Below are 113,059 nucleotides of genomic sequence, written 5' to 3' on the forward strand. Positions count from 1 at the left end.
CAGCCATCCGGCGCGGCGGTGAAAAACCCCTCCACCCGGCTACGAAAATGCTCTGGCGTGAACAGCGGCCCCAGCATGTCAAAACTATAGGCCATGTGCAGGCGGCCATTGCTGGTATATTCCTCCATGATCTTCAGCGAGCGGCGCGGCCCGTCGCCCACCTCGCCCACCATGCTGCGCGCCTCGTATTCATCCAGCAGCGCGCGCAACCGGGCCAGAAAGGCAAGATTCTCGGGCCGGGATTTGGAAAACTCGTGGTCTTGCATGTCATAGGGGTTCACCGCAGGCGTATTATCGGCGCGCGGCTCCGGCCCATTGTTGCGCAGCTTCTGGTCGTGGAAATAGTAGTTCACGGTATCCAGCCGGAACCCGTCGACCCCGCGCTCCAGCCAGAAGCGCAGCACAGACAGAACCCAATCCTGAACCTCCGGGTTGTGAAAGTTGAAATCGGGCTGCGACGGCAGGAAGTTGTGCAGGTAATATTGCCGCCGCCGCGTATCCCACTCCCAGGCACTGCCGCCGAACACCGACACCCAGTTGTTGGGCGGGCTGCCATCCGGCTGCGCATCGGCCCAGACATACCAGTCGGCCTTGTCATTGCTGCGGTCGCGGCGACTTTGCGCGAAATAGGGGTGCTGGTCGCTGGAATGGCTGATCACCTGATCAATGACCACCTTCAGCCCCAGATCATGCGCCTGCGCCACCAGCGTATCAAAATCCGCAAGCGTGCCGAACAGCGGATCAATGTCGCAGTAATCCGAAACGTCATAACCCATATCGGCCATCGGGCTTTTGAACACGGGCGACAGCCAGACCGCATCGACACCAAGCGACGCGATATGGCCAAGCCGCTGCGTGATGCCCTTCAGATCGCCAATGCCGTCACCATCACTGTCCTGAAACGACCTTGGATATACCTGATAGACCACCGCACCGCGCCACCACTCTGTCATGTCTGCCCCCGAAGCCCATCGTGACTGTTTCCGCTAACCTTAGGGACGGCACGGGCCGGTGCAAGCGTTTTTGAAACCGCTTTGGACGCGGATTTGGCGGCCATGCAGGCCACGCATCACATTCCGTCATTGTACGGATCACAAGATTTGGATTGACCGCACCGCGCCGCCACCGCAACCTCCGCGCCTGATCCCGGAGCGCATATCATGACCAAAGCCCCCCTTTTTACCTCGGTCCTGATTGCAGGCTGTGTGATCCTTCTGCTGAACTTCGCGCTGCGCGCCAGTTTCGGCATGTTCCAGATCCCGATCGCCACCGAGTTCAACTGGCCGCGTGCCGAATTTTCGCTGGCCATCGCCATTCAGAACCTCGCCTGGGGCATCGGGCAGCCGATCTTTGGCGCGCTGGCCGAACGCTTTGGCGACCGCAAGGCGGTCATCCTCGGGGCCTTCACCTATGCGCTGGGTCTGGTGCTGTCGAGTTCCGCCGTCACCCCGTTGCAGATGCAGCTTTATGAGGTGCTTGTCGGCTTTGGCATCGCGGGCACCGGCTTTGGCGTGATCCTGGCTGTTGTCGGTCGCGCCGCCTCGCCGGAAAACCGCTCCATCGCCCTGGGCATCGCCACCGCCGCAGGCTCTGCCGGTCAGGTGGTCGGCGCGCCGCTGGCCGAGTTTCTGCTGCAATCCTATCCGTGGCAGACCGTCTTCCTGATCTTTGCCGCGATCATCCTGACCACGCTGCTTTCCCTGCCCTTCATGCGCTCGCCACAGATGGCCACCCGGACTGAGCTGGAAGAAAGCCTGGGCGCCGTGCTGAAACGGGCCTTCACCGACCCGTCCTATATCATGATTTTCCTCGGGTTTTTCTCCTGCGGTTATCAGCTTGCCTTCATCACCGCGCATTTTCCCGCCTTCGTGACCGAAATGTGCGGCCCGATTGATCCCAATGGCCCCCTGGCCGCCATGGGCATTTCCTCCACCTCGGCACTGGGGGCGGTGGCCATCGCGGTGATCGGGCTGGCCAATATCGTCGGCACCATCACGGCGGGCATGCTGGGCAAGAAATACACCAAGAAATACCTGCTGGCAGGGATCTATACCGCCCGCACCATTGTCGCAGCGCTGTTCATCCTGCTGCCGATGACCCCGACCACGGTTCTGCTGTTCTCGCTGGCCATGGGGTCGCTGTGGCTGGCCACCGTACCGCTGACCTCCGGGCTGGTCGCGCATATCTACGGGCTGCGTTATATGGGCACGCTCTATGGCTTCGTGTTTCTCAGCCACCAGATCGGCGGCTTTCTGGGCGTCTGGCTCGGCGGCAAGATGTATGATCTGACGGGCGATTACACGCTGGTCTGGTGGATCGGTGTCGGCGTCGGGGCGTTTTCGGCCATCGTGCATCTGCCGATCCGCGAACGCCAAGCCATCGCCCAACCCGCCTGATGCGCGCCGGAATTGCCTGCCTCGTCGCCGCCTATGTGCTGAGCCAGTTCTACCGCGCCTTCCTCGCGGTGCTGGCCCCGGTGCTGAAAACCGAACTGGGCGCCACCGCAGAAGATCTCGCCAGCGCCTCGGGCCTGTGGTTCCTGACCTTTGCCGCGATGCAACTGCCGGTCGGCTGGGCGCTCGATCACATCGGCCCCCGCCGCACCACCATCGCCTTGCTGGCCTTCGGCGGCGGCGGCGGTGCGCTGGTCTTCGGCATGGCCACCACCCCCATGGCGATCAAACTCGCCATGGCACTGATCGGCATCGGCTGCGCGCCGGTGCTGATGGCGAGCTATTATATTTTCGCCCGGCAATTCCCGCCCGCCGTCTTTGCCACCCTCGCCAGCGCGATGATCGGCTTCGGCAGTCTTGGCAATATCGCGGGCAGCCTGCCGCTGGCTTGGGCGGTGCAGGCCTTTGGCTGGCGCGAAACCATGCTCGGCCTTGCCGTCACCACCTTGCTGGTGGCCGCCCTGCTGGGTCTGCTGCTGCGTGACCCCGACCGGGTCGAGGGCGGCAGCAAAGGCTCGGTTCTGGATCTGCTGAAAATGCCCGCGCTCTGGCCGATCCTGATCATGATGTCGGTCTGTTACCTGCCCGCCGGGGCCCTGCGCGGGCTGTGGGTCGGCCCCTATTACGCCGATGTCTTCGGCGCCGATACGGCGGCGGTGGGCTGGGCAACGCTGGTGATGGGTCTGGCAATGGTGCTGGGCAATTTCGCCTATGGCCCGCTGGACCGGCTGTTCAGAACCCGCAAATGGGTGATTTTCGGCGGCAATCTGGCCTGCGCCGCCGCCCTGCTGGCGCTCTGGGCCCACCCCGAGGCCGGCGGTGGCACCACCCTCGCCCTGATTGCGGCCGTGGGCCTGTTCGGCTCCAGCTTTGCCATTGTCATTGCCCATGGCCGCGCCTTCTTTCCACCGCATCTGATGGGGCGCGGCGTCACGCTGCTCAATCTTTTCGGCATCGGCACGGTCGGCGCGGCGCAGATCCTCACCGGTCGCGTCCATGCCGCGATCCCGCCCACCCCGCCCTCCGCCCCCTATGCCGCGCTGTTCCTGCTGTTCGGTCTGGTCCTGCTGGCAGGCTGCCTGATCTATCTGATCAGCCAAGACCGCACGGATTGACCGCGCAGAGGCACCTTTCCCTTTCATCTTGGCTCAAATATCCTCGCCGAAGGCTTCCGCACTCATCGCCAGGCGCATCGCATGATCCTGTTCCCTGCTGAATACAGCGCCCGCAAAGAGGCGGTTTTCGCGGCCTTGGCCGCCATTGACGGATCTGCACGCCGCCTGCCGATGATCCCGCTCAGCCTGCGCGACCATGCCGAAACACCGGCGCGGGTGGCCGAGGCGCTGCATCGCGCCAAACGCCAACCGAAGAACGCCCTGCTCCGCTGGCTCAAGCGGCAGCTGATCCGCGGGCAATACAATTGGGCGCGCCGTTATTTCACCCGCCACCCCGATCACATCGCGCTGGCCTGGAACGGCCTGACCGGATCGCGCATGGCCTTCATGCTCGCGGCCAAGGATGCGGGCGCGCCCACGCTTTATGCCGAGCTTGCCCCGCTGCCGGGGCGCATCACGCTCGATCCGGCCGGGGTGAATGCCGAAGGATCGGTGCCGCAGGATCCGGCCTTTTTCCGTGACTGGGCCCGAACCCACGGAACACAAGGCTGGCGGGACATCGGCGCGGGGCTGACCGCCCGCGCCTCGCGCCGCGCCGATGTCGGGCAAAGCGATGCGCCGCTGCCCGACACGCCCTTCCTGTTCTGCCCGCTACAAGTGCCCGATGACAGTCAGGTAACGCTGTTTGCGGGCTGGTGCGGCGGCATGTCGGGCTTTCTGGCCGCACTGGCTCAGGCGGCGCAGCGCCTGCCCGAGGGCTGGCATCTGCGGCTCAAGGAACATCCCTCGGCCAAGACCCCGCTGACCCCGCTGCTGGCACCGCTGATGGCCTCGGGCCGCGTCGTGCTCGACAATGCCAGTGACAGCTTTGCCCAGATCGCAGCCTCGCGCGGGGTCGTCACGCTCAATTCCTCGATGGGGTTGCAGGCGTTTTTCCATGACAGGCCGGTGATCACGCTGGGCCGCGCCTTCTTTGCCTTGCCCGGTCTGGTTCAGGTGGCAGACAGCCAGACCGCGCTGGACAGCCTGTTCGCCGATCCCGCAGGGCTGCACTATGACGAACCGCTGCGCGCCGCCTTCCTGACCTGGCTTGACCGGGTCTATTACCCGCGTTTCAGCCATGCCGCAGGCCAGCCCGCAGCCTTCGACCGTGACGCATTCGCCGCAAAGCTGGATCAAGCGCGCACCATAGCCCGGCTGCGCGCAGAAACCCTTCCCCCCCGCCCCCCTTTGCGGTAAGGGGCAGCGTCACTTTTGACACTTAGGAGGGTCCCCGATGGGCTACAAAGTCGTCGTCGTTGGTGCCACGGGCAACGTGGGCCGCGAAATGCTGAACATCCTCGCCGAGCGCGAGTTTCCGGTGGATGAGATCACTGCGCTCGCATCGCGCAATTCTCTGGGCACTGAAGTCAGCTTCGGGGACAAGACTCTCAAGACCAAAGACCTTGCCGATTTCGATTTCACCGGCTGGGACATCGCCTTTTTCGCCGTTGGCTCCGAAGCGACCAAGACCTATGCGCCCAAGGCCGCAAGCCAGGGCTGCGTGGTGATCGACAATTCGTCGCTCTACCGCTACGACCCTGATGTGCCGCTGGTCGTGCCCGAAGTGAACGCGGCGGCGGTCGATGGCTACAAAAAGAAGATGATCATCGCCAACCCCAACTGCTCCACCGCGCAGATGGTTGTGGCGCTGAAGCCGCTGCATGACCGCGCGCGCATCAAGCGGGTGGTCGTGGCCACCTATCAATCGGTGTCCGGCACCGGCAAGGAAGCGATTGACGAGCTGTGGAACCAGACCAAGGGCATGTACGTCCCCGGTCAGGAAGTGGCCCCGAAGGTCTATCCGAAGCAGATCGCCTTCAACGTGATCCCGCATATCGACGTGTTCCTGGACGATGGCTCGACCAAGGAAGAATGGAAGATGGTCGCTGAGACGAAAAAGATCCTCGACAAGAACATCAAGTTGACCGCGACCTGCGTGCGCGTGCCGGTGTTCGTCGGCCATTCCGAAGCGATCAATATCGAGTTTGAAGAGCCGCTGGACTGGCAAGAGGCGCAGGACATCCTGCGCGAAGCGCCGGGCATCCTCGTGGTCGACAAACGCGAGGCCGGTGGCTACATCACCCCGGTCGAATGTGTGGGCGAATATGCCACCTATATCAGCCGGATCCGGCAAGACAGCACCGTGGAAAACGGCATCTCGCTGTGGTGCGTGTCGGACAACCTGCGCAAGGGCGCGGCGCTGAACGCGGTGCAGATCGCCGAAGTTCTGGGCAACCGCTGCCTGAAAAAAGGCTGACGCCCCGCCATCTGACAGCAAAAAGCCCCGCTTTGCGGGGCTTTTTTTCATGGGCGGTTCAAAACCCCAGCTGCACCGCGATGGAGAGGCCCGGTACCCGCAACTCCGCGTCGGAAATCCACAAATCGCCACTGTCCAGCGCCAGCAGGCAGACTCGCCCGCCTTGCGGGGCCGCCACCTTGCCCTGCCGCAACACCTGCACCTGCGGCGCAGGCAGACCGCGCGCCACCATCACGTTGAAATCCATCGACGGCGCGCTCACCCGCTCGGCCCGGATCGGCACATCCCCCGGAAACGCCACCGGCAGCAGCGGATCACAGCGCAGAAGCAGCCCATCGCCGTGCAGATCAAAGCCCGGCCCGTCGATCACCGTCAGCACCCGTTCGATCCCCGGAAAGATCGAAAACGCGCCCGGTTCCACCACCGCCGCCATGGAGAGGCGCAGCCGCATCCCCTCGGGTCCGTCCTCGCGCAGCATTTCAACCGTCTGCCCCTTGCCATTGGCCCAAGGCATCACCCGATAATCGGCCCGTGTCAGATGGATCATTCCGCCGCCCCAATCATTTGCGCCGTTTCGGGCGCGAGTTCCTCGAAATCAAAATTATCCAGACGCCGCGCCCGCTTGCCAGCCTTTTCGGACGAAATCTTGATCTCTTCGATATCCTTGGCCGCCTGCCCGAAGTGCCGGTCCAGATTGCCCACCCGATCGCCCAGACGCTGCACATCCTTGTAAAGCTCGGCCAGTTCCCTGCGGATGGCCCCAGCCTGCTCGCGCATCCGCGCATCTTTCAGCACCGCCCGCATGGTGTTCAGCGTGGCCATGCAGGTGGTGGGCGAGACGATCCAGACCCGCGCGGTAAAGCCATCGCGGATCAGTTCGGGGAAATTGGCGTGTAACTCGGCATAGACGGCTTCCGACGGCAGGAACATCAGTGCCCCATCCGCCGTTTCGCCCTCCAGAATGTATTTCTCTGAAATCGCCTTGATATGCGCCCGAACCGAGGTGCGCAGCAGCCGGGCCGCTGCCTCCATCTCGGCCGGGGTCTGCGCCCGGCGCAGCGCCTCATAGGCCTCCAGCGGGAATTTGCTGTCGATCACGATGGGCCCGGGCGGATTGGGCAGATGGATCAGGCAATCGGCGCGCTTGCCGTTGGAAAGCGTGGCCTGCATCGTATAGGCATCTGCGGGCAGTGCCTTCAGCACGATGTCGTGCAGCTGAATTTCGCCAAAGGCGCCACGCGTCTGTTTGTTCGACAGAATATCCTGCAAGGACAAGACGTTGCCCGACAGTTTCTCGATATTGGCCTGCGCCTTGTCGATGGTTTCCAGCCGCTGATGCAGATCGCCAAGACTGCGCGCCGTGCGCACCGAATTGCCTTGCAGGCTTTCGCCCATCTGGCGCTGCACCTCGGCCAGACGCTGTTCCATCACCTGCAACATCGCGGTCTGGCTGACCGCCTGCGCCTCGGACACATGATGCAGGCCGCCGGCCAGCCGCTCTTGCCCGTCAGACAGCGATTGCACCCGCTGGCCCAGCCAGCCCATTTCGCGCAACAGCGGTTCGGTCGATTGCGCCGACCGGCCTGCCGCGCGCAATACCAGCAGCAGCAGGCCCAGCACTGCCAGCACCACCCCGGCAACGATCAGCACCAGCGGATCATTCCACGCAACCACCATATTCCCGATCCTGATCATCTGCGCCCGAACAGCCGTTCAATATCGGCCAGTTGAAGTTCCACATAGGTCGGGCGGCCATGGTTGCACTGGCCCGACAACGGCGTCGCCTCCATCTCGCGCAGTAGAGCGTTCATCTCTTCGGCGCGCATCTGGCGGCCCGAGCGGACCGAGCCATGGCAGGCCATCCGGCTCAGCACCGCGTCGATCCGGCCTTTCAGCCGGTCCGATGTGCCCAGATTGGCCAGATCATCCACGATGTCGCGGATCAGCGCCGCTGCATCCACCCGGCCCAGAATCGCCGGGGTTTCACGCACGGCCACCGCGCCGCCGCCAAAGGCCTCGACCACCAGACCCAGCGCCGCCAGATCCTCGGCCACGTCCAGCAGCCGGGCCGCATCGGCCACCGACAGTTCGACAATCTCGGGGATCAGCAGCGCCTGTGCGGCAATGCCGCTGTCCGCCGCCTGCGCCTTCAGCCGTTCATAGACCAGCCGCTCATGCGCGGCGTGCTGGTCGACGATCACCATGCCCCGCGCCGTCTGCGCGATGATGTAGTTTTCATGCAACTGCGCCCGTGCCGCCCCCAGGGGCCGCGCAGTCAGATCCGGCTCGGCCGGGGCCACCGCCGCCACCCGCGCCGAGGGCGCTTCGGCAAAGCCGAAATCCTGCGGGGCCTGCGCCACATAGGCGCGGGTCAGGCTGGTCTGGCTTGGCCGGTCCATCTGATAGATGCGCGAGGCGGGTGCTGCGGGTTCAGGCTGAAACGCCGCCAGCGTTTCAGCGGCCACCGTGCTGGAGGCGCGGTGCCCTGCCCCCGCCAGTGCCTGCCGCAGGCCCGACACGATCAGGCTGCGCGCCGTGCCCGGTTCACGGAACCGCACCTCAGATTTTGCCGGATGCACGTTCACATCCACCCGCTCGGGGTCGCAAACAAGGTTCAGCACCGCCGCCGGATGCCGGTCCCGGCTCAGCACATCCATATAGGCGGCGCGCAACGCCCCGAACAACATCTTGTCCAACACCGGGCGGCCATTCACGAACAGGAACTGCGCCACCGAGGATCCGCGCGAATAGGTCGGCAAGGCGGCATAACCGACCAGCGCCAGCCCCTCGCGCTCCAGATCAATGCGCAGCGCATTTTCCGCGAAATCCGCCCCGATCACGCGGGCCAGCCGCCCATGCAGCGCATCGAAGAAATCGCCGTTTTCCGGGTCAGCCCGGAACACAACGCGCCCCTCACCGCCGCCCGACACATCGCGCAGGGTAAAGCCGACATGCGGCTCCGCCATGGCCAGCCGTTTGACCACATCGGAAATCGCGCCCATCTCGGCCCGGTCCGAGCGCATGAATTTCAGCCGCGCGGGCGTCGCGTAGAACAGATCGCGCAGTTCGACCACGGTGCCGCGCGTCAGCGCCGCAGGCCGCACCGCACCCATGCGCCCGCCCTCTACCGCAAGGCTGACGCCCTCATGCCCTTCGGCGCGCGAGGTCAGGCTGAGCCGACCGACCGCGCCCAAAGACGGCAGCGCCTCGCCACGAAAGCCGAAGCTGCGGATGTTCAGCAGGTCTGACCCGTCGATCTTGGAAGTGGCGTGGCGGCTGAGCGCAAGCGGCAGATCCTCTGCCGTCATGCCGCAGCCATCATCGGTGACACGGATCAGCGTCTTGCCACCATCGGCATAGTCCACCGTGATCCGCCGCGCGCCCGCGTCCAGCGCGTTTTCCACCAATTCCTTCACGGCAGAGGCCGGACGTTCCACAACCTCACCCGCCGCGATGCGGTTGATCGCGGCCTCGTCCAATTGTCGGATCACCGGACGCGCGCCGTCGGGCCGCGTTATCTTGGGGGTATCAAGCATCATGCCCCCACAGCTAGCATGGGGGCACAGATTCGGCCACAGGCTTAGGGGCCGGTCACCACACCATCCGGCTGCCCCACCACCACGATGCGCAGGCCGTCCGGGCGCACCAGACGCTTCGCCACGCGGGCCACATCCGCCAGCGTCACCGCCTCGATCCGGGCGTTGCGTGTGGCCGGATAGTCGGTGCCAAGGCCCTGCATCTGCATCCCCACAAGGATATTGGCAATCGTGCCATTGCCATCAAACCGCAGCGGATAGGCGCCGGTCAGATAGGTCTTGGCGGCAGCGAGTTCATCGGCGGTGATGCCCTCAGCGGCTTTTGCCCATTCCGCGCGCAGAATCGTGATCGCCTCGGCGGCGGTGCGGTTGTCGGTGGCAAACTGGCCCATCATCAGATCGGCCTGATCGTAATCGGCCAGATAGGTGCCAACCCCATAGGTCAGGCCACGCTTTTCGCGCAGCTCGGTCATCAGGCGCGATGAAAACCGGCCGCCGCCCAGCACTTCGTTCAGGATGAAGGCCGCGAAATAGTCGGGGTCATCGCGGGGGATCCCCTCATGCCCGAACATCAGCACCGCTTGCGGGGTCGGAAAGTCCTGCACCGTCACGCCGCCGCTCAGCGCCACGGGTGCGGGGCCCGGCAAAGGGGCGCCCGTGGCGGGCAGCCCGCCCAGCAGATGATCCAGCAGCGCGCCCAGCTCCTCTGCAGTGATATCGCCCACCGCCGAGACATAGATGCGGTCGCGGGCCAGCGTGCCCTGATGTGCGGCCAGAATGTCATCTCGGGTCAGCGCCGTGACCGAATCGACCGTGCCATCCCCTGACGACCCGTAGGGGTGATCGCCAAAGGCCAGCCGCGCGAAAGCATCGCCCGCAATCGTGCCTGGATCCTTCAGATTGGCCCGGATGTTGGACAGAACCTGCCCGCGCACCCGCTCCACCGCGTCGGCGTCAAAGCGCGGATGCGTCAGCGCAAGCCGCAGCAGTTCCGCTGCCTTCGCCCGGTTTTCGGTCAACATCCGCGCCGACACCGAAATGGCATCGGTCGAGGCGCTGAACTTGAACTCCGCCGCCAGCGCATCGCGGCTTTCGGCGAATTTCTGCGCCGACATTTCTGCCGCGCCCTCTTCGATCAGCGCCGTCATCAGATTGACCGCGCCGCGCTTGCCCGGCGCATCGGTGGCCGTGCCGCCCTGAAAGCGGATCTCCAGCGCGGTAAAGGGGATGCCGTGTTCCTCGACCAGCCAGGCCTTGATGCCCCCCGGCGAGGTCACCTCCTGAATGGCGATTTCGGCCCGGAGCGGCAGGGCGATCAGCGCGAACAGCGCGAACAGACGCCAGATCATTGGGTTTCCTCCGTCAGCAGCCAGCCGGTCACGGCGCGGCGGCGGTCCAGCACCTTGCGCGCGGCCTCCATCACCGCATCCGGCGTCACCTGTTGCAGCGCATCCGGCCAGGACTGCACATCCTGAACGGTCAGGCCGGTGGTCAGCGCCTCGCCATACATCCGCGCCAGCCCGTCCACATCATCCTTGGCATAGACCTGCGCCGCGCGCAGTTGCGTCTTGATCCGGTCAAACGCCGCCGGTTCGGGGCCGGTGGTCAGAAAATCGGCCAGAACCTTGTCCAATGCGGCCTCGGCCTCTTCCGGGCTCACCCCCGGCAGCGGCGACAGGCCCAGCCCGAAGGTGCCACTGTCCAGCCCACCGCCATCATAATAGGCATAGGAATAGACGGCTTTCGGATCGTTGAATTGCAGCGCCTTGGCCAGCAGGCTGGTGGTGCTTGATCCGCCCAGCAATTCCGCCAGAACCGTCAGCGCCGCCGCTTCGCCCTGATCGCCGCTGCGACGGGCGGGCGCAAGATAGCTGCGCTGCATGAACGGCTCCGACACCCGCGCATCTGCCATGGTCAAACGACGCTCGGCCAACTGCGGCGGCTCCATCGGGCGCTTGCGGGGAGGCAGGTCGGCAGTGGGCGTGATCGGACCATAATGGGTCTGCGCCATCTCGCGCACCTTGGCCGGATCCACATCGCCCGCCACGATCAGCACGGCATTGTTGGGCGCATAGAAGGTTTTGTAGAAAGCTTCGGCCTCGGCCCGGCCCAGACCCTCGATCTCGTGCCGCCAGCCGATGATCGGGATGCCGTAGGGGTGATTGAGGTATTGCGCCGCGCGGGCCTGTTCGGAAAACAGCGCGCCGGGATCACTGTCGACCCGCTGATTGCGCTCTTCCAGAATCACGCCGCGTTCGGTCGCCACGACATCATCGGTCAGTTGGAGGTCGCGCATCCGCTCGGCCTCAAGCCCCATCATCAGATCGAGCCGGTCTGCCGCAACACGCTGAAAATAGGCGGTGTAATCCCAACTGGTAAAGGCGTTGTCATTGCCGCCCTGCGCCTCGACCGTGTCGGAAAACTCGCCCGCCGCCAGATCGTCGGTGGCCTTGAACATCAGATGTTCAAAGAAATGCGCGATGCCGGAATGGCCTGCGGGTTCATCGGCTGCGCCCACGCGATACCAGATCATCTGCACGGCCACAGGGGCGCGGTGATCCTCGATCACCACCACCTGCAAACCATTGTCCAGCGTGAAATCCGTCACAGTTTCGGCCAGCGCCCCGCCTGCCCCGCATACGGCCCAGACCAGACTACCCCACAAGAATTTACGCATCACCGCCTCCACCCGTGTCGCCCCATAGCTACGCGGTGGGGCGGCAGGGTCAAGCGGCGCTGACGGAGTGTTTACTCACTCGCCCGACGCACGCGGCGGGGCAGATGGGGTGGCCACGCCCAGCCTGCGCCAGCGTGCCAGCTCGGCATGCTGATCCAGCGACATCGGTGCATAGGCGCGGAAATAGACGTTCACGTTGAACACCCGTTCCAGCAAACGCCCGTCATTCTTGCGCCGGTATTCCAGATCTTCGGCCGCCAATTGGCCGCGGATCCCCGAGGCCACGCCCATCCGCGTTGCCTGTGCGACCAGCGCCGCATCATTGCTGCCCGCCCCCGGACGCCCGCCCAAGGCGACGATGGCGTCGGCCTCTGGCGTGGGGTCGGTGCGGTTGACACCGCCGGGCGTGGGCACAGGAAGCTGGGCCAGCGTTTCGGGCATTTCCAGCGGCTTGGGCGGCAGGATGGCAAATTCATCCGGGCCGTTGCCGGTGGATTGCAGGTTCATCAGCTCTGGCGCGGCATCGCTGCCACAGCCCGCCAGCGTCAGAGCAAGCGCTGTGGCTCCTGCCAGAATGGCCCCCCGTGCTGCCTGCATCGTCTACTCCCGAAACTGCGTCCCATTGTCTTTAGCGCAAAGGCGCGGGCGCGTCACGGGGTCTTTCGGCGCTTGGTGGTTGCCGGCTTGTCGGTGCCGGTAAACAGCACAAGCCCCGCTGCCCCCGCGAAAATCGCAATATCCGCCACGTTGAACGCATAGGGGTTTTCAAAGCCGCAGCAGGACATGTTCAGAAAATCCGCGACGGCCCCATAGGCCACGCGGTCCACCACATTGCCCAGCGCCCCGCCGATCAGCACGCCCGCCGAAGCCCGGGCCCAGGGGCCGTGCTTTGACCGCGCGGTCCAGCGCCAGACCCAGGCCACGATCACCAGCGACAGGGCGATCAGCACCCAGCGCATGACCCCTGCGCTGCTGGCAAACAGCCCGAAATTCACACCCTGGTTCCACGCCATGCGGAAATTGAGCAAGGGCGGGATCACGTCGATCTCGCCCCGCTCGCGCAAGTTCAGCCCGAAAACCACAGCAAGTTTCGTGGCCTGATCGACCACGAAAATCACCAGCGCAATCAGTGCGACCCGTTTCATCATCAGTGCCGGAAATGCCGCTGGCCGGTGAACACCATCGCCAGCCCCGCCGCATCCGCCGCCGCGATCACCTCGTCATCGCGCATGGAGCCGCCGGGCTGAATGATCGCGGTCGCCCCCGCCTCTGCCGCCGTGATCAGACCATCCGCAAAGGGGAAGAACGCATCGGATGCCACGACCGAGCCTTGGGTCAGCGGCCCCGGAAGGCCCATCGCCTCGGCCATGTCCTGCGCCTTGCGGGCAGCGATTCGCGTGCTGTCGACGCGGCTCATCTGGCCCGCGCCCACGCCGACGGTGGCCCCGTCCTTCACATAGATGATCGCGTTGGACTTGACGTGTTTCGCCACGGTCCAGGCAAACAGCAGATCACGCAATTCGGCCTCGGTCGGGGCGCGTTTGGTCACGACCTTCAGGTCGGACAGCGCCACATGGCCATTGTCGCGGTCCTGCACCAGAAAGCCGCCCGCAACCTGCCGCCAGGCAAGGCCCTTGGCTTTCGGATCGGGCAGGCGGTCGGTGGTCAGCAGGCGCAGGTTCTTCTTGGCCGCAAACACCGCGCGCGCGGCCTGATCGGCGCCGGGAGCAATCACGACTTCGGTGAAGATTTCCACGATCTTTTCGGCGGTCGGCCCGTCCAGCGGCTGATTGAGCGCGATGATCCCGCCAAAGGCCGAGGTGCGGTCGCAGTCAAAGGCGCGGGCATAGGCTTCGGCCAGCGTTGCGCCTTGCGCCACGCCACAGGGATTGGCGTGTTTGATGATGGCGCAGGCCGGGCCTTGCGCCGGATCGAATTCGGCCACCAGCTCGAACGCCGCGTCGGTATCGTTGATATTGTTGTAGGACAGCTCTTTGCCCTGCCATTGCCGCGCCGTGGCCACACCAGGGCGCAGCGTGCCATCGGTATAGAAGGCAGCCTTCTGATGCGGGTTTTCGCCATAGCGCAGGGTCTGGGCCAGCGTGCCCGCAAAGGCGCGGCGGCGCGGGGCCTCATCCTTGATCGCGCCCGCCATCCAGGCGGAAACAGCGGCGTCATAGGCCGCCGTGCGCGAATAGGCGGTCAGCGCTAGCTTCTGCCGGAACCCGTAAGAGGTGGCCCCGCCATGCGCCTTCATCTCGGCCAGCAGCGCGTCGTAATCCTGCGGATCGGTGACGACATTCACAAACTTGTGGTTCTTCGATGCGGCGCGGATCATCGCCGGGCCGCCGATGTCGATATTCTCGATGCAATCGGCATAGGAGGCGCCGCGCGCCACGGTCTGTTCAAACGGGTAGAGGTTGACCACCAGCAGATCAATCGGCTCGATCCCATGCGCGGCCATGGCGACCAGATGTTCATCATCGTCGCGCAGCGCCAGCAGACCGCCGTGCACCATCGGATGCAGGGTTTTCACCCGGCCATCCATCATCTCGGGGAAGCCCGTCACCTCAGCCACATCGCGCACCTTCAGCCCGGCGGTGCGCAGTGTCTGCGCGGTGCCGCCGGTAGAGATCAGCTCCACCCCCATCGCGGCCAGCGCACGGGCCAGATCCAACAGGCCTGTCTTGTCGGAAACCGACAACAACGCCCGCCCGATATGGACAAGGTTCACAGAGGCAGCGGGGTTGTGCATGGGCTTTCCCTCCAGATCACGGGCGGGATGTGGGATCATCCCTGTCAAGGTCGCGGATGGCGAGCGGAGTATCCTGTGCTTTTGCCAAGGTCCAGCCGATCCGGGCCTGAAAATCCTGTAAAACAGCGGTCAGCATGATCTGTTTTGCCGCACGCGGCATCAATCGGCCTTTCTCAAGGTAAACCGATGGCTCCAGCGACAGTTTCGCCAGCCCGTCATGGCGCAGAACCCAGATCTCACCCGAGCGCAGCGCCATCGAAACCGCCGCACCGCCCATGTCGATTTCGGCATCCACGTCGGGATGCAGATGAAAGCGCAGGGCAAAGCGAATCCCCTCGCCCGCGCGTTTCAGCACCGAGGAGAGGCGGGCCTTGTCCTCGGCGGTTTCCGCCGCCAGCAGGTCAAGCCCGGCCAGATGCCGGCCATCGGTGCTGAGCGTGAGATCGCGGAAATGCACCAGCCCATGCGTGGAACGCCAGCCCGCATGCCCGGCCAGCAGGTGCTGGCCTTCGGCGGCGGCGCCTTGCCGCATCATCACCACCCGCGCCCGATCCTCCAGCACCTCGCGCCCGTCATGGGCAAAGCGCGACGAGGAAAACCCCTCGATCGCCAGGGTGGAATGGCTTTGCGTGGCGCGGCTGGCGCGGTGCCAATCGGCCCCGAACGGCGCGCCGGTGCCGCAGCTGACAATCAGCGGCCTGCGCCCCGAAGTCAGCTCGAACGCCAGTGTCGCCGCATGGGCCGAGGCCCCGGCCCGCCCCGCCGGGGGATCGGCGGCATCCACGATCACTGTGCTGCGACCGCCTGCAAGGCGCGCAAACCCCATCGACAGGCCCGGATGCGGCAGCGGTTTGACCCCGGCGCTGGCCAGAGCATGATCCAGCCGCCCTTCCAGCCCACGCCCGCCACCATGAAACCGTGCGAGGCCCCCATCCGCATGGCGCAGCGCGCGCAGCGTCGGTGCAATCCGCTCGATCGCCGCCAGATGCGCCGCAGGTACGATGCGCCCGGCATCGGTCAGCGCCTGCGCGGCCCAGGTCAGCAGGGTGAAAACTTCCAGCAATTCTTCGGGATTGCGCGTCGGGATACCGCCTTCGGCATCCACCTCGCGTTCACATTCCCGCGCCAGCGCCGCCGCCGCCGGATCCACATGGCCCTCCATGCCGATCAGGGCGAGCCCGGCATAGATCAGCCCGGTCAGCGCCTCGAACCGGGGCAGCCCCGGCGAGGCCGCCTGCCAGCGCGCCGCCAGAAACACCGTCTGATGCGACAGCGCGTGATAATAGGCCAGCGCCCGCGCCCGATCCTGCCCGCCCAGCAGCAGAATGGCGTGGTTGATCCAGCGGATCAGCCGTCGCCCGGTCAGATCCGGCGACCAGCCCGGCCCCTGCCCGCGGCCATAGCGCGCAATCCAGCCAAAGGTCCAATCCTGCGCCCGTTTCCTGGCCCCCGGATCGCCCACTGCCGCCAGATCATCCAGCCAGCCATAGCCCTGCAACTCCGCCTCGAACGCCGGGCTTGGTTTTGCAATGTCCCAGATGTCCAGCCCCGGCGCTTCGACGAGATGCCCGGCGAACAGGAAATTCCCGGCGACAAGCTGTTTGCCACGCGCATAGAGCCCGATGGTGCGTGGCTCCGGCTGCGAGACGAAGCCCGCCGCAGGCTCGGCCCGCGCAGCACGCCGGGCCGCAAGGCGGTTCATCGCCTGCACCCAAGCCTCCGCCCACCATGCGCTCCGAGCGACGCCCGTCATGCCCTACTCACCTGTTCTGATACCGCCTGTCGCCCAATGCCGGGTCTTGGCCGCACCATAGCCGCCATGTGCCGCGCTGTCACCGCAAAAGCCCGCGAGGGGGCTGGACCTTGCCTGCCGGTGCCGCCAAACTCAGCACAACAGGAGCTGCCAATGACCCTTTCGCTGATCTTTGACCTTGATGGCACGCTGATCGACAGCCTGCCCGACATTCACGCGGCTATGAACCGTGTGCTGGTGGCGCGGGGTTCGGCCCCGCTCAGCCGGGCGCAGGTGCAGGGGTTTGTCGGCAAGGGTGCCCCCAACCTTGTCGCGCGCTGCGTCGAGGCCGGGGGGGATGCGCCGGATGGCCCGGTCTATGCCGAGGTTCTGGCCGCGTTTCTGCGGGAATATGAAGATGCGACCGGCCTGACCACGCTCTATCCCGGCGTCGTTGCGGCGCTGGAGGCCCTGTCGCGCGCCGGATATGCGCTGGGTCTTTGCACCAACAAGCCGCTGGCCCCGACCATGGCCATCCTGCGCCATCTGGATCTGGCACGATTCTTCCCGGTGGTGATCGGCGGCGACAGCCTGCCGCAAAAGAAACCCGATCCCGCGCCGCTGTTCGAAACCCAGCGCCGCATGGGCCGCGCCGACATGATCTTCATCGGCGACAGCGAGGTGGATGCGGCCACGGCGCAGGCGGCGGGTGTGCCGTTCCTGCTTTACACCGAAGGGTATCGCAAAGGTCCGGTCGACACGCTGCCGCACAGCGCCAGCTTTGCCGATTTCAAGGATCTGCCGGGCCTGATTGCGCAGATCACCGCGCCAGCCGCACCATGAAAAACCCGTCCATGCCGCCGCGCCCGGCCCAATAGTCGGGGCGAAGGCGCAGGGCACCGGCCTCGGTCAGCCATGCCGGATCCATGCCGGGCACCGCCGCAGGCTCGACCCGCAGGCCAGGATGACGAGCCAAGGCGGCGGCCAGTTGCGCCTCGCCCTCGTCGGGCAGCAGCGAACAGGTGCAATAGACCAGCCGCCCGCCGGGTTTCAGCCAGCCCAAGGCGCGATCCAGCAGCGCCGCCTGCAAGGGCACCAGCTCCGCCAGTTCCGAGCCATCCTTGATGAAGGGCAGATCGGGGTGGCGGCGGATCGTGCCGGTGGCGGAACAGGGCGCATCCAGCAGAATCGCATCAAACTGCCGCTCTGGCTGCCAGGTCAGCGCATCGGCCACCACGACCTGCGCCGAAAGTCCCGTGCGGGCCAGGTTTTCACGCAGACGGCCCAGCCGCGCCTCGCTGATGTCCAGCGCCGTCACCTCGGCCCCGGCAGCGGCGAGTTGCAGCGTCTTGCCACCGGGGGCCGCGCAGAGATCCACCACCGCCTCGCCCGGCTGGGGTGCGAGCAATGGCACCGCAAGCGCTGCCGCCGCATCCTGCACCCACCACGCCCCTTCGGCGTAACCGGGCAGGGCCGACAGCTGCCCCGCCGAGGCCAGCCGCAGGCTGCCGGTCGGCAGGGGTTCGCCTGCCAGATCGCCCTGCCAGCCGGGTTTCACGCTCAGATCCACCGGCGGCACCTGCGCCTGAACCGCCTCCATCGCGGTCACGGCCTCGCGCCCCCAGGCATCGACCAGCGGTTTGCGCAGCCAATAGGGCAGGCGCTGCGGCGGCAGTTTGGCAAAAGGGGCCTCCAGTGCCGCAACCTTGCGCAGCACCGCATTGACCAAGCCCGAGAAGGCCCCGGCATGGCGGTCATTGCGCACCAGCGTCACCGCTTCGTTCACCACACCATGCGCCGCTTCGCCCTGTACCAGCTCGACCACCGCCAGCCGCAGCACATTGACCACCAGCAGCGGCGGGGTCTTGCGCAGGAAGGGTTTCAGCACCCGGTCGGCCTGTTCGACATGGCGCAGCACCAGCGCGGCAAGCCGTTGCGCCCGGGCGCGATCTGCGGGCGACAGGGCCGCCAGCGGGGCATCCACCTGCCCCAGCAAAGCCCCTTCGCCCAGCACCTCATTCAGCAGATGAACTGCCGCCGCCCGCGCCGTTTTCGCCATGATCCGCCCAAACCTTGTTGCCTTGCCCCCGCGCCGTATATCATGGCCAAGGCCCAAGCAAGGAATCCGCAGATGAGCGATACGTCCCACCCCGATCTTCCCGCCGCCGCCCTGCGCGCGCTGGCCGAAGCTGAAGAGCGCCGCCGCGCCGCCGAGGCACAGCCCCTGCCGACCGAACTCGGCGGTCGCAAGGGGCCGGAGCCCGTGCGTTATGGCGATTGGGAAAAGAAGGGTCTGGCGATCGATTTCTGATCGCGGCTCAGCGCAGCCGGAACTCTGCCGAATCGCCTGCCCCCTGATCGACGGTAAAGCGCATCTCGTTGCCGCGCGCCTCGACCAGCTGGCAGTTGTAGGGGATGGGCTTGCCGCTCCAATCCATCTCGCGGCAGAAATACCCGTCCTGCCAGCGCCAGGTGCCGGTGATGCCCCAACCCAGCGCAGAGCCTTCGATCCGGCCATCGGGCAGCACTTTCAGCCCGATTTTGAACAGGCCAAGACGCAATTCCCGGCCTTCCAGCAGCCGCAGGAACTCCGCCTTGTCGCGCACCGGCTGAAACTCGTCTGCCAATGCGGGAAAGGCGAAGGCCGAAACCATACAGACAACACTCCAGCGAACCATGGCAACCCCTCCTGTATCCTTGCAACCATACGCAGCAAGGCCAGAAACGGTTCACATCCGGCAGAGGCCCATCGGTTCACGAAAAAGCGATCAGAGGCCCAGAACATGCATCATGTCATAGGCGCCCGGCCCCTTGTCCTGCCCCCAGAGTGCGGCCCGCAGCGCGCCCCGCGCGAAAATACTGCGATCCGTCGCCACATGGCGCAGAATGATCCGCTCGCCCTCGCCCGCGAACAGCACATCATGTTCCCCCACGATGTCGCCGCCACGAATCGCGGAAAACCCGATGTCGCCCCGCGTCCGCGCGCCGGTGATACCGTCGCGGCCCGCATCGCGCACGGCGTCCAGATCAACGCCACGCCCTTCAGCAGCGGCCTGCCCCAGCATCAGCGCGGTGCCCGAGGGCGCATCGACCTTGCGGTTGTGATGGGCCTCGATCACCTCGATGTCCCAATCGGCATCCAGAGCCTGCGCCACCTTTTTCGTCAATGTCACCAGAAGGTTGACGCCAAGGCTCATATTGCCCGCCCGCACGATCACCGCATGACGCGCTGCGGCGTTGATCTTGGCCAGATGCTCCGGCTCCAGCCCGGTGGTGCCGATCACATGCACCGCCCGCGCCTGTGCGGCCAACGCTGCAAAGGCCACCGTCGCGGCGGGCGTGGTGAAATCAATCACCGCCTGCGCCTTGGCAAAGGCCTCCAGCGGGTCATCGGTCACCACGACGCCCAGCGCCGCACCGCCCATGGCCTCGCCCACGTCGCGGCCCACCCAGGGGTTGCCGCTGCGCTCCACACAGCCGACCAGCCGCGCCTTGTCCGAGGCCAGCACGGTGCGGATCAGCATTTGCCCCATCCGCCCCGATGCGCCCGTGATCACGATCCCCGGCATGTCGCCCATGGCCCTGTCTCCTCTGGTTTTCCTGCCCATACCGCGCCCGGACGCGCCGGAAAAGCCCGCCGTTGCAGGCGCGCGCCAAAAGCCCTACATGAAGCGCATGTCGAAAAACCGTTCCTCCTCGGGCGAAGGCCCCTCTCAGCGCCAGTTGCGCGTCGGCGAATTGATCCGCCGCACGCTGTCTGATGTGCTGTCGCGCGGCGAGATCCATGACCCGGATCTGAACCGCATGTCGATCACCGTGGGCGAAGTGCGCCTGACCCCCGACCTGCGGGTGGCCACGGCCTATGTGATGCCGCTGATGGGCACTGTTACGGTGGAAGAGGCGATTACCGCCCTTGCCCGCAACAAATACGATCTGCGGATCCGCGTGAGCCGCGAACTCACCCTGAAATATGCCCCCGATCTGCGTTTCCGTGCCGATGACACCTTTGACCGGCTGGATGAAACGCGACGGCTGTTTTCGGACGAAACCGTGCAGCGCGACATCGCCGCAAAGCCGGAAGCCGATGACGGGGACAATGCGTAAGCTTTTGCTGGCATTGGCCTTTCTGGCCACACCTGCGGTTGCGGCCCCGTGCCAGGAAACCCGGTTTGACGGCGCGCGCTTCACGCTGTGCGAGGTGCCGTTCGGCGCGGATCTGCGGCTGTTCCACAGCGATGCCGCAGGCACGCTTTATGGCGGCTTTGGCAGCATCAACGCGGCCCTCGCCTCCGAAGGCAAGGCGCTTGGCTTTGCGATGAATGCAGGCATGTATCATCCGGGGCGCGAGCCGGTGGGCCTGTTCGTCGAAAACGGGGAGGAGCGGACCCCGATCGTCACCGCCGGGTCGCAGGACAATTTCGGGATGCGGCCCAATGGCGTGTTCTGCATTTCCGACAGCGGCTTTTCGGTGATCGAATCACGGGCCTTTGCCGCGAATCCCCCCGCCTGCCGCTTTGCCACCCAATCGGGGCCGATGCTGGTGATCGACGGTGCCCTGCATCCGCGTTTCATCCCCGGCAGCGACAGCACCTATATCCGCAATGGCGTGGGCGTTTCGGCCGATGGTCAGCGCGCTGTTTTCGTGATCTCGGAAAACCGGGTGAATTTCGATCAGTTCGGGCGGCTGTTCCGCGATGCGCTGAAGCTGCCCAATGCGCTGTATTTCGATGGCAAGATCTCGCGCCTTTATGCGCCCGCGCTGAACCGCGATGATCTTGGCTTTCCGATGGGGCCGATTGTCGGGCTGGTTGTCGCCAAACCCTGAGAGCTGCGCATCTTGACGCGCCAAGGCCCGCCCGATAGCTGGCGGGCTTCGGATTGAGGAGGCGGGCATGGCACGCAAGAAAAAAGGCCGGGTCGTCTCGGGCTGGGTTGTGATCGACAAACCGGCGGGCATCACCTCCACCTCTGTGGTGAACAAGGTGAAATGGGCGTTTGATGCGCAAAAGGCGGGCCATGCCGGCACGCTCGATCCGGCGGCGACGGGGGTTCTGGCCGTAGCCTTGGGCGAAGCGACCAAGACCGTGCCCTATATCACCGATGCGTTGAAATGTTACCGCTTCATGGTGCGGCTGGGGCAATCCACCACCACCGACGATGCGGAAGGCAGCGTGATCGCGCAATCCGATCTGCGCCCCAACGATGCACAGATCGAGGCGGCATTGGTCGCGTTCCGCGGTGACATCCAGCAAGTCCCGCCGCAGTTTTCCGCCGTCAAGGTCGAGGGCGAGCGCGCCTATGATCTGGCGCGCGAAGGCGAACAGATGGATCTTGCCGCGCGCCCGCTCTGGGTGGACAGCCTTGTGTTGATCGCGCGGCCCGATGCCGATCACGTGGAGCTGGAAATGGTCTGCGGCAAGGGCGGTTATGTGCGCGCCATCGCCCGCGATCTGGGCGAGGCGCTCGGCTGCCATGGCCATGTGCAATGGCTGCGGCGCACCTGGTCCGGCCCGTTTGATGCCGATCAGGGCCTGAGCCTTGAGACCCTGGATGCCGGGGCCAAGACCGACGCGCTGGACGCGCATCTGTTGCCGTTGGAACTGGGTCTGGCCGATCTGCCGGAACTGCCCGCCACGCCCGAAGGGGCGGCGCGGCTGAAGAACGGCAATCCGGGCATGGTGATCGCCTCCAGCGCCGGATATGGCGATGAAGCCTGGGCCAGCTATCGGGGCCGCGCCATCGCGGTGGGCGTCTATAAATCCGGCGAATTGCACCCCTCGCGCGTGTTCAACCGCGATTGAGACCTGCGGGGCGGCCGCCTCAGGCCGCCGCTGCCGGGGTCAACACGATGTCGGACAGGTTCAGCCCTGCCCCGCCCGCCACCACGGCCAGCGGCAGGCCGTCCAGATAGACCTCCACATCCTCGCTGCCCTCGGGCGTTTGCAGTGACAGCACCGGATCGGGATGCGTGGCCGGATCATACAGGATTTCGATCCGGTCCTGACTGCTGTCAAAATCCATGATGCGGGCGCTGTCGCCCTCGGCCAGCCAATCGCCCAGGGTGAATGTGTCGGCGCCCTGATTGCCGCTGGCATAATCTCCCGCGCCGATCACCAGATGATCGTCGCCCGTACCGCCATTGAGGAAATCGACCGAGGTATCGCTTTGGCCAGCCTCATGCCCGATCAGCGTATCCGCGCCAAAATCACCGTCGAGCGTATCGCTGCCCGCGCCGCCCGACAACACATCGTCGCCGTAACCGCCCTGCAACCAGTCATCGCCCCGGTCGTCTGACAGGCTGTCATTGCCACTGCCGCCCAGCATGCTGTCAGCCCCGCTACCCCCGGTCAGCGTATCGGCCCCGAAATGCCCGGCGAGCAGGTCATTGCCTGCGCCGCCCTCCATCACATCGGCCCCCGCTTCGCCCTGCATCACATCATCCCCGGCGCGCCCCAGCAGGGAATCCGCACCCGCCCCGCCATAAAGATGATCCTGCCCGCGCCCGCCATCCAGCGTATCGGCCCCGCCGCGCGACACAAGCTGATCGTCGCCGCCGCGACCATGCAGACTGTCTGCGCCACCCCCGCCGGTCAGTTTGTCATTGCCTTTCGTGCCGGTGATCTCGTGCTGTGCGGCGGCGTCACGGGCAGCCTCCGTGCGGGCAACCTCATCGGGGCCTGCATCATCGGCATCTGCGGCGGCATGGTCCAGAAGGTCGCCTTCGGGCCTTTCTTCGTCGTCCTCTTCTTCGGGCGGGCGGTCGTCATTGTCCGCCGACTCCGGGCTTTTGGCCATCAAGCTATCCAGCATCAGGCCGGCGCTCAGCGCGCCCAGCAATCCGATCAGTCCCAACACGGCACACCCCCGCCATAACCCCCGTCACAGCGCCAGGTTGCGTTAACCAATATCGCGGCCAAGCCTCTGTGAATGTTGAAGAATATTGCCCAGCATCATGGCACAATGGCGGCAGCCGGGCCATAGAGCTGCGGCGTTTCTTTCCAATTTAGGTAAATGTCGCGGCATCTGCGGGGCCTGTCAGGGAATCAGCCTTTTCTTTTTGGGCAATTTCCCGTATAGGCGCGCATCCGCAGCCTTCTGCGGAGCTCAAGGGCCTTGCTGGACGACATCCCGGCTCGCGCCGTCACACCAGCCCTGAAAAGGAGATCTCGATGTCGATCACCGTGGAAGAAAAAGCCCGCCTGATCAAGGAATACGCAACGAAGGAAGGCGACACCGGTTCGCCCGAAGTTCAGGTTGCGATCCTCAGCTCGCGTATTGCAACGCTGACCGAGCACTTCAAGACCCACCGCAAGGACAACCACTCGCGTCGCGGTCTTCTGATGCAGGTCGCCCAGCGCCGCAAGCTGCTCGACTATCTGAAAGGCAAGGATGAAGGCCGCTATCAGACGCTCATTGCGCGTCTTGGTCTGCGTCGCTGATCCATCAAGACGCGCCCTGCGGGGCGCGTCTTTCTTTTCGAGCCTCGTCACTGCGCGGGGGGAGGGTCTTGTCCCACCGGGTTCCATGGGGCGGGAATGAGGAAAGAAAAGGGGCCGCAGGCAAGGGGCCTGCCCGAACCGAATGATGAAACCGCAGCCGGGTGGAGGGTCCCCCGGCAAGTTTAGGATACGACATGTTCAACGTGACGAAAAAATCGATCCAATGGGGCAAAGAGACGCTGACGCTGGAGGCCGGCAAGGTCGCGCGTCAGGCCGATGGCTCCGTGATCGCCACGCTTGGGGAAACCAGCGTGATGGCCAACGTGACCTTTGCAAAGGCCGCAAAGCCGGGGCAGGATTTCTTCCCGCTCACCGTGCATTATCAAGAGAAATACTATGCCGCCGGGAAAATTCCGGGCGGTTTCTTCAAGCGTGAAGCCCGTCCGTCCGAAAAAGAGACGCTGACCTCGCGCCTGATCGACCGTCCCTGCCGCCCGCTGTTCGTCGAAGGCTTCAAGCACGAAGTTCTGGTGATGTGCACCGTGCTGTCGCATGACCTCGTGAACGAGCCCGATATCGTGGCGATGATCGCCGCCTCGGCAGCGCTGACCATTTCCGGCGTGCCGTTCATGGGCCCGATCGGGGCTGCCCGCGTCGGCTTCGTCAATGGCGACTATGTGCTGAACCCCGATGTCGAAGACCTGCAAAAGCTGCGCGACAACCCGGAGCAGCGTCTGGATCTGGTCATCGCCGGCACCAAAGACGCGGTGATGATGGTGGAATCGGAAGCTTACGAGCTGACCGAAGCCGAAATGCTGGGTGCCGTGAAGTTCGGCCATGCCGCCATGCAGCCTGTGATCGACATGATCATCGACTTTGCAGAAGCCTGTGCCAAAGAACCTTTCGACTTCCAGGCACCGGACTATTCCGATCTCTATGCCCGCGTCAAAGCCGCTGGCGAAACCCAGATGCGCGCAGCCTTTGCGATCAAGGACAAGCAAGAGCGGACCAACGCCATTTCCGCCGCCGTGGCCGCCATCAAGGGCGCGCTGTCGGAAGAAGATCTGGCCGATGGCAACCTCGGCTCGGCGATCAAGAAGCTGGAAAGCTCGATCCTGCGCGGCGACATCATCAATGGTGGTGCCCGCATCGACGGCCGCGACAACAAGACCGTGCGTCAGATCATCGGTGAAACCGGCATCCTGCCGCGCACCCATGGCTCGGCCCTGTTCACCCGTGGCGAAACCCAGGCGCTGGTCGTGACCACGCTGGGCACCGGCGAAGATGAGCAGATCATCGACGCGCTGCACGGCAATTCGCGCTCCAACTTCCTGCTGCACTACAACTTCCCGCCCTATTCGGTCGGTGAAGTGGGCCGCGTCGGTTCGCCCGGTCGTCGTGAAATCGGCCATGGCAAGCTGGCATGGCGCGCGCTGCAAGCCGTGCTGCCCGCCGCGACCGATTTCCCCTACACCATCCGCGTCGTGTCCGAGATCACCGAATCGAACGGCTCGTCCTCGATGGCGTCGGTCTGCGGTGGGTCGCTCGCCATGATGGATGCGGGCGTGCCGCTGAAAGCCCCGGTGGCTGGCGTGGCCATGGGTCTGATTCTGGAAGATGACGGCCGCTTTGCCGTGCTGACCGATATTCTGGGCGACGAGGATCACCTCGGCGACATGGATTTCAAGGTGGCTGGCACCGAGAACGGCATCACCTCGCTGCAAATGGACATCAAGATTGCCGGGATCACCCCGGAAATCATGGAACAGGCGCTGGCACAGGCCAAGGATGGCCGTCTGCACATCCTGTCCGAGATGAACAAGGCGCTGTCGGCCCCGCAAGGCTTCAGCGAATACGCTCCGAAGATCGAAACGCTGTCGATCCCGACCGACAAGATCCGTGAAGTGATCGGCTCGGGCGGCAAGGTGATCCGCGAGATCGTGGAAGTTTCGGGCGCCAAGGTCGATATCAACGACGATGGCATGATCAAGATCGCCTCGAACTCTGCCGAAGCCATCAAGAAGGCCTATGACATGATCTGGTCGATCGTGGCAGAGCCGGAAGAAGGCCAAGTTTACACCGGCAAAGTGGTGAAACTGGTCGATTTCGGCGCTTTCGTGAACTTCTTCGGCAAGCGCGATGGTCTGGTGCACGTCAGCCAGATCGCCAACAAGCGCCTGAACCACCCGAACGAGATCCTCAAAGAGGGTCAAGAAGTGAAGGTGAAGCTGCTGGGCTTTGACGACCGTGGCAAGGTGCGCCTTGGCATGAAGATGGTCGATCAGGAAACCGGCGCTGAAATCACCGAAAAGAAAGAAGAATCCGCCGAAGGCTGATCTTCTTTTGTCCTGACGGAAATGAGGCCCCGGTGGAAACGCCGGGGCCTTTTCACGTCAATCCTGCGTGACATCCGCTCTGCCCACTGGAACCGAATCCCGTCTGCGGCGATTCTTTCCCGAGCAGACAAAACAGGAGCCGTCATGCGCCCGATTCTGACGCGACGCCATTTCATCGCCAGCGCCGCCATCGCCCTGGCCGCGCCAACCGTACTGCGCGCCACGCAGGAGGATTGGGTGCTGCCACCGGAATACGAACCGCTGACCCTGTCGCTGCAAGACGCCTATGTGCCGGGCATGATCCTGGTCGATCCCGACAGTTTCTCGCTGTATTTCACGCTGGAGAGCAATCTGGCGATGCGCTTTGTCGTCGGTGTCGGGCGCGGCAATCTGTATGAGGCCGGGCAGTTCACCGTCGGGGCCAAGAAGGAATGGCCAAGCTGGACCCCGACGCAGGACATGATTGCCCGCAACCCCGATCACTATGCCCAATATGCCGACGGGATGCCCGGCGGCCCCGACAATCCCTTGGGCGCGCGGGCGCTGTATCTGTTTGACGAGGCGCGCGGCGATACGTTCCTGCGCATCCATGGCACGCCGGAACCCTGGACGATTGCCTCTGCCGTGTCGAATGGCTGTGTGCGTCTGGTCAATGAACATATCGAAATGCTCTATGACATGGTGCAACTGGGCGCCCCGGTCGTGCTTTATACCAAAACCACCGAAAGCTGAGATGGCCCCCTTGCGGGGGGTCTTTCTGGCCGATAATGTAATAGTATCACATTACATGAGGCCGCCATGCCAGATACCCGCCTGCCTGTCACCGTGCTTTCCGGCTTTCTCGGGGCCGGAAAGACCACGCTGCTCAATCACATCCTGAACAATCGCGAGGGTCGCCGCGTCGCGGTGATCGTCAACGATATGTCAGAGGTGAATATTGACGCCGATCTGATCCGCGATGGCGCGGACCTGCACCGCACCGAAGAAAAGCTGGTCGAAATGACCAATGGCTGCATCTGCTGCACGCTGCGCGACGATCTGCTGACCGAAGTGCGGCGGCTGGCCGATGCGGGTCGGTTTGATTATCTGCTGATCGAAAGCACCGGCATTGCCGAGCCGTTGCCCGTCGCCGCCACCTTCGATTTCCGCGATGCCGAGGGCAACAGCCTGTCCGATGTTGCCCGGCTGGATACGATGGTCACCGTGGTCGATGCGATCAATCTGCTGAACGATTTTTCCAGTCACGACTTTCTGGCAGACCGGGGCGAAAGTCTGGGTGAATCTGACACGCGGACGTTGGTCAACCTGCTGACGGATCAGATCGAATTTGCCAATGTGATCGTGCTGAACAAATGCCGCGATGCCGGGCCAGCCCGCGTGGCCACGGCGCGCAGCATCATCCATGCGCTGAACCCGGATGCGCGGGTGATTGAAACAGATCAGTCGCGGGTGGCCCCGGATGCGATCTTTGACACCGCCCTGTTCGATTTCGACCGGGCGCAGGAACATCCGCTCTGGGCCAAGGAGCTTTATGGTTTCGCGCATCACACCCCCGAAACCGACGAATATGGCATCACCAGCTTTGTCTATCGCGCCCGCCGCCCGTTTGACCCGACGCGCATCCATGCGGTGCTGAACGGCGATCTGCCGGGGGTGATCCGTGCCAAGGGGCATTTCTGGCTGGCGACGCGGCCAAACTGGGTGGCCGAGTTTTCATTGGCCGGGGCGGTATCGACCGTCAGCCCCTTGGGCGGCTGGTGGGCGTCGGTGCCGAAAGAGCGTTGGCCCACCCATCCCGACGCCCTGAGCGAAGTGGCGACGAAATGGCAGGAGCCCTGGGGCGACCGGCGGCAAGAGATCGTGTTCATCGGCACCGGCATGGACGAGGCGGCGCTACGCGCCCGGCTCGATGCCGCCCTGCTCCCCGATTCGGCATTCACCCCAGAAAGCTGGGCCGGGCTGGCCGATCCCTTCCCCGGCTGGCGTCGCGCCGCATGAGCCGCAATCTTGTCTCGCCCCGCGCCCGCTGGCGCCGGGGCAGCCCGATGGCGCGGCATGATCAACTGCCCGCGCCGTTGCGGCACTGGCTGGCCCATGCTGCCCTGCCCTGGAGCCTGCGGTCCATCCTGCCGCTGTGGCAGAAGGCGCTGCGCGACACGGGCTGCGAAACCGCGGCCCTCGCGCGATTGAGTGCGGCCGAAGCCGCCACCCTGCGCCGGGATGCGGCCCAGGTCTGGGGCACGGATTACCCGGCACGCTGACAGCAAAAAGCCCGAGGCAGAGCCTCGGGCCTTGATGCGGCGGCGCACAGGGTTTCTGGGGAGGAACCTGCACCGCCAACCCTGCCTTCCCCACGAGGGAGGAGAGAGAAGGCCGGAGAGAAACCTTATTTGTAACCGGCGGACTGACGGGCGATGTCGACGATCTGCGAGCGATGCACGCCCAGATCAGCCAGATCACGGTCGGTCAGATTTTCCAGTTCACGCAGAGTGCGGGTGAATTCGGCCCGACGCTCCATCGCAGCTTTCACCGATGCGACCGCAGTGGCGAAGACGCCTGCAAAGCCGGTGTGAAGAACGCGGTCGGAAGAAACGTAAGCCATTTCATATGCCTCTTTTGCGGATCAACAGCGTCTGGCCTATTCCTCGCGCTGGTGACCCTTAAATGGGGCAAATGCTGCACCTGCACAATCCGGTGCTTTGCCATTGCCGCCATGCAGAAACCGCATGGCTCGGCGGCAGGCCCCTCAAACGAAAACAGCCCCGGAAGACCGGGGCTGTCTGGGTCTGATACCTGCGCTTACTGCGGGGCTTTTGCAAAGCGCAGATAGGGCAGCTTGATATCCAGCGGGCCGAACTTGGCCTCGGCCTGTTCGTTGTTCAGGCTCAGCGCCACGATCACATCCTGCCCCGGAACCCAGTTGGCAGGCGTCGCAATCGGCACGCCATCGGTGGCCTGCACGGCGTCGAGCGCCCGCAGGATCTCGGCGAAGTTGCGGCCCACCGACATCGGATAGGTCATGGTCAGCCGGACCTTCTTGTCAGGCCCGACTATATAGACAGTGCGCACGGTGGCGGTATGCGCGGGCGCGCGCCCTTCGGTGGGCAGGTAATATTCGGCGGGCAGCATGTCATAGGCTTTGGCGACCGTCAGCGAGGTGTCATCAATGATCGGAAAATCCGCCGGGCTGCCGGCGAAGGCTTCGATATCGCGCTTCCATTTGCCGTGATCCTCGACCGAGTCGACCGAAACGCCGATCACCTTGGTTTTGCGCTTGGCAAATTCCGGGATCAATTGCGCAACCGCGCCGAATTCCGTGGTGCAGACCGGCGTGAAATCGCGCGGGTGGCTGAAAATGATGGCATAGCTGTCGCCCAGCCACTCGTGAAAGCGGATCTGGCCCGCCGTGCTGTCGGCGGTGAAATCAGGCGCGATGTCATTGATACGAACGGACATGAAAAGCCTCCTCGGCGGGATCTGGTTCGCTGTTCAAGATAGACAATCGGAACAGAAGTTTCACCCCGCCACGCACAGATGCGGCAAAAAAGGACAGGAACCCATCGTAGGGAGACAAGACAGAACACTGTTCCATTCCGGCCCAAGGGCCGCAGGCAGTGGACGATCCGCGCCCTGCCTGCTAACCAAGCCCCACCCCGACCGGAGCCTGCCATGCTTCTGCCCAACCGCCATTTCAGCCCGTTCAAACTGTTCCTTGACCGGAACAGCCATACCGCGCTGATGCTGAATCCGAAGGTGTTGACCACCTTCACCCGTGCCCTGCTGACCGAAGGCTACCGTGATCATCTGGGCCATGCCGATCCGTCGGATGGGCGCTGGTCGTTCCTGTCGGTGCCGCGCCGGTTTCCGATGGCGCCGCTGCATCATTATCTTGGCTTCCTGCGTGATCCCGCCGCCTATGCGCTGTTTGGTTTTGTGCGCAATCCCTATGGGCGGCTGACCTCGGCCTGGAAGAACAAGTTTCTGGACGGCCATCACCGTAGCCCGGATGGCAGCGATGCAGCCTATGCCCGCTCCATGCGCAAACACGAATTGCCGCCGCTGCGCGCCTTTGCCCGCAAGCAGGGCCTGCCAGGCGGCACCCCGAACACGCTGGTGCCGTTTGAAACTTTTCTGCGCTATATCGCCGCCCAGCCCGAGGGCCGCCGCGATCATCACTGGGAAAGCCAGTCCGTTGTGCTGATGTGCGACCGCCTGCGCTACAGCCGCATCTTCCGCATTGAGACAGAGCTGGAGGAAGGGTTTCTGACCCTTGGCCGCAGGCTCGGCTTTCCTGACCCTTGGGTCTCGGCGCGGATGGATCGGCGCACCAACCCCAGCAAACGACAGGCCGCGACCTATACGCCAGAGCTTGCTGCACTGGCGCAAAGCCTGATTGCGCAGGATCTGGACCGCTTTGGCTATGATCCCGAAAGCTGGCGCGACTACTGATCAGAATTTGATCAAATTATCGGGATTTCCGCTTGCGCCGCTCCGCGCCGGATGTAAGCTGCGCCCGCATCCCCCGGAGGAACAGACATGCTGATCAAACGCGATTTCTATATCAACGGCGCTTGGGTGGCACCGCTCGCCCCGCGCGATTGCGAGGTGATTGATCCGTCAACCGAAGAGCCCTGCGCCGTCATCTCGCTCGGCAGCGAGGCGGATTGCGACCGGGCCGTTGCTGCCGCCAAGACAGCCTTCGAGAGCTGGTCGGTGACGCCACCCGAAACCCGTCGCGCCTATGTCGAGGCGATCCTTGCACAATATGAAGCCCGCGCCGAAGAAATGGCGCAGGCCATTTCCATCGAAATGGGCGCGCCGATCAAACTGGCGCGCGAAAGTCAGGCGCCCTGCCTGCCCTGGCACCTGAAAAACTTCCTGACCGCGTTTGATCAGATCGAATGGGTGCGCCCGCTTGGCCCCCATGCGCCGAATGACCGGATCGCGCTGGAACCGATCGGCGTTGTCGGCCTGATCACGCCGTGGAACTGGCCGATGAATCAGGTCACGCTCAAGGTGATCCCGGCGCTGCTGGCAGGCTGCACCTGCGTGCTGAAACCATCGGAGGAAAGCCCGCTGTCCTCGATGCTGTTCGCGGAATTCGTGCATGACGCGGGCGTGCCGCCGGGCGTGTTCAACCTGGTGAATGGCGATGGCATGGGCGTGGGCAGCCGCCTGTCGGCGCACCCGGATGTGGAGATGATCAGCTTCACCGGCTCGACCCGCGCCGGCCGGGCCATTTCCAAGGCTGCCGCCGAAACCCTGAAACGGGTCACGCTGGAGTTGGGCGGCAAAGGCGCCAATCTGGTGTTTGCCGATGCCGATGACCGCGCGGTGGAACGTGGCGTGCGGCATATGATGAACAACTCCGGCCAAAGCTGCAACGCGCCGTCGCGGATGCTGGTAGAGCGGCCCTATTACGACCGGGCGGTGGAAATCGCCGCCGAGGTTGCGGCCTCGATCCCGGTCGGCCCTGCCGCCGAAGAGGGCAAGCATATCGGCCCGGTGGTGAACAAACGCCAGTGGGAGCAGATCCAGTCCTACATCCAGAAGGGCATCGAAGAAGGTGCGCGGCTGGTGGCGGGGGGCCTTGGCCGCCCCGAGCATCTGAACCGGGGTTTTTACGTCAAACCCACGGTTTTTGCCGATGTGACCCCGGGCATGACCATCGAACGCGAAGAGATCTTCGGGCCGGTGCTGTCGATCCTGCCCTTTGACACCGAAGACGACGCCGTGCGCATCGCCAATGATACGCCCTATGGCCTGACCAACTATGTGCAAAGCAGCGATGGTGCCCGCCGCAACCGGCTGGCGCGCAAGCTGCGCTCGGGCATGGTGGAAATGAACGGCAAGGCGCGTGCTGCCGGATCGCCGTTCGGCGGGGTCAAGGCTTCGGGCCGGGCGCGGGAAGGCGGCCATTGGGGGATTGAAGAATTCCTCGAGGCCAAGGCGATCTCGGGCTGGGACAGCGACGCAGAGTGAACCGACGCGCACCGCCCTTGTCGCCATGACAAGGGCGGTGCGCCTGCCCCGTCAGCACAGGCTGCGAAACCGCGCCACCATCGTGTCCAAGACCTCTGCCGGATCACGCCGCCACCAGTTCTGCGCCGAAAACACCTCGACCTCGCAGGGCCCGGCATAACCCGCGCCCTCGACCCCGGCGCGAATGGCGCGCAGATCGGCCACGCCATCGCCCATCATGCCCCGGTCCAGCAGCACATCCGCGGTCTCGGCCAGCCAGTCGCAAAGGTGATAGCCGAAGATCCGCTGCCCGGCGCGGGCAAGCTGGCGTGGCAGATCGCAATCCCACCACACATGATAGACATCAATCGCCACCCCCAGATTGGGCGCGGCGATGGCATCGCAGATGTCCAGCGCATCGCGGGTGGTGGTCAGGCAAGAGCGGTTGCCCGCATAGACGGGGTTGAGCGGCTCCAGCGCCAGCTTCACCCCGCGCGCGGCGGCATAGGGCGCAGCTTCGGCCACACGCTCGGTCACGCGTTTCAGGCTCTCGGTCACGCCCTTGCTGCCCGGCTCCACCCCGCCGACAACGATGGTCAGCACCGGGGCCTGCAAATCGGCCGTCATGTCGATGGCGGCCTGAAACTCATCCATAACGGCAGCGCGCCCTGCCGGGGCAAGCGGCCCCACCAGAAACGGGGCGCGGCAGAGGCCGACCACCGGCACACCTGCCGCCAGCGCCCGCGCGCCGATCTGCGCCGCACGGCTGCCGATCTCACGCCGCCAGAACACGATCCCGCCAAAGCCGCGTTCGGCACAGGCGTCTATCACACGTTCGGGCGACCACCCGGCCCCATGCCCCTCAAGATTGTGGCCCAAGCTTGCGGTATTGAGCGCCAGGGCCGAGTGGTCAGTCGTGAAGTCCCGCATCTCAGACCCCGTAAAGGACCAGCAGGCGCTTCATCCGTGTCACCGCCATGTCGGGGTCACGCAGCAGGCCGCACCCGTCGGCACTGCGGAACACCTCGGTGAAATAGGGCAAGGGGCGCATCGCTTGCGCACCGTTCAGCATGATGAAGTGATCCTGAAAGCCATTGAGCCAGGCCAGAAACACCACACCCGTCTTGTAATATTGCGTCGGCGCCCGGAAGATCAGCCGGGCCAGCGGCACCGTGGGATCCAGCGTGGCGCGAAAGCCCGCCCGATCCCCCTGCCCCAGTTGCGCCACCGCATAGGCCGCCGCCGGGGCCAGCGGGTCGAAGATACCGAGCAAGGCATGGGAATGGCCCTGCGCATCACCCTCGATCAACTCGGGATAGTTGAAGTCATCGCCGGTATACATCTTCACGCCCGCAGGCAGGCGACGGCGCAGCACGATCTCCTTGTCCTTGTCCAGCAACGAGATCTTGATGCCATCCACCTTGGTGACGTTTTCGGTGATGATCTGAAGCACCGTCTCCAGCGCCTGATCGAAGGTTTCGGCCCCCCAGTATCCCGCGAGGGCCGGATCGAACATCTCGCCCAGCCAATGCAGGATCACCGGCTGATCGCAGGCGGCCAGCACATCGGCATAAAGGCGGATGTAATCGCCGGGGCCACGGGCGGCCGGGACCAGCGCGCGCGACGCCATCAGGATGATGCGCCCGCCCAGCGCCTGTATCGCCTCCACCTGCGTCAGATAGGCCCGGCGCACATCTTCCAGACTGTGCGCCTGCCCTGCCGCCAGATGATCCGTGCCACAGCCATTGGCAATCAGGGCATCCGGCAGCTCTGCACGGGTGCGGCGGATCAGTTCCAGCGCGCCGGGCCAATCCAGCCCCATGCCGCGTTGCGCCGTATCCATCGCCTCGGCAATGCCAAGCCCCAGCCCCGCCAGATGGCGGCGGAAGGCCAGCGTCCGGTCCCAATCGACCGCCGCCCGGCCCGAAGGATCGGCGGCGGCGAAGGGGTCTGCCACTACATGCGCAGCGGAATAGACGATCCGCGCCGGATCTGGCCCCAGCACGGCCTCGGGCACCATCTTGCCGGAGAGGGTGTAATCGACCAGACGGCCTTGCGTATCGGGAAGCGCGATTTTCATGCGGGGCCTCAGAAACGGGGAACCAGCATCCCGGCATCCGCCGAGATCACCTGTCCGGTGGTATAGGGAAATCTGCCCGAGGCCAGAGACGCGATGATGCGCCCCATGTCCTCGGGCTGGCCGACGCGGGGGAAGAGCGTTAACCCGTCGGCGGCACGCCTTGCATAGGCCTCGATCACCGGCGCGGTCATATCGGTGGCGATCAGGCCCGGCTGCACATCGTAAACGGCGATATCCTCTGGCCCCAGACGCACGGCCAGCGCCTTTGACACCATGGCCGCCGCAGCCTTGGAGGCACAATATTCCGCGCGCTGCACCGCCACGGCCACCGCATTGGACGAGGTGACATTGACAATCGCATGAAACAGCTCCGACCTTTCGCGCGCCAGCAACCGCCGCGCAAAGGCTTGGCTGAGGAAAAACACCGCCTTGCTGTTCACCGCCTGACAGCGATCCCAGCTTTCTTCGCTGACCTCCAGCAAATCGCCGCGCTGCATCACGCCGACACCGGCATTGTTGACCAGCGTGGTCAGCGGCCCCAGCGCCGCCTCGATCCCGGCCAGATGCCGGTCATGGGCGGATATATCGGTCACATCAAAGGCCGCTGCCACAACCGGCACGCCCAGCGCCGCAATCCGCGCCACGGCGGCCTGCAACTCGACATCCTCTGCCGGGCCATTCACCGCGATGGCAAAGCCTTCGCGGGCCAGTGCCTCGGCGGCGGCAAGGCCTATGCCGCGTGACGATCCGGTGACCAGCGCCACTGGTCTTGCATCCGCCCCGCTCATGCCCGTGCGCCTTTTTTCAGCAGCTCGCGGGCGATGATCATGCGCTGGATCTGGTTCGTGCCCTCATAGATCTGGGTGATCTTGGCATCGCGATAAAGCCGCTCCACCTCGAACCCGCGAATATAGCCGGAACCGCCGAACACCTGCACCGCATCCGCCGTGCGCGCCACCGCCATGTCACCGGCAAAACACTTGGCCATCGAGCAGGCCTTGGTGGCATCCTGCCCATGGTCGATCTTGCTGGCGGCGGAATGAACCAGCAGCCGCGCCGCCTCGATATCCTTGGCCATATCGGCCAGCAGCCATTGCACCCCCTGAAACTCGGCAATCGCCTTGCCGAATTGCTTGCGGGTTCCGGCATAGTCCACCGCCGCCTCCAGCCCCGCCTGCGCGATGCCGACCGCCAGCGCGGCAATGCCGACGCGGCCCTTGTCCAGCACCGACATCATCATGTGAAAACCACGCCCGGCCTCGCCCAGCAGGGCGTCGGGGCCAAGATGCACATCATCGAAATTCAGCGCCCCGACCTGACTGGCGCGCTGCCCCATCTTGTGTTCCTTCGGGCCGCGCTCCACCCCTTTGGCGTGCAGATCGACGATGAAGATCGACATGCCGCGATTGCCCGCCTCGCGGTCGGTGCGGGCCAGCACAAACCCAAGATCGGCCACCGGCGCGTTATGGATCCAGATCTTGCCGCCATTCAGCCGCCAGCCCGCGCCATCCGCAACGGCGGTGGTGCGGATGCCCGACACATCGGTCCCGGCGTCGGCTTCGGTGATGCAATAAGCCACGCGCGTCTTCATCGCCAGAATATCGGGCAAGAGCCTGCGCTGCGCCGGCGTGCCATGGCGCACCAGCAGCGACGAGATCAGTTCCAGCAATCCGCATTGATCGGCGACCGAGGCATAGCCCCGGCTCAGCTCTTCCATCACCACGGCATAGGTCAGGGTATCAAACCCCGGCCCGCCCATGTCTTCGGGCACGCCGATGCCGAACAGGCCCAGCTTGGCCATCTCGTCATAGATCTCTGCGGGAAAGCGTTCTTCGTGATCCAGCGCCTCGGCGGCGGGGCGGATCACCTCGTCGGCAAAGGCGCGGGCCATATCGCGGACCTGATGCTGGGTGTCGGTCAGATACATTGCTTCCATCCGATTAGTAACTATCCAGTTACATAAATCGCGACTCGCGTTTGCGTCAAGTGCGAATCTCGTGTCCTGTGCAAAGACCTTGCACCCGGGCCGCAGATCCGCCTATTATTCACCAAATGGTTACTTTAGGGAGGACCACCATGCACCCAGATGACAAGCGCAAGTTCGGCCGCACCGACTTGCACGTGACGCCGTTCGGCTTTGGCACCGCCCCCGTGGGCAACATCTTCCACGAGATTGACGAGACCACATCGGATGCGATGTTCCAGAACGCATGGGATGCCGGGGTGCGCTATTTCGATACCGCGCCGATGTATGGGCACGGGCTGTCAGAGCTGCGCACCGGCCAAAGCCTGCGGTGGAAGCAGCGGGACGATTTCGTGCTGTCCTCCAAGGTCGGGCGGCTGCTGAAACCAGCGCGGCGCGACAGCATCGACTTTGCCCCCTGGACCAATGCCGCGCCCTTCACCATGCAGTTCGATTACAGCTATGATGGCACGATGCGTTCCATCGAAGACAGCCTGCAACGGATGGCGCTGGAGCGGCTGGACATCTGCTTCATCCATGACATCGACGTGTTCACACGCGGGGCTGATCAGCCAGAGGTGTTCCGTCAGGCCATGGACGGCTGTTACAAGGCGCTGGACAGCCTGCGCAGTCAGGGCGTGGTCAAGGCGATCGGCGTCGGCGTGAACGAATGGGAGGTCTGCCACGCAGCGCTGCAACAGCGCGATTTCGACTGTTTCCTGCTGGCAGGGCGCTACACGCTGCTGGAACAGGATGCGCTGAATGACTTCCTGCCGCTGTGCGAGGCGCGTGGCGCAGCCGTGGTTGTCGGCGGGGGGTTCAACTCCGGGATTCTGGCAACCGGGGCCAAACCGGGGGCGAAATACAATTACGCCCCTGCGCCACAGGCGATTCTGGACAAGGTGGCCCGCATCGAAGCCCTGTGCCGCGCGCATGAGGTGCCGCTGCCCGCCGCAGCCCTGCAATTCGTGGTCGCGCATCCGGCGGTGCCTTGTTTCATGGCTGGCACGCGCACGGTGGCCCAGCTGCAACAGAACCTCGCCTGGTTCAGCCACCCGATTCCCGCTGCCTTCTGGGCCGATCTAAAAGCACAGGGCCTGCTGCGCGAGGATGCGCCGGTGCCGGTCTGACACCTCCCGGCCCAAGGCGCGGCGCTGGCTGCGCCTTGGGCCCGCGCCTTAGCGGATCAGGATTGCGCGAAAATCATTCACATTGGTGCCGGTGGGGCCGGGCACAAACAGATCCCCCAGCACATCAAAGGCCGTCCAGGCATCATTGCCCGCCAGCAGCGCTGCCGGATCATGCCCCACCGCCCGCAGGCGCGCGGCACTGGTGCCATCGGCAAAGGCACCGGCATTGTCCTCGGATCCGTCGATGCCATCGGTATCAGCCGCCAGCGCCGCAAACGGCACGCCTTCGGCTGCCAGCGCAAAGGCCAGCAGGAACTCACTGTTCCGCCCCCCCTTGCCCCTGGCCCTGAGCGTGACCGTCGTCTCACCCCCCGACAGGATCACCACCGGGCGGGTAAAGGGCCGGTTGCGCAGGGCCACCTCGCGCGCAATCGCCGCATGCACCCGTGCGACATCGCGCGCCTCGCCCTCGATGGCATCCGACAGGATCACCGCAGGCAGGCCCATCGCTTCGGCCTGTGCCGCCGCCGCCTCAAGCGACAGCCGGGCCGAGGCGATGACCCGCACCTCATGCCCGGCAAAGACCGGATCGTCGGGCAGCGGCGGCAGGCCCAGATCACCGGCCAGCCAATCGGCCACGCGCGGTGGCAACGCGATGCGCCAGGCCGCCGCCATCGCCCGCGCCTGCGCCCGACCCACCGCATCCGGCACGGTCGGGCCGGATGCCACCTGCGCCGGATCGTCGCCGGGCACATCCGACACCACAAGCGACACCACCCGCGCCGGATGGCAGGCCGCCGCCAGCCGCCCGCCCTTGATCTGCGACATCTGCTTGCGGATCGCATTCATCACCGAAATCGGCGCACCGCTGGCCAGCAGCGCCTGATTCAGCGCCACCTCATCCGCCAGCGTCAGGCCATCGGGCGGGGCGGGCAACAGGGCAGAGCCGCCGCCGCAGATCAGGGCCACCACCAGATCATCGGGGCCAAGCCCGCGCACCGCCTGCATCAGCGCCGCCGTCGCCGCCAGCCCGGCGGCATCCGGCACCGGATGCGCCGCCTCCATCACCCGGATGCGGGCGCAGGGCGCGGCATAGCCATAGCGCGTCACCACCACACCCTCCAGCGGCCCCGGCCACAGCTGCTCGAACGCCGCCGCCAGCTGCGCCGCCCCTTTACCCGCCCCGATCACCACGGTGCGGCCCTTGGGAGGCGCAGGCAGATGCGCGCGCAGGGCAAGGGCCGGATCTGCGGCGGCAACAGCGGCAGAAAACAGCCCGGTCAACAGACCGCGATCATCAGATGTCATTCCAGCTCCACATCGCAGACAAAAACCCCCTCGGCCCCGCCCTCCAGCTCTGCCACAAGGGCCGCGCCGATTTCCTGATGCCGTGCATCGACAAGATACCGATCCCGCGTGGCGCTGTCTTGAAAATCGAACCAGAACATATCGTTGAATCCGCGCGCCAGCGGCGTTTCAACAGAGACATTCGCGAAATGGCGGAAATCGCGGATCCCGGCGATATGCCCGGTGAGCCCGGCCAGATCGCGGTAAAGGGCGGCCTTGCGCGCGGCGCTGACCTCCGGGCGAAACCGAAGTGCGACGATATGGCGGATCATGGTCTGTCCTTCCCGACGGGCCCTCAATATTCCGGCGGGCGCTTGTGCCGGTGGGCCGCAAGCCCTTCTTGCAGATCGGGCGATGCGGCGGCAATCCGGCCCGCCAGCGCCTCCAGAACCCGCTCGCGCTCTTCGCCCTCGGCGGCATTGATCAGCATCTTGGTCAGGCTGGTCGCGGCGGGGCTGCGCGCCAGCACCCGTGCGGCAACCACCTCGGCGGCGGCAAGGCCCGCGCCTTCGGGCACCACCTGATCCACGATGCCCAGTTGCAGCGCCGCCTCGGCGCTCAGCACCTCGCCGCATAGCGCCATGCGGCGCACGGCCTGTGCTCCGAACCGCCGCACCGCGCGTTGAGTGCCGGACCAACCCGGAATGATGCCCAGACCCGGCTCGGGCTGGCCGATCATCACATGGGCCTCGGCGATGCGCAGATCAGCACAGGCCGCCAGTTCCAGCCCGCCGCCCAGCGTCTGCCCGTTCAGCACCGCGATGACTGGCACCGTCAACCGCGCCAATGCGTCAAAGGCGGCATGGCCATCGCGCACCCAGTGCTGCCCAAAGGCCTCGGGCGACAGCGCGCTCCAGCCCGCAATGTCACCCCCGGCGCAGAAGGATTTGCCACCTTCCCCGGTCACGATCAGCACCCGTGCTGCCGAACGTTCGATCTCGCGGCACAGCGGCAGTAGCGCATCAACCATGGTCGCATCCAGCGCGTTGCGTTTTTCCGGCCGCCGCAGCACCAGCCGCGCCACGCCATCGCGCAGGGTCAGCACCAGCCGCGGGTCCGTCATAGCGCCAGCCCCATGACCGCGGGCGCGAACAGCCGCGCCTCCATAAGGCGCAGATCGGGCGAAACCCGGATCGGCGTGGCGGCCTGATCCAGAATATCGCGCTGCAGATCAATGCCGGGCGCAATTTCGGTGATCACCAGCCCCTCTGCATCCAGCCGCATCACGCAGCGTTCGGTCACATAGGTGATATGCTGCCCCTGCGCCCGCGCGCGGCGGCCCGAAAAGCTGATCTGATCGACTTTTTCCACGATCTTGGCCACCCGGCCTTCGCGGTCGATCACCAGTTGCCCGCCCTCGATCCGCATCTTGGCCCCGGCGTTGAAACTGCCCGAAAAGACGATCTTGCGCGCTCGGGCCGTGATATCGACAAAGCCGCCCGCGCCCGCCGTGCGATGCGGCGTTGCGGCAAGGCGGCTGACATTGACAGATCCTTCCCGGTCGATTTCCAGAAAGGACAGCAGCGAACAGTCAAACCCGCCGGCCTGAAAATAGCTGAACTGATGGGGCGAGGCGACAAAGGCTTCGGCATTGGCGGCACAGCCGAACTTGAAATCCAGCAAGGGCACGCCGCCGACAGCGCCCTGTTCAATCACCCAGGTCACCGCGCCATGCAGCCCTTCCTCAATCAGGACACGCGGCACATTGGCCGAAATGCCAAAGCCGATGTTCACCGCCCAGCCGGTCTGCAATTCCTGCGCCACCCGCCGGGCGATCACCTTACCCACATCCAGCCCCGGCAGGCGGAACGTGTGCAGCGGGCGGAACAACTCGCCCGAAATCGCCGGATCATATTGTGTGGCCGTGGTCTGCAACTGGTCGGGTGCCTCGACGATCACATCCACCAGAATGCCGGGCACGCGCACATCATGCGGGCGCAGGCTGCCCAAGGCCGCCACGCGCTTGACCTGCGCAATCACGAGGCCGCCGGAATTGCGGGCCGCCAGCGCCATTTCCATCGCGCCAAGCGTCGCGCCTTCATGCTCAAAGGTCAGATTGCCGTTTTCATCGGCCGTGGTGGCGCGGATCACCGCAACATCGGGGCGCAGCGCCGGAAAGTGCAGCCATGTCTCGCCGTCAAACTCCACCCGCCGCACCAGCGGCGATTGCCGCGCCATTGCATTCATGGCGCAGCCCTCCTGTTCGGGATCGACGAACGTGTCCATGCCGACCTTCGTCAGCACACCGGGACGTTTGGCCGCGCCTTCGCGCAGCATGTCGAACACGATGCCAGAGGGCACATTCCACGCCGCCAGATCCTCGTTCAGGATCATCTGCCAGATCAACGGCGGCTCTGCCGCACTGGGCCCCGACGGGTAGGATCCGCCGATGATGCGGGAAAGCAAGCCGGGCTTTGCGATATGATCCACGCCTTTGGTGCCGAAGAAATCACCCGCTGCGATGGGATGCACAGAGGTCAGACCGCGCGGATGGCCTTCGCTGTCAAATCGGGCACCAAGTGCCGCCAGAACGGCATCCGGGCAGCACAGGCCCGATGAGGAATTCACCGCGACCACCGCACCATCCTTGATCAGCCGAACGGCTTCCGCTGCGGTTCTGACCTTCGACATGGCCCGATCTCCTTTGTCCCATTGCGCATCAAGTAACTAACTGGTTATAAGAATAAGCACGGCAGCGCCCCGCCCGCAAGGGCCATTTTCAGGTGCCCTTCTGCCGCCGATCCCTTTCCACGCTCCGAGGACAGCCATGAATATCTGCTTTCAGAACACCTATCAGCGCGGCTTTGGCACCTACCCCCTGAAGGGGGATGCCCTGAAGGACGCCATCGCCACGGCGCTGGACGCGGGATACCGCGCCTTCGACACCGCCCAGATGTATGGAAACGAGGCCGAAACCGGCGCCGCTCTGGCCGAAGGCCCGGTGCCGCGCGCCGATCTGTGCCTCACGACCAAGGTGCATCCCGATCAGTTTGGCGAGGCGGCCTTCCTGCCTTCGGTCGAGGCCAGCCTGACGGCCCTGCGCACCGATTATGTCGACATCCTGCTGCTGCATTGGCCACCAATCGGCGGCGACATCGCGCCGTCGTTGCGGTTGCTGCAAAAGGCACGCGATCTGGGACTCGCGCGGCATATCGGCGTGTCGAACTACACGGCGCAGATGATGCGCGATGCCAAAGCCATCGTCGATGCGCCACTGGTGACCAATCAGGTGGAGTTTCACCCGCTGCTCAATCAGGACCGCCTGCTGCAGGCGGCGGCGGAAACCGGCATCCCGCTGTCATCCTATTCGTCGGTCGCACGCGGCGAGGTGTTCAAATACCCGCTCTTTGCCGAGATCGGCGCGGGCTATGGCAAATCCGCCGCACAGGTGGTGCTGCGCTGGATCCTGCAAAAGGGGGTTTCGCTGAACACCATGTCCACCAAACCCGAAAACATCCGCGCCAATTTTGACCTGATGGATTTCACCCTGTCCTCGGTCGACATGGCCCGGATCGACGCGATGACGCAGACCGGCTACCGCATTGTCTCCAAAGGGCTTGTGCCCTGGGCCCCCGATTGGGACTGACAGCAAAAGGGGCGGCCTTGCCGCCCCCGTTCCCCCTCTGGATCAGCGATTGCCGCGGATCATGTCAGCCGCCCTTTCCGCAATCATGATCGTCGGCGCATTGGTGTTCGATCCGACAAGGCTGGGCATGACAGAGCTGTCGCACAGGCGCAGCCCATCCACCCCATGCACCCGCAGTTGCGGATCGACCACCGCCATCGCATCCCGCCCCATCTTGCAGGTGCAGGTCGGATGATACGAGGTGCGGCCATATTGCCGGGCATAGGCTTCATAATCGGCCTGCGTGCGCACCGAGGCATCGGGAAAGCGCAGTGTGCGGATGTATTTCTGCAAGGCGGGCTGGCTGAAAATCTCGCGGCTGATCTTCACGCCCTCCACCGAGCAGCGCCGATCATCGGGGTGGGACAGGAAGTTCGGGTCCACCACCGGCTGCGCCCGTGGATCGGCCGACCGCAGCGTCACCGAGCCCCGCGATTTGGGCCGCAATGTATAGGAGTTGAGCGTGATCCCCGAAGACCCTTTCGGCACGCTGGGCACCCCCGCCTCGGCCCCGGCCCCGGCCAGAAAGTGGAATTGCAGATCCGGGCAGGGCTGGCTGCGATCCGCATACCAGAAGGCCCCGCCCTCCACCACGTTGGACGTGACCGGCCCTGCATTGAACAACGCATATTGCAGCCCGGCCCACAGCATCCAGTGCGGTTTGTTGTATTTGTCCAGACTGTCATGCCCGGTCAGTTCGGCCACGATATCAATGCCGAAATGGTCCTGCAGGTTCTGGCCCACGCCCGGCAGATCCTGCACCACCTCAAGCCCGTGGCTGCGCAGATGATCCGCCGGACCGATGCCGGACAATTGCAAAAGCTTGGGCGTGCCGATGGCGCCCGAGGTGACGATGACCTCACACTCTGCCTGCACCCGGTGCGGCGTGGCACCGATGGCATAATCCACCCCGGTTGCGCGCCGCCCCTCGAACACCACACGCAACACCAGCGCCCCGGTGATCAGCGTCAGGTTCGGGCGTTTCAGCGCGGGGCGCAGATAACCCACCGCTGCCGAACAGCGCCGGTTGCGCAGGGTGGTGGTCTGATAAGGGCCGGCCCCGTCCTGAACCGGGCCGTTGAAATCGGGGTTATAGGGCATCCCGATCTGCTGGCAGCTTTGCACGAAGGCGCGGGTCAGCGGCTGCGGGGCGGGGATGTTCGATACGCCCAGCGGGCCTTCGGTGCCATGCCATTCCCCCGCCAGCGTGGTATTGCCTTCAGAGCGCAAAAAGTAGCGCTGCACCTCGGCAAAGCTCCAGCCCTCTGCGCCCTCTTCAACCCAGCGGTCATAATCCGACGGATGGCCACGGGTGAAAATCTCGGCATTGATCGACGAGCCGCCGCCCAGAACCCTGGCCTGCGCATAGGGAATTTCGCGGTTGTTGGCGTGGCGCTGCGGGGCGGTGGTCAAGCCCCAGGTCATCGGACCGGTGGTCATCTTGGCAAAGCCGACCGGCATATGGATCAGCGGATGGGTATCGCGCCCGCCCGCCTCGATCAGGCAGACCCGGGTGGCGGGATCTTCCGACAACCGCGCCGCCAGAACGCAGCCAGCCGACCCGCCGCCCACGATCACATAATCAAACGCCGCTGCCATCATACGATCCCCCCTTCCGCAAGCCCGGTCATCCTGTGACCCAATGCGCGCGTTTGCCAAGCTCGACATGCACGGATTTCGTCTGGGTATATTCCTCCACACCCGACATTCCGGCCTCGCGGCCCCATCCCGATTGCCTGAACCCGCCCAGCGGAATCTCCGGCCCGCCCGCCATGATGGTATTGACCCAGAACCGCCCGGCCCGCACCCGCCGGGTGACGGTCAACGCCTTGTCGATGTTCTTGGTCCAGACCGAGGCGGCCAGCCCATAGACCGTGTCATTGGCCAGGGCGATAGCCTCTTCCACCGTGTCAAAGCGCAGCGAACACAGAACCGGGCCAAAGATCTCTTCGCGGGCAATCGCCATATCGGGCGTCACGCCCGCAAACAGCGTCGGCGCGATATACTGGCCGCGCCCCAGATCGACGGCTTGCCCCCCGGCAAGAAGCTGCGCGCCTTCGGCCGTGCCGCGCGCGATATATCCCAGGATCGTGTCGTTTTGCGCCGCGGTGGTAATCGCCCCGACCTGCGTTGCCGCATCCAGAGGATCCCCCACCCGGATTCTGGCCATCTTTGCCGCCACCAGCGCCTCGAACTCTGCCGCGACAGAGCGTTCCACGATCAACCGGCTGGAGGACACGCAGCACTGCCCGGTGTTGAAGCTGATGCCGAACGCAGCACCATCGGCCGCATCTTCAAGGTCGCTGTCGGCAAAGACGATGATCGGATTCTTGCCGCCCAGCTCCAACCCCAGCTTCTTGAAATTGCTGTCCGCCGCCGCGTGAACGCAAGACCGGCCCACCGCCGTGGAGCCGGTAAAAGACAGCATGTCAACATCCGGGTGTTCGGTCAGCGCCTGCCCGATGCTGCGCCCCGATCCGGTGATGACGTTGTAAACCCCATTGGGCAGCCCGGCTTCGGCCAGAACCTCGGCCAGAAGCAGCGTCGTGGCGCTGGTGACCTCCGACGGTTTCACCACCATGGTGCAGCCGCTGGCCAGAATGAACGGCACCCGTTCACACAGGATCAGGAACGGGAAGTTCCACGGGGTGATCAGCCCCACCACCCCCACAGGTTCGCGCAGCACCATGCCGAACAGGGAATCGCCCAGATTGTTGAAACTGTCGCCATGCAGCAGCCGCGCCGCCCCGGCGCCCACCTCGAAACAGGCAATGCAATGGTCGATCTCGCCGCGCGCCTGACTGATGGGTTTGCCGTTTTCCAGCACCTCCCAATAGGCGATCTCATCGCGGCGGCGGCGCAGGATGTCGGCGGCGCGCAGCAGCACCGCCCCACGCGCCGCGCCGGACAGCCCGGCCCAGCGCCGGTCCTCAAAGGCGCGGCGGGCGGCGACCACCGCCGCCTCCAGATCGGCAACCGTGCATTTCGGAATACGGCTGACCGGCACGCCATGGGCAGGCGAGGCCCGCTCGAACAGAGGGCGCCCACCATGAAACGCGCCATCGAGATAAAAGCCGAACTCGCGCGGGCTGTGCGGAAGGGAAAGCAGGGTCGTCATCTGGGCCTCCGCCCGGTCTAGGGCAGTTGAAAGGTGTGAGGGAAAGGCAGACGCCGCAGCGCCCGCACGCATTGGCCGGATCAGACCAGAAGGATCTGGGTTTTCAGATCGGCGGGACGGCTGGACAGGGATTCAAACGCCTCCTGGATCCGGCCGAGCGGGAAACTCGCCCCGGTAAAGGCCCCGGTCTGAAAGCGGCCATGCGCCAGCAGGGTCAGCGCATCCTGCATATCCTCGCCCATCCCGGCGACCGATCCTTTCAGGCTCGTCTCCTCCAGCACGGTGCGCAGGATGTTGACAGGCACCGCCTCGCCAGGTCCGGTCAGGCCAAAGAACGCCACATGGCCGCCCTTGCGGATCAGTTCGAACGCCTGCGCGTAAAGATGGGCATTGCCGACGCTTTCGATCACCAGATCCGCGCCACGCCCGCCGGTCATGGCCAGAACCTGCGCCTTTAGCGCCGCGGGATCCGAGATCGCCGCATCCGCGCCAGTGGCCAGCGCCATGCGGCAACGATCCTCTGACAGATCGGCCACAATGATCGGGGCCGCCCCGACAAGGCGCATCATCTGCACATGCAGATTGCCCACCGGCCCGGCCCCGAACACCACCACCGATTGCCCGAACCCGGCGCGGGCCTTGCGCGCCGCGCGCACCACGCAGGCGACGGGTTCCGTCAGCGCCAGCACCGCATCGGGCACATCCTGCGGCGCTTCGATCACCAGACGGGCGGGAAGCGCCACATATTCGGCAAAGGCCCCGTCGCGTCCGATACCAACCTGCGTCATCGCCGGGCAGTTCAGCACCTCGTTGCGGCGGCACCAGTAGCAGCTGCCGCAACCGATGTTGATATCGGCCACCACCCGCGCACCCGGCGCAACCGAGGTGACATTGGCCCCGACTGCCGCCACGGTGCCACAGAATTCATGGCCGGGGATCAGCGGCAGGCGATCCGCCGCATAATGGCCGTTGAACATATGCACATCCGTGCCACAGATCCCGGTGCGCGCCACCCGGATCAGCGCATCCTCCGGCCCGATTGCGGGCAGATCCACCTCGCGCAGCGCAAACTGCCGGGGCGCCACCAGAACCGCCGCCTGCATCTTCTGCATGGCCCGTCCCTTCATTTCACAGTGCGCAGTTTGGCGCGGTCAATCGTCAGGGCGATGGCGGCGATCAGCACGATTCCGAACACCATCTGCTGTTGCGTCGCGTCGATCTCGAAATACAGCATCGAGGCGCGGATCACTGCCACGATCAGGGTGCCGATCAGCGTGTTCAGCACACCGCCCACCCCGCCCGTCAGCGGCGTGCCACCGACCAGCACCGCCACGATGGCCGGCAGCAGAAACCCGTTCGCAATCGTCGGGGCCCCGCCCGAAAGCTTGACCGCGAACAGCAGGCCCGCAACCGCCGCCAAAGCCCCGGAAATGGCAAAGGCGAGGATCTTGTAGCGCGCCACGTTCAACCCCGAGGCCGCCGCCGCCTGTTCGCCCGCGCCCACCGCCTTCAGCGCCCGGCCAAGCGTGGTGCGGCGTTCGATGAACAGGCACAGCGCCAGCAGCAGCGCCGCGATGAACAGCTCGTTCGGGATGCTGCCGGTATGGCCGATCATCCAGCCGAATGTCTCGTTGCGCTGCGCCGCATCCATGTTCAGCGCCCGCTGCCCCGACAGCAACTGCGCCACCGAAAAGGCGATGCCACCGACGGCGAGCGTGGAGATGAACGACGGCACCAGCAGCTTTGTAGTGACATAGCCCGACACCATGCCCAGCACGAACCCCGCGCCGATGCACAGCACCGCAACCCCGGCCCCGAGCGAGGCGAGATAGATCGAGGCGATGACCGTGACCATATTCGCCATGGATTGCGCCGACAGGTCGATCCCGCCGATATAGATGGCGAAGGTCAGACCCAGCGCCATGATGAACAGCGGCACGATATCGCCCGCAAGGCTCATCAGATTGGCGGGTTTCAGAAACCCCGGATCGGTGATGCCCACGATGGTGACCAGCACCAGCAGGGTGATCCAGGGCAAATGCGGTTTAAGACGCTGAAAATCCATGTCCTGCCTCAGATCATGTAATGCAAAAGATCGTAGAGTGTCGGCTTTGCCCCGGGCACGCAGTCGAACCGCTGCCGGATCTCGCCGTCTTTCACCACGATGATGCTGTGTGACAGGCCGATCGCCTCTTCCAGCGTGTCGGCCACCAGAACGATGCCCACACCCGCCGCGCTCATGTCGCGGATCATGTCATAGACATCTTCCTTCGCGCCGATATCCAGACCGCGCGTCGGATGATCCAGCAGCATGATGTCCGATCCACCCGAGCGCCACTTGGCCAGCACCACCTTCTGCTGATTGCCGCCCGACAGATTGCCGCAATCGGCAAATTCGGAATGCGCCTTGATCGACAGCTTGCGGATCCAGTCACGCGCCAGCGCCCGTTCGCCCGCAATGCGCAGCACGCCCGCCGTCGCATGTTTGCCCATCTGCGACAGGGTCATGTTTTCATAGACATTCATCCCGGCAACGATGCCCTCCACCTTGCGTTCGCGCGGCACATACCCCACGCCCAGCGCAACGGCAGTCTGCGGTGAAAAGCGCCGGATCACCTGCCCTTTCAGCGCCACCTCGCCCGAGGTCGGCGTCAGCATGCCATAAAGGGTGCGCAAGATCGCCTCGCGCCCCGACCCTTCGGTGCCGACCAGGCACAACACCTCGCCGGGATGCAGCGCCAGCGAAATGTCGCGGATGCGCCCTGGCAGGCTGACACCCGTCAAGGTGGCCAGCGTGCGGCCCGCATCATAGGGCAGCTGCCGGTGTTCGCGGTAATATTCCTTGTCGACGTTGCGCCCCACCATCTTGTGCTGGATCGCCTCGACCTGTGCCGCCCCCCGCTGCACCACATCCACCACCTGCCCGTCCTTCATCACATAGATGCGGTCGGACAGGTCCATCACCTCGTCCATGCGATGCGACACGAAGATGAAGGAGGCACGCGAGGTCAGCTCCCGCACCAGCTTGAACAGAAGCTGCACCTCTTCCTTGCTCAGCACCGAGGTCGGCTCGTCCAGCAGGATGACCAGATCGCCCTCCACCCGCTCCTCCAGTGTCAGCACCTTGGCCAGTTCGACCAGTTGCCGCTGCGCGAAGGACAAATGCGAGGTGACGGTGGCCGGATCTATGTCCAGCTTGACCTTGGCAAGCTGCGCCCGCGCGGCGGTGGCCATCGCCGCCCAGTTGATCACGCCAAAGCGCACGAACTGCTGCTCGTAACCCAGAAAGATGTTTTCCATCACGGTCAGGTTGGCAATCAGCGACTGCTCCTGAAACACCATGCCGATGCCCTTTTCCATCGCCTGCCGCGGGTTGGAAAAGCGGACGGTCTTGCCGTCAATCTGGATCTGGCCGCCATCGGGTTGATAGGCGCCATAGATCACCTTCATCAGCGTGGATTTTCCCGCGCCGTTTTCGCCCACCAGACCCACGATCTCGCCACGCTTGATGTGGAAATCCACGGCCTTGAGCGCATGGACGCCGGGGAATTTCTTGTCGACGGCTTTCAGTTCATACATCTCCGTCCCCTCACTTCACCACCGAGACAGCCCGGCGGTCGGTTGACAGCACCACAGCCACGATCACCAGCAGGCCCAGCACGCCGTCTTGCAGGAAATCCGGCAGGCCGATCACCACCATGCCATTGTTGATCACGCCGACGATCAGCACCCCGACCAGCGCGTTCCACACGCCGCCGATGCCGCCCCACAGGGCCACGCCGCCGACCACGACCGAGGTGATCGACACGAACATGAAGTTTGCCCCCGTCACCGATTCCGCCTGACCGATGCGGCCCACGACAAGGATCGCTGCGATGGCATAGAACACCCCGGCCAGCGCAAAGCCGGTGACCCGGACCCGCTTCACATTCAGACCCGAAGCATGGGCCAGATCTTCGCCACCGCCCACGGCATAGAAGTTGCGCCCCAATGTGGTGTGCGACTGAATGAACCAGGCCAGCAGCAGGAACGCCACTGCCACATAGACCATGATCGGAAAGCCCAGCCAGCGCACCGTCAGCAGGCCCCGGAAGGCGGGATCGCTGATCTTAACGATGTCACCGCCGGTCAGCAGGATCGCCGCCCCGGTGCCGACAAAGCCCATCGCAAGGCTCGCCATGAACGAAGGGATGCGCAGCTTCACATGGATCAGGCCGTTCAGCAGGCCGATCAGCCCGCCGACCAGCAGCACCAGCGGCATGGCAAGCCAACCCATATCGCCCAGCGCGCCACCGAATTTGACGAAGGCAAAGGAAAAGATCACGGCCGTCAGCGAGATCACCCCCTCCATCGACAGGTCGATGGACCCCATGATGATGATGAATGTCACCCCCACCGCGACCATCAGCGCCGGGGCCGAGGCGATGGCGATGCGGGCAAAGTTGCGGACCGAAAAGAAGGTCGGGTTCAGCAGGGTGAAAAAGATCACCAGCGCCATCAGCACCAGAAGCGGTGCCCATTTGATCAAGGTTTCACGCGAGATGTTCCGCGTCACGTCAGGCCCCCCTTTTTGCCCACATGGCCGTGCATGGCGCGGCGACCCCGGACGGGCCGCCGCAAGCTTGCATCATTTGTATTGAATCTGCCCGTTCGACGGGCCCCAGAAGTCGGTCCAGTCATAGCTGGGCACCGCATCCTGGAACTTGGCCTTGAACTCGGCAGCGTCCTTGGCGGTGACGAGGATGGTCGGGCCATAGAACTCCCGATGCTCCTGCGGCTCTTCCGAAGGTTTGAACGTGCCGATGGCCGCGTGATAGGCCAGCGCCGCCGAAATGCCGCCGCCCCAATGCGGGTTGGTGAACACGGTCGCCAGCAGTTGCCCGTCCATCACCATCTGCACCGCTTCGGGGTTGCCGTCATAGGCGACGATCGGCATGCCCTCGATGCCTTCGGCGCGCAGCGCCTCGATCACGCCATAGGCGATGTTGTCATTGGCGCAATGCACACCTTTGATCCTGTCGCCATAGCGGGTCAGGAACGAGGCCATCAGCTCTGCGCCCTTCTGGGTATCCCAGTCGGCGGGCTGGGCATCCAGCAGTTCGATATTGGGGAAGTCCTTCAGCGCGTTCATCAGGCCGTTCAGACGTTCGACCGCCGGATTGTTCGCGCCGATACCGCCCAGATGCACGATCCCGCCTTCGCCGCCCATCGCCTCGAACAGGATCCGCGCGGTTTCTTCGGCGGGTTTCTCGTCGCTCCAGGTCATGTGGCTGACGTAATTGTCGCCGAAATCCCAGGGGTGCAGGTCATCCGTCTTGTTCCAGATGGTCGAGATATAGCCGCCCGCCGCCGCAACCGCCTCGACCACCGGGCGGGCATTCGGACTGTCATTCGCATCGCAGGCAATGGCGCAATTGCCATTGTTCTTGGCCAGGAAGGCCTTGATATCCGCCAGAGATTTTTCCGACGATCCTTCGTTGATCAGGCTGACCAGAAAATCCTTCGGCTTGCCAAGCGATTCCACGAAGGCCTCGCCGCCAGACACGACCGAGTTCCAGTAGGCCGAGGCGCGGTCACGATAGCTCCAGGCCAGCGCCGGATCGGTCAGCGCGGCATGGGCCGCCCCGCGCCCGAATACGGCCGGCGCGGCCAGGGCGCCGACACCCGCCGCGCTGGCCAGCAGGAAGTTGCGGCGGTTGATCGTTTCCCGCGCGATGAAGTCCTTGATGAATGTCGACATGGCTTTCCTCCCTTTACATGCAGGTTCGTTGCAGGTGGCCCGAAGGGCTGTACGCAGGGCCGGTTTCTCCGCGCCCCGTGCTTGCCACCGCACCACCTTCCACCCATTTAATGCACTAACTGGTTACTTCTGTGCGCCCCCATGAGTCAAGAGATTTCCTGCGCCTCGTTTCACAATGGCAGGCCGATTGGACCGCAATGCGCTTTGACCTTGCCCCCCCGGAACGGTTAAGAAGGGCCAGCGCCACGTCGCGCAGCTTTGGAGGACAGGCCTTGACCGACGCCAGTGACGCGCCAGCACCCCCCGCGCCGAAACCGCGCATCCGCGACGCCGAAGCGACGCGCGCGCGCATCCTTGATGCCGCGAAGAAAGAGTTTGCAAAGAACGGTCTGGGCGGGGCCCGCGTCGATGTGATCGCGGAAAAGGCCAAGGCCAACAAGCGGATGATCTACCGCTATTTCAACAGCAAGGAGGGGCTGTTCCAGACCGTGCTGGAAGATGCCTATCTTGATATCCGCACCGCCGAACAGAAGCTCAATCTCGATCATCTGGAGCCGCGCGAGGCGCTGGAAAAGATGGTGCGCTTCACTTGGGATTATTACCTGAAGAACCCGGAATTCATCACACTGGTGAACAGCGAAAACCTGCACCGCGCCAAACATCTGAAGAAATCAGAAGTCATCAAGGTGGCCAGCCGCAAGTTCGTCGACCGTATGTCGTCGCTGCTGAACCGGGGGGTCGCAGCAGGGGTGTTTCGCGCCGATATTGATCCGGTGCAACTGAACATCACCATTGCCGCCATCGGCTATTATTACCTGACCAACCGCTTTACCGGCTCGATCATCTTTGACCGCGATCTGATGGCGAAAGAGGCGCTGGACGAACGGCTGCGGTTCAACATCGGCACGATCATGCGCATGGTCTGTGTGGCGCCCTGACGGGCATCACAGCTCCCAGCCCAGACCTTCGGCGCGCAGGGCCAGCTCGGCGCAGGCGATATCCTCGAAATCCTGCGCCCCCGACACGCCGATCCCGCCGACCACGCTGCCCTCATGGGTGATTGGCAGGCCGCCGCCCCAGACCATCAGCCGCGCCCGGTTGGAAAAGCCCAGCTTCAACGCGGGGCTGCTGTGCATGCGCTCTGAAAAGGCGGCGGTGGCGCGGCGCATGGTGGCCGCCGTAAAGGCCTTGTCCTGCGCGAACTCCAGAATGGGCGGCGTTGCATGGTCCATCCGCGCGGCGGCAAGCACCTGCCCGTGCGGATCCACGACGCAGACCGCAACGGACCAGCCATTGCGCTTCGCCTCGGCCACGGCGCCCTGCACCAGCCGCAACGCGGTCTCAGAGGAAATCATCGGTCGGGTCACGATCATCGGAAAGCTCCATATCTTGTGGGCAAGGCGGTGCGGCGCAAAGGGTCATCCCTGCGCCGTCCAGTCGAGAACAATGAACGGCGCGGCGATCCGCCGGGCCATGATATCGGCATAAAGCTGGGCCGGATCCTCTGGCAGCGCCACATGCACCAGCCCGGCCAGAGGAATCCGCCCCTGGGCCAGCCAATCCATCGCGCGGGCAAACCCGCCCAGGATGCTATGCGGCGCGTTGTTGTAGCCGTCCAGCAGGCTCTCCCACTGAAAGCCGCGGCCCTGAACCGGCAGTTCCCACTCCCAGCCAGAGCGCAGCGTCACCAGATTGAAGAACACCGGGCCGAGCAGGTCATGCGCCGAAAGGTCGGTCAGCTTGCGCCAGGGCACCCCGACCAGAACCACCTCGCCGCGTGGGCGGACCATCTGGCAGCCCTCCCGCACGGCGGCCTCATGGCCGGAACAGTCGACCACCAGGGCAACCTGTCCGCGCAGCGCCGGATCCTCCAGCGGCATTGCCGCCCGGCAATCCGTCAGCCCGCTGTGCCCGGCCTGTGCGCGGCGTAGCGGATCCGGGTCCACCAGCGTCACGCGATAGCCGCCGATCCGAAACAGATGCGCCGCCAGCAACCCAACTGGCCCTGCGCCGGTGATCACGACTGCATCCCCCGGCCGGGCCTGTGTGGTCATCAGGGTGGACATCGACACCCCCATCAACCGCGCCACCACCGCCATCTGCGGATCAAGGCCCTGCGGCAGCGGCAGCGTGTGCTGCGCCAGATGGGTCTGCGTGGCGCGATGCGCGCCCATGGCAAAGCGCAGCATCCCCGGCGTGATCCCCCGGACAGCGGCCCCCACCGCCGTCACCTCGAAAACCGCCGCATAGCCGGGCCGGATCGGGAAGGTCTCGCCATTGGCCCAGCCGATTTCGGTGCCCTGGCTGATCAGGGTGCAGAGTGTGCGGCCACGGATCTCGTCGGGCTGCAACAGCGCATCGGTATAGGTGGCAAGGGTGAATGTCTGTTTGGCGGGAAACAGGATTTCAGTCGGCAGAGTCGCTCCACTGTGCATGTGTCACACCCCGGTCTTCGGCGACCATTGCGCAGGTGCCCCTGCGCGTTCCGCGCCCAGCGGCCCGTCCATGCTGACAATCTCCAGAAACTGCCCCCAGGGCGCCTTCAGATAACACCATGTCAGGCCCGCCATCGGCCCGGCCTCCACATGGTTCGGCCCATCCAGCACCTCGACCCCGGCGGCGCGCAGGCGGTCTGCGGCCACCAGACAATCCTCCACCTGAAAGGCCAGATGAAAGCCGCCCGGTTCGCTGTTGCGTTTCAGCGGGGCGTCGGGGTCCGGTTCGCCGGAATACTGAAACAGCTCCAGATTGGTGCCATTGCCGACGCGCAGCACCGTGATGTCCTCGATCCGCCTATCCCCCGGCACCCCCAGCTTGCGGATCATGTCAGCATCCGTGAGGTCAAGCCGCCCGGTCGACAGGCAGACGACCGCGCCGAACATCGTCTCGAAAAACCGCACGGCCTGCGCCATGTCGGGCACGGTGAGGCCAATATGCTGAAGGCCAAAAACGGTCATCTTGCCTGTTCTCCCTATGTGCGGCGCGGCCCCTCTGGCCCGCCGGATCGCCCGATATGTAACTAAATGGTTACATCCGGACGATTGAACAGCCGCACCCGCTTGTCAAGCACCGATGCGCGCCCGGCTTGACAACCCGCAGCCGCAGCGCCCCAATGGGCTGCCTGTTTCAGGCGCAGGGCATTGCCATGACCTCATCCCCGTCCCCCTCCAGCTATGACGCCATCGCCTGCCAGATGGACCTGCGCAGCATGGCATCGCCCTGGGCCCCGGGGCTGGTTCTGGCCTTTGGCCGCTGGACCGGGGCCGGGCGGCCCCTGTCCATGCTGGCCACCGGAACCGGCCGCAGCGTGCCGGAGGCCGGTCTGCGCTGCTTGGGCGAGATGGCCGAGAATCTGTCGATCAGCGACAGCGCCCATGCTGCGCCCGTCGCCGCCCATGACGCGCAGGGGCAGAGCCTTGTGGCCGATGCCCGCGCCCTGCCGGATCAGCCAGCGCTGAACCTGGGCAGCGAAGGCTGCGCCGCGCATCCCGACCCCGACCACGCCCGACTTGCCGCCGCCTGCGAACGGATCGAACGCGCGGCGCTTGCGCTGTGGTGGCATGGCAAGATGGAGGCGCAGGCCCTGCCGATCCCCGAAGATCAGCTGCGGCCCTATCGTCAGGCCATCAGCCATCGCCGCACCCGGGGCTGGCTGTTGCCGGTGCTGCCCGGCATGACCTCGGTTCTGATGCTGAGCGATTCCGGCGACGGCAGCCTGATTGCCTTGGGCAGTGCCGCACATCCGGATCCGTTGACGGCGCTGGACAGCGCGCTGCGCGACACGCTTCAGGCCGAAATTGCCTGGCTCGCGCCGCCTGACCACCCGGATGTCGCCTATCGCAACCGGGTTGATCACGCACTGCGCCCGCGCCTGCCACAGCTTGCCATGGCACCGGAAGCCGCGATGCCCGCCGCCAAGGCCGAGCCGGCGACAGACAGCCTGCACAGGATCCACGCGGCGTTTGCTCAGGCCGGGCTGCGCTTCGGTTATGCGGATCTGACGAATCCGGCGCTCAATATCCCGGTCTATCGCTGTGTCTGCCCTGACTGGCCGCGCGCGCGGCCCCTGTGGGAAGCCGGGCAATGACGATCCTGTGACGCAGCACCGGGCACAGTATCCGCGAAGGGGGAGAACGATGCAGACACCCGAGACACGACGGAATCCCTATATCGCGTGGCTGGAAAGCGTGGATGCCAAACTGCCACCCGAAATCCTGCCCTCGGGCCGGTGCAGCTTTGCACATAGTGGCAAGGCCGATGCGGCGGCGCTCTATTCCGGCGGATTGAATCTGCAGCAGACCGTCAGGACCATGGTGCCGGTCGCCGCTGCCGTGGGCAGCGCCGCGCCCGCCGATGGCAGCATCCCGGCCGGGTTCACCTATTTCGGGCAGCTTGTCAGCCATGATTTCAGCCGTCGCACCGAAGGCGTGTTCACCATGGATCTGCTGACCGACGGGATGGCCACCCGCGCGCGCAAACGGATCAACCGGGCACGTGGCGATGCCGGGCTGATGCTCGACAGTGTGCTTGGGCCGATTGAGGCACCGGCGGATCCGCCTGAGATCTGGCGGTTTCCGCCGCCCGACCCCGATTTCCCTATGGCCAGTGTCGATCTGCGCCGCACCCATCCCGAGAATGGCAGGCTGATCGCCCCCCTGCCCGACACCCGCAATGATGACAGCCCGATGCTGGCGCAGCTTGCGGCGCTGTTCATCGCCTATGTTCAGCGCGCCACCCAGATTCTGCAGGCGCAGGGCAGCACAGAAGCACCGTTCTGGGCGAGGCTGCTGACTGTGCGCATGTTCCACCGCATCATCCGGCAGGACTATCTTCCCCGCATGGTCTTGCCCGCGCTTGTGCAGGCCTATGGCCATTTTGACACCTCGCTGATCGGGCTGGCAGCACCGCACAGCGCCCCGCATATGCCGGTGGAGCTGACAAACGCGGTGCTGCGCTGCGGGCATTGGATGATCCGGCCCCAATATGCGCTGAACGGCACCCCCGAAGGCCGGGTGCGGATTGCCGAGCTGCTCCACGGTATTGCGGATATCGAAACCAAGCGGCGCACCGAAAACCCGAACTTCTGGCGCATCGACTGGCGGCAGTTTTTCCCGCTGGAAGACAGCCCGACCGGCATCGCCCCGCAAATGGCGCTGGCCTTCGGGCAGGGCCTGACCCGGCTTGTCGGCTCCAGCCATTCCCTGCCCGACTCCATCCGCATTCCCGAACATCTTGTCAGCACCAATGATGATTTTGCCCTGCGTGATCTGGCGCGCAGCACCTGTGGCGGGCTGATGTCGGTCGCGGCCCTGACCGATCTGTTGCGCCCGCATCTGGCACAGTGCTTTCCCGACTGGACGCTGTGGGATCAGACGGCACGGCAGCGCATGGTGACGGCATGGTGCGGACAGCACATGGCCGCCGCCGATATTGCCGACCATCTGATCCTTGATCCGCCGCTATACCTCTATAGCCTGATCGAATCAGGCGGCAGCGCGCCGGGCGAGGGCAACCGGCACAGCCTTGGCGCACTGGCCTCGGTGATCCTTGCGGAATCGCTGATGGCACGCATCGCCCATTGCGAAGGCTTTCTGGACCCCGTGCCCGAAGCCTGTCGCAGCGCGGTTGAAGGTGCGGCCCCGATCACGTCAATGGCTGCATTGATCCGTTTTCTGACCCTTGAATGAACAGACAGGAGAGCAAAATGCCGGATGTCAAATACCACACAACGGGCTTTACCGAACTGGGGGCCTTCATGGTCGCGCTGTCGCGGCAATCACCGGACACCTATCCAAAGACCGTTGAAGACTTCATGCAGATGCTCGCGGCCTATGTGAACCACTTCTTCTACGGTGCCGCCGCCAATGAGATCGACAAAAGCAAACCCTCGCCGGACATTCCGCCCGGTCTTGCCTCAAAGGGTCCGGGTCAGGCCAAGTTCATACCGCACGCGGGCGATGAGAAGGATGCCATCGGCTCCTGGGTTCTGGACGGCATTCTGGAAGTGCAGAATGTGCAGCGCAATGCCACGATGCAGCTGTTCCAGAACAGCGCGCAGCATGTGAACATCCGCCTGCCCGAGCGGGAAAATATCGCCAACAAGGAACAGGATGCCGTCAAGAAGATGGCGCAGACGCCGCCGGGCAAGTTTGAAAAGATGACCTATCTGGATGCCTATTTCAGCGACAGCCCAACCATGACCGCGATGGAATTCGTCTGGGCCAATGTGGGGGACTATACCACCCGTTCCTGTCGCTGAACCGGGGCGGCAATCTCGGACAGGACGGGCACCACCCATTCCAGCCCCAGCCCCCAGCGCATCGAACTGGCCGAGATGAACCACTCCACCGGGTCGGGCAAAACTTCGCCCTGCCATTTGTCGGCCAGATCGGTGGTGAACCTGTGCCACAGGGCGCGCGCGCGATCATGCGCGCCCATCAACTGCGCGGCGGCGGCACCATAGGCAAAGCCGAAGATGATCGCCCCGTCGGCCCGTTCGGCCAGATCGGCAGCGGCGGCATACTCATGCGACAGCAGCGCCACCGGGATGCGGTATCCCATCGTCACCCGGCAGGTGCCTGGATCCAGGATGCCCACCATGCGCGACAGTTCGGCCCCGCGGGCGACATCGCCGCAGAGCGCCAGCATTTCGGCGGCGGCGGCCAGTCGGCGCGGGTTGCTTTGCGACACCGCCACCACCATCTCGGCGGCCTCTTGTGCGGCATGCGTATCGTTCAGCAACAACGAGCTCCAGCCAAAGGCCAGACGGGCATCGCCGCGCTCCGGCGCTTCGGCCACGCAGGTCTTGGCAATCTCCAGCGCCTCGGGCACCCCGCCGTGCGGCGGCCCCAGACCCGGAAAGATCAGCTCGCGGCTGTTCAGGATTTCCACCAGACCGATGCGCGCCCGCAGGCCCAGATCGCCCACGGGGGTCACGCTGCGCAGCAGGGTTTCGGCACGCCGGTCCGATACGGCAGACCAGTCCTTCATCAGCCAGCGCGCCCGCACCAGCTTGGTGTAATCGGCCAGCGCACTGTCGTCGATCGCGCCGACCTCGCCCAGATAATGCGCCTCCACCTTGCCGGTCAGCCGGGTTCCGATGCGCTGCACCGCAAATTCGCTGTTGCGGATCCAGTCGGTGCGGTTCATCGGCAAGGGCCATGTCCAGATCAGCTGGCCGCTGCACAGATCCTTCAGCGTCAGGATCAGGCGCATCTCACCCAGACCCGGCGACAGCGCGCCACGCAATTCGTAGTTGCCCGGTGTCTTGGGCAGCGGCATGTCGGGGCTGGCCTCGATGGTCACCCAATCCTCGACCGCGAACAGCGCCGAGACCAGTTCGGCCTGCACCCCGCCGACCGCGATCTGATCCTCATAGGGCAAGGATATGATCGGGAAAGGATAGAGGAAGATCGTGATCCGCCGTTGTTCCACTGGTGCGGCCACCGGCACACTCGCAGGCCCTGCGGTTTGCAGCTTGATCGCCACGGCAAGCGACTGCGTTTCTTCCGAGGGTTCGATGTCGAAATCCTGATCCAGCACCGCCCAGAGCCGGTCGTAATGCGACAGCGCGGCGGCATTGTTGCCCGCCGCAATCTCCAGCAGCATCAGATGCCGCGTCGCCAATTCGTCCTGCGGCTGCAATTCCCGCAGCCGTTCCGCCAGAATGCGGCTGTGCTCCGACGGCGCTGCGCAGGCGCGCAACCGGGTGCGAAACGCCTCGGCCATGGTTGCCAGATACAGCCTGCGCTGATCGGCCAGAAACTGATCGAACTCAGCATCCAGCCCCCAGAGATCGGCGGCAAACCGGGTTTCGGCATCGCCAAGGCCCATGCGCAACAGGCCGGAGGCATCGCCATCGTCCCAGGCCCGCAGCGCAGAGGTGATGTTGCAGGGGGCCGCGCGAAAATTGGCATGAAGGCTCGCGCGGTCAGAGCGCAGCATGTCTTGCGGGGTTTCAAGTTCAGGCAAACCGGGCAACAGATGAAGCGTGTTGCGCAACGAGCCGCGCGATTTGTCAGAGGCCGCCCCCGACCACAGCAGATCGGCCATGCGCTCGCGGGTGATGCTTGCCTCGCCCGTCAGCAGAAACCACGCCAGAATTGCCTTCTGTTTCTGCACTCTGAGCGGCACTTCCCGGTCGCAATGCGTTATGGAAAATCGGTCAAGGACACGAAAAGACAGCCCCTCAATCATCGTCCCGTATTCCCCAATCCTGCGCAGGCAGAGTCAAAGGGATACGTTAACCTTTACGCTGCGTCCAGTTGCTTCACAGCCGGGCTATCATTTCGGAATCGCTCGTTCGGCAAGGCCGTTTCGGCGAACTTGTCGCGGATCTGCGCCCAGACCTGCCGCAAGCGCAGCACATGCAGATCATCCAGAATGACCCGGGCAAGCCGGTCCAGCGTGGCCGCCTCGCTCAGCGGGGCAGGCGCAGCGCCCAGACCAAGGGCGGTGCGGGTCTTCGTGCTGCGGGTGCAATCCGTGGCAAGCGCCGCCGCCATGGCCCCGCGCAGGGCCGGATCGGCCTGCGCCATCTGGCCATCCAGCTCCATCGGCAGCATGGCACGTTCCAGATCAAAGATTGTGCGGATGTTCATGCTTTTCAGCAGCAGGAACCGCTCTGGGCCCACCACGGTGCAGAGCTGCGCCTGTGCGATCCAGTCGATACATTGATAGATCCCATAGGGGCTTTCGACATGCAGCATGATCGGGTTGAAGGTGGCCAGATTCTGCACATCAAAGACATTCGCCTCTTCCAGACGGAAGGCGATCTGGTGGTCGATGCCGTCCAGCACCGTCAGCGGGATCTGTCGGCAATGCACTTCCAGCTCCGAATAGACCGATTTGTGGACGATGCGGGACAGGCGCAGCAGGTAGTTCAGCGCACTGTCGGGCACAAAGCCAAAGGCAAAGGCAATCGCAACCCAACCATAGCCCAGACTGGTTGCCTCGACCGGGGTCTGCGCTTGCGCCCCGCCGCTGGCGGCACCCGTCGCCGGGGCCTCGGACCACGGCATCACCCCCCAGATCGTCGCAGCATCCGGGGCGGTGCGATACACGACAAGGGCTATCGCCACCGACAGCACCATATGCGCAAAGGCCCGCAGAAAGGTCAGCGGCGACAGATCGAACACCGCAACCGCGCGCAGGAACATGCGCAGCGTGAAGCAATAGGCCCCGGCAAAGGCCAGCGCCGCAACGGTCAGCGCATTGGCATGATAGGCGGCCAGCGCAGGCTTATCTGCCAGAATATCCGCGGGCGCGCCGCCCAGCAGCAGCAAGCTCGGCTCGAACCAGGCGACATCCGTTCCCAACCCCAGCGCGACCTGCGCGGGCAGGAACACCAGATACATGCCAAAGCAGGTCAGCAGCATATAGGGCAATGAACACAGCAACAGCATCCAGTCCGACGACACCGACATGGCAAACATCGGGATGCGCGACAGAACCTGCGGCTCTTTCGGATCCAGAAACAGATCGGCAAAATACTTGCCGCGCACGAATTCGAACGACACATTGTCGCTGCTGCCGCCGGGCGGCTTGTCACCTCCCTGCGGCGCGCGATGCAGAAAGCCAAAGCTTTCGGCAAAAAGCTCGATCATCGCCACCCGGGTCCGGCGGATCTGATGGCGGATCATGATGATGATCATCGGCGTCGCAATCGCCAGAAATGAACAGGCAAGCACCGGCAGCGTCGGGCGGATCCGCCCCATATGGATCAACAGCCAGAGCACCACGACCAGCACCGCAAAGGGCGCCAGCAGGCGCAGCAATCCGACGCTTGCCGCTTTCATGAGGCCGCCTCGATCAGCGAATAGGGCTCCATCTGCATCCGGGCGGCTTCGGCAATGGCCACGAAGGCGTCAATGTCATCGGCGCTGTGATCGGCCATGATCTGCAACTGCCAGCGGCAGCCATTGCGCGCCACCACAGGATGTTCCACCAGATTGACCAGCGCCCCATGCGCCAGAACATCCGCCGTCAGACGGCGCGCCCGCGAATGGCGGCCCAGCCCGACCGGCACGATGGCGCTGGGCTGGCCCAGCACCTGAAAGCCGCCCTTGGTCAACCCGTCGCGCAGCCGCAGGCTGTTGTCCATCAGCCGCGCCCGCCGTTCGGCCCCTTCGGCGCTTTCCACGATGTCGAGTGCCGCCAGCACCACCGCCGCCTGCACCGGCGACAGCGCATTGGTCAGCGTATGGGTGCTGCACGCATAGCGCAGCGCCAGCTTCAGCGCCGGGTGATTGCTGGCCACAAAGCCGCCATTTGACGCGAAGGCCTTGGAAAAGCTGCCCATGACCACATCAATCTGTCCGGTCATGCCTTGCATTTCGATCACGCCGCGCCCGGTTTCGCCCATCACCCCCAGATCATGCGCAACATCGACACACAGCGTGGCGTCGTGGCGGCGGCAGATCGCCTGAAGGGCGGCCAGATCGGGCATGTCGCTGTTCATCGAAAACACGCCCTCCGTCACCACAAGAATACCGGCAAAGGGTTCATTCTCGCGCAGCCAGTCCAGCCGCGCGGCCACCGCCTCGGTCGAGCAATGCGAAAAGCGGTGGACCAGCGCGCCTGATGCGCTCGCCGCCTCGTGCAGGCAGGCATTGGCCAGAACGTCGATCAGGACATGATCCCCTTCGCGCACCAATGTGCGGATGGCCCCATAGCCCGCGCCCCAGCCGGTCGAAAACACCGTGGCATCGGCCAGCGACAGAAACTCTGCAATCCGCTCTTCCAGCGAGGTGGCCAGCGTCGTCAGCCCCATCTGTGCCGGCGATCCGGCCGAATGCACGCCAAAGCGGCGGGCTGCTGCCGCCGCTGCCGCCAGAAGCTTGGGGTGCGAGCCGAGGCTCAGATAATCCTGCGACGCCATGTTGATGCCCGACAGCCCGCGCCCGGCGCGATCCCGGCCCAGCACGCGCGGCCCGATCCGCCCGACATTGACCTTGCAATACGGCTCCAGCTTGGCCGCCAGACGCGCATCGGCCCAATCGGTCATCGGCTGCCAGCGATCCATCAACCCGACCGGCTGCGCATCGTAATAATCCGTGCTGACACCGTTCAGCACATCCTGGGGCATCGGTTCAAAGGGCATGGGGTTCTCCGTTCTGTATGTCTGGCTGTTTTGTGCGGATGAGGCTGGGGCCGATCATGTCAGCCCCAGCGCGGTCAGCATCTTGCGGCTGGCAATGCCGGTGGTCGCAACGCCGTTGCGGCGCTGCCACTCGATCACGGCACCGCGCGTGTCTTTGCCAAAGATGCCATCCTCGGCGATCTGGAGGCCCAGCCGCGCGTTCAGCGCCGCCTGAAGCGCCATCACCTCGGCGCTTCTGTCGCCATAGGTCAGCCCTTGGGTCAGCTTGCCGGTGTGCGCGGTGCCAAAGGCCCCCTCGGCGGCCCATTTGCGCACCAGTTGATCCGAGGCCTCGAAATGCATGGCGTCTTCGCGCCCGAAGGCGGCGCCCCAGAAGAACCCGTGGCGCAGGAAAACCGGATAGATGTCCAGCAGACCGCGCTGCACCGTGCCGTCATCATAGGGGTCAATCCGGTCGATGCCGATGTCGATGGCGATACCCCAGCTGTGGTTGGAAATCGCGCTGGCCGATCCGCGCACCAGACGGCAGCACAGCATTCCAGCCGTGACCAGCCGGTCATGAACCTTGGCATGCGCGGCCTTGATGTCAGTCATGATTGCCTGCAACGCCGCGACCGCCGGGCGGATGCCCGTTGCACGGAACGGCCCCAGATCGGCAGTGACCAGAAGCGACCGGAATGCGGGCACCGAGGGATCACGGCAAGCCTGATCGAACTGGCCACGCGGCAAGCCAATCAGATTGCGGCAGGTGTCATTGCGCGCGCCGCGCAGCGCACCATTCACGCGGAGGCGGTCAAACTGCGAAAGGCTGGAAAACGGGATCAGATCTGCAAGATCAGGCATGACGCTCTCCTCTGGATCCGGGCGCCCTGATGGTGCACCGTTACGGACATCAGACACCCACAGGCGTCAGGGCAGCGTCATTGCCCCGTCATTTGCGCGCGTCGGCACCAACGCGGCACTGACGATAGAGGTTTGCGACATTTCGGGGCGCGCAGATGTCGCCCGCCCGCCATCAACCACCGGGCAGCGGATCTAGGCTTGATCCAAACCGGAGGCCGCATGAATCCTGTGACACGCCACCCCCGCCTGATGCAGCCGCTGACGCTGCGCAATCAGACCCTGCGCAACCGCATCGTGTTCGGTGCCCATACCAACAACATGGCCGATCAGGGCCTGCCCGGCCCGCGCACGCATGGCTATCTTCTGGAACGGGCACTGGGCGGCGCGGGCATGATCGTGGCCGAACCGATGCCGGTGCATCGCACGGGTGTTCTGACCCGGGGCAATTTCCGGCACGGGTCCGACGACGTGATCCCGCATTTCCGCCGCATCACCGAAGAGGTGAAGGCCGCCGGATCGGTGATCCTGCAACAGCTTTATCACATTGGCGCGCATGGCGATTCCGATCTCAGCTTTGCGCCGCACTGGTCGCCCTCGGGCGGGCCGAGCTACCACGATTCCGATGGCTCGCATCGCATGACAGAGGCCGAGATCGAAGAGCTGATCACCGCGCATGTTGCCGCCGCGCACCGCTGCAAGGCCGCCGGATTTCAGGGCGTCGAGGTCTGGGCCGCCTATCACTCGCTGCTGGATCAGTTCTGGACCCCATGGAGCAACAGCCGCGATGACCGCTGGGGCGGCAGTCTGGAAAACCGCACCCGCTTTTCCCGCAGCATCATCGATGGCATCCGCCGCAGTTGTGGCGAGGATTTCATCATCGGACTCGCCGTCTCCACCTCGGATGCGCAGGATGTGCTGCTCTCGGTCGAAGCGCTCAGCGAGATCATCGCCCTGCATGACGCGACCGGCCATGTGGATTATGTGACCGTCGGCCATGGTGGCTATCTGGATTTTGAACGGCTGATGCCGACCTTCCTGTTTGCGGAAAAGCTGACCGCGCCAGTGACTGAGCTGTTGAAAGGCGTGGTGAAACACGCCGCCCTCACCTCGGAGGCGCATGTCAGAACGCCAGACAATGCCGAAAGCATCATCGCCTCGGGTCAGGCGGATCTCGTCTCCATCGTGCGCGGGCAGATTGCCGACCCGCATCTGGCGCGCAAGACCGCCGAGGGCCGGGCCGAAGACGTGCGCGGCTGCATTTCCTGCAATCAGATGTGCTGGGGGCGGCGGTCGCGCGACTACTGGATTTCCTGCCTGATCAACCCTTCGGCGGGGCGCGAATTTGAATGGGATGGCGACCGTTTCACCGCCTCGGCCACGCCGCAGCAGGTTCTGGTGGTCGGCGCAGGTCCCGCAGGGCTGGAAGCCGCCCGCGCTGCCGCCGAACGCGGCCACCGGGTAGAGCTTGCAGAAGCCGCGCCCCAGATCGGCGGGCAGTTCCGGCTGGCCGGGATGCAACCGCGCCGGGCGCAGATTCTGGATCTGCTCGACTGGTATGAACGGCAGTTCACAAATCTGGGCGTCACCCTGCGCCTGAACAGCTTTCTGGAGGCCGACGATCTGGCCGCCCATCCGGCGCAGACCATCCTGCTGGCCACCGGATCGCTGCCCGATCCACAGGCGCGGCAACGCTGGCTGCCCGGTGCGGCGCAACTGCCGGGGCTGGAGGCGGGCCATGTCTGGTCGCCAGAAGAGGTGATGCGCCGCGAGGCACGGCTGGGCGATACCGTGATCGTCTATGACGAAGGCGGCAACTGGCGCGGCGGTGGCACGGCGCTGGCCTTGGCCGAACAGGGCAAGCAGGTGATCCTCGTCACACCAGACCCCTATGTCGGCAAGGAGATCACCCGCACCTCGGCTGATGGTCCGCTGCGGGGGCGTCTGGCGCGGGCCGGGGCGCAGTTTCACACCGAACACATCATCGCGCGCTGGCACGGTAATGGCGCGACGCTGCGCAGCCTGCTGACCGGGGCGGAGGTCACGATTGCGGCCTCGGGCCTTGTGATGGCCACCACCAATATCGCCTTCGATCCCTTTCCCGAAACCCTGCCCGGCAAGACCCTGCACCGCATCGGGGATTGCGCCGCCCCTCGTCTTGCCGCGTATGCCTTTCACGAAGGGCGCAAATGGGCGCTGGCGCTGTAAAGGTTTTTCCAGACAGGTGGAAACCGCTGCGCTAGCATCGGCGTTGTCGTAAGTGGTGCCCCGCCGCGTTCTCTGTTCAGCAAGGTGTTCCGATGCCAAATGCCGCCCTGCGGATCACTGCCGCCACCCCCGCCACAGCGCAGGGGCCCGCGCAGGGCGATGACGCACCGCATACCCGCCGCATCACCCTGCCGCGCCTTGCCACCATCGCCGCGGTCGCCGCGGTGCTTTATGTCGGGCAAGAGGTGTTCCTGCCGCTGGCCATCGCCATGCTGCTGACCTTTGCCCTGTCGCCGTTGGTCAGCCGCATCCGCGCCTTCGGGGTGCCGATGACGGCCACGGTCCTGATCGTGGTATTTGCCGCCTTTACCGCCATTGCGCTGTTTTCGCTCGTGGTGGCGGGGCAGCTGTCGACGCTTGCGCGCAACCTGCCGGAATTCCAGTCCAACATCATCACCAAACTGGAAGGCCTTCAGGCCGAAGGCGATGAGCTGGGCATCATTGGCCGCATCACCAATATGGTCACGGCGATCAATGCCGAAATCGGCGCCGCCCTGCCCTCCGAAGAGGCCCCAGCCCCTGAAGGCGCACCGGCGGCGACCAATGCACCGTTGAAGGTGCAGGTGGTGGAGCCACAAAGCCCTGTCACCACGCTGACCGAACTGGTCGTGCCGCTGGTCAGCCCGATTGCCACAACCGGGCTGATCATCGTTGTTGTGGTCTTCATGCTGCTGGAACGCGAGGAGCTGCGCGACCGTTTCATCCGGTTGATCGGCTCCAACGATCTGCACCGCACGACGCAGGTGCTGGAGGAAGCCGGATCCCGTGTGGCCAATTACCTGCTGATCCAGCTTCTGGTGAATGTCATCTATGCCTTGCCCATCGGCATCGGGCTATGGCTGATCGGGGTCCCCAACGCGCTGCTCTGGGGGCTTCTGACGCTGGTGTTGCGCTTTGTGCCCTATATCGGCTCGGTCCTGTCGGCGGCGTTCCCGCTGTTTCTGGCCTTTGCCGTCAGCCCCGAATGGTCGGCGCTGTTGTGGACGGCGGCCCTGTTCATCGTGGTGGAGCTGATCACCTCGAATATGATCGAGCCTTGGCTCTATGGCTCGCGCACCGGGGTCAGCCCGCTGGCCATCATCGTATCGGCGATCTTCTGGACCTGGATCTGGGGGCCTTTGGGGCTGGTTCTGTCAACCCCGCTGACGGTGTGTCTGGTGGTGCTGGGCCGACATATTCCGCAGTTCGAACTGTTCGACATTCTGTTTGGCGATGAACCCGTGCTGGCCCCCCATGCCCGGCTCTATCAGCGCTGGCTGGCGGGCGACACGATCGAGGCGACCTTCCGCGCTGAAGAAGCGTTAGAGGAAAACTGGCTGGCCGATTATTACCGCGATACCGGCATTCCGGCGCTGATCCTCGCTCAGGCGGATTGGTCGCGCGGGGTTCTGACCACGGAACAGGAAACCCGACTGGCGGGCATCGCCATGGGCATGGTGGACAATTTGCAGGTGGTCGTGGGCGAGGAGCTGGAAGAGGCCAGCACCACCGCCCCCTCGGATGATGCCGATGCCCCGCCGCCCTTGATCGGGGCCGGGAGGCGCATCTTGTGTATCGGCGGCCGGTCAGCACTGGATGATGTGACGGCGGCGATGCTGTCGCAGGCCTTGGCCGCAGAAGGGGCCGAAACCGATCACCGCCCGCACAGCGATCTGTCCCCCGCGCGGATTGCGGCGCTGGATCTGGAAACCCGCGACAGCGTGGTGATGTGTTTTCTCGATCCTGCGCCGTCGCGCGCGTCGCTGCTGCATATCCGGCGGCTGAAGCGGGCGATGCCGCATCTGCGCGTCGGTGTGGTGATCTGGCAAATGCCCGAAACCGCCGCAGGCAATGGCGAGGATCAGGTGCTGCTGAAAAGTGTGCAGCCCGCCAAACTGTCCGAGGCCGAAGAGATCGGTGCCGATTTTGCCGCCACTGCGATGGAGCCGCTGATGCTCGCCGCCGTGGCCGAGGACGCGCCGCGCCCCCTGCCCAAACCCGACCCCAAACCCAGTCGCGCCAAACCGCGCAGTCGCAGCGCACGCAGCGCCGTGCCCAGTTAAGGAAAAGACCATGGCCCGTTCCCCCGCCGAAAAAGCCGCCGAAACCGTGAAAGACGCCGCTGCCGCCGCGCAGGACAGCCTCGCCGGATCCGAGGCAGAGCGCCTGCATGGCCAGATTGCCGATCTGCAAAAGGATCTGGCCCGCATCGTGCAAAGCCTGGCCGATCTGGGTGCCAACCAGGGAGCTACCATCGCGGATACCGTTAAGGCCGAGGCGCAGCGGATCTATGCGCAGGGCGAGGCGATGGCAGGCCGCGCCGAGGATGGTGTGGAGGAGGCCCGCGCCTATGTGCAGGCCAATCCCCTGAAATCACTGGGCATTGCGGCAGGGCTTGGCCTGCTGTTCGGGTTGTTGCTGGGACGCCGCTGAGATGTTTGCCCTGATGCGGCTTCTGGCGCAGATCGCCACACAGTCGGCGGCCCGCCGGGCCGAACAGACCGCGCGCAAGTTTGCCCTGATGGTGGTGGCGCTGCTGCTGTTGCTGATCGGTGCGGGTTTCCTGACCGCCGCAGGCTGGAGTGCCTTGCACCACTGGCTCGGGCCGGTGCAGGCCTCGCTCTGGATGGGCGGCGGCTTCGTGGTGCTGGCGCTGATCCTGCTGGCGCTGGCCAGCCGCAAGCCGCGCCCCTCTGATGCGCTGGCGCTTCAGGTCGCACGGGCCGAGGCCGAAGCGCGCAAGGCACAGGCCGAAGCCGCCAACTTGTTGGCACAGCTGCCCAAAACCATCGCGCGGGCCCCGGCCCTGCCACTGCTGGGCGCGTTTATTGGCGGGCTGCTGCTGGCCCTGAAACTGCGCAAGTGATCTGCGGCACCTAGAACGGGCAGGGCACCGAATAGGTGATGCTCTTGCCGGTTTCCGGGTGGCGCAGGCGCAGGCTTTCGGCATGCAGCATCATGCGCGGATAGGCGTCACGCGCCTCGCCCGTCGCATAGATCAGATCGCCCAGGATAGGGTGACCCAATTCCAGCATATGCACGCGCAGCTGATGGCTGCGCCCGGTCTGCGGCATCAGCCGCACCCGCGTGGTTTTGCCGTCATGCCGGATCACGCGGTAATCGGTGACCGCCGGTTTGCCGATCTCGTGGTTCACATGCTGGCGCGGGCGATTGGGCCAATCCACGCAAAGCGGCAGATCCACCGTGCCCTCTTTCGGCTCCAGATGCCCCCAGAGGCGCGCGAGGTAGATCTTCTTGGTCTGCCGCTTTTCAAACTGCTGGCCCAGATTGCCCTGCGCCGCCTTGGTCAGGGCAAACACCATCACACCGGATGTATCGCAATCCAGCCGATGCACCAGCAACACCTCGGGAAAGACACGGCGCAGCCGGTCGATCAGGCAATCTTCCTTGCCCGGATCCTTGCCCGGCACCGACAGAAGCCCCGCCGGTTTGTCGACGATCAGCAGCGCGGAATCGTGGTGCAGGATGCGCAGCGGCTCGTCCGGTGGATTGTATTCATAGGGCGGCATCAGACGATCTCATGCCCCGCCGCCCGCAGCCGCGCCGCCAGTTCGGCAATATGCGCGGGGCCGACATCACAACAGCCGCCCACGATGGTTGCCCCCTGCGCCACCCAGCCCATCGCGAAATCGGCATATTTTTCGGGTGTCAGGTCATGGCGATGCGTCAGTTCGGCCACGGTCGGGGCCTCTTGCAGGAACCCGTCGGAAATATGGGTAAAGCCATTGGCATAGGCCCCGAACGGCAGACCAAAACCCGCCAGCGCCGACAGCGCATCCGCCATAGCCTCGGGCACCGAACAGTTCGCCAGCACGGCAGCAGGTTTGTAGGTGGCAATCAGCGGCGCCAGATCGGCCAGCGGCTCGCCCGACCGCAGGGTGCCGCCCGCGCGGTCATGCACGGTGACCGACAGCCAGACCGGCAGACCCGCCTGTGCCGCCCCTTGCAACGCGCCTTCGACCTGCAACAGCGACGACAGCGTTTCCAGCAGGATCACATCCACATGCGGCGCGATCAGCCGGGCAATTTCGGCCACCTTGGGCGCGGCCTCGGCCACCGGAAGTGCGACCTCCACCCGGTAACTTGCGACCAGCGGCCCGATCGAGCCTGCAATCCGCCCCGACCCATGTGCCGCGCGCGCGTCTTCAGCCTGCGCCAGCGCCGCCATATGCAGCGCGGCAAACTGGTCATCCAGCCCGAAACGCTCCAGCCGGTCATGGTGGATCGCATAGGTGTTGGTGGTGGCCACCGTCGCCCCGGCGGCAAAGTAATCGTCATGGATCGCGCGGACGAGGCCCGGATGATCCAGCATCACCCGCGTCGCCCACAGCGGCGTCGACGCATCGCCAGAGCGCGCCACCAGCTCTTGCCCCATGCCGCCATCCAGAAGCGTGATCCGTGCCATCCGTTTCCCTCAATCCAGAACCAGCTTCGCCGCCAATCCGCCAAACAGCAGGGCCGCGAGCTTGTTCATCACGCCCATGCGCGGGCCGAGCGCCTGCCCCATCCATCCGGCAAGCGCGCCATAACCGGCAGTAATGATCGTTCCCGTCAGGCAGAACAAGAGGCCAAGCATCACGATCTGCTGCCAGATCGGGCCAAGCTCGGGCAGGGTGAATTGCGGCAGAAAGGCCAGCACGAACAGCGCAACCTTGGGGTTCAGCGCATTGGTCAGAAAGCCGCGCCCCAGCGCCCGCAGCGGCGCGGCCACGCCGCGTCCCGCCGCAACCGGATCACCCGCGCGCCAGCTTTTCCACGCCAGATACAGCAGATAGGCGGCCCCGGCCCATTTCAGCGCGGTCAACGCCTCGGGGTGGCTGGCCAGCAGGGCGCTGACGCCCGCGGCGGCCAGACCGACATGCAGCAGCCCGCCCAACCCGACACCGACACCCGCCACCGCCCCGGCCCGTGGCCCGCCTGCCAGCCCCGAGGCGGTGGCAAAGATCACATCCGCCCCCGGCGTCAGGTTCAGCGCGATACCCGCCAGCAGAAACGCCGCCAGCTGTGCAGGCGGAAAGGCGAACAGCAGATCCAGCATCATCTTCCTTTCCGCCGCTCAGCCCGCGACGTGAACCTCGGTGCCCCAATCGGCGCAGCGTTTCATCAGCGGTTCCGGCAGCGGCTGATCGGTGAAGATCGCATCGACATCGGCAAGGCTTGCCAGCCGCGCCGGGGCCGAGCGCGCCAGTTTCGACGCATCCGTCACCAGATACACCTTGCGCGACTGGCGGATGATCGCCTTGGACACCCGCACCTCGTTCAGATCGAAGTCCAGCAGATCGCCATCCTTGTCCAGTGCCGAAATGCCGATGATGCCATAATCCACCTTGAACTGTTCCATGAACTGGCTGGTCAGATCGCCCACCAGCCCGCCATCGGTGCGCCGCAACGCCCCCCCGGCCACCATGATCTCGCAGGAGGCATTGGCCACAAGGATATTGGCCACATTCATGTTGTTTGTGACAACGGTGATTTCGCGGTGATGCAGCAATTCCCGCGCCACCGCCTCGGTCGTGGTGCCCAGATTGAGGATCATCGAGCAATTGTCGGGGATCGCCTGCGCACAGGCCCGCCCGATGGCCGCCTTGGCCGCATCATGCATGCCGCGCCGCTCTTCATAGCCGATATTGCTGACGCCGGTGCGGATCACGGCACCGCCATGCACACGGTCCAGATGGCCCGCATCGGACAGTTCGGTCAGGTCGCGTCGGATGGTCTGCAGCGTCACGCCAAAGCGTTCGGCCAGCACCTCTACCACCACGCGGCCTTCGCTGCGGGCAATTGCCAGAATCTCGGTCTGCCGGAAACTCAGCGCCACGGAACGCCTCCCCTTTTTCCGAGTGGTGCCACAGCTTTACAGAAATGTCATGCGCGGCGTTCAGTCATGGCGCCCTGCCGCCGGTGGCAGATCATAATAGTCGCCCTTCTCGTCCAGCCCGAGATGTGCTGCCAGATGGCCGCCCGTCGCCCCGTTGATCGCCCCCGCCGCAACGGCAAAGCCGCCCTCGGCGCGTTGATACAGGCTGGATCCGCAGCGTGCGCAGAAGCCGTGCTGCCCGCCTGATGGCAGGTCATATTCGGCGAGGGATTCGCGCCGCTGCCACGCCAGATCCACCTCTGGTACCGCAAAACTGGCGGCATAATGGCCCGAAAGCTTGCGACAGGCGCTGCAATGACAGGCGGTGATCGCCCCGGCGGGGCCGGGCAGGCTGAAACAACAATCTCCACACAGACAGTTTGCCGTCAGCGGTGTGGTTGCCGCCGCAGCGGGGGCGGTGCTTTCGGGATCATAATCGCTGCCATCCCCGGTATAGATATGCTCGTCCATGGCAATGCCGGCTGGCCCGTCCAGCGCCCCCGGCGACAGCGACATCCGCCCTTCGCCTTCGGGCAGCCAGAACAGGGTCGCGCCACAGCGCCCGCAATGACCGCGCTGCGCCGCAGGGGACGAGCGATACCACACCAGCCCGGCCTGTTCAGTCAGCCGAAACCGCTCCAAGGGCACCGAGGTGGCCGCCCAGACATGCCCCGAAGCCTTGCGGCATTGTGTGCAATGGCAGGCCACCACATCTCGCAGCGGGGCATCTGCCTCGAATCTGACCGCGCCGCACAGGCAGCCGCCGCGATGGGTTTCAGACTGCATCGCGGAAAACCGCCGCAAGGATCGCGGTCAACTGCTGCACATCCTCATCGGTAAAGGCGGCTTCGGTATTGCTGTCCAGATCCAGCACGCCCAGCAACCGGCCCGCCCCGTTCCAGACCGGCAGCACCAGTTCCGACCGGGTGGAGGAGGCGCAGGCGATATGGCCGGGGAACAGGTCGACATCCGGCACGAGCTGCGGCTGGCCCAGCCGCGCCGCAGCGCCGCATACCCCGCGCGAAAACGGGATGACCAGACAGCCATGCCCGCCCTGATAGGGGCCGATCTTCAACAGATCGGGCGCAGTGACCCGGTAGAACCCGGTCCAGTCCGACAGCGGATGGGCGTGATGCAATTCGCAGACCACGGTTGCCATCAGGGCAACCGTATCGGTTTCGCCATGGCACAGCGCGTCAAGTTGCCGGGCGAGGTGGGGATAATCAAGCGTCATGTCGGATCCTGCGGTTGGCGCGGTGCGGAAAAACCGGCGCTGCTTACGGAATGCTAACGATCCCGCCATAGCCTGCAAGTCATAGTCAGGAAAGGACGGGAAATGGAGCTTTTGGCGAAGGAAACATCGGGGCTGCTGCTGGTGCAGGTGCTGGAGGACCGGATTGATGCCGCCGGGGCGATTCAGTTCAAGGACCGGATGCGCGCGCTTGCGGCCCATGGCCCGCGCCGGGTGATGCTGGACATGTCGCGCGTGCTGTTTCTGGACAGTTCGGGGCTGGGCGCGGTGGTCGCGGTGATGAAGCTGCTCGGCCCCGATTGCAGGCTGGAATTGTCGGGGCTGAGCCCGTCGGTGGAAAAGGTGTTCCGGCTGACCCGGATGGATTCGGTTTTCACCATCCACCCGGCCCTGCCCGAAGAGCTGCGGGATGCGGGCTGAAACCGCCCAGCGCGCCGCGCCCCTGATGTCCGGGCAGGTGATACGGCACAGCCTGATGGCCACGCCGCTGGCGGTGCGCGAGGCCTTGGGGCAGCTGTTCCACCACCCTGCGCTTCAGTCCTTCGGCCCCACCACCCGCGACACCGCCGAAATCGTGCTGGCCGAGGTGCTGAACAATATCGTCGAACATGCCTATGGCGGGCACGGCGGCCATATCACCGTGCAGGTCGAAGTTCTGGCGGACCGCCTGCTGTGCCAGATCCATGATGGGGGCCGCCCGATGCCCGGCCTGGAACTGCCGCAAGGCCAGTTGCGCCGCCTGCGCGATGACGATCTGCCCGAGGGCGGCTTTGGCTGGCACCTGATTCGTAGTCTCGCGCGGGATCTGGCCTATGTCCGTCGGCAGGATCTGAACACGTTCAGCTTTCGCGTGGATGCGTCACAGTGACCGGCAATCGGGCGTATTGTTGTGCGAATGGGCAATCTGGCGCAGATTTGCCGTATTTTCCCCGTAAAGTTGCCGCGTGAATCCGTCACAGATGGCGGTGTAGCTGCATAAGGCTTCCCTCGGCGCCGCGAACAATTGCCCCCACCCAGATCGCGGTGCCGAGGCTCTTCCCCTTGGCCGGTCCCATGCCTAGTCTCTCCTTAACAGGGAGAGACATATGCGTGATTTTCAGCGTCCGGGCCGCTCGGCGGTTTATGCCACCAACGGCGTCTGCGCCACGTCCCACCCGCTTGCGGCCAAGGTCGCGCTGGATGTGCTGCAAGCCGGGGGCAATGCCGCCGATGCCGCGATTGCCGGGGCGGTGTTGCTGGGGATCTGCGAACCACAGATGACCGGCATCGGGGGTGACTGCTTCATACTGATGAAACCCGCAGGCGAAGACCGCGTTATCGGGCTGAACGGGTCGGGCTGTGCGCCTGCGGCCCTGTCTGCGGCGGTGCTGCGGGCAGAGGGGCTGACCACCATGCCCATTCACGGCATTGCGCCGGTCACCTTGCCCGGCGCAATGGATGCGTTCTGCCGCCTGAATGCCGATTGGGGCAAGCTGCCGCTGGCGGATCTTCTGGCCCCCGCCGTCCATTATGCCGAAGAGGGCGTGCCAGTGGCACCCCGCGTCGCCCGCGACTGGGCCGAAGATGCCGCCATCCTGCAAGGCGATGCCCGCCGCTTTTACCTTCTGAACGGTGCCGCGCCACAGATCGGCCAGATCTTCCGCGCGCCCGGTCAGGCCGAGGTATTGCGCCGCGTCGCCCGCGAAGGCCGCGCCGGATTTTACGAGGGCGAGGTGGCAGATGACATGATCACCTCGCTCCGCGCGCTGGGCGGCTGTCATACGCATGAGGATCTGGCCGCCGTTGCAAGCTTTTACACAGATCCGGTGCAGACCACCTACAAAGAGGTGGATCTGCTGGAACATCCGCCGAACGGCCAGGGCGCGACTGCGCTGTTGCTGCTCAACATCCTGTCGCAATTCGATCTGGCCGCGATGGACCCGTTCGGCGCCCAGCGCGCGCATATCGAGGCCGAGGCCAGCAAGCTTGCCTATGATGCGCGCAACCGCTTTCTGGCCGACCCCGATCACACCACGCGCCTCGCGCATATGCTTGCCCCCGAAACCGCCAGCCGCCTGGCCGCGCTGATTGATCCGCGCCGCGCCATGGCCGATCCCGCACCGCTGAGCGAGGCGGTGCACAAGGATACCGTCTATATCACCGTCGTTGACCGCGACCGCATGGCGGTGTCGCTGATCTATTCGATCTTCTGGGGCTTCGGGGCCGGCCTCGCCACGCAGAAATTCGGCATCAACTTCCAGAATCGCGGCGCGGGGTTCAGCCTGACCCCCGGCCATGCGAACGAGGCGGCGGGCGGCAAACGCCCGATGCACACCATCATTCCGGGCATGTTGGCCGCGCAGGGCCGCGTCACCATGCCGTTCGGCGTGATGGGTGGCGCATATCAGCCCTGTGGCCACGCCCGCTTTGTCAGCAACCTGTGCGATTTCGGCATGGATCTGCAAAGCGCCATCGACGGGCCGCGCTGCTTTACCACGGCCGAGGGCTTCAAGCTGGAAACGGGCTACAGCCCCGAGACCGCCACCGCCCTGACCGAAATGGGGCACAAGGTCGTCGCGGCGGATGAACCGATTGGCGGGGCACAAGCCATTCGCATTCTGGACAGCGGCATTCTGGAAGGCGCGTCGGACCCGCGCAAGGATGGCTGCGCGCTTGGCTACTGAACCCTGTCCGCTTCAGTTCAGCTGGAACTGGAGCGGATAGCGCCCATCCTCGAAATCCCCGAACAGATCGTGCAGATCCGGGTGATCGACAGGCTCGCCCGTGTCATCCGGGACCAGATTCTGCTCTGATACATAGGCGACATAGTAACTTTGGTCGTTTTCGGCCAGCAGATGATAGAACGGCTGGTCTTTCGACGGGCGGCTTTCTTCGGGGATGGCCGCATACCATTCTTCGGTGTTGGAGAACATCGCGTCGACATCAAACACGACACCCCGAAACGGGTGCTTGCGATGTCGCAGCACCTGCCCCAGATGATATTTGGCCTGCGTCTTCAACATCGGATCAGTCCCCCACCAACTTTAATAATCCTTTGGCTCGGGAACGTCCACACGGGCGGTGGCGAATCAGGGAAACAGTCTGTGGCCCCCGTCCCGACAGTGTGCTCGCGCAATTCTGATGCAAAAGGCCCTTGCGCCCCATTTCCCCGCCCCCGGATTTACCCTATCCTCTCAAAAAACAAAGAACGCGAGGGGCAGATGAGCAGACTTCTCCGTGCGTCGATCCTTCTGTTGCTATTGGCCTCCTGTGGAGGTGGCGGCAGATTTTCGGCGCCCCGTAACCTGGACGACGCCTGCGCGATTCTGCGTGAGCGGCCTGAATACTATCGTGCCATGAAGGCGACGGAGCGCCGCTGGGGCATCCCGATCCACGTCCAGATGGCGACGATCCATCAGGAAAGCAAATTCATCGGCAATGCGCAGACCCCGCATCGGTTTGCCCTGGGCATCATTCCGATGGGGCGCCAAAGCACGGCCTATGGATATAGCCAAGCTCTCGATGGCACCTGGGAGGAATACCAGCAAGAAACCCGCCGCCGCAGCGCCCGCCGTGACCGGATCGAGGACGCGACCGATTTCATGGGTTGGTACATGGATGGCACCGAAAAACGGCTGGGCGTACCCAAATGGAATGCGCGCGACCAGTATCTTGCCTATCACGAAGGCCGGACCGGCTTTGCCAATGGCAGCTACAATGCAAAAAGCTGGCTGGTGGATGTGGCGGCCCGCGTGCAGACCCGCTCGCAGACTTATGCCGCACAGCTTTCGGGCTGCGGTCGGAACTGAACCCGGAAGCAAGAGGAGGCGCAGACAGCGCGCGCCCCTGCACTTTACTTGCGGCGTTCCATTTCCAGAGCGATGTTGAACAGCGTGGTGTTGTAGTTCTTGCCCTTGGTCATCTCGCCAAGGATCACCGTCGTCTGGCCACCGGCATCATCGGTGATCACCCATTGCCGCAACTCGACCGGATTGGCGGTGAACACCATCTCGATCGAGCCATATTCCGGGTGCTTCGGGTCTTGTGCGACCACGCGGGTGGTATTGCCATCCTCGCGGTGGCCGATCACCATCTTGGCGCGCCCCAGATCGACATTTTCCGCCAGGATCAGGTTCAGCGGCGTCTTGTCGAGCGGGTATTGCTCGGGCGGCTGGTTCGACTTGTTATCGAAAATCGCCACATTGCCAGCGCTGGCCATGACAAGGCTGCGGTCCGGTTTGGCATATTCAAACCGCACCCGGCCCGGGCGTTTGATGAACAGCTTGCCGGTGCCGATGCTGCCATCGGCATTCACCTGGGTGAACTCTGCCTCGGCCGTCGTCAGTTTGTTGAGATAGCCGGAAATCGCATTGAGAGAGATCTTCTCGGCCTGCGCGGGCAGGGCAAGCGCAAGAAGGGCGAGCGGGGCCAGAAGGGCGCGGAACGGTTTCATGCCCCGAATATAACGATCCCCGCGCCCGCTTGCATCCCCCCCGCCCTCACGATGCGGCGAGATCAGCCTGATTTTTCGGTCTGCGCCGCCGTCAGCTCGGCAATCATCGCATCGCGCATCACAAATTTCTGCGCCTTTCCCGTGACCGTCATCGGCAGGTCGGCTTTGAACCGCACATGGCGGGGCACCTTGTAATGCGCCATCTGGCCGCGACAGAATTCGCGGATCTCGGCCTCGGTGGCGCTTTGGCCAGGTTTCAGCACGATCCAGGCGCAGACCTCTTCGCCGAACTTGGCATCCGGCACGCCAAACACCTGCGCGGTCTGCACGGCAGGGTGACGGAACAGATACTCCTCCACCTCACGCGGATAGATGTTTTCACCGCCACGGATCAGCATGTCTTTCAGCCGCCCCACGATGCTGCAATAGCCAGCCGCATCCAGCACCGCCAGATCGCCGGTGTGCATCCAGCCTTCCTCGTCAATCGCCTCGGCGGTCTTGCCCGGTTCGCCCCAATAGCCACGCATGACCGAATAACCGCGGGTGCAAAGCTCGCCGATCTCGCCCACGGCGACGGTGGTACCCTGCTCGTTCACCAGCTTCACCTCCAGATGCGGATGGATGCGGCCCACCGTCGACACGCGTTTGTCGACCGGATCATCGGTCAGCGACTGGAACGACACGGGCGAGGTTTCGGTCATGCCATAGGCGATGGTCACCTCGGTCATGTGCATTTCGGTCTGCACGCGTTTCATCACCTCGATGGGACAGGGCGCGCCGGCCATGATGCCGGTGCGCAGGCTGCCCAGATCGTGATGCACAAAACTTTCCGCCGCGAGCATGGTCGAGAACATCGTGGGCACACCATACAGCGCGGTGCAGCGTTCATCCGCCACCGTGGCCAGCGTGGCATCGGCGTCAAAGCCCTCGCCCGGAAACACCATGGCCGCACCACACGTCACACAGCCCAGCACGCCCATCACCATGCCGAAACAGTGATACAGCGGCACCGGAATGCACAGCCGGTCGGCGGCGGTGAAATTCATCCGCCCGGTCACGAATTGCGCATTGTTGAGGATGTTGCGATGGCTGAGCGTGGCCCCTTTCGGCAGGCCGGTGGTGCCCGAGGTGAACTGGATGTTGATCGCATCATCGGGCGACAGCGCCGCCGTGGCCCGCGCCAGCCGCGCCGGATCGGCGGGGGTTGCGGCGATGTGATCGAAATTCAGCATCCCGGCGCTGTCCCCTGCCCCCATGCGGATCACCAGCCGCAGATCGGGCAGCCGCGCCGACACCAGCGCACCGGGCGCGCAAGTGCCAAGCTCGGGCGCAAGGTCGGCCAGCATCGCCAGATAATCCGACGATTTGAACCTGTCCGCTGCAATCAGCGCCCGCACCCCGACATGGCGCAAGGCATAGTCCAGCTCGCCCAGCCGGTAAGCCGGATTCACATTGACCAGAATCGCCCCGATGCGCGCGGTGGCGAATTGCGTCAGCACCCATTCCGGGCGGTTCGGGGCCCAGATGCCCACCCTGTCGCCACGTGCAAGGCCAAGGTCCAACAGGCCCGTGGCCAGCCGGTCCACCGCCTCGGCCAATTGCTGCCATGTCAGTCGCAGGTCGCGGTCGGTAAAGATCAGCCCCTCACCCTGCGGGTTTTCGGCGGCACAGCGCGCCAGCGCTGCGGGAATGGTGTCATGCAGCAGCGGCGGCTGGCTTGCGCCCTGCACCCGTGCCTCGCCGCCCGGTCGCGGCGCTTCGGTATAGATCATTCTGGTTCCTCCCCCGAGCGGGCGGGCCGCTCCTCAACGGCCCGCCCCCCTTGTGCCTGCCTCAGCGGGCTTCGTTCACGATATGCAACTGGGTGAATTCGGCCAGCCCTTCTTCTGCGAACTCCACCCCGATGCCCGATTGTTTGGCCCCGCCGAACGGCATGTTCGGGCCAAAATCCAGATGTTTGTTGATCCAGACCGTGCCACTTTCCATCCGCAGTGCCACAGCCCGCGCCGCCTCGCGGTCCTGCCCCCAGACAGACCCACCCAGCCCCCAAGGCGAGGCATTCGCCCGTGCCAGCGCGGTTTCGGTATCGCTGTAGCGCACCACCGGCAGGATCGGGCCGAACTGTTCTTCCTGCACGATGCGCGCATCGTCATCGACATCCGCCACGATGGTCGGGCGGATGAAGAAGCCGGGCCGATCCTCGACCGCGCCACCTGCGATGATGCGGCCGCTGGCCTTGGCATCGGCCAGAAACTCCTTCAGCTTTTCAAACTGCGTGCGGTTCTGCACCGGGCCGATGGTCGTGCCCTGTTTCAGCCCGTCATCCACCACCGCCGCATCGGCCAGACGGGCCAGACGCGAACAGATGTCGTCATAGATCGAATCGTGGACATAGACCCGCTTGATCGCCAGGCACACCTGCCCGGCATTCAGGAAGGCGCCGCCAAAGATGCCCGGCGCGGCGGTTTCGGGGTCTGCCCCCGGCAGCACGATGGCCGCATCATTGCCGCCCAGTTCCAGCGTCAGCCGCTTGATGGTACCCGCCGCACTGGCCATGACCTTCTGCCCGGTGGCGCTGGATCCGGTGAACGAGATTTTCGCCACATCCGGGTGCGCCGTCAGCATTGCGCCCAGATCATTCAGGTCGGTGACGATGTTCACCACGCCCGCCGGAAACACCTCGGCCATGATCTCGCCCAGCTTCAGCGTGGCCAGCGGCGTCGTCGGTGCCGGTTTGATCACCAGCGTATTGCCCGCCAGCAAGGCCAGCGGCGCCTTGAAGGCCACGATCAGGATCGGGAAGTTCCACGGGATGATCGCGCCCACCACGCCCAGAGGGCGGCGATGCTGCTCCACCAGCCGGGTCTCATTGTCCTCGATCACCTTCACCGGCAGATCATAACCCGCCAGATGCCGGATGAAGGCGCAGGTATACAGGATCTCGGCCGAGGCTTCGGTCAGCGGTTTGCCCTGTTCCTGTGTCAGCAGCCGCGCGAAACTGTCGGCCTCTGCCTCCAGCCGGTCTGCCAGTGCAAGGATCATCGCCCGGCGTTCGGTCAGCGGGCGGGCCGCCCAGCCCGGAAAGGCCGCCTTTGCCGCCGCCACCGCCGCATTCATCTGTGCCGCCGACCCGCGCGGGCAGTGCGCCAGAACCTCTTCGGTCGCGGGGTTGATGACCTCCATCACCGCATCCCCGTCGACCAGCGCCCCATTGATGAGCAGTTTATAGTCAGCCATTCGCTTTTCCTCCATTTTGCGAAAAGATGTAATTTTCATGACGCCTGCGACTTGACGCAGCGGTCTGGCAGGCCGCATCCTCTGGCGATGCAGCACGGGGCCACCTGCCATGAATGCCTCCTGGATCATTGCCCAGCCCTTTTCCGCGATGCGCGCACAGCATCGCATTGCGGCGCATGGCCCCGACGCGGGCCCGGATCCGCTTGCCGGGGATCGCCACATGCCGCTGCGCGATTTCGTGGCCGAGCTTGAGGCCGCGCGCTCTGCCGCCGATGATCCCCTGATCGCCTGGCAAATGGGCGAGACATTCGATCTGGCCGATCTGGGCCAGTTGGGCTGCACCGTGGCACAGGCCCCGACACTGGGGGCGGCGCTGCGCTGCTTTCAGCAGGGCTTCTTCGCGCTGCAATCCGGGGCCGAGGTGCGGCTGGATGTGGATGGCTCCGAGGCGCATTTCCACTATCGCATCCTCGACAGCCGGATCTGGCCGCGCCGTGCCGATGCTGAACTGACCCTTGGGGTTCTGGCGGGCATCGTGCGCCGCTATGTGCCGGGCGAACCGATGATGAATGGCGTGTCGTTTGAACACGCGCCCTGCGCTGCCCGACGCCAGATTGCCGACAAGGTCAGCTGTCAGCTGCGCTATGACGCGGGCGACAACACCATCAGCCTGCCGCTGCGCCTGCTGGATCGCCGCAGAAGTGATGCCGCCGCCACGGATACCGCCTTTCGCGACAGCCTTCAGGCGCTGGACCGGCATGTGCAGGAGCTGCGCCGGGCCGAGCCGCTGCCAGACCGCGTGCGCCTCGCCATCTTTGAACGCATCGGCCGCGCCCCGCTGGATCAGGACAGCATCGCCCGGGTTCTGGGCCTGTCGGAGCGCAGCCTGCGCCGCCATCTGGAAAGCAACGGCACCAGCTTTCAGGAGTTGACCGAAGAATGCCGCCGCATCTTTGGCCATGCGCTGCTGGTGCGCAGCGCCGTCCCACTGAGCGAGATTGCGTTTCGGTTGGGTTATTCCGATCAAACCGCATTCTCCCGCGCGTTTTCGCGCTGGTATGGGGCGTCGCCGCGCGCGTTGCGGCAGGCGGGCGATGCGGGGGAAAGCGTGATCCGCTGATCAAACGGCCCCTCGCGTGCCGGGCCTGCATGGGCGATCAGGATCCGGGTGCGATCCGCATAGGCCGCGTCGATCCGGGCCAGAATCCGCCGGGCCGACGCTGCGTCGATCTCTGACAGGCTCTCATCCAGAACCAGCACACGGAAGGGCAGCAGCAGGGCGCGGGCGATGGCGATCTTCTGCCGCTCGCCCCCCGACAGGCCCGCACCGCCCTCGGACAGAGGCAGATCAAGCCCACGGCCCTGCGCCTGCACCCAATCGGCCAGATCAGCGCAGTCCAACACCTGCCACAGCTGCGCATCGGTGGCACCGGGGTCGGCCAGACGCAGGTTTTCGGCCAGAGTGCCGCGGATCAGCGCCCCGCGTTGCGGCACCAGCGCCACCCGGCGGCGCAGCGCCACGGCATCAAGCCTCACCACATCCGCGCCATCCAGAAACACCCGCGCGCCCGGCCCCGGCGGGGCCAGACGCGCCGCCAGCATCATCAGCGTCGATTTTCCGACCCCGGACGGGCCGTCCATCAGCACCCGGCTGCCGGGGGCGATGGCAAAGTCTTGCGCGGCGTGCGCGGCGTGGCGCGCGCGGGCCTGATCAAAGCGCAGCGCACCGGGGCCGGGCGCGGGCATCCGCCCCGCAGGTTCCGCCAGCGCCGGATGGGCCAGCGCGCCCAACCGCGCCGCGGCCACCTTTGCCTGTGCCTGCGCATGATACAGGCCCAGCAGATTGCGCAACGGCCCGGTCATCAGCCCGATATAGGCCAGAAAGGCAATCAGCGACCCCAGTGGCCAAGCCCCCGCAATCACCATCATGCCGCCCGCCAACAGCACCGCCGACCGCACCAGCGCATTGAGGATCTGCGGCACCGCGCCGGTGATCTCTTGCCAGCGCCGTTGCCGCCACAGCGCCGCGATCTGCCCGGCCTGATGCGGCGCAAAGCCCGCGCTGCGCTGCGCCTCGGCCCCCAGTGTGCGCAGCAAGGGCAGCACGGCAAGGCTTTCGGTCAGGAAACTCGACACATCGCCCCGGTGCTGGCGGCTGTCTTCGGCGCGCGCCTGCGTGCGTGGACGCGCCCAGCTGAGAAACGCCAGCTCGATCGGGGCCGCGATCAGCGGGATCAGCGCCAGCCGCCAGTCCAGCAGCAGCAGCATGGCCGCGCCGCCGATCAGGCGGAACAGTGCCCCCACCGCCACCAGCACGGAATCAAACGCAAAGCGCTGGATTTCGGCGCTGTCGCCATCCAGCCTTGCCATCGCCTCGCCCAACGGCAAGGCCGGGCGGGTCGCCTGCTGCGCCAGCACCGCATCCAGCATCCGGGCGCGCAGATCGGCCAGCATCCGCGCCGAATAGCGCAGATGCAGCAGGCTGTTGCCGATGCCCGCGAGCAGGGCCACCAGCCCCAGCCCGAACAGCGCCGCCGCCCAGAGGCACAGCGCCCGCACATCGCCTGCAATAAGCCCCTGATCGATCAGCAGCTTGGTCAGATAGGGCGGGGCCAGCCCCAGCAGCGCCGCCGCCAGCGAACTGGCCAGCACCAGCGCCACGCCACCCATGGCCCGCGCCAGAACCGGCCCCAGCCACAGCGCGGCCTCTGCCCCGAACATCCGGCGGCTGGCCCAATGGCCCAGACCCGTCATTCCTGCGCCACGCGGCGTTCCACGCCGTGAAAGCTGGCCCGGGCGCGCAGCCATGCGGACGCAGGGCCGATATGCCCCGAGGCCAGCATCACCGCCAGCAGCCCGGCCACCCGCGCCGTGGCCATGCTGGCCCCGCCCTGGCCGCTATGCCCCCGCTCGGGCGAGCCGCACCAGGCGCCGAACACGCCGCCGGGCAGGACCGACACCTGATCCCAGTCACAGCGGGCATCGCCGGTGGCGGCAATCACCCCCGGATAGGCTGCGGGAAAACACGGCTCGCCGCGCGCCGGACTGGCCGCGACCAGCAGCACCCCCTGCTCCAGCGCCGCGATACAGGCGCGCCGCAGCGGCGCACGGTCCACCGCGAGACCAAGGCTGAGGCAGATGATATCGGCCTGCCCGCCACTGCGGCGCGGATCACCCAGCCAACTGACTGCGGCGGCAACCTGCGCCGAACTGGTGACGGGCCGGTCCAGAAACACCTGTGCATGCACCAGTTGCACCGAAGGCCAGGCGCGGCGCAGCACCTGTGCCACCGCCGTGCCATGGCCCAGCCGGTCCGGCACCGGCGCGACAGAGGTGCCATCGGGCAGAAAGGCGCGGCCGCCCGGCAGATCTTCGGCCGGGCCGCCGCTGTCAATGACGCCGATGCGGGGCGCCATAATCATCGCTCAGTCCTCGCGCGTGAAAAGCCGGACCGAGGCCAGCGACATCGACGCCCCACCCGGCATCTTCACCTCGCCCTTGCGTTCCAGCGTTTCGGCATCATAGGCGGCCAGATCGCCCAGCGCGCCACCCAGCCAGACGGTGCGCCCGTCGGTTGACACGTTCACCGAATAATAGCTGTGCGGCAGCGGCACCCGCTTGATCGGCGCGGGCGTGGCCAGATCAAAACTCGACAGGAAGTTATAGGCCCCATAGAGGCGCGTCTTGTCGGGGCTGACGGCGGTGGAGAAATAGAAGATGTCGGTGGCCTCGGCATCGCGCATCGACAGATCGCCGGTCGACAGATCAAGGGTCAGCAACCCGGTCTGATAGGCGGTCGGGTCGGTCGGATCCTTGTCCTTGCGCACCGCATAGAATGGCGTCGCCATCACGCCCGAGCTTTCAAACTGGCTCCACACATCCAGAACATCGGGCTGGGTATGGGTGTCCTGTTGCCAGCCATGGATCGGCTTTTCCTCGATCACTGCCCCGGTGGTAGCATCGAACACAAACATGTTGCGGCCCATGCCATAGATCTTGCTGCCATCGGTGGCATAGGCCAGCAGCGTGATCTGGCGCGGCGCCGGGGCAGTGGATTTCAACGCGCCGGTTTCGGTATCGTAGAAAGCGATGCGGGTCGGCTGCACCTTGAACTCGGTCGCGTGCAGTTCGACCGGGCTTTGATAGACCACCAGCGTCTTGCCATCCGGCGCAAGATCCATGCCGAACATGCCTTTGACGCGGGTTGTGCCATCGCTCATGTCGATGCGCTTCAGCGTCTTGCCGCTGTGCAGATCGACCTCGGCAATGCTTTCCTGCCCGTTCATCAGCACGAAGGCGCGGCTGCCATCCTTGCTCACCACCGGCAATTGCGGCATCGGGCCTGCATCTTCCAGCGTGATCACGGTTTCGATCGCCATCGCCTCGGCATCGACCACCACCAGTTTGTCGGGGCGGATCGGGGCGAGAATGTAATCGCGGGCGAGGGCAGGGCCGGCCAGCAGGCCCGCCGCCAGCAGGGCGGCAACAGAAGTGCGGTTCAGCATCGGATCACCCTTTCAGTTTCGGAAAGACCGATTGCAGCTGCCGCCAGTCTTCTTCGACAGCAGGGGCCTTGTCGGACCAGTTGGGATAGGTGTTGAGCGTGTCGGCCACCTGTGCGGGCCACCAGCAGGGGTCGGCGCAGCCATAGAGATCGGCCTCCATCGGCTGACACAGGTTGGCCACGCCGCCAAAGGCGTCGATTTCCCAGCCGGGATCGAACGAGGTGGTGCAGCCCACCATCGAATTCATCGCCACAACCTCGGCCTCGCGCCCCTCGGCGGCGGCTTCGGTAAAGGCCTTTGCCTTGGCATTTGCGGGGGTCAGATGTTTCATTGCATGGCTCTCCTTGGCTCAAGATGGCTGCGGAAAAAGGATGGATTGGCCTGCATGATGCGGGTGTAGGCCTCGATGCCGAAATCCACCCAGTCGCGCATCAGATCGCAGTAGTGATAGACGGGGGCGAAGGGGTCGCCCTGGCGTGCATAACTTTCGTGATAGCAGCCCCCGGCACAGATCGAGCGGATCCGGCAGGTCTTGCAGCCAAAGGCGCTGCGGTCCTGTGCCGTCTCGATGAAGCTGGCAAGGCGCGGCACGTCGATGCCGGTTTCCACATTGCCATAGGTCGGCTGGTTCGATCCGACAAAGCGGTGGCACAGATGCAGATCGCCGGATTTGTCGACCGCCAGCATCCCCAGCCCCGCGCCGCAGGGCACGGCTTTCTTGGTGCCCTGCGCGATATCGGTCAGCAGCTGGTGCATGTTGGAAAAGCCGATGTTTTCTCCGCGCATCGCCGCTTCGGTATAACGGCGGCCCAGGGTCTTCATGTCCTCGAACACCTGTTTCAGCCCGGCCTCATCCAGATTGAATACCGAAACCGGGCCAGAGGTGGCTGGGCCAAAGCCCACTTCGGCAAAGCCCAGATCGTTTTTCAGGTGGTCATGGATGCCGATGACATCGGTCACGCCCCGCGTCAGCGTGACCCGCACGCCAACCGGCCGGGCACGATAGCGGGCCAGCAGCATCCGCACCTTGCTGGCGACCACATCATAGGTGCCGCGCCCACCCACCGTCAGCCGGTTCACATCATGCAGGGCTTTCGGACCGTCCATGCTGACCGTCAGCGCAAAGCGATGCGCATCGAACCAGTCGACCATCTCTTCGGTCAGCAGGGTGGCATTGGTGGTCAGGGAAAAATCCACCACCTTGCCCAGTTCCGCCGCCCGCGGCACCGCATACTCCACCACGGCGCGGATCAGCGGCATGTTCGACAGCGGCTCGCCGCCAAAGAACACCACATTCACCCGGTCGCGCGAAACGGCCTGTTTCAGCAGCAGCTCGAACGAGGCTTTCGCCGTGGCGAACTGCATCTTTTCGCCTTTGGAAGGCGTGGTCAGATCTTCCTTGTAACAATAGGTGCAGGCCAGATTGCAGCCGGTATTGACGTTGAGCACGATGGTGGAAAGCGGGATCTCTTCCACCTTCACGATCTCGCGCGGGATCTGCGGCAGATCGGCGTCGCGCAGAATATCAAGGCTCAGAAAGCTCTGCACACAATCGGCCAGCGCCTGCGGCGCATAGCGCCCGGCAAAGCTGTGGCGCATGGTGGCCGGATCGACCGCACCGCTGCGGCGGAACAGGTCCAGCACCGACTGGCTGATTTCGTCCATCTCGAACAGGCTTGTGGTGGGCACATGCAGCAGCATGGCACGCCCGTCCACATCCACCTGATGCGCATTGTGTCTGACCAGAACTAGGGCTGTCATCGCATCCTCCTCAGCGGATCGGGGTGTCAACAAAGCGTTGGACGGTGGCGTAAAGATGCGCCTTGCCTTCCAGCACCTGCGCGCCATCGGTGACGGTCGCCACGACCCACAGATTGCCCGCATTGTTGGTGTTCATCGGGCGGTCGGGGTTCGGGCCGGCATCGCCGGGTTCAAACAGCCCGTTCGCGTCAATCTGGCCCGCGAATTTGGCATCCTGCATTTCCACTGCCGCCGCGTCGTAATCTTCGGTCCGCCAGGTGGCGGGCACCACGCCGATGCGCAGGTCATCCGCGGTCTCCGGCTGGCCGTCGGGACCATGGGCAAAGCCCACCGCCTCGAACTGTGCGGGCACTTTCGGGATCGGGCCGCCATTGTCGCCAATCCGCGAGAAGGTCAGCTCCGGCACCACCGCCACCCGGTCGATCTTGTCATAGACCACCAGTGCGCCGGGCAGGCTCAGGCTGCCAATGCCCAGATCCTGCGCACCGATCACCGCATCCGCCGCCGCCGTCAGCCGCAGCACCACACGGGTTTCGTCTTGCGACACGACCTCGCCGCTGACCCCGGCAGGCAGCACCGGCTCCCCGGCAAGACCGAGCCCGGTGATCGTGACCTCCGCCGTGGCCCCAGCCTTCAGATGGGCAGGGCTGACCGACAGGATCTGCGCTGCCGCATCAGATTTGACCGCCCGCAAACGCCCGCCGATCTTGTCGCGATCCACCTCGAACCAGCGGCCCGACAGGCTGCCATCACCGCCCAGCGCAAACACCTGCCGGATGTCGGTCGCACCATCGCTCAGAGTGGCGCGCCATTCGCCTGCGCCCAGCAACAGCCCGGTTCCGGTGAAGGTGGTGGTGCTGGCATCGGCAAAGGTCAGCGCCATGGTCACGGTGTAATCCTGGCCCGCGGCGGCCAGCGTCAGCGTGCCGTGATAATCGCCCCGGCCCGGTTGCCGCCCCGCCACCTGCCATGTGCCCGACAGATCGGCGCCCGCCGCCGCCGGAGCCGTGCCCATCACATAGGCTTCGGTCAGGGTTTTCAGCACCTCGGTCTGCGCGATGCCCCACCAGTCGCGGTCGCGTGCGAGGGCCTGATATTCCAGGCTGGGATATTGCCCCAGATGGAAATGCAGCAGCTTTTCCCAATCTTCGGCGGTGCGTCGTTGCAGGGCCACCCGCGAATAGGAATGGCAGCGCCCGCAGGTCTGCGTCATCAGATCATTGGGGCCGGTGTCCGTGGCCACCGGCTCACGCTCCAGAATATAACGATAACCTTCGGTTTCTGCGACCGACAGCCCGCGCGTGTCCGACAGATAACGCACCACCGCCACCCGCTCTTCCTCGGTCAGGGCGACCTGATGGTTGCGCATCATGCGCACCACCGTCATGTCCCATGCCTCGGGGGTGCGGCGACCCTCGTCGATGCGCGGCAGGGTGCCATCGGCGCGCGGCACATGGCAGCTTGTGCAGACATCCGCCACCACCGCCGCGCCATCGGCTGCAAATCCGGGGGCGGCGAGCGCCATGGCAGCGCAGGTCGATAGCAGGGCAAAGGGGAAATGGCGGCGCATCGGGGCGTGATCCTCTGGCTATGCAACGTGCCGCGCGGTGGTCGTTCAGATGTGCCGGGCGGTGCGTGACGCTGGGTTAGGTCGCCAGTATTCCGGGCCTCTGCCGCCGCTTTCTTGACATTTGCGGCCAAAACTGCGGCGTTCAGCCGCAGGCTGTGCAACTTGGCCGGAAATGTCAGGAATGGACGGGGCGAAGGGGGTTTCCTGCCTGTTGTCGCAGCAAATGGATCACGAAAATGCAGGATCATACCGATCTGGCGATTCTGGGCGGCGGCCCGGCCGGGGCTGTTTCGGCCTGGCTGGCGGCGCAGGAAGGTCTGCGCGTGGCCCTGATCGACCCCTGCCAGACCCCGGCCCGCATCGAGGGCCTCAGCCCGCGCCTGCATCACTGGCTCCAGACACAGGGTCTGCTGGTCGGGTTCGACGGGCTGATCGGCCCCCTGCCCCGGCGCAGCCTCTGGGCCGGGATCGACAGCAGCCACAATGGCGAGTTTCTGGTCTGCCGCGCCGCGCTGGATGCCCATTTGCGGCACATGGCGGTGCAGGCCGGGGCGCGGCTGATACAGGGCAGCGGCAAGCCCCAGCCGGGGGGCGTGGTGCTGGCCGATGGCACCGCTTTGGGCGCGGGGCAGGTGCTGGATGCGCGCGGGCGGCGGGCGCAGACCCGCAGCGCGGCGCAACGCGGCCCGGCCACGCTGGCCATCGGCGCCTGGCTTTCAGCGCCGCGCAGCACCCCCCTTAGCACGGTGATCTGCCCGCTGCCGCAGGGCTGGCTGTGGCTGGCCGTCACTTATCCCGGGCGGACCTGGGTGCAATTGACCGTGGATGCCGCCAGCCCGCTGTCCCCGCGCGCCCGGCTGCGCGCGGCGCTGCGACTGGCCGAGGGCCTGCCGGAGGGGCTACACCTGACCGCCCGGCCCTTGCTGATCCGCGAGGCGGCTCCCGTCCTGTCACCGCCGCCGGGCGATCTGGCGGTGATCCCGGTGGGGGATGCCAGCGCCGCGATGGATCCGCTGTCGGGCCATGGCCAGTTCTGGGCGGTGTCGAGCGCGCTGGCCGTGGCCGCCGCCCGCCGCACCGGCGCCGCCCGGCCCGGCGCGCAGACGGATGCACTGATTCTGCGCTTTCTGCACGAACGCAGCCATGACACCTATCTGCGGCAGGCCCGGCTTGGCCGCGATTTTCTGCGTCTGGAACCGCGCTTTCACGATCAGCCGTTCTGGCGCGCCCGCCAGAGCTTTCCCGACGATCTGCCCAGCCATGCCCCCGCCCATGTAGCGGTGATGCCGCGCGTGGTGGTGCGCGCGGGTCTGCTGGTGGAAATGGAGGTGCTGATCACCCCCGCCTCGCCGGGCGGGGTGGGCTGGATGGGGCAGGTGCCCGCCGCCGAGGCCTGGCGGCAACTGGAAGCGGGGGCCGGGGCGGCGCAGCTTATAGCGCAATGGGGTCCGTCCGCCGCCGCCTTTCCGGGCTGGCTTGCCGCACAGATGCAGGTGCCGGGCGCGGCCACCCGGCCTTGAAGCTTCAGACTTCGGGGATCAGGATTTCCCGCTTGCCGACGTGGTTCGCCGGGGTCACGACGCCCTCTTCTTCCATCTGCTCCACCAGACGCGCGGCCTTGTTATAGCCGATGCCCAGCTTGCGCTGGATGTAGGAGGTGGAGCATTTGCGGTCTTTCGCCACAATCGCCACCGCCTGATCGTAAAGCGCATCCTCGCCTTCGGTATTGCCGCCCGTGTTCAGGCCCAGCACCGCGTCGATGTCATCGGCCTTGTCATCCTCCGGCCCCTCGACCACGCCCGACATATAGACGGGCGGCCCGAAGGATTTCAGGTGGTTGACGATTTCCTCGACCTCCTCATCCGACACGAAGGGGCCGTGAATCCGGGTGATGCGTGCGCCATTGCCCATATAGAGCATGTCACCCATGCCCAAGAGCTGCTCTGCCCCCTGCTCGCCCAGAATGGTGCGGCTGTCGATCTTCGACGTGACCTGGAACGAGATCCGGGTGGGGAAGTTGGCCTTGATCGTGCCGGTGATCACATCGACCGAGGGCCGCTGCGTCGCCATGATCAGGTGGATGCCCGAGGCGCGGGCCATCTGCGCAAGGCGCTGGATACAGGCCTCGATTTCCTTGCCCGCCACCATCATCAGGTCGGCCATCTCGTCCACGATCACCACGATATAGGGAATGGCGACGGGGGCGAATTCTTCGGTTTCAAACACCGGCTCGCCGGTATCCTCGTCAAAGCCGGTCTGGATCGTGCGCTTGAACATTTCCTGATTGGCCAGCGCCTCGCGCACACGGCCGTTATAACCGTCGATGTTGCGCACACCCATCTTCGACATCTTGCGATACCGCTCTTCCATCTCGCCCACGACCCATTTCAGGGCGACGACCGCCTTCTTCGGATCGGTGACAACCGGCGAGAGCAGATGCGGAATGCCGTCATAGACGCTGAGTTCCAGCATCTTCGGGTCGATCATGATCAGGCGGCATTCTTCGGGCGTCAGCTTATAGAGCAGCGACAGGATCATAGTGTTGATCGCAACCGATTTGCCCGAGCCGGTGGTGCCCGCAATCAGCAGGTGGGGCATCTTGGCAAGGTTGGCCACGATCGGGTCGCCGCCAATGTCCTTGCCCAGCGCCAGTGGCAGCCGCATCGCGGAATCGCCAAAGTCACGCGCCGACAGGATTTCGCGCAGCACCACCTTTTCGCGGGTGGCATTGGGCAGTTCGATCCCGATCACGGTGCGGCCCGGCACGGTGGACACCCGCGCCGACAGCGCCGACATCGACCGCGCGATGTCATCGGCCAGACCGATCACCCGGCTGGCCTTGAGGCCTGGCGCGGGTTCCAGTTCATACATGGTCACAACCGGGCCGGGACGAACCGAGACGATTTCGCCCTTCACGCCGTAATCATCCAGCACGGATTCCAGCATCCGCGCGTTTTCCTCCAGCGCCTCATCGCTCAGCGTGTGGCGCTGCACGGTCGAGGGCGAGGTCAGCAAGGACAGCGGCGGCAGTTCATAGGCCTGCTGCATCTGTTCTTCAAACCGCAGACGCGGTTGCGCCTCGGCCACGGCACGGGCCGAAGGTTGCACCGGCTTTTTCAGCGGATGCTGCACCACGCGCTTCACCTCGGCGGTGACGCGCGGGGCCGACATCACCGGCTCATGGCGCGACGGGGCCACGCGCAGCGGCGCATGGCTTTGCACCGGCTGCACCGGGGTCGGATCATAATCCGGCTCGTAATCGCCATCCGGGGCCCAGTCATAGGCCTCGTCCGGCGCATAGGCCAGCGGGACGGCGAGCGTGTCATATTCCGGCACATCGGGCACAAGGGCGGCAGGCTCTTCCCAGACCGGCTCCACCGGCGCGGGCGCAGGCTTCGGGGCCGGGGCAGGCATCCGCGTGGCCACCGGGCGCAGCAGCGGGGCCGGGCGGTCCAGCGTGACGGCAGCCTCGGCATGATCCGCGTCCAGCGTCAGCGGTGCGGCGGCCGGTTGCGGTGCGGGCTGGGGCGGCGCTTGCACATGGGCAAGCTGCGCATGGGCCTGTGCCGCGCGCGCCGCCGCCGAGGCGACAGCGGCAGACACCGCGTTCAGCGCCACCGGCGTCTGCACCTGTGCGGCCACCACCGGCGGCTCCATCAGGCCGCGCCCGACCGGGGCAGGCTGCACCCCGCGGCGCGTGACGGCGGGTTCACGCCGGGCAATCGCCGCCTGCAAGGGGGTCATATGCGGCTGCGGGGCCGCAGCCCCCATGCCTTGCCGCACGCGGGTTTTGATCACATCCGAGATCCGCGCCTTGATGCGGTCTTCTTGCGGCACATCGTCTGCCATCTGGTCCTGTTCGGGGTAATAGGTCTGTTCCGGCTCCACCGCGCGGCGCAGGCGGCCAAGGAAGCCTTCTTTTTTCTTCGGGGCGGGTGCACGCATCGGCACCGGGGCCAGATCCAGCGGCGGCGGCTCTGGCTGGCGCGGCGCGGCCAGCGGGGCCGCTGCCGTCACCGCAGCACGCGGCGCGCGCATCGGCGCACCCCGCAGGGTTTGCGGCGCGTCATACTGCATCGCAGGTGCATAATCGGGGGTATCATCTTCCAGCAGATCGGACTCGGCCCGCAGCACCCGGTTGCGCCGCCCGGCCATGGTTGCGGCCTGCGCCGGGGCTGCCGCCACCGGCATCTGCGCCGCGCGCAGCGCCTGCGAATCCGCCTTGCGCTGCCGCTGCCGCTCCTGCATCGCCGAAGCCGCCCGCGCAGCCCCCGCCGTGCCACGCCCGGCCAGCGCCATGCCATGCGAATAGGCCATCACCGACCCGATGGCGAGATAGTGCCGGATCACCCGCAGCTCTTCCAGATCGAAGCCGGTCACGAACAGCAGCATGCCGAGCACGGCAAGCCCGGTCAGCAGCGACATCACATGCAGGCCGAAGGTTGCCTTGACCGGGGCCATGCCCAGCAGCGCGCCCAGCACCGTATCACCGAACAATCCGCCCAGCCCGAAGGAATGGGGCCAATCGGCCCCCGGCACATGGGTCGCGGCAAAGACCGAGGCCATGGCAACCGCGATCAGCGCAAAGACCACACGCCCCACCGCCCGATCCGCCCCGCGATGCAGCACGAAGCGCATCCCCCAGGCGAACAGCACCAGCGGAATCGCCCAGCCGCCCTTGCCCGCAATGATCATCAGCGTCGAGGCCACCGCCGCGCCGATCCGGCCCAGCCAGTTCTGCACCGGCTGATCGGTGGCCGACATCCAACTGGGATCCGCCGGCGAATAGCTGGCCAGCATCACGGTGAACAGCAGTGCCGCGAAAATCAGCCCGATGCCGATCAGTTCACGCGCACGACGCTCAAGCATCGCCTGCATGTTCGGATCAACCAGCGGATCGCGTTGACGCATCTGAAAAGAAGCCATCTGCTGTCCTCACCCGTATATACAGTCGCGGAGCTTGATCAGCCCGCGCTGGGTTTCGTCTTTTGGGGCCACAAGCGCGACCCGGATATATGCGGCACCCGGGTTCTCTCCCCCGGCCTCCCGCGACAGATAGGCACCGGGCAACACCCGGACCCCGGTTTGCGTCCACAGCCTGACCGCGGCTGCCTCGCCATCCTCGACCGGCAGCCACAGGAAAAACCCGCCTTCGGGCGATTGATAGCCCTGCATCCCGGCAAAGATCTGATCCGCCAGCGCGAATTTCTCCTGATAAAGCGCGCGCGAGGCGGTCACATGCGCCTCATCCGCCCAGGCGGCCTCGGCCACCCGTTGCAGCGGCAGGGGCAACGGGGCGCCCGCAAAGGCGCGCAGCTTGCGCAGCCGGATCATGCTTTGCGGACCTGCCGCCACAAAGCCCGAACGCAGGCCTGGCAGATTCGACCGTTTCGACAGCGAATGGAAGGCCAGCACCCGTTCCGGGTCTGCGCCCACCTCTTGCACCACCTCCAGAATGCCGGGCGGCGGCGCGGTGCGCCAGATTTCCGAATAGCATTCATCGGCGAAGATCTGGAAATCATGCTTTTCGGCCAAGGCCAGCAGGGTTTTCCAATAGTCGCGGCTAGCCACCGCGCCCTGCGGATTGGCGGGCGAACAGATATAGGCAACTGTCACCCGATCCAGCAGATCCGGCGGCAGGCTCGCGTAATCCGGCAGATGGCCGGTGGCGGCGGTGGCAGGCACATAGACCGGCTCTGCGCCGATGGTCAGCGCGGCCACGGCATAGACCTGATAAAACGGGTTCGGCATCAGCACGGCAGGCGGCTTGCCGCCTTTGGTTTCAGGCGACAGCGCAATCAGCGCATTGAACAGCCCTTCCCGCGTGCCGTTCAGCACCATCAGCCGCTCTTGCCCCAGCGCCACGCCATAGCGGCGCTGCACCCAGGCGGCGATGTTGTCCAGCAGCTCTGGCGTGCCGTCATTCGGCGGATAGACCCCGAACCCCGCCAGATTGGCCGCCAGAACCGGGCCGACAAAATCGGGCATGGCATGTTTCGGCTCGCCAATGGTCATGGCGACAGGATCCCCGCCGGGGGTCAGATGATCCAGCAATTTCCGCAGGCGCGGAAACGCATAATCCGGCAGGTTCGAAAACCGCTCAGGAAACGCCATTATTCTGCCTCTCGTCGGGGTCATGTCGCCCCGTTTGCACCGAGGATAACGGGCAACAGCTTCCCGGTCCAGAAAAACGCGACACTATCTATGGTAGGGCGGTGAAAATTGTGTCTTTTTCGCCCGCTTGTCGCACCTCAGCCCAGCGCCCGCTCCACCGCAGCGCCCAGCCGCAGCAGCCGCTCCTCCTTGCCGGGCGGGGCCATCAGGCTGATGCCACAGGACGGTTGCCCCGTGGGCAAGGTCAGCACACAGAGGCCAAACAGGTTGCCAATCCGGGTATTGCGCAGCGCCAGCAGGTTTTCGCTGGCGAAATAGGCCGGATCATCCAGCAGCCGCTGCGCATCGGGTGGCAGAATGGCCGAGGTGGGCACCGCCACCGCATCAAAGCCTTCGGTCGCCTGTGCCCAGACCTGCCGCAAGGCCGCCAACTGACGCCATCCCGCAACATACTCGGTCGCCAGAACCTGCGCCCCGGTGCGGAACCGCTCCAGTACCGGCGCGAACATCTTGTGCGGGGCGGCCTCGATGGTCGGCCCCCAGATCCCATAGGCCTCGGGGGTGAACAGGATCCCCGCCAATGCCATAGCCTCTGACACCGCGGGCAAGGCGGCATGGGTGATCTGCGCTCCCGCCGCGCCCATACGGATCAGCGCATCCTCAAAACCCTTGGCCGGGGCCTCGCGCAGCGCCTCCAGCGCCAGGGTCTCCAGCACCATGATCCGGGCATTGCCCAGGCTGACTCCGGCCAGATCGGCGGCCCGACCACCCTCCAAGGCCGCCAGCAACAAGGCGCAATCCTCGACCGTATGCGCCAAAGGCCCAACCGTATCAAAGCGTTCGCACAGCGGCACCACCCCTTTCAGCGACAGCCGCCCCGGCGAGGTTTTCAGCCCGACCAGATCATTCCACGCCGCCGGCACCCGCACCGACCCGCCGGTATCCGATCCGATCGCCGCAGGGGCCAAGCCAAAGGCCACCGACGCCGCCGCACCGGAACTGGAGCCACCCGGCACCGCGCCCGGAAAGTTGATGCAGGGCGGCGTGGCCGTCACCGGGTTCAGCCCCAGCCCCGAAAAGGCCAGCTCGGTCATATGCGTCTTGCCGAGACAGACCAGCCCCTGCGCCGTCGCCGTATGCAGCACCTCGGCATCTACCTGCGGCACGCGGCCCTTCAGCAGCGCCGACCCGGCCTCGCACAGCGCCCCCGCCGCATCGAAATTGTCCTTCCAGCTCAGCGGCACCCCGTCCAGCAACCCGATCCGCGTGCCCGCCTTGGCACGCCCCGCCGCCGACATCGCCATGGATTGCGCCCGGCGTGGCGTGGTCCGGGCATAGATGCGCGCGGCATCGGGGTGGCGCGCAATCGCATCCAGATAGGCTTCGGTCAGATAGACCGGATGCAGCTTGCCCGCCTCAATTGCCCGCCCCAGATCCGCCGCCGTGCGCCCCAGCCACTTGTCCATCGCCTGCCCTCCATTTTCCCGAACGCTAGCGGCACTCGGGCGCATGGACAATCCCACAGCTTGCGCCATATTTGCGGCATGATGGCAGATACAGATATTCTTGTCGTGGGCGGCGGGCTGAATGGCCCTGCCCTCGCCCTTGCGCTGGCCCAGAACGGGCTGTCGGTCACCGTGGTCGACAGCCGCCCCGCCCCGGCGCGCGCCGAAGCCGGGTTTGATGGCCGCGCCTATGCGCTGGCGCAGGCTTCCAAACGGCTGCTCGGCATGATCGGCGTCTGGCCGCGCATTGCCGCGTTTCAGCCGATGCTGAAAATCAAAGCCAGCGACGGGGTGGCGGGTCAAGGCCCCTCGCCGCTGTTTCTCGGCTTCGATTCCGCCGAACTGGAAGAAGGCCCGATGGGCTATATGGTCGAGGATCGCCACCTCTATGCCGCCTTCCTGGCCGCAATGCAGGATCAGCCGCAGATCCGGCTGCTGTCCGGCGAAACGGTGGTCGAACAGGCCGCCACGCCCAACGGCATCTGCGCCACCCTCGCCTCCGGCACCCAGCTCTCGGCACGGCTGCTGGTCGGCTGCGATGGCCGCAGCTCCGGCACCGCCAGCCGTGCGGGCATCCGCCGCAGCGGCTGGAACTATGGACAAACCGCGCTTGTCACCGCCATCCACCACGAAAAGGATCACGCGGGCACCGCGCATCAGTTCTTCATGCCCTCGGGCCCGCTGGCGATCCTGCCGCTGCACGGCGGCCACCATTCCAGCATCGTCTGGAGCGAGACAACCGCCACCGCCGCTGCCATCCAGGCCCTGCCGGATGCCGACTACCTCGCCGCCCTGCGCCCGCGCTTCGGTGATTTTCTGGGCGCAATCGACCTCGCCGGTGCGCGGTTCACCTATCCGCTGACGCTCACGTTGGCCAACAGCTTCGTGGCCCCGCGTCTGGCGCTGGTCGGCGATGCCGCACATGGCGTGCATCCGATTGCCGGGCAGGGCCTCAACCTCGGCCTGCGCGATGTCGCCGCCCTCGCCCAGGTGCTGATCGAGGCACAGCGGCGCGGCGATGACATCGGCAGCAGCGTGACGCTGGAAGGTTATCAACGGTGGCGGCGGTTCGATGCCACCACCTTGGCCCTGGGCATGGATGGCGTGAACCGACTGTTTTCCAATGACAATCCGCTGTTGCGCCTCGGGCGTGACCTTGGCCTTGGCCTCGTGAACGCCCTGCCCGGCCTGCGCCGTGGCTTCATGCGGCAGGCCGCAGGCCTCAGCGGCGATCTTCCCAGACTTCTGGCCGGAAAACCGATCTGACCCCATTCATCTTGGCGCAAATATCCTGGGGCTCCGGGGGCAAAGCCCCCGGCCTTGGCCTCAGCTCAAGGCCCGCGCCTCGGACACCAGCATGATCGGGATGCCATCCCGCACCGGAAAGGCCAGATTGGCCGCCTTGGATACCAGCTCCTGCCGCTCCGCATCATAGCTCAGCACCGCCTGCGTCACCGGGCAGACCAGCGCCTCCAGCATCCGCCGCTCCACCACGACCTGATCAGTCATTGCAACCGCTCTCCTTCCGTGCCGCCGCGCAGGGCGATTTCCATCAGCGCCACCAGCGTCTCGCGCCGCGTCGCCAGCGACGGGGCCTCCAGCAGCGCCTGTTTGTCTTCCGGCTCGAACGGGCAGAGCATGGACAGCGAATTGATCAGCAGTTCCGCCTCGGCATCCTTCAGATTGCCCCAGTCGGTCGACAGGTTCATTGCCTGAAAATAACGCCCGAGCAGCAGCAGGAACCCGTCGCGGTCAAACGCCGCATCCTGTTCGGCATGGCCCAGATCCCGCGTGAAGGGCGCCCATTCCACCGCACAGCGGCGATAGGGCTGGAACCCCTGCACCTCTTCCCTGACCCGGAAGCGCGAGATGCCCGACAGGGTGATCATGTAGCGACCATCCTCGGTTTCGGAAAATCCGGTCAGCCGCCCGGCGCAGCCAATCGCCTGCAAGCGCCGCTCGGCGCTGCCGGGCACATCGCGCGGCTGGATCATGCCGATCAGCCGCCCGTCGGTTTTCATGCAATCCGTCAGCATCGCCAGATAGCGCGGCTCGAAAATATGCAACGGCAATTTGGCGCGCGGCAACAGCAACGCGCCGGGAAGCGGAAACACCGCGATGACATCGGGCAGGTCAGCAGCTTTGATCATCTTGGGATACCTAGGCCGCGGGGGCGTTCAGGCAAATATCATCGACGACAGTTTGCGCCGTCCGCGCAGCACGATGGGGTCCTGCGGTTTCAGCGCGTCGAAAATGGTGAACAGCTGTGCGCGCGCCGCGCCGTCGTTCCATTCGCGGTCCCGGCGGAACAGATCCAGCAATTGATCCATCGCCTCGTCCACCTTGCCCGCCGCATTCAGCGCCACCGCCAGATCAAAGCGCGCCTGATGGTTGCCGGGATCCGCCTCGACCGCCGCGCGCAGATCCGCCTCCGGCCCGGCATTGGCCGCCTGCCGGATCAGCTCAAGCTGCGCCCGCGCGGCCTCCAGCTCTTTCGCGCCGGTGATCTTGGCCGGGGCCGCGGCTAGCAGGGCCTCGGCCTGATCCAGCTCGCCCAGCGCCAGATGGGCGCGGGCCAGACCGCCATAGGCGATGGCATTTTCCGGCTCTTCGCCCAGAATGGCGGCAAAGGTTTCGGCGGCATCGGCGGCGGCCCCTTCGGCCAGCATGGCCTCGGCGGCCTCGATGGCTTCGGCCAGCCCGCCATCCCCGGCCAGCGCCGCGATCCGGTCGATGAATTTGGTCAGTTCCGAGGCCGGTTGCGCGCCCTGAAACCCGTCGACCGGCTGGCCCTGCCAGAAGGCATAGACGGTGGGAATGGATTGCACGCGCAACTGGCCTGCGATCATCTGGTTTTCATCGACATTGATCTTGACCATGCGCACCCGGCCCTTGGCCGCCGTTACAGCCGCCTCCAGCGCGGGGCCAAGCGTCTTGCAGGGGCCGCACCACGGCGCCCAGAAATCGACGATCACCGGCACCTCGCGGCTCGCCTCGATCACGTCGGCCATGAATGTGGCTTCGGTCGTGTCCTTGATCAGCGCGGCCTGCGGGGGGGCGGCAAGGGTTCCATCCGTTCCGAACATCGCTTTATCCTTGGTCAATGACAGGTCATCTTTGCCCTTATATGGTCGCATCGGCGCAAAAGGCCAAGAGGGCTTTGCATTGCGCCAGAGGCGGCATAGCCTGCCCGAAACCCGGATCCTGAACCCCAGAGATTGACATGCCCGTCCTGCTGACATTCGGTGATAGCAACACCCACGGAACCCCGCCGATGGCAGACCGGCTGACCTATGCGCGCTTTGACACGGCGACCCGCTGGCCGCGTGTGGCACAGGCCGCACTTGGCCCGGAGTGGGAGCTGGTGGAAGAGGGCCTGCCGGGCCGCACCGCGCAGTTTGATGACCCGGTGATGGATGGCATGATGAACGGCCACCCGGCGCTGCGGCAGGCGCTGCAAAGCCATGGGCCGATTGATGTGCTGACCCTCATGCTGGGCACCAATGACGTCAAGACCCGCTTCGGTGCTGGACCCGAGGTGGTGATGGCCGGCATGGCAGCGCTGCTGGATCTGGCCACTGGGATCGAATTGCAGACCCGGCATGGCGGTTTCAAGGTGCTGCTGATCTGCCCGCCGCCGGTTCAGGAGGTCGGGGTTCTGGCGGTGGATTTCTGGGGCGCTGCCGCCAAATCCCGCGCACTGCCGCCGCTCTATGCCGCCCTTGCCGCCTCGCGCGGGGTCGGGTTTCTGGATGCGGGCACGGTGATTGAGACCAGCACGCTGGATGGCGTGCATTTCGACGCCGGGGCACATGGCAAGTTGGGCCGCGCCGTGGCCGGGGCCATCGCCGCACTATAACAACCTGCCCGCGTCAGCTTGCCATGCGCGGATCCAGCACAAAGGGCGTCTGCGTGATCACACGCACGTGAGACATCGCCGGGTGCAGTGGATTGAGCAGCAGATTCCGCTCCAACGACACCACCGCACTGGGCACCCAGAGGGCAAGCTGCGCCCGCGCCGCCAGAAAGGCATCGCCAAGGCTGCGCGGATCGCCTTTTGCCACCGTGTCAAACTGGCCCGGCACCTCCAGCGCCACCGCAACAAGCGGCGGCAGCGCATCGGGTCGGCGCATGGCGGGCGGCAGATGCACGAACACCTCCAGCACCGCCAAAGCCAGCGACGAGGCGCAATAGACCATCGGCTGTCCGGGGCTGTTCCAGCGCCCGCCCCAAAGCCGCGCGCCTTCGCCATCCAGACCCGGCGCATGGGCCGGGCTGGTCAGCCGCCAGACCTGCGCCGCATCGCTCACCCGAAGACGCCATGTTCCAGACGGCCCAATGCCGCCTCGACCTCGCGCCCGCCCAGATCGGTGCGGGCCATGCGGATCGGCACATCGCCAAGGGCGGGATTGGCGCTGCGCAGCCATTCATCGGCCAGTGCCTCATCCGCGAAGACCCGCTGCGCCATCGCCAGCACACGCAGCAGCCGCGCCAGCCCGTCTGCCTCGTCCTCGCGCAGCATTTCGCCTGCGGCAATTCGGCGGTCAAGCGTGCGGTCGGCAATGATCATGCGGATGTCTTCGCGCCGCAGCCCGCGCCCCTCCACCTCGCGCACAAGGCTGGACGGCACCCCCCGAGCCACATCGGCATAGCTGAGAGCGAGACGATTGACTTTGCGCTGTGCAGACCGGGCCATGGGAACCTCCGCCATTTGCCGTATCATAGCACGGCATCTGGCGAAAATCACGCGGCTTTCAAGGGGCGTTGCGCCCGAAACTCACAGATCGAAGCTGGCGAAGACCGGCACGTGGTCCGAGGGCTGTTCCCACCCCCGGCACGGCCGAAGAATACGCGAGCCATGCGCCGCCCCGGCAATATCCGGCGTGGCCCAGATGTGATCCAGACGGCGGCCCTTGTCAGCCGCATCCCAGTCCGCCGCGCGGTAGGACCACCAGCTATACAACAAACCGCTCGGGATATCCTGCCGGGTCACATCCACCCAGGATCCGGCCTCCATCGCCGCATGCAGATGGTCCACCTCGATCGGGGTGTGGCTGACGATCTTCAACAGTTGCTTGTGGTTCCAGACATCATCCTCGCGCGGCGCGATGTTCAGATCGCCGACAAGGATCGCGCGGTCTGGCCGTTCCCACCGGAACCAGTCGCGCATCTCGGTCAGGAAATCGAGCTTCTGGCCGAATTTCACATTCTGTTCGCGGTCGGGAATATCGCCGCCTGCGGGCACATAGAAATTGTGGATGGTCACGCCGTTTTCCAGCCGCGCCGCCACATGGCGCGCATGGCCCAGATTGGCAAAATCTTTGTCGCCCACATCCATGACCGGCAGTTTCGACAGGATGGCCACGCCATTATAGCCCTTCTGGCCACGCGCCACGATATAGCGGTAGCCAAGGCTGTGGAACAGATCGAGCGGGAACTTGTCGACCGGGGTCTTGATCTCTTGCAGGCACAGGATGTCCGGCGCTTCTTCCGTCAACAACCGCGCCACCAAGGCCTCGCGCAGACGGACAGAGTTGATATTCCAGGTGGCAAGGGTGAATGACATGGGTGCTGGCTCCTCTGATCGCCCCATGTCTAGGGGGCACAGCACGCCCCGTAAAGCAAAACGCGCCGCACATCGGTGCGGCGCGGCGATCCGGCAAGAAACGGGTGTCACTGGATGGTGTAGGATCCGGTGTCGCAAAGATTGGCGCTGTCTTCCAGCGTATCGCCATCCGAAAACACCATGCGCAGATCGTAGTCGCAGCTTTCCGATCCGGCAATCGTCACCTGACCACTGGTGCCGCCCGCCAAGGCGCCGCCACCAAGGATATTCTCTTCCCAGCTGTCCACGCCCACGGGCGAGGCGTAAAACTCGGTCAATTCCGCGCCGGACATATTCGACAGCGTGAAAGACAGATCAGCCGCCAAGGCCGGACCAGCAAACCCCACCAGCGCCACAGCCGTCAGAACCTTTTGGAAACCCATAGCCAGTCCTCGCGTCTTCAAACCCGGCACCCTTTGCGCCTTATCCGAATGTAGGCACAGGTTTTCACGATTCCAACGGGGAGAACGCAGGCAATCGCATCATTTTATGCAATGCGCCGACTGGAGACGGCAAAACCACGGCAGGGCGCAAAGAAAAGCCGGGCAATCGCCCGGCTCAGGTCCAACAGGGAGATGGAGCCTTGCACCGCAAAGCTCACCCTTTGGTTGTATCACGGAAATGCGACAAAAACCATACAATAAAAAAAGGCCGGGCACGAAGCCCGGCCAAGTCCAACAGGGAGGATGCCGCGTCATAACCCCGGCGCGGCGAGGGGAACCTGTGCGGTCGAACCCGCTGAGATCAGATATAGGTTACGAAACAGGCCGCAATAAGGCCCCATGCGACATATTTATGCGCATTTACGCAACCAGCCGATACCCGCCGCTTTCCGTCACCAACAGCCGCGCATTGGAGGGATCGGGCTCGATCTTCTGGCGCAAGCGGTAGATATGCGTCTCCAGCGTATGGGTGGTGACACCGGCATTATAGCCCCAGACCTCATGCAAAAGCACATCCCGCGCCACAACCCCTTGTTGTGCCCGATAAAGATACTTCAGGATGTTGGTCTCTTTTTCCGTCAGCCGGATCTTCTTTTCCTTTTCGTCCAGCAACATTTTCTGCGCCGGTTTGAAGGTATAGGGGCCAAGCTGGAAGATCGCGTCTTCCGATTGTTCGTGCTGGCGCAGCTGCGCGCGGATCCGCGCCAACAGCACCGGGAACTTGAACGGCTTGGTCACATAGTCATTCGCACCTGCATCCAGCCCAAGAATGGTGTCCGCATCCGAATCATGCCCGGTCAGCATCAGCACCGGGCATTTCACCCCGGCCTTGCGCATCCGGCGGCACAGTTCGCGGCCATCAGTATCCGGCAGGCCGACATCGAGGATGACCAGATCATAGGCCGAAGCCTTGGCCTTCTCCATGCCTTCCAGCCCGGTCGAGGCTTCGAACACATCGAAGTCTTCCGTCATCACCAACTGCTCACTCAGCGCTTCGCGCAGGTCGTCGTCATCGTCGACGAGCAGGATTTTCCGCAGCGTTGCCATGGGGTAGCTCCTTGCTTTCTTCACAGACAGATGCGCCCGGCTCACTGTTTCGGCAAGATTTGCAACGAAACTCTCACGCGCTCGTGTCGACAGCACGGCAAATGTTTCACTTTCCCCGCTGCTTCGTTACACAAGGGCGCGAAAGGATGCCCCATGCCGCTCAGCCCCAGCATCATCGAACGCCTTGCCCGCGCCCGTGGCGATCTGCGCATGGGGGTGCCGGTTGTGCTGACATCCGGCAGCGCCGCCGCCCTTGCCGTCGCGGTCGAGGCGCTGACCCCCGTCCGGCTGGCTGATCTGCGGCGGCTGGGCACGCCCGAACTGGCGCTGACGGCACGGCGGGCGGAAACGCTAAAAGCGCGGCCCTATGACGGCGATCTGGCCCGGCTTGCCCTGCCCGAAGAAGCGGGGCTGGAGTGGTTATGCGCCATGGCCGATCCGGCGGATGATCTGCGGGTGCCGATGAAGGGGCCGTTTCTGTGCCTGCGCGGCGGCAATCCGGCGCTGCACCGCGCCGCGATCCATCTGGCGAAAGCCGCGCATCTGCTGCCTGCCGCCCTGCTGGTGGCCGTGCCCGACGGCGCGGAAACGGCGGCCCTAATGAACCTGACGCTGATTGATCTGACCGAAGCGGCACCCGAGCTGGAACGCGCCTCGCCGCTCTCCGAAGTCGTCTCGGCCCGGTTGCCGATGGTGGCCAGCACGGCGGGCCGGGTGCATATCTTCCGCCCCGAAGATGGCGGCGAAGAGCATTACGCCATCGAAATCGGCCAGCCCGACCGCAAGGCCCCGGTTCTGGCCCGGCTGCATTCGGCCTGTTTCACCGGCGATGTGCTGGGCAGCCTCAAATGCGACTGCGGCCCGCAACTGCGCGCTGCCCTGGCCCAGATGGGGGCAGAGGGGGCGGGCGTTCTGCTCTATCTCAATCAGGAAGGCCGCGGCATCGGCCTAGCCAACAAGATGCGCGCCTATTCGCTTCAGGATCAGGGTTTTGATACGGTCGAGGCCAATCACCGGCTGGGATTCGAGGATGACGAACGCGATTTCCGCATCGGCGCAGGCATCCTGCGCACCATGGGCTTTGGCGCGGTGCGCCTGCTGACCAACAACCCGCGCAAGATTGCGATGATGCAGGGGCATGGCATCAACGTGACCGAACGGGTGCCGTTGCGCGTGGGCCAGACCGATCAGAATGCCGCCTATCTTGCCACCAAGGCCGCAAAATCGGGGCATCTGCTGTGACGCCGCTTGATCTTGTAGTGACGCCGCGCGGCACACGCTTTCTGGGGCGCTATTTCCCCTGCACCATCGGGCGGGGCGGCATTGTTCCCGCAGCCGCAAAACGCGAAGGCGATGGCGCCACGCCTGCGGGCGTGCATCGCATCGTGGGGATGCTGTATCGGCCCGACCGTCTGGCCCATCTGCCCGATTGGGCGCTGCCGATCGGCCCCTCGGATCTGTGGTCGGATGACAGCGCCGATCCCGACTACAATCTGATGGCGCGCGCGCCGCATCGCTTTTCCCACGAAAAGCTGCGCCGCGCCGACCCGCTCTATGATCTGGTGCTGATCACCGACTGGAACTGGCCCCATGCCGAACCGGGCCGGGGGTCGGCGATTTTCCTGCACGCCTGGCGCAGGCCCGGGTATCCAACGGCAGGCTGCGTGGCCTTTGCGCCGCAGAACCTGCGCTGGATCGCGCAACGCATCCGGCCCCAGACCCGGCTCATCGTCAAGGCCTGACGATTTTCACGGCCCTGGCTTCCCAAAGCGCTTTCAATTCCCTATTCTGCACTGCATCAGCGGAGGGGGCATCATGGCACGCAAGGCATCATCGCAGGATGACGAAATCTTTGATCTGCGCCTCGCGCGCAGTGCGCCCGATCTTTGGCCGATGCTGGAGGCGCTTTATGGCCACCGGACCGATTACGCCAGTTTCCGTGACCGTCTGCTGGAGGTATTGCGCGCCGCCTGGGCCGCCCGCCCCGCCGATCTGAAACGGCTGGACCTTCAGCGCGATCTGGAGCCGGACTGGTTTCAGTGCGCCGACCGCGCCGGATACGTCTTCTACATCGACCGCTTTGCCGGAACCCTGCGCGATCTGCCGAAAAAGCTCGATTATCTGGCGGATCTCGGCATCAGCTATGTGCATCTGATGCCCTGTCTGAAACCCCGGCCCGGTGACAGCGACGGCGGTTATTCGGTGATGGATTACCGTGCCATCAACCCGGCCTATGGCACGATGCGCGATCTGAAAACCGTGGCCGGCAAACTGCGTGCGCGCGGAATGAACCTCTGTGTCGATCTGGTGCTGAACCACACCGCCAAAGAACACGCCTGGGCCGAAGCCGCCCGCGCCGGGGATCCGCAGTATCAGGACTATTACCTGATGTATGACAGCCCTGATCAGCCAAAGCGATTTGAAGAAACGCTGGTCGAAGTGTTCCCCGACAATGCGCCCGGCAGCTTTACCCATTACCCCGACATCGGCAAATGGGTCTGGACCACCTTCAACGAACACCAATGGGATCTGAACTGGGCCAATCCGGCGGTGTTCCTGGAAATCACCGACATCATGCTGTTCCTCGCCAATCAGGGGGTGGATGTGCTGCGGCTGGATGCGGTGGCCTTCATGTGGAAACGCATGGGCACGCGCTGCCAGTCGGAACCCGAAGTGCATATGCTGCTGCAAGCCCTGCGCGCCTGTAGCCGCATCGCCGCCCCTGCCGTGATCCATCTGGAAGAGGCCATCGTCGCCCCCGCCGAAATGCTGCCCTATCTGGGGCGCGGGCAGCATGACGGGCGCGAAGGCAATCTGGCCTATCACAACAGCCTGATGGTGCAGTTCTGGGGGGCGCTGGCCACGCGCGACACCCGGCTGATGACCCATGTGCTGCGCAGCCATTTCCCGGCCACGCTGACCAATGCCACCTATGCCACCTATCTGCGGTGCCATGACGATATCGGCTGGGCGATCACTGATGAGGATGCCGCGGCGCTTGACCTGTCTGGCCCGGCCCACCGAGCCTATCTCTCGGCATTTTATGAAGGCGACTTTCCCGGCTCTTTCGCGCAGGGCGCACCGTTTCAGGTCAATGAAGCGACGGGCGACAAACGCATTTCCGGCAGCCTCGCCGCGCTTGCGGGGCTGGAGCGGGCGTTGGCGACGGGCGACATGCTGGCGGCGGAATATGCGCTGCAACGCATCCTGCTGGGCCACGCCCTGATCGCGAGCTTTGGCGGCATCCCCCTGATCTACATGGGCGACGAATTGGCGATGCTGAATGACCACAGCTATCTTGACCTGCCCGACCATGCCCATGATTCCCGCTGGCTGCACCGTCCGCGCATGGATTGGGCCGCCGCCGCCACACGGCACAGCGCCGATACCCATGCCGCGCGCTGCTTCCGGGGGGTGCAGCATATCCTCCGGCGCCGCGCCGCGACTCCGGCCCTGCATGGCGCAACCCCGACCGAGGTTCTGGAGGCCCCCTTGCCCGGCATCTTGGCCGTGGCCCGCCGCGCGCCGACGGGTGTGGTGCTGTGCCTGTTCAACGTCACCGAACGCTGGCAGAACCTGCCGGTCGCCTGGCTGCGGGATCAGGGGGTGACGCGGTTCCATGACGCGCTGTCGGATGCGCCGGTCACCGACCATGACGGGCAGATCGTGCTGCCGCCCCATGCCCGCGTCTGGTTGCTTTAGCCGTAATCACGCGTTCCGAAAATGGCGCTGCCCACCCGCACATGGGTGGCCCCGGCGGCAATCGCCGCCTCGAAATCGCCGCTCATACCCATCGACAGGCCGGTCAGCCCGTTCTGCGCCGCAATCGTGGCCAGTTTCAGGAAGTGCGGACCACTGTCTGCGCCCTCTGGCGGGATGCACATCAGGCCCGACAGCGGCAGATCCATCGCGCGGCAGGCGGCAATGAACTCATCCGTCTCGCCCGGCAGGACACCGGCCTTTTGCGGCTCGGCCCCGGTATTCACCTGCACGAACAGCTCCGGGCAGGCGCCGCGCGCCTGCACCAACCGCGCCAGTCGTTCAGCCAGCGAGGGGCGATCCAGCGTGTGAATCGCATCGAACAGATCCAGCGCCAGCTTGGCCTTGTTGGTCTGCAACGGCCCGATCATATGCACCGACACGCCCGAAAACCGGGCGCGCAGATCCGGCCATTTGCCCGCCGCCTCTTGCACGTAGTTTTCACCGAACACCCGCTGCCCGGCCTCCAGCGCGGCTTCAACCCGCGCCAGCGGCTGCACCTTTGACACCGCGATCAGCGTCACCGCGCCTGCCGCACGCCCTGCGGCCTGTTCCGCTGCCGCCACCCGCGCCTTGATTTCTGCCAGCCCCATCATCCGCCTCCGTTTTGCAGCAAGATGCCCATAGCGGGCGTAAAAAGAAAAGGCCCCGGCAGATGGCGGGGCCTTGCAGACCGCGCGGAACCCGGCGGCACAAAAGAAAAGAGCGGGCAAATGCCCGCTCTTTCCCAGACTTTTGATCCTGAGATCAGAAGTCGAAACGCACGCCGAGGTCGGCCACGGTCTCATCTTCATAGCCGCGCTGGATCGAGCCGGACAGACGAGCGCCGCCCAGATCGTAGTCAGCGCCGATGCCGAACGAGGTGTCTTCCACGTTGCCAGCGTAGTCATTGTCAGCAACATAGGCGCGCAGGGTGGTGGCGCCCATGGTGTAGTTGCCGTACAGGGTGATGGTGCGGCCTTGGTCGCCGCCATGGGCCATAACAACCGGCACTTCGCCTTCGTCAACGTAGTTCAGGCCAACAGTTGCAGCGTCATTGATCGCGTAAGCAGCGCCAACGAAGAACTGGTCGTTGTCGGCAATGCCTTCGCCGTCCTGAACAGCAGCCAGAGCCACGGTGAACGGGCCCGAGGTGTAGTCGAACGAGACCGAAACTTCGGTTTCAGCGCCAACCGAGGTCGTCTGGTCCGGGTCGATTGCCGAGATGCGGCCCGTGAAGCCACCCATCGAGTAGGAAGCGAACACGCCCATGTAGTCGGCGGTCGGATTCGGGCCCGAGTTGAAGGCGAAGAAGTTGCCCTGCGGATCACCGAACGACGAGTCGACGAAGCCCATTTCCGGATCGTACATCAGTGCGACCGAGTCATAAGCGGTGTTTGCGTTGCCGACTTCAACACGCAGACCTTCGTAGGTGGCGAACAGCATTGCTGCCGACAGGTCAGCGCCATCCGAACCCGAGGAGTGCTGCATCCGGATGCGACCACCGAAGGTCACGCCCGAATCGGTTTCGGTGGTGGCGTCGATGTTGAAACGCAGACGGGTGTGGATCGTGGTGGTCGAGTTGGTCGTAACCACGTCGTCAGCCGACCCATCATAGACCAGACCGAAGCGGCCGTAGCCGGAGATCGAAACGCCGGTTTCTGCCGAAGCGACGGTTGCCACGGAAGCCAGGATGGTGGTGGCAAGAAGAATATTTTTCATCGTTTTCCCTCGTTGACTCAAAGGTGCGGCCCAACTCAGGGGAATCCGAATTGGGTATGCAGTCTATTTCGGTCGAAGGGCGGCGAATTGCAATCAGGACCGGCCTGCCCCGGCCATTCACGCCGATGATGGTGCAGCAAAGTCACAGTCCTGCCGCACCCCCTTCATATTCACGCCGCAGCACAAGGGGCGTCATGGCCCGTGCCGGGCGGCGGATCACCGGAAAAGCCTTGTTCCACCCCGGACGCTCGGCTAGACAGCCCTTATATCTACCGGGAGTCCTGTATGTTCTTGCCGAGCCTTGCGCGTATCACGCTGACTGGCAGCCTGTGTCTTGCTCTCGCAGCCTGCGGTGGCATTGGCAGCGGTGACTCCGGTCTGTTCGGGCGGGGCCGCGCCGCTGCCCCCGCCCAACCCGGATATGAAGTGGCCGAGGCCCGCACCGCAGCGCACAGCGCCGCCACGCGCGAACAGGCCGAACGCAAGTCGACCATCTGGGATCTGTTCAACAACAGCAGCGACCCGAACACCACGGTCGAGGTGAACAAGTATCTTTGGCAGGCCTCGCTTGAAGTGCTGAACTTCCTGCCCATCGAATCGGTCGATCCGTTCACCGGCGTGATCGTCACCGGCTATGGCACGCCCCCGGGCGGCGGCAGCTCGTATCGTGCGACGATCTATGTCAGCGACCCGGCACTGGATGCGCGGTCGTTGAAAGTGTCGCTGCAAGGGCGCGGCGGCGGCTCGGTTTCGGCCGAAACGCAGCGCGCCGTGGAAGATGCGATCCTGACCCGCGCCCGCGCGATCCGCGTCCGCGATTCGCGGCTCTGACCGGGGCCGCGCCCCACCCGCCTGCCCCGCATCTGCCTGCGCGCATCCCACTGGCCTTTCACGGGGCGGCAGTGTAATCCGGCGCGGGCAATCCCCAGGCCGCCTGGCCCTGGACAGTCTGGATGAAAGAGGCAAGCATGTCGCGCTATGAACCCGCTGTAATCGAAGCCAAATGGCAAGAGGCCTGGGACGCGGCCGGGGTTTTCACCGCGAAACGCGATCCGGCCAAGCAGAAGTATTATGTGCTGGAGATGTTCCCCTATCCGTCGGGGCGCATCCACATGGGCCATGTGCGCAACTATACCATGGGCGATGTGGTGGCGCGCTACAAAGCCTCTTGCGGGTTTTCCGTGCTGCACCCGATGGGCTGGGATGCCTTCGGGATGCCCGCCGAAAATGCCGCGATGGAACGCGGCGGCCATCCGAAAGACTGGACCTACAGCAATATCGCCGACATGCGCGCGCAGATGAAACCGCTGGGCCTCAGCATCGACTGGAGCCGCGAGTTTGCCACCTGCGACCCGGAATATTACGGCCAGCAACAGGCGATGTTCATCGACATGATGGAGGCGGGCCTCGTCTATCGCAAGAATGCCGTGGTGAACTGGGATCCGGTCGACATGACCGTGCTGGCCAATGAACAGGTGATCGACGGCAAGGGCTGGCGGTCGGGTGCGGTGGTGGAACGGCGCGAGCTGACGCAGTGGTTCTTCAAGATCTCGGATTACGCGGGCGAATTGCGCGCGGCGCTGGACGGGCTGAAAGACTGGCCCGAAAAGGTGCGGCTGATGCAGGCCAACTGGATCGGCCAATCGCAGGGCCTGCAGTTCCGGTTTGACACCGTAGCCGCCCCTGCCGGTTTCGAGACGCTGGAGGTTTATACCACCCGTCCCGACACGCTGATGGGGGCGAGCTTTGCCGGCATCAGCCCCGATCACCCGCTGGCCAAGGCGCTGGAGGCGACAAACCCCGATCTGGCCGCTTTCGTGGCCGAATGCCGCCGCATCGGCACCAGCGAAGAGGCGCTGGAAAAGGCCGAAAAGCGCGGCTTCGACACCGGGGTCCGCGTCAAGCATCCCTTTGATCCTGCATGGGAACTGCCGGTCTATATCGCCAATTTCATCCTGATGGATTACGGCACCGGCGCGATCTTCGGCTGCCCGGCGCATGACCAGCGCGATTTTGAATTTGCCCGCAAATACGGGCTGGCCATCGACGCGGTGTTTACCGCCGAAGGTGCGCCCGATGCGCCGCTGACCGAGGCCTATGTGCCGATGAAATCGGAACGCGTCAGCTATGTGCGCGGCCTGCCCGGCAGCAGCGCCACCACCGGCGAGGCCGGGGTGGCCGAGGCGATTGCGCTGTGCGAGGCGCAGGGCATCGGCAAGGGCGTCACCAATTACCGCCTGCGCGACTGGGGCATTTCGCGCCAGCGCTACTGGGGTTGCCCGATCCCGGTGATCCATTGCCCCACCTGCGGCGTGGTGCCCGAGGCCAAGCAGAACCTGCCGGTGCAACTGCCCGATGATGTCACCTTTGACATTCCCGGGAACCCGCTGGACCGCCACCCGACCTGGCGCAATTGCACCTGCCCGAAATGTGGTGCTGCGGCCCGGCGCGAGACAGACACGATGGACACTTTCGTCGACAGCTCGTGGTATTACGCCCGCTTCACCGCGCCGCGCGCCACCACGCCGACCGTGGCCGAAGATGCCGATTACTGGATGAACGTCGATCAGTATATCGGCGGCATCGAACATGCGATCCTGCACCTGCTCTACTCGCGGTTCTTCGCCCGCGCGATGGCCGCCACCGGCCACCTGCCGCAGAAGGCCATCGAGCCGTTCAATGCGCTGTTCACGCAGGGCATGGTGACGCATGAGATCTACAAGACCACCGACGCGAAGGGGCGTCCGGTCTATCACCTGCCGGAGGATGTGACCGACGGCAAACTGGCCGACGGCACGGCAGTAGAGATCATCCCCTCTGCCAAGATGTCGAAATCCAAGAAGAACGTCGTCGATCCGATGAACATCATCGCCGCCTTCGGGGCCGATACCGCGCGCTGGTTCGTGATGTCGGACAGCCCGCCGGAACGGGATGTGGAATGGACGGCCTCGGGGGCCGAAGCGGCCTACAAGCACCTCAGCCGGGTCTGGTCGCTTTGCGTCCGCATCGCAGAGCTGCCCGCCGATCACAGCGGCAGCACCGATGCCGATCTGGCAAAGGCCACCGCCAAGGCCGTGCATGAGGTGACGCAGAGCATTGACAGCTTTGCCTTCAACAAGGCCATCGCCAAGCTTTATGAATTCACCAATACGCTGGCAAAGGCCAATGCCTCCAAACCCGCGCAACAGGCGGCAATGCGCACGCTGGCACAGCTGATGTCGCCGATGGTGCCGCATATCGCCGAATCGATCTGGACCTGTCAGGGCGGCGCGGGGCTTTGCGCGCAGGCCCCCTGGCCAAAGGCCGATCCGGCGCTGCTGATCGACGATACCGTCACCCTGCCGATCCAGATCAATGGCAAGCGGCGGGCGGAAATCAGCGTGCCCAAGGATATGCCTGCTTCCGAGGTTGAAAAACGCGCCCTTGCGGAAGAGGATGTGATCAAGTTCTTGGCCGGGCAGCCGGTCAAGAAGATCATCGTCGTGCCGGGGCGTATCATCAATGTCGTCGTTTAACCGCCGTTTCCTGCTGGGCCTGCTGGCCCTTGCCCCTGCCGCCTGCACCTTTACCCCGGCCTATGCGCCGGGGGGGCCTGCGGCGGGCTTGCAGAATGCGGTGCGGGTCGACAACCCCGACAGCAAGAACAGCTTCGATCTGGTGGAGCGGCTGGAAGAGCGGCTGGGCCGCCCTCAGACGCCACGATTCGCGCTGCGCTATACCATCACCACCAAGTCGATCGGCGTCGGCATCACCCCCGAAAACGCGACAACCCGCTACAATCTGAACGGAACCGTCGATTGGGTTCTGACCGATCTGGCGGGCACCACCGTCACCCAAGGCCGCGCGCAAAGCTTTACCTCGTGGTCGGCCACCGGCTCCACCGTGGCGGGGCTGTCTGCCGAAGAGGATGCGGCCTATCGCCTGATGCGGATTCTGGCCGATCAGATCGTCACCCGGCTTGTCGCCTCGGCGGGCAGCATCCTGTGACCGCCGCGCCATGAAACTTTCGGGCGCAGCCGCCACCGCCTATTTCGCCAAACCCGATCCCGCCGCCACCGGAGTGCTGATCTTCGGGCAGGATGCGATGCGGGTCGCGATGCGGCGGCAAGAGCTGATCGCCGCCCTGATCGGGCCGGAGGGCGAGGCCGAAATGCGGCTGTCGCGCCTGCCCGCCGCAGAGGTGCGCAAGGATCCTGCCGCGCTGATGGACGCACTGAAGGCGCAAGGCTTTTTTCCCGGCCCGCGCGTGGCGTTTCTGGAGGATGCGACCGACACGATGGCCCCGCTGGTGACGGCGGCGCTGAAGGACTGGCGGCCGGGCGATGCACAGCTTGTGGTGACCGCAGGCGGGCTGACCACCAAATCTGCCTTGGTCAAATTGTTTGACGCCCATCCTTCGGCCCGCTGCATCGGCCTTTATGATGATCCGCCCTCGCGCGAGGAAATCGAGGCGACGCTGCAAAAGGCGGGGCTGACCCAGATCGACCGCGCCGCGATGACAGATCTGCTCAGCCTCGCCCGCGATCTGGATCCCGGCGATTTTCGTCAGACCGTCGAAAAGATCGCGCTCTACAAATGGGGCGATACCACGCCGCTGATGGCCGAGGATGTGGCTGCCATGGCCCCCGCCACCATCGAGGCCGAAGTCGATGATCTTATCGATGCGGTGGCCGAAGGTCGGTCGGGGGCCATCGGCCCGCTGATCCGGCGGCTGGAGGGGCAGGGCACGCTGCCGGTGACGCTGTGCATTTTCACG

General features: G+C 64.9%; 108 protein-coding genes (2 of these 108 cut by a window edge). 41 read left to right on the forward strand and 67 right to left on the reverse strand.

Features of this window, described 5'->3' with window-relative positions; translation table 11 throughout:
• Positions 1-953, reverse strand: the 5' portion of a protein-coding gene (locus KM031_RS08095) for an alpha-amylase family glycosyl hydrolase (protein WP_215506368.1). Its footprint begins 655 nt before the window's first position; the window shows 953 of its 1,608 coding nt (coding positions 1-953); it begins with the start codon at positions 951-953; the stop codon falls past the left edge of the window.
• A 207-nt stretch (positions 954-1,160) separates the two neighbouring features.
• On the opposite strand from KM031_RS08095, the gene KM031_RS08100 reads away from it, so the two are divergent.
• The 4 genes from KM031_RS08100 to KM031_RS08115 all read left to right on the forward strand — a co-directional run bounded on the left by KM031_RS08100 (position 1,161) and on the right by KM031_RS08115 (position 5,867).
• The gene (locus tag KM031_RS08100) at positions 1,161-2,396 is read left to right on the forward strand and encodes an MFS transporter (protein ID WP_215506367.1); all 1,236 of its coding nucleotides are present in this window, start codon (positions 1,161-1,163) and stop codon (positions 2,394-2,396) included.
• On the forward strand, positions 2,396-3,568 hold the full coding sequence (locus KM031_RS08105; RefSeq protein WP_215506366.1) for an MFS transporter: 1,173 nt from the start codon (positions 2,396-2,398) through the stop codon (positions 3,566-3,568). Before KM031_RS08100 ends, KM031_RS08105 begins: the two co-directional genes overlap by 1 nt.
• An 81-nt stretch (positions 3,569-3,649) precedes the next feature.
• Positions 3,650-4,807, forward strand: coding sequence for a capsular polysaccharide export protein, LipB/KpsS family (locus KM031_RS08110; RefSeq protein ID WP_215506365.1), 1,158 nt, complete (start codon positions 3,650-3,652; stop codon positions 4,805-4,807).
• A gap of 37 nt (positions 4,808-4,844) precedes the next feature.
• Positions 4,845-5,867 (forward strand): aspartate-semialdehyde dehydrogenase, encoded by a 1,023-nt coding sequence (locus tag KM031_RS08115; RefSeq protein ID WP_215506364.1) that lies wholly within the window; start codon positions 4,845-4,847, stop codon positions 5,865-5,867.
• A gap of 58 nt (positions 5,868-5,925) precedes the next feature.
• Here KM031_RS08115 and KM031_RS08120 read toward each other — a convergent pair whose 3' ends face one another.
• The 9 genes from KM031_RS08120 to KM031_RS08160 all read right to left on the reverse strand — a co-directional run bounded on the left by KM031_RS08120 (position 5,926) and on the right by KM031_RS08160 (position 16,588).
• Positions 5,926-6,414, reverse strand: a complete 489-nt coding sequence (locus tag KM031_RS08120; protein ID WP_215506363.1) for a HutD/Ves family protein — start codon at positions 6,412-6,414, stop codon at positions 5,926-5,928.
• On the reverse strand, positions 6,411-7,562 hold the full coding sequence (locus KM031_RS08125; RefSeq protein WP_215506362.1) for a DNA recombination protein RmuC: 1,152 nt from the start codon (positions 7,560-7,562) through the stop codon (positions 6,411-6,413). Before KM031_RS08125 ends, KM031_RS08120 begins: the two co-directional genes overlap by 4 nt.
• Positions 7,559-9,406 carry a DNA mismatch repair endonuclease MutL gene (gene mutL, locus KM031_RS08130; RefSeq protein ID WP_215506361.1) on the reverse strand — a complete coding sequence of 616 codons (1,848 nt, stop codon included), beginning with the start codon at positions 9,404-9,406 and terminating at the stop codon, positions 7,559-7,561. Before mutL ends, KM031_RS08125 begins: the two co-directional genes overlap by 4 nt.
• A gap of 41 nt (positions 9,407-9,447) precedes the next feature.
• The gene (locus tag KM031_RS08135; protein ID WP_215506360.1) at positions 9,448-10,752 is read right to left on the reverse strand and encodes a M16 family metallopeptidase; all 1,305 of its coding nucleotides are present in this window, start codon (positions 10,750-10,752) and stop codon (positions 9,448-9,450) included.
• Positions 10,749-12,080 carry a M16 family metallopeptidase gene (locus tag KM031_RS08140; RefSeq protein WP_215506359.1) on the reverse strand — a complete coding sequence of 444 codons (1,332 nt, stop codon included), beginning with the start codon at positions 12,078-12,080 and terminating at the stop codon, positions 10,749-10,751. Before KM031_RS08140 ends, KM031_RS08135 begins: the two co-directional genes overlap by 4 nt.
• Before the next feature lie 75 nt (positions 12,081-12,155).
• On the reverse strand, positions 12,156-12,677 hold the full coding sequence (locus tag KM031_RS08145; RefSeq protein WP_215506358.1) for a DUF3035 domain-containing protein: 522 nt from the start codon (positions 12,675-12,677) through the stop codon (positions 12,156-12,158).
• Between the two features lie 53 nt (positions 12,678-12,730).
• Positions 12,731-13,225 carry a signal peptidase II gene (lspA, locus tag KM031_RS08150; protein WP_215506357.1) on the reverse strand — a complete coding sequence of 165 codons (495 nt, stop codon included), beginning with the start codon at positions 13,223-13,225 and terminating at the stop codon, positions 12,731-12,733.
• Between the two features lie 2 nt (positions 13,226-13,227).
• On the reverse strand, positions 13,228-14,835 hold the full coding sequence (gene purH, locus KM031_RS08155) for a bifunctional phosphoribosylaminoimidazolecarboxamide formyltransferase/IMP cyclohydrolase (protein ID WP_215506356.1): 1,608 nt from the start codon (positions 14,833-14,835) through the stop codon (positions 13,228-13,230).
• A gap of 16 nt (positions 14,836-14,851) precedes the next feature.
• Positions 14,852-16,588: a heparinase II/III family protein gene (locus KM031_RS08160; protein ID WP_246567204.1), complete on the reverse strand. Its 1,737-nt coding sequence runs from the start codon at positions 16,586-16,588 to the stop codon at positions 14,852-14,854.
• A 153-nt stretch (positions 16,589-16,741) separates the two neighbouring features.
• Between KM031_RS08160 and gph the strand changes: the two genes are divergently transcribed.
• Positions 16,742-17,410, forward strand: coding sequence for a phosphoglycolate phosphatase (gene gph, locus KM031_RS08165; RefSeq protein ID WP_215506355.1), 669 nt, complete (start codon positions 16,742-16,744; stop codon positions 17,408-17,410).
• Here gph and KM031_RS08170 read toward each other — a convergent pair.
• Complete coding sequence (locus KM031_RS08170) at positions 17,388-18,626, reverse strand: RsmB/NOP family class I SAM-dependent RNA methyltransferase (RefSeq protein WP_215506354.1); 1,239 nt, start codon at positions 18,624-18,626, stop codon at positions 17,388-17,390. The genes gph and KM031_RS08170 overlap by 23 nt on opposite strands.
• A gap of 72 nt (positions 18,627-18,698) precedes the next feature.
• On the opposite strand from KM031_RS08170, the gene KM031_RS08175 reads away from it, so the two are divergent.
• Entirely contained in the window at positions 18,699-18,878 is a 180-nt protein-coding gene (locus KM031_RS08175) for a DUF1674 domain-containing protein (RefSeq protein ID WP_215506353.1), read from the forward strand.
• Positions 18,879-18,885: 7 nt separating this feature from the next.
• Here the strand turns inward: KM031_RS08175 and KM031_RS08180 are convergent, their stop codons facing one another.
• Positions 18,886-19,245 carry a dihydrodipicolinate reductase gene (locus KM031_RS08180; RefSeq protein WP_215506352.1) on the reverse strand — a complete coding sequence of 120 codons (360 nt, stop codon included), beginning with the start codon at positions 19,243-19,245 and terminating at the stop codon, positions 18,886-18,888.
• A 90-nt stretch (positions 19,246-19,335) separates the two neighbouring features.
• A complete protein-coding gene (dapB, locus tag KM031_RS08185) occupies positions 19,336-20,145 on the reverse strand; it encodes a 4-hydroxy-tetrahydrodipicolinate reductase (protein WP_215506351.1) in 810 nt (269 codons plus the stop codon).
• Between the two features lie 97 nt (positions 20,146-20,242).
• Here dapB and rbfA point away from each other — a divergent pair, with 97 nt between their 5' ends.
• The 3 genes from rbfA (at position 20,243) to truB (ending at position 22,368) form a co-directional block, all read left to right on the forward strand.
• On the forward strand, positions 20,243-20,671 hold the full coding sequence (gene rbfA / locus KM031_RS08190) for a 30S ribosome-binding factor RbfA (RefSeq protein ID WP_371879012.1): 429 nt from the start codon (positions 20,243-20,245) through the stop codon (positions 20,669-20,671).
• Complete coding sequence (locus KM031_RS08195; protein WP_246567195.1) at positions 20,664-21,392, forward strand: phosphodiester glycosidase family protein; 729 nt, start codon at positions 20,664-20,666, stop codon at positions 21,390-21,392. The genes rbfA and KM031_RS08195 overlap by 8 nt, the downstream gene beginning before the upstream one ends.
• Before the next feature lie 67 nt (positions 21,393-21,459).
• Positions 21,460-22,368, forward strand: coding sequence for a tRNA pseudouridine(55) synthase TruB (gene truB, locus KM031_RS08200; RefSeq protein ID WP_215506349.1), 909 nt, complete (start codon positions 21,460-21,462; stop codon positions 22,366-22,368).
• Positions 22,369-22,387: 19 nt separating this feature from the next.
• Here truB and KM031_RS08205 read toward each other — a convergent pair whose 3' ends face one another.
• Entirely contained in the window at positions 22,388-23,422 is a 1,035-nt protein-coding gene (locus KM031_RS08205; RefSeq protein WP_215506348.1) for a calcium-binding protein, read from the reverse strand.
• Between the two features lie 314 nt (positions 23,423-23,736).
• On the opposite strand from KM031_RS08205, the gene rpsO reads away from it, so the two are divergent.
• The 5 genes from rpsO to KM031_RS08230 all read left to right on the forward strand — a co-directional run bounded on the left by rpsO (position 23,737) and on the right by KM031_RS08230 (position 28,603).
• A complete protein-coding gene (rpsO, locus tag KM031_RS08210) occupies positions 23,737-24,006 on the forward strand; it encodes a 30S ribosomal protein S15 (RefSeq protein WP_215506347.1) in 270 nt (89 codons plus the stop codon).
• A gap of 194 nt (positions 24,007-24,200) precedes the next feature.
• Positions 24,201-26,342, forward strand: coding sequence for a polyribonucleotide nucleotidyltransferase (gene pnp, locus KM031_RS08215; RefSeq protein WP_215506346.1), 2,142 nt, complete (start codon positions 24,201-24,203; stop codon positions 26,340-26,342).
• Between the two features lie 144 nt (positions 26,343-26,486).
• A complete protein-coding gene (locus KM031_RS08220) occupies positions 26,487-27,074 on the forward strand; it encodes a L,D-transpeptidase (RefSeq protein WP_215506345.1) in 588 nt (195 codons plus the stop codon).
• 66 nt (positions 27,075-27,140) lie between these two features.
• Positions 27,141-28,340 (forward strand): GTP-binding protein, encoded by a 1,200-nt coding sequence (locus KM031_RS08225; protein WP_215506344.1) that lies wholly within the window; start codon positions 27,141-27,143, stop codon positions 28,338-28,340.
• On the forward strand, positions 28,337-28,603 hold the full coding sequence (locus tag KM031_RS08230) for a DUF6525 family protein (RefSeq protein ID WP_215506343.1): 267 nt from the start codon (positions 28,337-28,339) through the stop codon (positions 28,601-28,603). The genes KM031_RS08225 and KM031_RS08230 overlap by 4 nt, the downstream gene beginning before the upstream one ends.
• Positions 28,604-28,728: 125 nt before the next feature.
• Here the strand turns inward: KM031_RS08230 and KM031_RS08235 are convergent, their stop codons facing one another.
• Both KM031_RS08235 and KM031_RS08240 read right to left on the reverse strand, forming a co-directional pair.
• The gene (locus KM031_RS08235) at positions 28,729-28,944 is read right to left on the reverse strand and encodes a DUF1127 domain-containing protein (RefSeq protein WP_215506342.1); all 216 of its coding nucleotides are present in this window, start codon (positions 28,942-28,944) and stop codon (positions 28,729-28,731) included.
• A 197-nt stretch (positions 28,945-29,141) separates the two neighbouring features.
• A complete protein-coding gene (locus KM031_RS08240) occupies positions 29,142-29,798 on the reverse strand; it encodes a peroxiredoxin (RefSeq protein ID WP_215506341.1) in 657 nt (218 codons plus the stop codon).
• 213 nt (positions 29,799-30,011) lie between these two features.
• On the opposite strand from KM031_RS08240, the gene KM031_RS08245 reads away from it, so the two are divergent.
• On the forward strand, positions 30,012-30,791 hold the full coding sequence (locus tag KM031_RS08245; protein WP_215506340.1) for a sulfotransferase family 2 domain-containing protein: 780 nt from the start codon (positions 30,012-30,014) through the stop codon (positions 30,789-30,791).
• A gap of 87 nt (positions 30,792-30,878) precedes the next feature.
• Complete coding sequence (locus KM031_RS08250; protein ID WP_215506339.1) at positions 30,879-32,324, forward strand: aldehyde dehydrogenase family protein; 1,446 nt, start codon at positions 30,879-30,881, stop codon at positions 32,322-32,324.
• A 51-nt stretch (positions 32,325-32,375) separates the two neighbouring features.
• Here the strand turns inward: KM031_RS08250 and KM031_RS08255 are convergent, their stop codons facing one another.
• Genes KM031_RS08255 through KM031_RS08270 form a run of 4 tightly spaced genes read right to left on the reverse strand, consistent with a single transcriptional unit; the run spans position 32,376 to position 36,310 of the window.
• Complete coding sequence (locus KM031_RS08255) at positions 32,376-33,233, reverse strand: sugar phosphate isomerase/epimerase family protein (RefSeq protein ID WP_215506338.1); 858 nt, start codon at positions 33,231-33,233, stop codon at positions 32,376-32,378.
• A 1-nt stretch (position 33,234) separates the two neighbouring features.
• Positions 33,235-34,383, reverse strand: a complete 1,149-nt coding sequence (locus KM031_RS08260; protein WP_215506337.1) for a dihydrodipicolinate synthase family protein — start codon at positions 34,381-34,383, stop codon at positions 33,235-33,237.
• Positions 34,384-34,391: 8 nt separating this feature from the next.
• The gene (locus KM031_RS08265; protein ID WP_215506336.1) at positions 34,392-35,171 is read right to left on the reverse strand and encodes a 3-ketoacyl-ACP reductase; all 780 of its coding nucleotides are present in this window, start codon (positions 35,169-35,171) and stop codon (positions 34,392-34,394) included.
• Positions 35,168-36,310 (reverse strand): acyl-CoA dehydrogenase family protein, encoded by a 1,143-nt coding sequence (locus tag KM031_RS08270; protein ID WP_215506335.1) that lies wholly within the window; start codon positions 36,308-36,310, stop codon positions 35,168-35,170. Before KM031_RS08270 ends, KM031_RS08265 begins: the two co-directional genes overlap by 4 nt.
• Before the next feature lie 149 nt (positions 36,311-36,459).
• Between KM031_RS08270 and KM031_RS08275 the strand changes: the two genes are divergently transcribed.
• Positions 36,460-37,476, forward strand: a complete 1,017-nt coding sequence (locus KM031_RS08275) for an aldo/keto reductase (protein WP_215506334.1) — start codon at positions 36,460-36,462, stop codon at positions 37,474-37,476.
• Between the two features lie 48 nt (positions 37,477-37,524).
• On the opposite strand, the gene KM031_RS08280 is transcribed toward KM031_RS08275, so the two are convergent.
• The 4 genes from KM031_RS08280 to KM031_RS08295 are packed head-to-tail and all read right to left on the reverse strand — an operon-like array spanning position 37,525 to position 41,454.
• Positions 37,525-38,784, reverse strand: a complete 1,260-nt coding sequence (locus KM031_RS08280) for a glycerate kinase type-2 family protein (RefSeq protein WP_215506333.1) — start codon at positions 38,782-38,784, stop codon at positions 37,525-37,527.
• Positions 38,781-39,095, reverse strand: coding sequence for a Dabb family protein (locus KM031_RS08285; protein ID WP_215506332.1), 315 nt, complete (start codon positions 39,093-39,095; stop codon positions 38,781-38,783). The genes KM031_RS08280 and KM031_RS08285 overlap by 4 nt, the downstream gene beginning before the upstream one ends.
• Before the next feature lie 23 nt (positions 39,096-39,118).
• Positions 39,119-39,886, reverse strand: coding sequence for an enoyl-CoA hydratase/isomerase family protein (locus KM031_RS08290; protein ID WP_215506331.1), 768 nt, complete (start codon positions 39,884-39,886; stop codon positions 39,119-39,121).
• Entirely contained in the window at positions 39,883-41,454 is a 1,572-nt protein-coding gene (locus KM031_RS08295) for an acyl CoA:acetate/3-ketoacid CoA transferase (protein ID WP_215506330.1), read from the reverse strand. Before KM031_RS08295 ends, KM031_RS08290 begins: the two co-directional genes overlap by 4 nt.
• Positions 41,455-41,590: 136 nt before the next feature.
• On the opposite strand from KM031_RS08295, the gene KM031_RS08300 reads away from it, so the two are divergent.
• Positions 41,591-42,409, forward strand: a complete 819-nt coding sequence (locus KM031_RS08300; protein ID WP_215506329.1) for an aldo/keto reductase — start codon at positions 41,591-41,593, stop codon at positions 42,407-42,409.
• A gap of 42 nt (positions 42,410-42,451) precedes the next feature.
• Here the strand turns inward: KM031_RS08300 and KM031_RS08305 are convergent, their stop codons facing one another.
• The 7 genes from KM031_RS08305 to KM031_RS08335 all read right to left on the reverse strand — a co-directional run bounded on the left by KM031_RS08305 (position 42,452) and on the right by KM031_RS08335 (position 51,306).
• A complete protein-coding gene (locus KM031_RS08305; RefSeq protein ID WP_215506328.1) occupies positions 42,452-44,047 on the reverse strand; it encodes a GMC family oxidoreductase in 1,596 nt (531 codons plus the stop codon).
• A 28-nt stretch (positions 44,048-44,075) separates the two neighbouring features.
• Positions 44,076-45,566 (reverse strand): aldehyde dehydrogenase family protein, encoded by a 1,491-nt coding sequence (locus KM031_RS08310; RefSeq protein ID WP_215506327.1) that lies wholly within the window; start codon positions 45,564-45,566, stop codon positions 44,076-44,078.
• A gap of 80 nt (positions 45,567-45,646) precedes the next feature.
• Positions 45,647-46,678, reverse strand: a complete 1,032-nt coding sequence (locus KM031_RS08315) for a zinc-dependent alcohol dehydrogenase (protein WP_215506326.1) — start codon at positions 46,676-46,678, stop codon at positions 45,647-45,649.
• 11 nt (positions 46,679-46,689) lie between these two features.
• On the reverse strand, positions 46,690-47,631 hold the full coding sequence (locus tag KM031_RS08320) for an ABC transporter permease (RefSeq protein WP_215506325.1): 942 nt from the start codon (positions 47,629-47,631) through the stop codon (positions 46,690-46,692).
• 8 nt (positions 47,632-47,639) lie between these two features.
• Positions 47,640-49,145 carry a sugar ABC transporter ATP-binding protein gene (locus KM031_RS08325; protein ID WP_215506324.1) on the reverse strand — a complete coding sequence of 502 codons (1,506 nt, stop codon included), beginning with the start codon at positions 49,143-49,145 and terminating at the stop codon, positions 47,640-47,642.
• Between the two features lie 10 nt (positions 49,146-49,155).
• The gene (locus KM031_RS08330) at positions 49,156-50,121 is read right to left on the reverse strand and encodes an ABC transporter permease (protein ID WP_215506323.1); all 966 of its coding nucleotides are present in this window, start codon (positions 50,119-50,121) and stop codon (positions 49,156-49,158) included.
• Positions 50,122-50,193: 72 nt separating this feature from the next.
• Positions 50,194-51,306 carry a sugar ABC transporter substrate-binding protein gene (locus tag KM031_RS08335; protein ID WP_215506322.1) on the reverse strand — a complete coding sequence of 371 codons (1,113 nt, stop codon included), beginning with the start codon at positions 51,304-51,306 and terminating at the stop codon, positions 50,194-50,196.
• Positions 51,307-51,578: 272 nt separating this feature from the next.
• Between KM031_RS08335 and KM031_RS08340 the strand changes: the two genes are divergently transcribed.
• A complete protein-coding gene (locus tag KM031_RS08340; protein WP_246567185.1) occupies positions 51,579-52,244 on the forward strand; it encodes a TetR/AcrR family transcriptional regulator in 666 nt (221 codons plus the stop codon).
• 6 nt (positions 52,245-52,250) lie between these two features.
• On the opposite strand, the gene KM031_RS08345 is transcribed toward KM031_RS08340, so the two are convergent.
• From KM031_RS08345 to KM031_RS08355, 3 genes are read right to left on the reverse strand one after another with little or no spacing between them, the layout of a single operon-like run.
• On the reverse strand, positions 52,251-52,679 hold the full coding sequence (locus KM031_RS08345) for a GlcG/HbpS family heme-binding protein (protein ID WP_215506320.1): 429 nt from the start codon (positions 52,677-52,679) through the stop codon (positions 52,251-52,253).
• A gap of 45 nt (positions 52,680-52,724) precedes the next feature.
• Positions 52,725-53,741, reverse strand: coding sequence for a zinc-binding dehydrogenase (locus tag KM031_RS08350; protein ID WP_215506319.1), 1,017 nt, complete (start codon positions 53,739-53,741; stop codon positions 52,725-52,727).
• Positions 53,742-53,744: 3 nt separating this feature from the next.
• Entirely contained in the window at positions 53,745-54,263 is a 519-nt protein-coding gene (locus tag KM031_RS08355; RefSeq protein WP_215506318.1) for a VOC family protein, read from the reverse strand.
• Positions 54,264-54,451: 188 nt separating this feature from the next.
• Between KM031_RS08355 and KM031_RS08360 the strand changes: the two genes are divergently transcribed.
• The 3 genes from KM031_RS08360 to KM031_RS08370 are packed head-to-tail and all read left to right on the forward strand — an operon-like array spanning position 54,452 to position 57,565.
• Entirely contained in the window at positions 54,452-55,393 is a 942-nt protein-coding gene (locus KM031_RS08360; protein ID WP_215506317.1) for a YcaO-like family protein, read from the forward strand.
• Positions 55,394-55,442: 49 nt separating this feature from the next.
• Positions 55,443-56,993 carry a peroxidase family protein gene (locus KM031_RS08365; RefSeq protein ID WP_215506316.1) on the forward strand — a complete coding sequence of 517 codons (1,551 nt, stop codon included), beginning with the start codon at positions 55,443-55,445 and terminating at the stop codon, positions 56,991-56,993.
• 17 nt (positions 56,994-57,010) lie between these two features.
• Complete coding sequence (locus tag KM031_RS08370; RefSeq protein ID WP_215506315.1) at positions 57,011-57,565, forward strand: hypothetical protein; 555 nt, start codon at positions 57,011-57,013, stop codon at positions 57,563-57,565.
• Here the strand turns inward: KM031_RS08370 and KM031_RS08375 are convergent.
• From KM031_RS08375 to KM031_RS08390, 4 genes are all read right to left on the reverse strand, one after another.
• The gene (locus KM031_RS08375; protein WP_215506314.1) at positions 57,541-59,427 is read right to left on the reverse strand and encodes an AfsR/SARP family transcriptional regulator; all 1,887 of its coding nucleotides are present in this window, start codon (positions 59,425-59,427) and stop codon (positions 57,541-57,543) included. The two genes, KM031_RS08370 and KM031_RS08375, sit on opposite strands and share 25 nt — an antisense overlap.
• A gap of 128 nt (positions 59,428-59,555) precedes the next feature.
• Positions 59,556-61,103, reverse strand: a complete 1,548-nt coding sequence (locus tag KM031_RS08380; RefSeq protein WP_215506313.1) for a hypothetical protein — start codon at positions 61,101-61,103, stop codon at positions 59,556-59,558.
• A complete protein-coding gene (locus KM031_RS08385; protein WP_215506312.1) occupies positions 61,100-62,407 on the reverse strand; it encodes an aminotransferase class I/II-fold pyridoxal phosphate-dependent enzyme in 1,308 nt (435 codons plus the stop codon). The genes KM031_RS08380 and KM031_RS08385 overlap by 4 nt, the downstream gene beginning before the upstream one ends.
• Before the next feature lie 54 nt (positions 62,408-62,461).
• Positions 62,462-63,250: a peptidoglycan-binding protein gene (locus KM031_RS08390; protein WP_215506311.1), complete on the reverse strand. Its 789-nt coding sequence runs from the start codon at positions 63,248-63,250 to the stop codon at positions 62,462-62,464.
• 219 nt (positions 63,251-63,469) lie between these two features.
• Between KM031_RS08390 and KM031_RS08395 the strand changes: the two genes are divergently transcribed.
• From KM031_RS08395 to KM031_RS08410, 4 genes are all read left to right on the forward strand, one after another.
• Positions 63,470-65,455, forward strand: a complete 1,986-nt coding sequence (locus tag KM031_RS08395) for an oxidoreductase (RefSeq protein WP_215506310.1) — start codon at positions 63,470-63,472, stop codon at positions 65,453-65,455.
• 92 nt (positions 65,456-65,547) lie between these two features.
• On the forward strand, positions 65,548-67,557 hold the full coding sequence (locus KM031_RS08400) for an AI-2E family transporter (RefSeq protein WP_215506309.1): 2,010 nt from the start codon (positions 65,548-65,550) through the stop codon (positions 67,555-67,557).
• A 10-nt stretch (positions 67,558-67,567) separates the two neighbouring features.
• Positions 67,568-67,927, forward strand: a complete 360-nt coding sequence (locus tag KM031_RS08405) for a glycine zipper domain-containing protein (RefSeq protein WP_215506308.1) — start codon at positions 67,568-67,570, stop codon at positions 67,925-67,927.
• A gap of 1 nt (position 67,928) precedes the next feature.
• Positions 67,929-68,360 (forward strand): hypothetical protein, encoded by a 432-nt coding sequence (locus KM031_RS08410; protein ID WP_215506307.1) that lies wholly within the window; start codon positions 67,929-67,931, stop codon positions 68,358-68,360.
• A 10-nt stretch (positions 68,361-68,370) separates the two neighbouring features.
• On the opposite strand, the gene KM031_RS08415 is transcribed toward KM031_RS08410, so the two are convergent.
• Genes KM031_RS08415 through msrC form a run of 6 tightly spaced genes read right to left on the reverse strand, consistent with a single transcriptional unit; the run spans position 68,371 to position 72,606 of the window.
• Positions 68,371-69,024 carry an RluA family pseudouridine synthase gene (locus tag KM031_RS08415; RefSeq protein WP_215506306.1) on the reverse strand — a complete coding sequence of 218 codons (654 nt, stop codon included), beginning with the start codon at positions 69,022-69,024 and terminating at the stop codon, positions 68,371-68,373.
• The gene (locus KM031_RS08420; RefSeq protein ID WP_215506305.1) at positions 69,024-69,920 is read right to left on the reverse strand and encodes a homocysteine S-methyltransferase family protein; all 897 of its coding nucleotides are present in this window, start codon (positions 69,918-69,920) and stop codon (positions 69,024-69,026) included. The genes KM031_RS08415 and KM031_RS08420 overlap by 1 nt, the downstream gene beginning before the upstream one ends.
• 9 nt (positions 69,921-69,929) lie before the next feature.
• Positions 69,930-70,556, reverse strand: coding sequence for a LysE family translocator (locus tag KM031_RS08425; RefSeq protein WP_215506304.1), 627 nt, complete (start codon positions 70,554-70,556; stop codon positions 69,930-69,932).
• A 15-nt stretch (positions 70,557-70,571) separates the two neighbouring features.
• Complete coding sequence (locus KM031_RS08430) at positions 70,572-71,333, reverse strand: DeoR/GlpR family DNA-binding transcription regulator (protein ID WP_215506303.1); 762 nt, start codon at positions 71,331-71,333, stop codon at positions 70,572-70,574.
• A gap of 60 nt (positions 71,334-71,393) precedes the next feature.
• Positions 71,394-72,158 carry a GFA family protein gene (locus tag KM031_RS08435; RefSeq protein WP_215506302.1) on the reverse strand — a complete coding sequence of 255 codons (765 nt, stop codon included), beginning with the start codon at positions 72,156-72,158 and terminating at the stop codon, positions 71,394-71,396.
• Positions 72,148-72,606 carry a free L-methionine (R)-S-oxide reductase MsrC gene (gene msrC / locus KM031_RS08440; protein ID WP_215506301.1) on the reverse strand — a complete coding sequence of 153 codons (459 nt, stop codon included), beginning with the start codon at positions 72,604-72,606 and terminating at the stop codon, positions 72,148-72,150. The genes KM031_RS08435 and msrC overlap by 11 nt, the downstream gene beginning before the upstream one ends.
• Positions 72,607-72,708: 102 nt before the next feature.
• Between msrC and KM031_RS08445 the strand changes: the two genes are divergently transcribed.
• From KM031_RS08445 to KM031_RS08455, 3 genes are all read left to right on the forward strand, one after another.
• Positions 72,709-73,044 carry an STAS domain-containing protein gene (locus tag KM031_RS08445; protein WP_215506300.1) on the forward strand — a complete coding sequence of 112 codons (336 nt, stop codon included), beginning with the start codon at positions 72,709-72,711 and terminating at the stop codon, positions 73,042-73,044.
• Positions 73,034-73,492, forward strand: coding sequence for an ATP-binding protein (locus tag KM031_RS08450; RefSeq protein ID WP_215506299.1), 459 nt, complete (start codon positions 73,034-73,036; stop codon positions 73,490-73,492). The genes KM031_RS08445 and KM031_RS08450 overlap by 11 nt, the downstream gene beginning before the upstream one ends.
• 217 nt (positions 73,493-73,709) lie before the next feature.
• The gene (locus tag KM031_RS08455) at positions 73,710-75,287 is read left to right on the forward strand and encodes a gamma-glutamyltransferase family protein (protein WP_215506298.1); all 1,578 of its coding nucleotides are present in this window, start codon (positions 73,710-73,712) and stop codon (positions 75,285-75,287) included.
• A 12-nt stretch (positions 75,288-75,299) separates the two neighbouring features.
• On the opposite strand, the gene hspQ is transcribed toward KM031_RS08455, so the two are convergent.
• Complete coding sequence (gene hspQ / locus KM031_RS08460) at positions 75,300-75,626, reverse strand: heat shock protein HspQ (protein WP_215506297.1); 327 nt, start codon at positions 75,624-75,626, stop codon at positions 75,300-75,302.
• Between the two features lie 198 nt (positions 75,627-75,824).
• Between hspQ and KM031_RS08465 the strand changes: the two genes are divergently transcribed.
• Positions 75,825-76,412, forward strand: coding sequence for a transglycosylase SLT domain-containing protein (locus KM031_RS08465; protein WP_215506296.1), 588 nt, complete (start codon positions 75,825-75,827; stop codon positions 76,410-76,412).
• A gap of 44 nt (positions 76,413-76,456) precedes the next feature.
• Here KM031_RS08465 and KM031_RS08470 read toward each other — a convergent pair whose 3' ends face one another.
• From KM031_RS08470 to KM031_RS08480, 3 genes are all read right to left on the reverse strand, one after another.
• Positions 76,457-77,056, reverse strand: a complete 600-nt coding sequence (locus tag KM031_RS08470; protein ID WP_215506295.1) for a LolA family protein — start codon at positions 77,054-77,056, stop codon at positions 76,457-76,459.
• Between the two features lie 62 nt (positions 77,057-77,118).
• Positions 77,119-78,828: an AMP-binding protein gene (locus KM031_RS08475; protein ID WP_215506294.1), complete on the reverse strand. Its 1,710-nt coding sequence runs from the start codon at positions 78,826-78,828 to the stop codon at positions 77,119-77,121.
• A gap of 61 nt (positions 78,829-78,889) precedes the next feature.
• Positions 78,890-80,293, reverse strand: coding sequence for an aldehyde dehydrogenase family protein (locus KM031_RS08480; RefSeq protein WP_215506293.1), 1,404 nt, complete (start codon positions 80,291-80,293; stop codon positions 78,890-78,892).
• A gap of 109 nt (positions 80,294-80,402) precedes the next feature.
• On the opposite strand from KM031_RS08480, the gene qhpR reads away from it, so the two are divergent.
• A complete protein-coding gene (qhpR, locus tag KM031_RS08485) occupies positions 80,403-81,413 on the forward strand; it encodes an AraC-like transcriptional regulator QhpR (protein WP_215506292.1) in 1,011 nt (336 codons plus the stop codon).
• Here the strand turns inward: qhpR and KM031_RS08490 are convergent.
• The 6 genes from KM031_RS08490 to peaA are packed head-to-tail and all read right to left on the reverse strand — an operon-like array spanning position 81,317 to position 88,129.
• Positions 81,317-83,047: an ABC transporter ATP-binding protein gene (locus tag KM031_RS08490; RefSeq protein WP_215506291.1), complete on the reverse strand. Its 1,731-nt coding sequence runs from the start codon at positions 83,045-83,047 to the stop codon at positions 81,317-81,319. The genes qhpR and KM031_RS08490 overlap by 97 nt on opposite strands.
• Positions 83,044-83,715, reverse strand: coding sequence for a subtilisin-like serine protease QhpE (gene qhpE / locus KM031_RS08495; RefSeq protein ID WP_246567183.1), 672 nt, complete (start codon positions 83,713-83,715; stop codon positions 83,044-83,046). Before qhpE ends, KM031_RS08490 begins: the two co-directional genes overlap by 4 nt.
• A 3-nt stretch (positions 83,716-83,718) precedes the next feature.
• The gene (peaD, locus tag KM031_RS08500; protein WP_215506290.1) at positions 83,719-84,798 is read right to left on the reverse strand and encodes a quinohemoprotein amine dehydrogenase subunit beta; all 1,080 of its coding nucleotides are present in this window, start codon (positions 84,796-84,798) and stop codon (positions 83,719-83,721) included.
• A 4-nt stretch (positions 84,799-84,802) separates the two neighbouring features.
• On the reverse strand, positions 84,803-85,129 hold the full coding sequence (gene qhpC / locus KM031_RS08505; RefSeq protein ID WP_215506289.1) for a quinohemoprotein amine dehydrogenase subunit gamma: 327 nt from the start codon (positions 85,127-85,129) through the stop codon (positions 84,803-84,805).
• Positions 85,126-86,559, reverse strand: coding sequence for a quinohemoprotein amine dehydrogenase maturation protein (gene peaB / locus KM031_RS08510; protein WP_215506288.1), 1,434 nt, complete (start codon positions 86,557-86,559; stop codon positions 85,126-85,128). Before peaB ends, qhpC begins: the two co-directional genes overlap by 4 nt.
• 10 nt (positions 86,560-86,569) lie before the next feature.
• Positions 86,570-88,129, reverse strand: coding sequence for a quinohemoprotein amine dehydrogenase subunit alpha (peaA, locus tag KM031_RS08515; protein WP_215506287.1), 1,560 nt, complete (start codon positions 88,127-88,129; stop codon positions 86,570-86,572).
• A gap of 236 nt (positions 88,130-88,365) precedes the next feature.
• Between peaA and qhpG the strand changes: the two genes are divergently transcribed.
• A complete protein-coding gene (gene qhpG / locus KM031_RS08520) occupies positions 88,366-89,649 on the forward strand; it encodes a flavin-dependent monooxygenase QhpG (RefSeq protein WP_215506286.1) in 1,284 nt (427 codons plus the stop codon).
• A 4-nt stretch (positions 89,650-89,653) separates the two neighbouring features.
• On the opposite strand, the gene KM031_RS08525 is transcribed toward qhpG, so the two are convergent.
• The 3 genes from KM031_RS08525 to KM031_RS08535 all read right to left on the reverse strand — a co-directional run bounded on the left by KM031_RS08525 (position 89,654) and on the right by KM031_RS08535 (position 95,709).
• Positions 89,654-93,055 (reverse strand): DNA translocase FtsK, encoded by a 3,402-nt coding sequence (locus KM031_RS08525; protein WP_215506285.1) that lies wholly within the window; start codon positions 93,053-93,055, stop codon positions 89,654-89,656.
• A gap of 9 nt (positions 93,056-93,064) precedes the next feature.
• Positions 93,065-94,243: an aminotransferase class I/II-fold pyridoxal phosphate-dependent enzyme gene (locus tag KM031_RS08530; RefSeq protein ID WP_215506284.1), complete on the reverse strand. Its 1,179-nt coding sequence runs from the start codon at positions 94,241-94,243 to the stop codon at positions 93,065-93,067.
• A gap of 137 nt (positions 94,244-94,380) precedes the next feature.
• Positions 94,381-95,709, reverse strand: coding sequence for an amidase (locus KM031_RS08535; protein ID WP_215506283.1), 1,329 nt, complete (start codon positions 95,707-95,709; stop codon positions 94,381-94,383).
• 78 nt (positions 95,710-95,787) lie between these two features.
• Here KM031_RS08535 and KM031_RS08540 point away from each other — a divergent pair, with 78 nt between their 5' ends.
• A complete protein-coding gene (locus KM031_RS08540) occupies positions 95,788-97,014 on the forward strand; it encodes a UbiH/UbiF/VisC/COQ6 family ubiquinone biosynthesis hydroxylase (protein WP_215506282.1) in 1,227 nt (408 codons plus the stop codon).
• Between the two features lie 60 nt (positions 97,015-97,074).
• Here KM031_RS08540 and KM031_RS08545 read toward each other — a convergent pair whose 3' ends face one another.
• From KM031_RS08545 to trxA, 3 genes are read right to left on the reverse strand one after another with little or no spacing between them, the layout of a single operon-like run.
• Complete coding sequence (locus KM031_RS08545; protein ID WP_215506281.1) at positions 97,075-97,257, reverse strand: Trm112 family protein; 183 nt, start codon at positions 97,255-97,257, stop codon at positions 97,075-97,077.
• Positions 97,254-97,898, reverse strand: coding sequence for an LON peptidase substrate-binding domain-containing protein (locus KM031_RS08550; protein WP_215506280.1), 645 nt, complete (start codon positions 97,896-97,898; stop codon positions 97,254-97,256). Before KM031_RS08550 ends, KM031_RS08545 begins: the two co-directional genes overlap by 4 nt.
• Positions 97,899-97,925: 27 nt before the next feature.
• Entirely contained in the window at positions 97,926-98,834 is a 909-nt protein-coding gene (trxA, locus tag KM031_RS08555) for a thioredoxin (protein ID WP_215506279.1), read from the reverse strand.
• A 137-nt stretch (positions 98,835-98,971) separates the two neighbouring features.
• Between trxA and KM031_RS08560 the strand changes: the two genes are divergently transcribed.
• A complete protein-coding gene (locus tag KM031_RS08560; RefSeq protein WP_215506278.1) occupies positions 98,972-99,607 on the forward strand; it encodes an SGNH/GDSL hydrolase family protein in 636 nt (211 codons plus the stop codon).
• Positions 99,608-99,620: 13 nt separating this feature from the next.
• On the opposite strand, the gene KM031_RS08565 is transcribed toward KM031_RS08560, so the two are convergent.
• The 5 genes from KM031_RS08565 to KM031_RS08585 all read right to left on the reverse strand — a co-directional run bounded on the left by KM031_RS08565 (position 99,621) and on the right by KM031_RS08585 (position 102,843).
• On the reverse strand, positions 99,621-100,058 hold the full coding sequence (locus KM031_RS08565) for an RES family NAD+ phosphorylase (RefSeq protein ID WP_215506277.1): 438 nt from the start codon (positions 100,056-100,058) through the stop codon (positions 99,621-99,623).
• Positions 100,055-100,444, reverse strand: coding sequence for an antitoxin Xre/MbcA/ParS toxin-binding domain-containing protein (locus KM031_RS08570; RefSeq protein ID WP_215506276.1), 390 nt, complete (start codon positions 100,442-100,444; stop codon positions 100,055-100,057). The genes KM031_RS08565 and KM031_RS08570 overlap by 4 nt, the downstream gene beginning before the upstream one ends.
• 81 nt (positions 100,445-100,525) lie before the next feature.
• Complete coding sequence (locus tag KM031_RS08575; protein WP_215506275.1) at positions 100,526-101,314, reverse strand: exodeoxyribonuclease III; 789 nt, start codon at positions 101,312-101,314, stop codon at positions 100,526-100,528.
• Between the two features lie 107 nt (positions 101,315-101,421).
• Entirely contained in the window at positions 101,422-101,736 is a 315-nt protein-coding gene (locus KM031_RS08580) for a hypothetical protein (RefSeq protein ID WP_215506274.1), read from the reverse strand.
• Positions 101,737-102,156: 420 nt separating this feature from the next.
• Positions 102,157-102,843, reverse strand: coding sequence for a response regulator transcription factor (locus tag KM031_RS08585; protein ID WP_215506273.1), 687 nt, complete (start codon positions 102,841-102,843; stop codon positions 102,157-102,159).
• 153 nt (positions 102,844-102,996) lie between these two features.
• Here KM031_RS08585 and ribA point away from each other — a divergent pair, with 153 nt between their 5' ends.
• The 3 genes from ribA to KM031_RS08600 all read left to right on the forward strand — a co-directional run bounded on the left by ribA (position 102,997) and on the right by KM031_RS08600 (position 106,545).
• Positions 102,997-104,085: a GTP cyclohydrolase II gene (ribA, locus tag KM031_RS08590; RefSeq protein WP_215506272.1), complete on the forward strand. Its 1,089-nt coding sequence runs from the start codon at positions 102,997-102,999 to the stop codon at positions 104,083-104,085.
• Positions 104,082-104,585: a L,D-transpeptidase family protein gene (locus KM031_RS08595; RefSeq protein WP_215506271.1), complete on the forward strand. Its 504-nt coding sequence runs from the start codon at positions 104,082-104,084 to the stop codon at positions 104,583-104,585. The genes ribA and KM031_RS08595 overlap by 4 nt, the downstream gene beginning before the upstream one ends.
• A 73-nt stretch (positions 104,586-104,658) precedes the next feature.
• Positions 104,659-106,545 carry an amylosucrase gene (locus KM031_RS08600; RefSeq protein WP_215506270.1) on the forward strand — a complete coding sequence of 629 codons (1,887 nt, stop codon included), beginning with the start codon at positions 104,659-104,661 and terminating at the stop codon, positions 106,543-106,545.
• Here KM031_RS08600 and KM031_RS08605 read toward each other — a convergent pair.
• Complete coding sequence (locus tag KM031_RS08605) at positions 106,542-107,195, reverse strand: YggS family pyridoxal phosphate-dependent enzyme (RefSeq protein ID WP_215506269.1); 654 nt, start codon at positions 107,193-107,195, stop codon at positions 106,542-106,544. The genes KM031_RS08600 and KM031_RS08605 overlap by 4 nt on opposite strands.
• A gap of 154 nt (positions 107,196-107,349) precedes the next feature.
• Entirely contained in the window at positions 107,350-108,303 is a 954-nt protein-coding gene (locus tag KM031_RS08610) for a porin (protein ID WP_215506268.1), read from the reverse strand.
• A 285-nt stretch (positions 108,304-108,588) separates the two neighbouring features.
• Here KM031_RS08610 and KM031_RS08615 point away from each other — a divergent pair, with 285 nt between their 5' ends.
• The 4 genes from KM031_RS08615 to holA all read left to right on the forward strand — a co-directional run.
• The gene (locus tag KM031_RS08615; protein WP_215506267.1) at positions 108,589-109,134 is read left to right on the forward strand and encodes a DUF3576 domain-containing protein; all 546 of its coding nucleotides are present in this window, start codon (positions 108,589-108,591) and stop codon (positions 109,132-109,134) included.
• 137 nt (positions 109,135-109,271) lie between these two features.
• On the forward strand, positions 109,272-111,818 hold the full coding sequence (gene leuS, locus KM031_RS08620) for a leucine--tRNA ligase (RefSeq protein WP_215506266.1): 2,547 nt from the start codon (positions 109,272-109,274) through the stop codon (positions 111,816-111,818).
• Positions 111,805-112,290, forward strand: coding sequence for an LPS assembly lipoprotein LptE (gene lptE, locus KM031_RS08625; protein WP_215506265.1), 486 nt, complete (start codon positions 111,805-111,807; stop codon positions 112,288-112,290). Before leuS ends, lptE begins: the two co-directional genes overlap by 14 nt.
• A 10-nt stretch (positions 112,291-112,300) precedes the next feature.
• Positions 112,301-113,059: the 5' portion of a DNA polymerase III subunit delta gene (gene holA / locus KM031_RS08630; RefSeq protein ID WP_215506264.1), read on the forward strand. 243 nt of this gene lie beyond the right edge of the window; 759 of the gene's 1,002 nt are visible here — the first part of the coding sequence; it begins with the start codon at positions 112,301-112,303; its stop codon lies beyond the right edge, outside the window.

It is taken from the genome of Gemmobacter fulvus (assembly GCF_018798885.1).
Classification (GTDB): Bacteria; Pseudomonadota; Alphaproteobacteria; order Rhodobacterales; family Rhodobacteraceae; genus Gemmobacter; species Gemmobacter fulvus.

Bases quoted from the DNA above. Each gene is read 5' to 3' on its own strand.
- KM031_RS08100 (WP_215506367.1), top strand. From the start codon at position 1,161: ATGACCAAAGCCCCCCTTTTTACCTCGGTCCTGATTGCAGGCTGTGTG.
- KM031_RS08105 (WP_215506366.1), top strand. From the start codon at position 2,396: ATGCGCGCCGGAATTGCCTGCCTCGTCGCCGCCTATGTGCTGAGCCAG.
- KM031_RS08110 (WP_215506365.1), top strand. From the start codon at position 3,650: ATGATCCTGTTCCCTGCTGAATACAGCGCCCGCAAAGAGGCGGTTTTC.
- KM031_RS08115 (WP_215506364.1), top strand. From the start codon at position 4,845: ATGGGCTACAAAGTCGTCGTCGTTGGTGCCACGGGCAACGTGGGCCGC.
- KM031_RS08120 (WP_215506363.1), bottom strand. From the start codon at position 6,414: ATGATCCATCTGACACGGGCCGATTATCGGGTGATGCCTTGGGCCAAT.
- KM031_RS08125 (WP_215506362.1), bottom strand. From the start codon at position 7,562: ATGATCAGGATCGGGAATATGGTGGTTGCGTGGAATGATCCGCTGGTG.
- mutL (WP_215506361.1), bottom strand. From the start codon at position 9,406: ATGATGCTTGATACCCCCAAGATAACGCGGCCCGACGGCGCGCGTCCG.
- KM031_RS08135 (WP_215506360.1), bottom strand. From the start codon at position 10,752: ATGATCTGGCGTCTGTTCGCGCTGTTCGCGCTGATCGCCCTGCCGCTC.
- KM031_RS08140 (WP_215506359.1), bottom strand. From the start codon at position 12,080: ATGCGTAAATTCTTGTGGGGTAGTCTGGTCTGGGCCGTATGCGGGGCA.
- KM031_RS08145 (WP_215506358.1), bottom strand. From the start codon at position 12,677: ATGCAGGCAGCACGGGGGGCCATTCTGGCAGGAGCCACAGCGCTTGCT.
- lspA (WP_215506357.1), bottom strand. From the start codon at position 13,225: ATGAAACGGGTCGCACTGATTGCGCTGGTGATTTTCGTGGTCGATCAG.
- purH (WP_215506356.1), bottom strand. From the start codon at position 14,835: ATGCACAACCCCGCTGCCTCTGTGAACCTTGTCCATATCGGGCGGGCG.
- KM031_RS08160 (WP_246567204.1), bottom strand. From the start codon at position 16,588: ATGACGGGCGTCGCTCGGAGCGCATGGTGGGCGGAGGCTTGGGTGCAG.
- gph (WP_215506355.1), top strand. From the start codon at position 16,742: ATGACCCTTTCGCTGATCTTTGACCTTGATGGCACGCTGATCGACAGC.
- KM031_RS08170 (WP_215506354.1), bottom strand. From the start codon at position 18,626: ATGGCGAAAACGGCGCGGGCGGCGGCAGTTCATCTGCTGAATGAGGTG.
- KM031_RS08175 (WP_215506353.1), top strand. From the start codon at position 18,699: ATGAGCGATACGTCCCACCCCGATCTTCCCGCCGCCGCCCTGCGCGCG.
- KM031_RS08180 (WP_215506352.1), bottom strand. From the start codon at position 19,245: ATGGTTCGCTGGAGTGTTGTCTGTATGGTTTCGGCCTTCGCCTTTCCC.
- dapB (WP_215506351.1), bottom strand. From the start codon at position 20,145: ATGGGCGACATGCCGGGGATCGTGATCACGGGCGCATCGGGGCGGATG.
- rbfA (WP_371879012.1), top strand. From the start codon at position 20,243: ATGTCGAAAAACCGTTCCTCCTCGGGCGAAGGCCCCTCTCAGCGCCAG.
- KM031_RS08195 (WP_246567195.1), top strand. From the start codon at position 20,664: ATGCGTAAGCTTTTGCTGGCATTGGCCTTTCTGGCCACACCTGCGGTT.
- truB (WP_215506349.1), top strand. From the start codon at position 21,460: ATGGCACGCAAGAAAAAAGGCCGGGTCGTCTCGGGCTGGGTTGTGATC.
- rpsO (WP_215506347.1), top strand. From the start codon at position 23,737: ATGTCGATCACCGTGGAAGAAAAAGCCCGCCTGATCAAGGAATACGCA.
- pnp (WP_215506346.1), top strand. From the start codon at position 24,201: ATGTTCAACGTGACGAAAAAATCGATCCAATGGGGCAAAGAGACGCTG.
- KM031_RS08220 (WP_215506345.1), top strand. From the start codon at position 26,487: ATGCGCCCGATTCTGACGCGACGCCATTTCATCGCCAGCGCCGCCATC.
- KM031_RS08225 (WP_215506344.1), top strand. From the start codon at position 27,141: ATGCCAGATACCCGCCTGCCTGTCACCGTGCTTTCCGGCTTTCTCGGG.
- KM031_RS08230 (WP_215506343.1), top strand. From the start codon at position 28,337: ATGAGCCGCAATCTTGTCTCGCCCCGCGCCCGCTGGCGCCGGGGCAGC.
- KM031_RS08235 (WP_215506342.1), bottom strand. From the start codon at position 28,944: ATGGCTTACGTTTCTTCCGACCGCGTTCTTCACACCGGCTTTGCAGGC.
- KM031_RS08240 (WP_215506341.1), bottom strand. From the start codon at position 29,798: ATGTCCGTTCGTATCAATGACATCGCGCCTGATTTCACCGCCGACAGC.
- KM031_RS08245 (WP_215506340.1), top strand. From the start codon at position 30,012: ATGCTTCTGCCCAACCGCCATTTCAGCCCGTTCAAACTGTTCCTTGAC.
- KM031_RS08250 (WP_215506339.1), top strand. From the start codon at position 30,879: ATGCTGATCAAACGCGATTTCTATATCAACGGCGCTTGGGTGGCACCG.
- KM031_RS08255 (WP_215506338.1), bottom strand. From the start codon at position 33,233: ATGCGGGACTTCACGACTGACCACTCGGCCCTGGCGCTCAATACCGCA.
- KM031_RS08260 (WP_215506337.1), bottom strand. From the start codon at position 34,383: ATGAAAATCGCGCTTCCCGATACGCAAGGCCGTCTGGTCGATTACACC.
- KM031_RS08265 (WP_215506336.1), bottom strand. From the start codon at position 35,171: ATGAGCGGGGCGGATGCAAGACCAGTGGCGCTGGTCACCGGATCGTCA.
- KM031_RS08270 (WP_215506335.1), bottom strand. From the start codon at position 36,310: ATGTATCTGACCGACACCCAGCATCAGGTCCGCGATATGGCCCGCGCC.
- KM031_RS08275 (WP_215506334.1), top strand. From the start codon at position 36,460: ATGCACCCAGATGACAAGCGCAAGTTCGGCCGCACCGACTTGCACGTG.
- KM031_RS08280 (WP_215506333.1), bottom strand. From the start codon at position 38,784: ATGACATCTGATGATCGCGGTCTGTTGACCGGGCTGTTTTCTGCCGCT.
- KM031_RS08285 (WP_215506332.1), bottom strand. From the start codon at position 39,095: ATGATCCGCCATATCGTCGCACTTCGGTTTCGCCCGGAGGTCAGCGCC.
- KM031_RS08290 (WP_215506331.1), bottom strand. From the start codon at position 39,886: ATGACGGACCCGCGGCTGGTGCTGACCCTGCGCGATGGCGTGGCGCGG.
- KM031_RS08295 (WP_215506330.1), bottom strand. From the start codon at position 41,454: ATGTCGAAGGTCAGAACCGCAGCGGAAGCCGTTCGGCTGATCAAGGAT.
- KM031_RS08300 (WP_215506329.1), top strand. From the start codon at position 41,591: ATGAATATCTGCTTTCAGAACACCTATCAGCGCGGCTTTGGCACCTAC.
- KM031_RS08305 (WP_215506328.1), bottom strand. From the start codon at position 44,047: ATGGCAGCGGCGTTTGATTATGTGATCGTGGGCGGCGGGTCGGCTGGC.
- KM031_RS08310 (WP_215506327.1), bottom strand. From the start codon at position 45,566: ATGACGACCCTGCTTTCCCTTCCGCACAGCCCGCGCGAGTTCGGCTTT.
- KM031_RS08315 (WP_215506326.1), bottom strand. From the start codon at position 46,678: ATGCAGAAGATGCAGGCGGCGGTTCTGGTGGCGCCCCGGCAGTTTGCG.
- KM031_RS08320 (WP_215506325.1), bottom strand. From the start codon at position 47,631: ATGGATTTTCAGCGTCTTAAACCGCATTTGCCCTGGATCACCCTGCTG.
- KM031_RS08325 (WP_215506324.1), bottom strand. From the start codon at position 49,145: ATGTATGAACTGAAAGCCGTCGACAAGAAATTCCCCGGCGTCCATGCG.
- KM031_RS08335 (WP_215506322.1), bottom strand. From the start codon at position 51,306: ATGTCGACATTCATCAAGGACTTCATCGCGCGGGAAACGATCAACCGC.
- KM031_RS08345 (WP_215506320.1), bottom strand. From the start codon at position 52,679: ATGATCGTGACCCGACCGATGATTTCCTCTGAGACCGCGTTGCGGCTG.
- KM031_RS08350 (WP_215506319.1), bottom strand. From the start codon at position 53,741: ATGCACAGTGGAGCGACTCTGCCGACTGAAATCCTGTTTCCCGCCAAA.
- KM031_RS08355 (WP_215506318.1), bottom strand. From the start codon at position 54,263: ATGACCGTTTTTGGCCTTCAGCATATTGGCCTCACCGTGCCCGACATG.
- KM031_RS08360 (WP_215506317.1), top strand. From the start codon at position 54,452: ATGACCTCATCCCCGTCCCCCTCCAGCTATGACGCCATCGCCTGCCAG.
- KM031_RS08365 (WP_215506316.1), top strand. From the start codon at position 55,443: ATGCAGACACCCGAGACACGACGGAATCCCTATATCGCGTGGCTGGAA.
- KM031_RS08370 (WP_215506315.1), top strand. From the start codon at position 57,011: ATGCCGGATGTCAAATACCACACAACGGGCTTTACCGAACTGGGGGCC.
- KM031_RS08380 (WP_215506313.1), bottom strand. From the start codon at position 61,103: ATGAAAGCGGCAAGCGTCGGATTGCTGCGCCTGCTGGCGCCCTTTGCG.
- KM031_RS08385 (WP_215506312.1), bottom strand. From the start codon at position 62,407: ATGCCCTTTGAACCGATGCCCCAGGATGTGCTGAACGGTGTCAGCACG.
- KM031_RS08390 (WP_215506311.1), bottom strand. From the start codon at position 63,250: ATGCCTGATCTTGCAGATCTGATCCCGTTTTCCAGCCTTTCGCAGTTT.
- KM031_RS08395 (WP_215506310.1), top strand. From the start codon at position 63,470: ATGAATCCTGTGACACGCCACCCCCGCCTGATGCAGCCGCTGACGCTG.
- KM031_RS08400 (WP_215506309.1), top strand. From the start codon at position 65,548: ATGCCAAATGCCGCCCTGCGGATCACTGCCGCCACCCCCGCCACAGCG.
- KM031_RS08405 (WP_215506308.1), top strand. From the start codon at position 67,568: ATGGCCCGTTCCCCCGCCGAAAAAGCCGCCGAAACCGTGAAAGACGCC.
- KM031_RS08410 (WP_215506307.1), top strand. From the start codon at position 67,929: ATGTTTGCCCTGATGCGGCTTCTGGCGCAGATCGCCACACAGTCGGCG.
- KM031_RS08415 (WP_215506306.1), bottom strand. From the start codon at position 69,024: ATGCCGCCCTATGAATACAATCCACCGGACGAGCCGCTGCGCATCCTG.
- KM031_RS08420 (WP_215506305.1), bottom strand. From the start codon at position 69,920: ATGGCACGGATCACGCTTCTGGATGGCGGCATGGGGCAAGAGCTGGTG.
- KM031_RS08425 (WP_215506304.1), bottom strand. From the start codon at position 70,556: ATGATGCTGGATCTGCTGTTCGCCTTTCCGCCTGCACAGCTGGCGGCG.
- KM031_RS08435 (WP_215506302.1), bottom strand. From the start codon at position 72,158: ATGCAGTCTGAAACCCATCGCGGCGGCTGCCTGTGCGGCGCGGTCAGA.
- msrC (WP_215506301.1), bottom strand. From the start codon at position 72,606: ATGACGCTTGATTATCCCCACCTCGCCCGGCAACTTGACGCGCTGTGC.
- KM031_RS08445 (WP_215506300.1), top strand. From the start codon at position 72,709: ATGGAGCTTTTGGCGAAGGAAACATCGGGGCTGCTGCTGGTGCAGGTG.
- KM031_RS08450 (WP_215506299.1), top strand. From the start codon at position 73,034: ATGCGGGCTGAAACCGCCCAGCGCGCCGCGCCCCTGATGTCCGGGCAG.
- KM031_RS08455 (WP_215506298.1), top strand. From the start codon at position 73,710: ATGCGTGATTTTCAGCGTCCGGGCCGCTCGGCGGTTTATGCCACCAAC.
- hspQ (WP_215506297.1), bottom strand. From the start codon at position 75,626: ATGTTGAAGACGCAGGCCAAATATCATCTGGGGCAGGTGCTGCGACAT.
- KM031_RS08465 (WP_215506296.1), top strand. From the start codon at position 75,825: ATGAGCAGACTTCTCCGTGCGTCGATCCTTCTGTTGCTATTGGCCTCC.
- KM031_RS08470 (WP_215506295.1), bottom strand. From the start codon at position 77,056: ATGAAACCGTTCCGCGCCCTTCTGGCCCCGCTCGCCCTTCTTGCGCTT.
- KM031_RS08475 (WP_215506294.1), bottom strand. From the start codon at position 78,828: ATGATCTATACCGAAGCGCCGCGACCGGGCGGCGAGGCACGGGTGCAG.
- KM031_RS08480 (WP_215506293.1), bottom strand. From the start codon at position 80,293: ATGGCTGACTATAAACTGCTCATCAATGGGGCGCTGGTCGACGGGGAT.
- qhpR (WP_215506292.1), top strand. From the start codon at position 80,403: ATGAATGCCTCCTGGATCATTGCCCAGCCCTTTTCCGCGATGCGCGCA.
- KM031_RS08490 (WP_215506291.1), bottom strand. From the start codon at position 83,047: ATGACGGGTCTGGGCCATTGGGCCAGCCGCCGGATGTTCGGGGCAGAG.
- qhpE (WP_246567183.1), bottom strand. From the start codon at position 83,715: ATGATTATGGCGCCCCGCATCGGCGTCATTGACAGCGGCGGCCCGGCC.
- peaD (WP_215506290.1), bottom strand. From the start codon at position 84,798: ATGCTGAACCGCACTTCTGTTGCCGCCCTGCTGGCGGCGGGCCTGCTG.
- qhpC (WP_215506289.1), bottom strand. From the start codon at position 85,129: ATGAAACATCTGACCCCCGCAAATGCCAAGGCAAAGGCCTTTACCGAA.
- peaB (WP_215506288.1), bottom strand. From the start codon at position 86,559: ATGACAGCCCTAGTTCTGGTCAGACACAATGCGCATCAGGTGGATGTG.
- peaA (WP_215506287.1), bottom strand. From the start codon at position 88,129: ATGCGCCGCCATTTCCCCTTTGCCCTGCTATCGACCTGCGCTGCCATG.
- qhpG (WP_215506286.1), top strand. From the start codon at position 88,366: ATGCAGGATCATACCGATCTGGCGATTCTGGGCGGCGGCCCGGCCGGG.
- KM031_RS08525 (WP_215506285.1), bottom strand. From the start codon at position 93,055: ATGGCTTCTTTTCAGATGCGTCAACGCGATCCGCTGGTTGATCCGAAC.
- KM031_RS08530 (WP_215506284.1), bottom strand. From the start codon at position 94,243: ATGGCGTTTCCTGAGCGGTTTTCGAACCTGCCGGATTATGCGTTTCCG.
- KM031_RS08535 (WP_215506283.1), bottom strand. From the start codon at position 95,709: ATGGACAAGTGGCTGGGGCGCACGGCGGCGGATCTGGGGCGGGCAATT.
- KM031_RS08540 (WP_215506282.1), top strand. From the start codon at position 95,788: ATGATGGCAGATACAGATATTCTTGTCGTGGGCGGCGGGCTGAATGGC.
- KM031_RS08545 (WP_215506281.1), bottom strand. From the start codon at position 97,257: ATGACTGATCAGGTCGTGGTGGAGCGGCGGATGCTGGAGGCGCTGGTC.
- KM031_RS08550 (WP_215506280.1), bottom strand. From the start codon at position 97,898: ATGATCAAAGCTGCTGACCTGCCCGATGTCATCGCGGTGTTTCCGCTT.
- trxA (WP_215506279.1), bottom strand. From the start codon at position 98,834: ATGTTCGGAACGGATGGAACCCTTGCCGCCCCCCCGCAGGCCGCGCTG.
- KM031_RS08560 (WP_215506278.1), top strand. From the start codon at position 98,972: ATGCCCGTCCTGCTGACATTCGGTGATAGCAACACCCACGGAACCCCG.
- KM031_RS08570 (WP_215506276.1), bottom strand. From the start codon at position 100,444: ATGGCCCGGTCTGCACAGCGCAAAGTCAATCGTCTCGCTCTCAGCTAT.
- KM031_RS08575 (WP_215506275.1), bottom strand. From the start codon at position 101,314: ATGTCATTCACCCTTGCCACCTGGAATATCAACTCTGTCCGTCTGCGC.
- KM031_RS08580 (WP_215506274.1), bottom strand. From the start codon at position 101,736: ATGGGTTTCCAAAAGGTTCTGACGGCTGTGGCGCTGGTGGGGTTTGCT.
- KM031_RS08585 (WP_215506273.1), bottom strand. From the start codon at position 102,843: ATGGCAACGCTGCGGAAAATCCTGCTCGTCGACGATGACGACGACCTG.
- ribA (WP_215506272.1), top strand. From the start codon at position 102,997: ATGCCGCTCAGCCCCAGCATCATCGAACGCCTTGCCCGCGCCCGTGGC.
- KM031_RS08600 (WP_215506270.1), top strand. From the start codon at position 104,659: ATGGCACGCAAGGCATCATCGCAGGATGACGAAATCTTTGATCTGCGC.
- KM031_RS08605 (WP_215506269.1), bottom strand. From the start codon at position 107,195: ATGGGGCTGGCAGAAATCAAGGCGCGGGTGGCGGCAGCGGAACAGGCC.
- KM031_RS08610 (WP_215506268.1), bottom strand. From the start codon at position 108,303: ATGAAAAATATTCTTCTTGCCACCACCATCCTGGCTTCCGTGGCAACC.
- KM031_RS08615 (WP_215506267.1), top strand. From the start codon at position 108,589: ATGTTCTTGCCGAGCCTTGCGCGTATCACGCTGACTGGCAGCCTGTGT.
- leuS (WP_215506266.1), top strand. From the start codon at position 109,272: ATGTCGCGCTATGAACCCGCTGTAATCGAAGCCAAATGGCAAGAGGCC.
- lptE (WP_215506265.1), top strand. From the start codon at position 111,805: ATGTCGTCGTTTAACCGCCGTTTCCTGCTGGGCCTGCTGGCCCTTGCC.